99 protein-coding genes, 1 pseudogene and 1 riboswitch are annotated in these 115,343 nt (G+C 61.4%); of the genes and pseudogenes, 45 read left to right on the forward strand and 55 right to left on the reverse strand.

The window, feature by feature from the left end:
• Nucleotides 1-142: 142 nt before the first annotated feature.
• From L6D81_RS09535 to ahcY, 3 genes are all read right to left on the reverse strand, one after another.
• Entirely contained in the window at nt 143-955 is an 813-nt protein-coding gene (locus L6D81_RS09535) for a substrate-binding periplasmic protein (protein ID WP_236178853.1), read from the reverse strand.
• 146 nt (nt 956-1,101) lie between these two features.
• Nucleotides 1,102-1,947, reverse strand: a complete 846-nt coding sequence (gene metF / locus L6D81_RS09540; protein ID WP_236178854.1) for a methylenetetrahydrofolate reductase [NAD(P)H] — start codon at nt 1,945-1,947, stop codon at nt 1,102-1,104.
• Nucleotides 1,948-2,134: 187 nt separating this feature from the next.
• Complete coding sequence (ahcY, locus tag L6D81_RS09545; protein ID WP_236178855.1) at nt 2,135-3,544, reverse strand: adenosylhomocysteinase; 1,410 nt, start codon at nt 3,542-3,544, stop codon at nt 2,135-2,137.
• Between the two features lie 23 nt (nt 3,545-3,567).
• Nucleotides 3,568-3,666, reverse strand: a riboswitch (S-adenosyl-L-homocysteine riboswitch).
• Between the two features lie 197 nt (nt 3,667-3,863).
• On the opposite strand from ahcY, the gene L6D81_RS09550 reads away from it, so the two are divergent.
• Nucleotides 3,864-4,271 (forward strand): acyl-CoA thioesterase, encoded by a 408-nt coding sequence (locus L6D81_RS09550; RefSeq protein WP_011336338.1) that lies wholly within the window; start codon nt 3,864-3,866, stop codon nt 4,269-4,271.
• Nucleotides 4,272-4,344: 73 nt separating this feature from the next.
• Nucleotides 4,345-5,232, forward strand: coding sequence for a formate/nitrite transporter family protein (locus L6D81_RS09555; protein ID WP_236178856.1), 888 nt, complete (start codon nt 4,345-4,347; stop codon nt 5,230-5,232).
• On the opposite strand, the gene L6D81_RS09560 is transcribed toward L6D81_RS09555, so the two are convergent.
• Nucleotides 5,233-6,498 carry a cation:proton antiporter gene (locus tag L6D81_RS09560; RefSeq protein ID WP_236178857.1) on the reverse strand — a complete coding sequence of 422 codons (1,266 nt, stop codon included), beginning with the start codon at nt 6,496-6,498 and terminating at the stop codon, nt 5,233-5,235.
• A gap of 103 nt (nt 6,499-6,601) precedes the next feature.
• Entirely contained in the window at nt 6,602-7,771 is a 1,170-nt protein-coding gene (locus L6D81_RS09565; RefSeq protein WP_236178858.1) for an MFS transporter, read from the reverse strand.
• 219 nt (nt 7,772-7,990) lie between these two features.
• Here L6D81_RS09565 and L6D81_RS09570 point away from each other — a divergent pair, with 219 nt between their 5' ends.
• Entirely contained in the window at nt 7,991-8,824 is an 834-nt protein-coding gene (locus L6D81_RS09570) for an EamA family transporter (RefSeq protein WP_236178859.1), read from the forward strand.
• Nucleotides 8,825-8,864: 40 nt separating this feature from the next.
• A complete protein-coding gene (locus L6D81_RS09575) occupies nt 8,865-9,248 on the forward strand; it encodes an MAPEG family protein (RefSeq protein ID WP_064380149.1) in 384 nt (127 codons plus the stop codon).
• A gap of 49 nt (nt 9,249-9,297) precedes the next feature.
• Here the strand turns inward: L6D81_RS09575 and mltA are convergent, their stop codons facing one another.
• The gene (mltA, locus tag L6D81_RS09580; protein WP_236178860.1) at nt 9,298-10,470 is read right to left on the reverse strand and encodes a murein transglycosylase A; all 1,173 of its coding nucleotides are present in this window, start codon (nt 10,468-10,470) and stop codon (nt 9,298-9,300) included.
• Nucleotides 10,471-10,598: 128 nt separating this feature from the next.
• Between mltA and L6D81_RS09585 the strand changes: the two genes are divergently transcribed.
• Complete coding sequence (locus tag L6D81_RS09585) at nt 10,599-11,048, forward strand: c-type cytochrome (RefSeq protein WP_236178861.1); 450 nt, start codon at nt 10,599-10,601, stop codon at nt 11,046-11,048.
• 42 nt (nt 11,049-11,090) lie between these two features.
• Here L6D81_RS09585 and L6D81_RS09590 read toward each other — a convergent pair whose 3' ends face one another.
• The 4 genes from L6D81_RS09590 to L6D81_RS09605 all read right to left on the reverse strand — a co-directional run bounded on the left by L6D81_RS09590 (nt 11,091) and on the right by L6D81_RS09605 (nt 15,608).
• Nucleotides 11,091-11,486 (reverse strand): DUF1090 domain-containing protein, encoded by a 396-nt coding sequence (locus L6D81_RS09590; protein ID WP_236178862.1) that lies wholly within the window; start codon nt 11,484-11,486, stop codon nt 11,091-11,093.
• 97 nt (nt 11,487-11,583) lie between these two features.
• Nucleotides 11,584-13,260: an NAD-dependent DNA ligase LigB gene (gene ligB, locus L6D81_RS09595; RefSeq protein WP_236178863.1), complete on the reverse strand. Its 1,677-nt coding sequence runs from the start codon at nt 13,258-13,260 to the stop codon at nt 11,584-11,586.
• 143 nt (nt 13,261-13,403) lie between these two features.
• The gene (metK, locus tag L6D81_RS09600) at nt 13,404-14,594 is read right to left on the reverse strand and encodes a methionine adenosyltransferase (protein WP_011336330.1); all 1,191 of its coding nucleotides are present in this window, start codon (nt 14,592-14,594) and stop codon (nt 13,404-13,406) included.
• An 18-nt stretch (nt 14,595-14,612) separates the two neighbouring features.
• Nucleotides 14,613-15,608: an ArsR/SmtB family transcription factor gene (locus L6D81_RS09605; RefSeq protein ID WP_236178864.1), complete on the reverse strand. Its 996-nt coding sequence runs from the start codon at nt 15,606-15,608 to the stop codon at nt 14,613-14,615.
• A gap of 271 nt (nt 15,609-15,879) precedes the next feature.
• Here L6D81_RS09605 and tkt point away from each other — a divergent pair, with 271 nt between their 5' ends.
• The 6 genes from tkt to fba all read left to right on the forward strand — a co-directional run bounded on the left by tkt (nt 15,880) and on the right by fba (nt 22,118).
• Nucleotides 15,880-17,877: a transketolase gene (tkt, locus tag L6D81_RS09610; RefSeq protein WP_108563448.1), complete on the forward strand. Its 1,998-nt coding sequence runs from the start codon at nt 15,880-15,882 to the stop codon at nt 17,875-17,877.
• A 176-nt stretch (nt 17,878-18,053) separates the two neighbouring features.
• Nucleotides 18,054-19,106: an erythrose-4-phosphate dehydrogenase gene (gene epd, locus L6D81_RS09615; RefSeq protein ID WP_039767974.1), complete on the forward strand. Its 1,053-nt coding sequence runs from the start codon at nt 18,054-18,056 to the stop codon at nt 19,104-19,106.
• Between the two features lie 12 nt (nt 19,107-19,118).
• Nucleotides 19,119-20,282 (forward strand): phosphoglycerate kinase, encoded by a 1,164-nt coding sequence (locus L6D81_RS09620; protein ID WP_236178865.1) that lies wholly within the window; start codon nt 19,119-19,121, stop codon nt 20,280-20,282.
• Between the two features lie 34 nt (nt 20,283-20,316).
• Nucleotides 20,317-20,538, forward strand: coding sequence for a hypothetical protein (locus L6D81_RS09625; RefSeq protein ID WP_236178866.1), 222 nt, complete (start codon nt 20,317-20,319; stop codon nt 20,536-20,538).
• 57 nt (nt 20,539-20,595) lie between these two features.
• Nucleotides 20,596-20,928 carry an MliC family protein gene (locus L6D81_RS09630; protein WP_236178867.1) on the forward strand — a complete coding sequence of 111 codons (333 nt, stop codon included), beginning with the start codon at nt 20,596-20,598 and terminating at the stop codon, nt 20,926-20,928.
• 125 nt (nt 20,929-21,053) lie between these two features.
• Nucleotides 21,054-22,118, forward strand: coding sequence for a class II fructose-bisphosphate aldolase (gene fba, locus L6D81_RS09635; RefSeq protein WP_007959708.1), 1,065 nt, complete (start codon nt 21,054-21,056; stop codon nt 22,116-22,118).
• Nucleotides 22,119-22,201: 83 nt separating this feature from the next.
• On the opposite strand, the gene L6D81_RS09640 is transcribed toward fba, so the two are convergent.
• Both L6D81_RS09640 and L6D81_RS09645 read right to left on the reverse strand, forming a co-directional pair.
• A complete protein-coding gene (locus L6D81_RS09640) occupies nt 22,202-22,561 on the reverse strand; it encodes a DUF6124 family protein (protein WP_236178868.1) in 360 nt (119 codons plus the stop codon).
• A gap of 364 nt (nt 22,562-22,925) precedes the next feature.
• Complete coding sequence (locus L6D81_RS09645; RefSeq protein ID WP_236178869.1) at nt 22,926-23,594, reverse strand: polysaccharide lyase family 7 protein; 669 nt, start codon at nt 23,592-23,594, stop codon at nt 22,926-22,928.
• A gap of 351 nt (nt 23,595-23,945) precedes the next feature.
• On the opposite strand from L6D81_RS09645, the gene L6D81_RS09650 reads away from it, so the two are divergent.
• From L6D81_RS09650 to L6D81_RS09660, 3 genes are read left to right on the forward strand one after another with little or no spacing between them, the layout of a single operon-like run.
• Nucleotides 23,946-26,069: a putative bifunctional diguanylate cyclase/phosphodiesterase gene (locus L6D81_RS09650; protein ID WP_236178870.1), complete on the forward strand. Its 2,124-nt coding sequence runs from the start codon at nt 23,946-23,948 to the stop codon at nt 26,067-26,069.
• Between the two features lie 41 nt (nt 26,070-26,110).
• Nucleotides 26,111-26,602, forward strand: coding sequence for a M48 metallopeptidase family protein (locus L6D81_RS09655; protein ID WP_236178871.1), 492 nt, complete (start codon nt 26,111-26,113; stop codon nt 26,600-26,602).
• 24 nt (nt 26,603-26,626) lie between these two features.
• Complete coding sequence (locus L6D81_RS09660) at nt 26,627-26,923, forward strand: winged helix-turn-helix domain-containing protein (RefSeq protein ID WP_236178872.1); 297 nt, start codon at nt 26,627-26,629, stop codon at nt 26,921-26,923.
• A 40-nt stretch (nt 26,924-26,963) separates the two neighbouring features.
• On the opposite strand, the gene L6D81_RS09665 is transcribed toward L6D81_RS09660, so the two are convergent.
• Nucleotides 26,964-27,416 carry a GNAT family N-acetyltransferase gene (locus L6D81_RS09665; RefSeq protein ID WP_236178873.1) on the reverse strand — a complete coding sequence of 151 codons (453 nt, stop codon included), beginning with the start codon at nt 27,414-27,416 and terminating at the stop codon, nt 26,964-26,966.
• Nucleotides 27,417-27,672: 256 nt separating this feature from the next.
• Here L6D81_RS09665 and L6D81_RS09670 point away from each other — a divergent pair, with 256 nt between their 5' ends.
• Entirely contained in the window at nt 27,673-28,410 is a 738-nt protein-coding gene (locus tag L6D81_RS09670) for a substrate-binding periplasmic protein (protein ID WP_236178874.1), read from the forward strand.
• Nucleotides 28,411-28,415: 5 nt separating this feature from the next.
• On the opposite strand, the gene yccS is transcribed toward L6D81_RS09670, so the two are convergent.
• The 12 genes from yccS to betI form a co-directional block, all read right to left on the reverse strand.
• Nucleotides 28,416-30,599 carry a YccS family putative transporter gene (yccS, locus tag L6D81_RS09675; protein WP_236178875.1) on the reverse strand — a complete coding sequence of 728 codons (2,184 nt, stop codon included), beginning with the start codon at nt 30,597-30,599 and terminating at the stop codon, nt 28,416-28,418.
• Between the two features lie 154 nt (nt 30,600-30,753).
• On the reverse strand, nt 30,754-31,932 hold the full coding sequence (locus tag L6D81_RS09680) for a BaiN/RdsA family NAD(P)/FAD-dependent oxidoreductase (protein ID WP_236178876.1): 1,179 nt from the start codon (nt 31,930-31,932) through the stop codon (nt 30,754-30,756).
• 181 nt (nt 31,933-32,113) lie between these two features.
• Entirely contained in the window at nt 32,114-33,499 is a 1,386-nt protein-coding gene (dbpA, locus tag L6D81_RS09685) for an ATP-dependent RNA helicase DbpA (protein ID WP_007959732.1), read from the reverse strand.
• Between the two features lie 121 nt (nt 33,500-33,620).
• Nucleotides 33,621-35,048, reverse strand: coding sequence for a multidrug transporter subunit MdtD (gene mdtD / locus L6D81_RS09690; RefSeq protein WP_236178877.1), 1,428 nt, complete (start codon nt 35,046-35,048; stop codon nt 33,621-33,623).
• A 149-nt stretch (nt 35,049-35,197) separates the two neighbouring features.
• Nucleotides 35,198-36,535, reverse strand: coding sequence for a TldD/PmbA family protein (locus L6D81_RS09695; RefSeq protein WP_236178878.1), 1,338 nt, complete (start codon nt 36,533-36,535; stop codon nt 35,198-35,200).
• Nucleotides 36,535-37,977, reverse strand: a complete 1,443-nt coding sequence (locus tag L6D81_RS09700) for a TldD/PmbA family protein (protein WP_236178879.1) — start codon at nt 37,975-37,977, stop codon at nt 36,535-36,537. The genes L6D81_RS09695 and L6D81_RS09700 overlap by 1 nt, the downstream gene beginning before the upstream one ends.
• 220 nt (nt 37,978-38,197) lie before the next feature.
• Nucleotides 38,198-38,542 (reverse strand): AzlD domain-containing protein, encoded by a 345-nt coding sequence (locus L6D81_RS09705; protein WP_236178880.1) that lies wholly within the window; start codon nt 38,540-38,542, stop codon nt 38,198-38,200.
• Nucleotides 38,539-39,264: an AzlC family ABC transporter permease gene (locus tag L6D81_RS09710; protein ID WP_236178881.1), complete on the reverse strand. Its 726-nt coding sequence runs from the start codon at nt 39,262-39,264 to the stop codon at nt 38,539-38,541. The genes L6D81_RS09705 and L6D81_RS09710 overlap by 4 nt, the downstream gene beginning before the upstream one ends.
• Nucleotides 39,264-40,262, reverse strand: coding sequence for a hypothetical protein (locus L6D81_RS09715; protein WP_236178882.1), 999 nt, complete (start codon nt 40,260-40,262; stop codon nt 39,264-39,266). The genes L6D81_RS09710 and L6D81_RS09715 overlap by 1 nt, the downstream gene beginning before the upstream one ends.
• Before the next feature lie 184 nt (nt 40,263-40,446).
• Nucleotides 40,447-42,150 carry a choline dehydrogenase gene (gene betA, locus L6D81_RS09720; RefSeq protein ID WP_236178883.1) on the reverse strand — a complete coding sequence of 568 codons (1,704 nt, stop codon included), beginning with the start codon at nt 42,148-42,150 and terminating at the stop codon, nt 40,447-40,449.
• 154 nt (nt 42,151-42,304) lie between these two features.
• Nucleotides 42,305-43,777 (reverse strand): betaine-aldehyde dehydrogenase, encoded by a 1,473-nt coding sequence (gene betB, locus L6D81_RS09725; RefSeq protein WP_064380209.1) that lies wholly within the window; start codon nt 43,775-43,777, stop codon nt 42,305-42,307.
• A gap of 108 nt (nt 43,778-43,885) precedes the next feature.
• The gene (betI, locus tag L6D81_RS09730) at nt 43,886-44,479 is read right to left on the reverse strand and encodes a transcriptional regulator BetI (RefSeq protein ID WP_007959743.1); all 594 of its coding nucleotides are present in this window, start codon (nt 44,477-44,479) and stop codon (nt 43,886-43,888) included.
• Between the two features lie 482 nt (nt 44,480-44,961).
• Between betI and L6D81_RS09735 the strand changes: the two genes are divergently transcribed.
• Nucleotides 44,962-46,902: a BCCT family transporter gene (locus L6D81_RS09735; protein ID WP_236178983.1), complete on the forward strand. Its 1,941-nt coding sequence runs from the start codon at nt 44,962-44,964 to the stop codon at nt 46,900-46,902.
• A 175-nt stretch (nt 46,903-47,077) separates the two neighbouring features.
• Here L6D81_RS09735 and choV read toward each other — a convergent pair whose 3' ends face one another.
• The 3 genes from choV to L6D81_RS09750 form a co-directional block, all read right to left on the reverse strand.
• Nucleotides 47,078-48,256 carry a choline ABC transporter ATP-binding protein gene (gene choV / locus L6D81_RS09740; protein ID WP_236178884.1) on the reverse strand — a complete coding sequence of 393 codons (1,179 nt, stop codon included), beginning with the start codon at nt 48,254-48,256 and terminating at the stop codon, nt 47,078-47,080.
• On the reverse strand, nt 48,253-49,098 hold the full coding sequence (choW, locus tag L6D81_RS09745) for a choline ABC transporter permease subunit (protein ID WP_236178885.1): 846 nt from the start codon (nt 49,096-49,098) through the stop codon (nt 48,253-48,255). The genes choV and choW overlap by 4 nt, the downstream gene beginning before the upstream one ends.
• A gap of 77 nt (nt 49,099-49,175) precedes the next feature.
• On the reverse strand, nt 49,176-50,126 hold the full coding sequence (locus tag L6D81_RS09750) for a choline ABC transporter substrate-binding protein (protein WP_236178886.1): 951 nt from the start codon (nt 50,124-50,126) through the stop codon (nt 49,176-49,178).
• Between the two features lie 434 nt (nt 50,127-50,560).
• On the opposite strand from L6D81_RS09750, the gene L6D81_RS09755 reads away from it, so the two are divergent.
• Complete coding sequence (locus L6D81_RS09755; protein WP_236178887.1) at nt 50,561-51,937, forward strand: L-serine ammonia-lyase; 1,377 nt, start codon at nt 50,561-50,563, stop codon at nt 51,935-51,937.
• A gap of 436 nt (nt 51,938-52,373) precedes the next feature.
• Nucleotides 52,374-53,477, forward strand: a complete 1,104-nt coding sequence (gene gbdR, locus L6D81_RS09760) for a choline metabolism transcriptional regulator GbdR (protein WP_236178888.1) — start codon at nt 52,374-52,376, stop codon at nt 53,475-53,477.
• Between the two features lie 157 nt (nt 53,478-53,634).
• On the opposite strand, the gene L6D81_RS09765 is transcribed toward gbdR, so the two are convergent.
• The 6 genes from L6D81_RS09765 to L6D81_RS09790 form a co-directional block, all read right to left on the reverse strand.
• The gene (locus L6D81_RS09765; RefSeq protein ID WP_085688602.1) at nt 53,635-53,895 is read right to left on the reverse strand and encodes a hypothetical protein; all 261 of its coding nucleotides are present in this window, start codon (nt 53,893-53,895) and stop codon (nt 53,635-53,637) included.
• A gap of 273 nt (nt 53,896-54,168) precedes the next feature.
• On the reverse strand, nt 54,169-55,329 hold the full coding sequence (locus tag L6D81_RS09770) for a gamma-butyrobetaine dioxygenase (RefSeq protein ID WP_236178889.1): 1,161 nt from the start codon (nt 55,327-55,329) through the stop codon (nt 54,169-54,171).
• Nucleotides 55,330-55,353: 24 nt separating this feature from the next.
• Nucleotides 55,354-55,830 (reverse strand): thioesterase family protein, encoded by a 477-nt coding sequence (locus L6D81_RS09775; protein WP_064380221.1) that lies wholly within the window; start codon nt 55,828-55,830, stop codon nt 55,354-55,356.
• A 140-nt stretch (nt 55,831-55,970) separates the two neighbouring features.
• Nucleotides 55,971-56,936: an L-carnitine dehydrogenase gene (locus L6D81_RS09780; RefSeq protein WP_236178890.1), complete on the reverse strand. Its 966-nt coding sequence runs from the start codon at nt 56,934-56,936 to the stop codon at nt 55,971-55,973.
• A gap of 70 nt (nt 56,937-57,006) precedes the next feature.
• Nucleotides 57,007-57,894 (reverse strand): 3-dehydrocarnitine:acetyl-CoA trimethylamine transferase CdhC, encoded by an 888-nt coding sequence (cdhC, locus tag L6D81_RS09785; protein WP_039768000.1) that lies wholly within the window; start codon nt 57,892-57,894, stop codon nt 57,007-57,009.
• 75 nt (nt 57,895-57,969) lie between these two features.
• On the reverse strand, nt 57,970-58,914 hold the full coding sequence (locus tag L6D81_RS09790) for a choline ABC transporter substrate-binding protein (protein ID WP_236178891.1): 945 nt from the start codon (nt 58,912-58,914) through the stop codon (nt 57,970-57,972).
• A 193-nt stretch (nt 58,915-59,107) separates the two neighbouring features.
• On the opposite strand from L6D81_RS09790, the gene L6D81_RS09795 reads away from it, so the two are divergent.
• Complete coding sequence (locus L6D81_RS09795) at nt 59,108-60,052, forward strand: GlxA family transcriptional regulator (RefSeq protein WP_065260197.1); 945 nt, start codon at nt 59,108-59,110, stop codon at nt 60,050-60,052.
• A 69-nt stretch (nt 60,053-60,121) separates the two neighbouring features.
• Complete coding sequence (locus L6D81_RS09800; protein WP_236178892.1) at nt 60,122-61,294, forward strand: AAA family ATPase; 1,173 nt, start codon at nt 60,122-60,124, stop codon at nt 61,292-61,294.
• Here the strand turns inward: L6D81_RS09800 and L6D81_RS09805 are convergent, their stop codons facing one another.
• The 3 genes and pseudogenes from L6D81_RS09805 to L6D81_RS09815 form a co-directional block, all read right to left on the reverse strand.
• The gene (locus L6D81_RS09805; protein WP_236178893.1) at nt 61,295-61,711 is read right to left on the reverse strand and encodes a DUF3010 family protein; all 417 of its coding nucleotides are present in this window, start codon (nt 61,709-61,711) and stop codon (nt 61,295-61,297) included.
• Between the two features lie 32 nt (nt 61,712-61,743).
• A pseudogene (locus L6D81_RS09810) lies at nt 61,744-61,962 on the reverse strand (helix-turn-helix domain-containing protein); the annotation flags it as partial.
• Between the two features lie 16 nt (nt 61,963-61,978).
• Nucleotides 61,979-62,380 (reverse strand): lysozyme inhibitor LprI family protein, encoded by a 402-nt coding sequence (locus L6D81_RS09815; protein WP_236178894.1) that lies wholly within the window; start codon nt 62,378-62,380, stop codon nt 61,979-61,981.
• 234 nt (nt 62,381-62,614) lie between these two features.
• Between L6D81_RS09815 and L6D81_RS09820 the strand changes: the two genes are divergently transcribed.
• The 9 genes from L6D81_RS09820 (at nt 62,615) to L6D81_RS09860 (ending at nt 78,105) form a co-directional block, all read left to right on the forward strand.
• A complete protein-coding gene (locus L6D81_RS09820) occupies nt 62,615-63,592 on the forward strand; it encodes a dipeptidase (protein WP_039768004.1) in 978 nt (325 codons plus the stop codon).
• Nucleotides 63,593-63,669: 77 nt separating this feature from the next.
• Nucleotides 63,670-64,200 (forward strand): DUF5943 domain-containing protein, encoded by a 531-nt coding sequence (locus L6D81_RS09825; protein WP_011336290.1) that lies wholly within the window; start codon nt 63,670-63,672, stop codon nt 64,198-64,200.
• A gap of 15 nt (nt 64,201-64,215) precedes the next feature.
• A complete protein-coding gene (gene dgcA / locus L6D81_RS09830) occupies nt 64,216-66,276 on the forward strand; it encodes a dimethylglycine demethylation protein DgcA (RefSeq protein WP_064599960.1) in 2,061 nt (686 codons plus the stop codon).
• Nucleotides 66,277-66,431: 155 nt separating this feature from the next.
• Nucleotides 66,432-68,381: a dimethylglycine demethylation protein DgcB gene (gene dgcB / locus L6D81_RS09835; RefSeq protein WP_236178895.1), complete on the forward strand. Its 1,950-nt coding sequence runs from the start codon at nt 66,432-66,434 to the stop codon at nt 68,379-68,381.
• Nucleotides 68,381-69,601: an electron transfer flavoprotein subunit alpha gene (gene etfA / locus L6D81_RS09840; RefSeq protein WP_236178896.1), complete on the forward strand. Its 1,221-nt coding sequence runs from the start codon at nt 68,381-68,383 to the stop codon at nt 69,599-69,601. The genes dgcB and etfA overlap by 1 nt, the downstream gene beginning before the upstream one ends.
• Before the next feature lie 9 nt (nt 69,602-69,610).
• Nucleotides 69,611-70,381 carry an electron transfer flavoprotein subunit beta gene (gene etfB / locus L6D81_RS09845; RefSeq protein ID WP_236178897.1) on the forward strand — a complete coding sequence of 257 codons (771 nt, stop codon included), beginning with the start codon at nt 69,611-69,613 and terminating at the stop codon, nt 70,379-70,381.
• Nucleotides 70,382-71,374: 993 nt separating this feature from the next.
• The gene (locus L6D81_RS09850) at nt 71,375-74,827 is read left to right on the forward strand and encodes a GMC oxidoreductase (protein WP_236178898.1); all 3,453 of its coding nucleotides are present in this window, start codon (nt 71,375-71,377) and stop codon (nt 74,825-74,827) included.
• 139 nt (nt 74,828-74,966) lie between these two features.
• Nucleotides 74,967-76,835: a c-type cytochrome gene (locus tag L6D81_RS09855; RefSeq protein ID WP_236178899.1), complete on the forward strand. Its 1,869-nt coding sequence runs from the start codon at nt 74,967-74,969 to the stop codon at nt 76,833-76,835.
• 25 nt (nt 76,836-76,860) lie between these two features.
• On the forward strand, nt 76,861-78,105 hold the full coding sequence (locus L6D81_RS09860) for a metallophosphoesterase family protein (protein ID WP_236178900.1): 1,245 nt from the start codon (nt 76,861-76,863) through the stop codon (nt 78,103-78,105).
• 41 nt (nt 78,106-78,146) lie between these two features.
• Here L6D81_RS09860 and gbcA read toward each other — a convergent pair whose 3' ends face one another.
• Nucleotides 78,147-79,439: a glycine-betaine demethylase subunit GbcA gene (gene gbcA, locus L6D81_RS09865; protein WP_236178901.1), complete on the reverse strand. Its 1,293-nt coding sequence runs from the start codon at nt 79,437-79,439 to the stop codon at nt 78,147-78,149.
• Nucleotides 79,440-79,721: 282 nt separating this feature from the next.
• Here gbcA and gbcB point away from each other — a divergent pair, with 282 nt between their 5' ends.
• Nucleotides 79,722-80,822 (forward strand): glycine-betaine demethylase subunit GbcB, encoded by a 1,101-nt coding sequence (gene gbcB, locus L6D81_RS09870; protein ID WP_236178902.1) that lies wholly within the window; start codon nt 79,722-79,724, stop codon nt 80,820-80,822.
• 138 nt (nt 80,823-80,960) lie between these two features.
• On the opposite strand, the gene L6D81_RS09875 is transcribed toward gbcB, so the two are convergent.
• The 5 genes from L6D81_RS09875 to L6D81_RS09895 form a co-directional block, all read right to left on the reverse strand.
• Nucleotides 80,961-81,347: a hypothetical protein gene (locus L6D81_RS09875; protein WP_236178903.1), complete on the reverse strand. Its 387-nt coding sequence runs from the start codon at nt 81,345-81,347 to the stop codon at nt 80,961-80,963.
• Nucleotides 81,344-82,678, reverse strand: coding sequence for a hypothetical protein (locus tag L6D81_RS09880; protein WP_236178904.1), 1,335 nt, complete (start codon nt 82,676-82,678; stop codon nt 81,344-81,346). The genes L6D81_RS09875 and L6D81_RS09880 overlap by 4 nt, the downstream gene beginning before the upstream one ends.
• 104 nt (nt 82,679-82,782) lie before the next feature.
• Nucleotides 82,783-83,268 carry an Hcp family type VI secretion system effector gene (locus L6D81_RS09885; RefSeq protein ID WP_236178905.1) on the reverse strand — a complete coding sequence of 162 codons (486 nt, stop codon included), beginning with the start codon at nt 83,266-83,268 and terminating at the stop codon, nt 82,783-82,785.
• Nucleotides 83,269-83,358: 90 nt separating this feature from the next.
• Nucleotides 83,359-84,183 (reverse strand): SDR family oxidoreductase, encoded by an 825-nt coding sequence (locus L6D81_RS09890; RefSeq protein ID WP_236178906.1) that lies wholly within the window; start codon nt 84,181-84,183, stop codon nt 83,359-83,361.
• A 123-nt stretch (nt 84,184-84,306) separates the two neighbouring features.
• The gene (locus tag L6D81_RS09895) at nt 84,307-85,347 is read right to left on the reverse strand and encodes a threonine aldolase family protein (RefSeq protein WP_039768015.1); all 1,041 of its coding nucleotides are present in this window, start codon (nt 85,345-85,347) and stop codon (nt 84,307-84,309) included.
• Nucleotides 85,348-85,473: 126 nt separating this feature from the next.
• Here L6D81_RS09895 and L6D81_RS09900 point away from each other — a divergent pair, with 126 nt between their 5' ends.
• The 8 genes from L6D81_RS09900 to fdhA all read left to right on the forward strand — a co-directional run bounded on the left by L6D81_RS09900 (nt 85,474) and on the right by fdhA (nt 95,293).
• Nucleotides 85,474-86,184: a TraX family protein gene (locus L6D81_RS09900; protein ID WP_236178907.1), complete on the forward strand. Its 711-nt coding sequence runs from the start codon at nt 85,474-85,476 to the stop codon at nt 86,182-86,184.
• A gap of 156 nt (nt 86,185-86,340) precedes the next feature.
• On the forward strand, nt 86,341-87,594 hold the full coding sequence (gene glyA, locus L6D81_RS09905; protein ID WP_236178908.1) for a serine hydroxymethyltransferase: 1,254 nt from the start codon (nt 86,341-86,343) through the stop codon (nt 87,592-87,594).
• A 20-nt stretch (nt 87,595-87,614) separates the two neighbouring features.
• Nucleotides 87,615-88,865 carry a sarcosine oxidase subunit beta gene (locus tag L6D81_RS09910; RefSeq protein ID WP_003206307.1) on the forward strand — a complete coding sequence of 417 codons (1,251 nt, stop codon included), beginning with the start codon at nt 87,615-87,617 and terminating at the stop codon, nt 88,863-88,865.
• A 14-nt stretch (nt 88,866-88,879) separates the two neighbouring features.
• On the forward strand, nt 88,880-89,209 hold the full coding sequence (locus L6D81_RS09915) for a sarcosine oxidase subunit delta (protein ID WP_011336273.1): 330 nt from the start codon (nt 88,880-88,882) through the stop codon (nt 89,207-89,209).
• Nucleotides 89,206-92,223 (forward strand): sarcosine oxidase subunit alpha, encoded by a 3,018-nt coding sequence (locus L6D81_RS09920; RefSeq protein ID WP_236178909.1) that lies wholly within the window; start codon nt 89,206-89,208, stop codon nt 92,221-92,223. The genes L6D81_RS09915 and L6D81_RS09920 overlap by 4 nt, the downstream gene beginning before the upstream one ends.
• A gap of 147 nt (nt 92,224-92,370) precedes the next feature.
• The gene (locus L6D81_RS09925; RefSeq protein WP_236178910.1) at nt 92,371-93,003 is read left to right on the forward strand and encodes a sarcosine oxidase subunit gamma; all 633 of its coding nucleotides are present in this window, start codon (nt 92,371-92,373) and stop codon (nt 93,001-93,003) included.
• Between the two features lie 133 nt (nt 93,004-93,136).
• A complete protein-coding gene (purU, locus tag L6D81_RS09930; RefSeq protein WP_007959808.1) occupies nt 93,137-93,994 on the forward strand; it encodes a formyltetrahydrofolate deformylase in 858 nt (285 codons plus the stop codon).
• Nucleotides 93,995-94,093: 99 nt separating this feature from the next.
• A complete protein-coding gene (gene fdhA / locus L6D81_RS09935) occupies nt 94,094-95,293 on the forward strand; it encodes a formaldehyde dehydrogenase, glutathione-independent (protein WP_011336270.1) in 1,200 nt (399 codons plus the stop codon).
• A gap of 59 nt (nt 95,294-95,352) precedes the next feature.
• Here fdhA and L6D81_RS09940 read toward each other — a convergent pair whose 3' ends face one another.
• Entirely contained in the window at nt 95,353-95,661 is a 309-nt protein-coding gene (locus L6D81_RS09940; RefSeq protein ID WP_236178911.1) for a hypothetical protein, read from the reverse strand.
• Nucleotides 95,662-95,925: 264 nt separating this feature from the next.
• On the opposite strand from L6D81_RS09940, the gene L6D81_RS09945 reads away from it, so the two are divergent.
• A complete protein-coding gene (locus L6D81_RS09945; RefSeq protein ID WP_039768021.1) occupies nt 95,926-96,483 on the forward strand; it encodes a DUF2780 domain-containing protein in 558 nt (185 codons plus the stop codon).
• A 1-nt stretch (nt 96,484) separates the two neighbouring features.
• On the opposite strand, the gene L6D81_RS09950 is transcribed toward L6D81_RS09945, so the two are convergent.
• Nucleotides 96,485-97,372, reverse strand: coding sequence for an acyltransferase (locus L6D81_RS09950; protein ID WP_236178912.1), 888 nt, complete (start codon nt 97,370-97,372; stop codon nt 96,485-96,487).
• A gap of 174 nt (nt 97,373-97,546) precedes the next feature.
• On the opposite strand from L6D81_RS09950, the gene rloA2 reads away from it, so the two are divergent.
• From rloA2 to creC, 3 genes are all read left to right on the forward strand, one after another.
• Nucleotides 97,547-98,050 (forward strand): retropepsin-like aspartic peptidase RloA2, encoded by a 504-nt coding sequence (gene rloA2 / locus L6D81_RS09955; protein WP_007959815.1) that lies wholly within the window; start codon nt 97,547-97,549, stop codon nt 98,048-98,050.
• Nucleotides 98,051-98,123: 73 nt separating this feature from the next.
• Nucleotides 98,124-98,804 (forward strand): two-component system response regulator CreB, encoded by a 681-nt coding sequence (creB, locus tag L6D81_RS09960; RefSeq protein ID WP_236178913.1) that lies wholly within the window; start codon nt 98,124-98,126, stop codon nt 98,802-98,804.
• Nucleotides 98,804-100,222, forward strand: coding sequence for a two-component system sensor histidine kinase CreC (gene creC / locus L6D81_RS09965; protein WP_236178914.1), 1,419 nt, complete (start codon nt 98,804-98,806; stop codon nt 100,220-100,222). The genes creB and creC overlap by 1 nt, the downstream gene beginning before the upstream one ends.
• A 24-nt stretch (nt 100,223-100,246) precedes the next feature.
• Here creC and L6D81_RS09970 read toward each other — a convergent pair whose 3' ends face one another.
• Entirely contained in the window at nt 100,247-101,257 is a 1,011-nt protein-coding gene (locus L6D81_RS09970) for an acyltransferase family protein (protein ID WP_236178915.1), read from the reverse strand.
• 168 nt (nt 101,258-101,425) lie between these two features.
• On the opposite strand from L6D81_RS09970, the gene creD reads away from it, so the two are divergent.
• The gene (gene creD, locus L6D81_RS09975; RefSeq protein ID WP_236178916.1) at nt 101,426-102,796 is read left to right on the forward strand and encodes a cell envelope integrity protein CreD; all 1,371 of its coding nucleotides are present in this window, start codon (nt 101,426-101,428) and stop codon (nt 102,794-102,796) included.
• 87 nt (nt 102,797-102,883) lie between these two features.
• Here the strand turns inward: creD and L6D81_RS09980 are convergent, their stop codons facing one another.
• The 8 genes from L6D81_RS09980 to L6D81_RS10015 all read right to left on the reverse strand — a co-directional run bounded on the left by L6D81_RS09980 (nt 102,884) and on the right by L6D81_RS10015 (nt 111,803).
• Nucleotides 102,884-103,513, reverse strand: a complete 630-nt coding sequence (locus L6D81_RS09980; RefSeq protein WP_236178917.1) for a glutathione S-transferase — start codon at nt 103,511-103,513, stop codon at nt 102,884-102,886.
• Between the two features lie 65 nt (nt 103,514-103,578).
• The gene (locus tag L6D81_RS09985) at nt 103,579-103,758 is read right to left on the reverse strand and encodes a hypothetical protein (RefSeq protein ID WP_236178918.1); all 180 of its coding nucleotides are present in this window, start codon (nt 103,756-103,758) and stop codon (nt 103,579-103,581) included.
• Entirely contained in the window at nt 103,755-104,885 is a 1,131-nt protein-coding gene (locus tag L6D81_RS09990; protein ID WP_236178919.1) for a PepSY-associated TM helix domain-containing protein, read from the reverse strand. Before L6D81_RS09990 ends, L6D81_RS09985 begins: the two co-directional genes overlap by 4 nt.
• Nucleotides 104,886-104,958: 73 nt before the next feature.
• Complete coding sequence (locus L6D81_RS09995; protein ID WP_236178920.1) at nt 104,959-107,385, reverse strand: TonB-dependent siderophore receptor; 2,427 nt, start codon at nt 107,383-107,385, stop codon at nt 104,959-104,961.
• A gap of 176 nt (nt 107,386-107,561) precedes the next feature.
• Complete coding sequence (locus L6D81_RS10000) at nt 107,562-108,533, reverse strand: FecR domain-containing protein (protein ID WP_236178921.1); 972 nt, start codon at nt 108,531-108,533, stop codon at nt 107,562-107,564.
• Complete coding sequence (locus L6D81_RS10005; protein WP_039768032.1) at nt 108,530-109,048, reverse strand: RNA polymerase sigma factor; 519 nt, start codon at nt 109,046-109,048, stop codon at nt 108,530-108,532. The genes L6D81_RS10000 and L6D81_RS10005 overlap by 4 nt, the downstream gene beginning before the upstream one ends.
• A 110-nt stretch (nt 109,049-109,158) precedes the next feature.
• A complete protein-coding gene (locus L6D81_RS10010) occupies nt 109,159-109,866 on the reverse strand; it encodes a 3'-5' exonuclease (RefSeq protein WP_236178922.1) in 708 nt (235 codons plus the stop codon).
• A complete protein-coding gene (locus L6D81_RS10015) occupies nt 109,863-111,803 on the reverse strand; it encodes a putative nucleotidyltransferase substrate binding domain-containing protein (RefSeq protein ID WP_236178923.1) in 1,941 nt (646 codons plus the stop codon). Before L6D81_RS10015 ends, L6D81_RS10010 begins: the two co-directional genes overlap by 4 nt.
• A gap of 253 nt (nt 111,804-112,056) precedes the next feature.
• Here L6D81_RS10015 and L6D81_RS10020 point away from each other — a divergent pair, with 253 nt between their 5' ends.
• A complete protein-coding gene (locus L6D81_RS10020) occupies nt 112,057-112,503 on the forward strand; it encodes a response regulator (protein WP_236178924.1) in 447 nt (148 codons plus the stop codon).
• A gap of 135 nt (nt 112,504-112,638) precedes the next feature.
• Entirely contained in the window at nt 112,639-113,094 is a 456-nt protein-coding gene (locus L6D81_RS10025) for a hypothetical protein (protein WP_236178925.1), read from the forward strand.
• A 56-nt stretch (nt 113,095-113,150) separates the two neighbouring features.
• Here L6D81_RS10025 and L6D81_RS10030 read toward each other — a convergent pair whose 3' ends face one another.
• Complete coding sequence (locus L6D81_RS10030; protein WP_236178926.1) at nt 113,151-115,328, reverse strand: malate synthase G; 2,178 nt, start codon at nt 115,326-115,328, stop codon at nt 113,151-113,153.
• Nucleotides 115,329-115,343: the final 15 nt, after the last annotated feature.

Below are 115,343 nucleotides of genomic sequence, written 5' to 3' on the forward strand. Positions count from 1 at the left end.
TCCGGTCCTGCTGCGGTTCCGAAGGCACGTCCGGAGCGCTCGCGCGGGCTGAAAAGCTGCGCTGTAGCGGGTCGGGAGGCCTGTTACGGTTCCGGGCGTCCGGGCGTGAGCCTGGCGGGAACGCCGGAGTATAACAGAGCAATCACTGCGCGCCGCTTTCCTGCTGCTCAACGGTTTTGCCGCTGGCGGTGGCGCTGCCCAGCGGCGTCGTCAGGGCGGGGGCTGCGCCGTAGCGGGCGCTGAGCTCGGCATAGGCCGGTTCGCGCTTGAAACGCTTGAGTTCGGCGCCAAAGCGCTGCACCAGCAAATCCATCCCGGCATTGCGCCGCACGGCCAGAAACTGGCTCTGGCGGCTGATGACCGTGGGGTTTTCAGTGATCTTGTCGCGAATGCCCAGTTCATCGAGCAAATGCTGACCCACGCGGCGATCGGTGATCAGCAGGTCGATGCGCCCGCGCACCAGTTTGCCGAAGTTGGCTTCATGGGTCGGGGCCGGTTCGCGGGTGAACAACGTCGATTCGCGAAAATCGGAGCTGTACAGATAACCCGGTGAGGTGCCGATGGTCAGGCCCTTGAGGTCTTCCAGGCTGCGAAAAGGGTGCGGTCGCTCGTTGGCGTAAAACATCACGAACTCGACGTCCGACAGCGGTTCACTCGGGTAGAGCAGGGTGGCGTCGCGTTCATCGCTGTGGAAGATGTCCAGCGCGCCGTCGGCCTGGCCGGTTTCGAGCATCGACAGGCAGCGCTTCCATGGCAGGAACTGCCATTCGACTTCGATGCCCAGGCGCTTGAACACAATGGCGGTGGTTTCGTAGTCCAGTCCGAGGTTCTTGCCGTCTTGTTCATAGACGTACGGCGCCCACGGTTCGGTGACGATACGCAGCTTCTCGCCCCGAGCGGCAAAGCTCAGGCAAGTAAAAACCAGCACGGCGAATAACTGCGTGATCAAAGGCATGGCTTGAGATTACGACGAGAAACGGCAAAGAGCCAGAAACTGGCCGCAGAAGCTCTGTTTCGGGCGTTAAAAGCAAAAGATCGCAGCGGCGAAAGCGCTGTAGGCGCGGTCGCGACTGCGATCTTCTGGTCCTGCAGTTACGTCTTTTAGCGCGGCAACTTCAGGTTGTTCCAGATCGCCAGGCTCGGTTCGGCCTGGTTCATGGAATAGAAGTGCAGGCCGGGTGCGCCGCCTTGCAGCAGGCGTTCGCACATTTCGCTGACGACCTGTTCGCCAAAGCGCTGAATGCTTTGAGTGTCATCACCGTAGGCTTCCAGCTGCTTGCGGATCCAGCGCGGGATTTCCGCACCGCAGGCGTCGGAGAAGCGCGCGAGTTTGCTGTAGTTGGTGATCGGCATGATCCCTGGCACGACCGGGATGTCCACGCCCAGCGCCTGCAAACGCTCGACAAAGTAGAAGTAACTGTCGGCGTTGAAGAAGTACTGGGTGATCGCGCTGTCGGCACCGGCACGGGCCTTGCGCACGAAGTTGGCCAGATCGTCCTCGTAGTTGCGCGCCTGCGGATGCATCTCCGGGTAGGCGGCGACTTCGATGTGGAAATGATTGCCGGTTTCTTCACGAATGAATTCAACCAGTTCATTGGCGTGACGCAGCTCGCCGCTGGTCATGCCCATGCCGGACGGCAGGTCGCCACGCAGGGCGACGATGCGCTTGATACCGGCAGCCTTGTATTCGTTCAGCAGGCCGCGCAAGTCGTCCTTGCTGTCGCCGACGCACGACAGGTGCGGAGCGGCGGGGATTTTGACTTCGCTTTCCAGCTGCAACACGGTGTTCAGCGTGCGGTCACGGGTCGAGCCACCCGCGCCGTAGGTGCAGGAAAAGAAATCAGGGTTGTAGGTGGCCAACTGACGGGCAGTGGCGAGCAGTTTTTCATGCCCAGCATCGGTCTTGGTCGGGAAGAACTCGAAGCTGTAGCGACGGTCTTGGGACATGGAGGGGACCTCCAGCTACAAGCTGCAAGCTTCAGGCTGCAAGAGCAGCGGAGGTGCGCCGGTCTCTTGTGTCTGAAACGTGCTGCCTGAAACTGTTTTGAAATAGGGGCAGAACTCGCAAGCTTCGTACGGCAAGTTCGGCTTTTGACCTTGCTTGCCGCTTGAAGCTTGAAGCTCGCAGCTGCTCTTAGTAGCGGTAAGCGTGCGGCTTGAACGGGCCTTCGACGGTCACGCCGATGTAGTCAGCCTGTTGCTTGGTCAGTTGAGTGACCACGCCGCCGAAGCCGCGAACCATTTCCAGGGCCACTTCTTCGTCGAGTTTCTTCGGCAGCACTTCAACGGTCAGACGCTCGGCTTTCTGGGCTGGCGACAAATCGGCGTACTTCTGGCCGAACAGGAAGATCTGCGCCAGCACCTGGTTGGCGAACGAACCGTCCATGATGCGGCTCGGGTGACCGGTGGCGTTGCCCAGGTTCACCAGACGGCCTTCGGCCAGCAGGATCAGGTAGTCGTCGTTCTGTGGGTCGAACGAGCCAGCACCGGTACGGTGGATCTTGTGTACCTGTGGCTTCACTTCTTCCCATGCCCAGTTCTTGCGCATGAAAGCGGTGTCGATTTCGTTGTCGAAGTGACCGATGTTGCAGACAACGGCGCGCTTCTTCAGGGCTTTGAGCATGTTCGCGTCGCAAACGTTGACGTTACCGGTGGTGGTCACGATCAGGTCGAGCTTGCCCAGCAGCGCTTTGTCGATGCTTGCTTCGGTGCCGTCGTTGATACCGTCGATGAACGGCGAAACCAGTTCGAAACCGTCCATGCAGGCTTGCATGGCGCAGATCGGGTCGACTTCGGACACTTTGACGATCATGCCTTCCTGACGCAGGGACTGGGCCGAACCCTTGCCCACGTCACCGTAACCGATGACCAGCGCTTGCTTGCCGGACAGCAGGTGGTCGGTGCCACGCTTGATCGCATCGTTCAGGCTGTGACGGCAGCCGTACTTGTTGTCGTTCTTGGACTTGGTCACCGAGTCGTTGACGTTGATGGCCGGGATTTTCAGCTCGCCCTTGGCCAGCATGTCCAGCAGACGGTGTACGCCGGTGGTGGTTTCTTCGGTCACGCCGTGAACGCGGTCCAGAACCTGTGGGTATTTCTTGTGCAGCAGCTCGGTCAGGTCGCCGCCGTCGTCGAGGATCATGTTGGCGTCCCATGGCTGGCCATCCTTCAGGATGGTCTGCTCCAGGCACCACTCGTACTCTTCTTCAGTCTCGCCTTTCCAGGCGAAAACCGGGATGCCGGCAGCGGCGATGGAAGCGGCGGCCTGGTCCTGAGTCGAGAAGATGTTGCAGGACGACCAGCGTACTTCGGCACCCAGGGCAACCAGGGTTTCGATCAGCACGGCGGTCTGAATGGTCATGTGGATGCAGCCGAGGATTTTTGCGCCTTTCAAAGGCTGCTCGGAAGCGTACTTGCGGCGCAGACCCATCAGGGCCGGCATTTCCGATTCGGCGATGATGGTTTCGCGACGGCCCCAGGCAGCGAGGGACATGTCGGCAACTTTGTAATCGTTAAAATCGGCAGGCGTGATAACAGCGCTCATGAAGAGCCTCCATTCGTAATGTATGCGAATGGGCGCCGTTGTGCGTTTAGTGTCCGGCCTGAGCCGGTCAACGCCCCATCCGAGCCTGACAGGTTGAACCTGCTGCAGCGCCCCTCGGACAGGTGGCGGGAAAACGGTAGCAAGTGAAGGTTACCGTTTTGAAACGGTGGCGATTATAGCCGTCTGGACTGATCTTCCAAAGGGTTTCTGTCGGCCAGATGAAGATCGCTTATCGCGACCATAGTAGAAGCCTGATGGAGCATGACCGCTCAGTCTGCCAAGATGGCGCCATCATTCGGCAAGACGCTCAGGAGTGAAGATGAATTTCCACACCCGCAAGTGGGTAAAACCCGAAGACCTCAACCCCAACGGCACCCTGTTCGGCGGCAGCCTGCTGCGCTGGATCGACGAAGAAGCCGCCATCTACGCCATCGTTCAACTGGGCAACCAGCGTGTGGTGACCAAGTACATTTCCGAGATCAACTTCGTCAGCGCCTCGCGCCAGGGCGACATCATCGAACTGGGCATCACCGCCACCGAGTTCGGTCGCACCTCGATCACCCTGACCTGCGAAGTGCGCAACAAGATCACCCGCAAGAGCATCCTGACCGTCGAGAAGATGGTCTTCGTCAACCTCGGCGAAGACGGCCTGCCGGCGCCGCACGGGCGAACCGAGATCAGATACGTCAAAGACCAGTTCAAGGATGACGTGCCCGTTACCGAGTAATCGCGTCACACCGGCGAACGGAAGCCGAGCGGCGCGTGTCGTAGCCTTATGACCCCGCCACCGGTTTCCCGCCATGACCACACCTACAGACGGCAAGACCCCCGACCTCTCGGCCAAGGAACAACACGAAGTCGAGAAAAACCAGCCGCCCCGCGCGGCGGTTCTGCATGAAATCATCCGCAAACAGGGCGACCAGGAACTGGAGCGCAGCATCGCCGCGCTGTGGTGGTCGGCGCTGGCAGCCGGGCTGACCATGGGCCTGTCGCTGATGGGCATGGGCCTGCTCAACTCGCGTCTGCCCGAGGGCGACGAATTCAAGGTGATTGCCAGTTTCGGCTACTGCGCAGGCTTTCTCGCGGTGATCCTCGCCCGCCAGCAACTGTTTACCGAAAACACCCTGACCGCTGTGCTCCCGGTGATGACGAAGCCGACCCTGGCCAATTTCGGCCGGCTGATCCGGCTCTGGACCGTGGTGCTGTTCGGCAACCTGTGCGGGACGATTCTGGTGGCGTACGTGATGCTCGAACTGCCGATCTTCGACAGCAAGACCGACGTGGCTTTCCTCGAAATCGGTCGCAAGGTCATGGAGAACCACGCCGGCCAGATGTTCGCCAAGGGCATCGTCTCGGGCTGGATGATCGCCACCATGGTCTGGATGATCCCGTCCATGGAGAGCGCAAAGATGTGGATCATCATCCTGATCACCTATTTCATGGCGCTGGGCGATTTCACGCACATCGTGGTGGGTTCGGCGGAGGTGTCGTATCTGGTGTTTGCCGGCGAGTTGCCGTGGAGTGATTTCTGGGCGGTGTTTGCCGGGCCGACGCTGGCGGGGAATATCATCGGCGGCAGTTTCATCTTTGCCCTGATCAGTCATGCGCAGATCCGCAGTGAAAGCGGCGCGCCGAAGGAGTCTGCGGATCAGGCCGAAAAGCCCGATCCGCAGTCGATCGAAAAATGATCAGTGGTGCGCGGGCTCGGCAGCGGTCGCCGGCTCATCGCGGGTTGCGTGCTTGACCAGTTTGCCGATGGTCAAGCCCTGCAACAGGATCGACGACAGCACCACGATGTAGGTGATGCTCAGCAACAGATCGCGCTCCGGGCCCAGCGGCAGGGCCAGGGCCAATGCCACCGAAACACCGCCGCGCAATCCGCCCCAGGTCAGGATCCGGATGGTGCCGCGTGGCACCGTGCGCCAGCGGCGCAGCAAGACAATGGCCGGGGCCACGGTGAGCAGGCGCGACAGCAGAATCGCCAGAGCCAGCAGACTCGCCGCCGCCACGTGCAGCCAGTTGAACGGTAGCAGCAACAGCTCCAGGCCGATCAATGCGAACAGCAGAGCGTTGAGCATGTCGTCGAGTAATTCCCAGAAACCGTCGAGGTATTTGCGGGTCATGTCGTTCATCGCCAGGTTGCGACCCAGGTTGCCGATGATCAGACCGGCGACCACCATCGCAATCGGCGCCGAGACGTGCAGTTCGGTGGCCATCGCCGAACCGCCGATCACCAGCGCCAGGGTCAGCATGACTTCGATCTGGTGTTGCTCGATGCTCTTGATCATCAGGTACACCAGATAACCGATCAGCCCGCCGAACAGCACACCGCCCACCGCTTCGTGGACGAACAGCATGGCCGTGGCACCGACGGTCGGGGTTTCGCCCAGTTGCGCGATGCCCAGCAACACGGTGAACACCACCACGGCGGTGCCATCGTTGAACAGCGATTCGCCGACGATGGTGGTTTTCAGCGGTTTCGAGGCATTGGCCGTACGCAACACACCGAGTACCGCAATCGGGTCGGTCGGGGAAATCAGCGCGCCGAACAACAGGCAGTAGAGAAAGCTCACGTGCCAGCCGAACAGGGCAAAAATGTAGTAGGCGAGGCTGCCGATCACGGCGGTGGCGATCAGTACTCCGAAGGTCGCCAGCAGGCCGATGGGCCAGCGGTAGCTGCGCAGGTCGTTCAGGTTCACGTGCAAGGCACCGGCGAACAGCAGGAACGAGAGCATCCAGTTCATCAGCAGATCACCGAAGTCGATCTGGCCGATCAGTTGCTGCACGCGCTCTTCCAGACCGGGGTAACCGAGCAGGCTCAAGCCTTGCAGCAACAGGGAAAACATCAGTGCGGTAACCATCACGCCGATGGTCGGAGGCAGGCCGATGAAGCGGAAATTGACGAAGGTAAGGAGGGTGGTGAGGCAGATGAAAGCGGCGACGAGTTCAAGCATCCGGGGTCCTTTGGATGGGGTGAGAAGACAGCGCGCCCATTCATGAGCGCAAGGGTTGGATGGGCTGACGCCGGGTGGGGACACAAACGTGTCCCCGGGAAAATCAGCCGGACACATTGACCGCAGCGACACCGCGACGTTGCAGGTAGATGAAAAACAGCGCCGTCAGCACGGTCAGCACGCCCACCAGCGCGCCGGTCCAGGGCAAGTCCGCGAGGTCCGCGCCACTGGCTACCACCAGCCCGCCGATCCATGCGCCGGTAGCATTGCCGAGGTTGAATGCGCTCTGGTTCAGGGTCGAACCGAGGTTCGGTGCTTCATGCGCCTGATCGATGATCAGCAGTTGCAGGATCGGGCACAGGGCGAAGGCAAAAATCCCCCACAGCACCAGCGTGATCGCCGCCGGAACCACCGAACGACTGGTCTGGCTGAACGCCGCCAGAATCACCACCACCGCCAGCGCCACACCCATCAGCGACGGCAGCAGGCGGCTGTCGGCCAGGCGCCCGCCGAGCATGCTGCCGCCGGTCAGGCCGACACCGAACAACAACAGCATCACGGTCACGCCGTGAGGGCTGACACCGGTGATGTCCTGCAGAATCGGCGCGATGTAGGTGAACACACTGAACAGACTGGTGGACGCCAGCACGCTCATGCCCAGCGCCAGCAACACGTTGACCTTGCCCAGCACCTTGAACTCGCTGGCGAGGTTGGCCTTGTCCATCGGGATGTGTTTCGGCAGCCACAGCCATTGGGCGAGGGCGGCCATCACGCCGATCACCGAGACCGCCCAGAAGGTCGAGCGCCAGCCGGCGTACTGGCCGAGCGCGGTGCCCAGCGGTACGCCGAGGACGTTGGCCAGGGTCAGGCCGGTGAACATCATGGCAATCGCCTGCGCCCGTTTGTTCGGTGCGACCAGTCCGGCGGCCACCACCGAACCGATGCCGAAGAACGCCCCGTGGCACAGCGCGGTGACCACCCGCGCCGCCATCAGCGTCGCGTAGTTCGGTGCCAGTGCGCACAGCACGTTGCCGAGGATGAACATCAGCGTCATGCCCAGCAGCGTGGCCTTGCGCGGCATGTTGGCGGTGCCGATCGCCAGGATCGGCGCACCGAATACCACGCCCAGGGCATAGCCGGTGATCAACAGGCCGGCGTGGGGAATGCTCACCGCGAGGTCGCGGGCGACATCGGGCAGCAGGCCCATGATGACGAATTCAGTGGTGCCGATGCCGAAAGCGGCAACAGCGAGGGCAAGCAAGGCGAGTGGCATGCGCAAGGTCTCTGTCGGTAGTCTTGACGCTTTGATCAGGCATACGCAGGCCGGCAACCGGTCTCGGGCGAGAGCGGGGCAGGCAGGAATTATTGGAATTTATCTGTGCGCAACTGAGTGCGGCGTGGTCGCTTGCAGTATAAACAGCTGCTGACACATCGCGAATCAATAATCTGACTAATTGGCTCAGGCTCAACAACAAGAACAAAGGAGTGGCACGTGCTGGCGACAGCTCTGGTGTTGGTGGCGGCGCTGCTGCACGCGGCGTGGAACACGTTGATCAAGTTCAGCGCCGAACGGCTGCTGGTGGTGGCCTGCATGGACACCGTGGCGCTGTTGTTCGTGGCGCTGGCGTCGCCTTTCATCAGCCTGCCGCCGCCGGAAATCTGGCCGTGGATTCTGGCGTCGGCGGCGTTCGAGCTGCTCTATCGCTATCTGTTGATCCAGGCCTATCGGGTCGGCGATCTGGGGCTGGTCTATCCGTTGATGCGCGGATTGTCGCCGCTGGTGGTACTGGCGCTGACCCTGATCTTCGCCGGCGAAGTGCTGACCCCCCAGCAGATCTTCGGGATCCTGTTGATCCCGCTGGGCATGGCTTGTCTGCTCTGGCAGGGCGGCGGCGGGAAACACTTGCCGTGGTCGATGCTGCCGGTGGTGGCGCTGATCGGGTTGTGCATCGGTTGCTACACCTACATCGATGGCCAGGCGTTGCGGCGTTGGTCACATCCGCTGGACTACCTGGTCTGGGTCACGCTGCTCAGTGCCTGGCCGTTTCCCTTGCTGGCGTGGGTGGCCAAACGGCCGGCGTTCATGCTGTTCTGGCGCGAGCAATGGACGCTGGGACTGGCGGTCGGGTTCTGCGTGTTGTTCAGCTACGCTCTGGTGCTGTGGGCGATGCAGTTGGGCTCGATTGCCGAAGCAGCGGCGTTGCGTGAAATCAGTGTGATCCTGGTGGTGCTGTTCGGTATGCGTTACCTGAAAGAACCTTTCGGCCGGCCGCGGCTCTTAGCCTGTGGGCTGGTGCTGATCGGCATGCTGGTGATGAAGCTCTGACCGCCCGGAAACTCTAAAAACTCGAAAGAAGGACGGCGTTATGACAGTGGCTTTGTGGTGTGTGTTGATCGCGATCTTTCTGCCCTATCTGTGTACCGTCGTGGCCAAGGCCTCGGGCGGTTTCAGACTGCGGGACAATCATGATCCCCGGGACTTTCTGGACAGCGTGGATGGCGTGGCCCGGCGTGCCCATGCGGCGCAACTGAACAGTTTTGAAGTGACCCCGGCGTTTGCGGCGGCGGTGATCGTCGCGCACCTGGTGGGCACGGCAGAATTGGTGACGGTCAATGTGCTGGCGGTGCTGTTCATCACCAGTCGCCTGCTCTACATCATTTGCTATCTGGCGGATTGGGCGGCTTTGCGCTCGTTGGTCTGGTTTGTCGGGATGGCGCTGATTGCCAGCTTCTTCTTCGTTTCGGTCTGAACCTGAAAAGATCGCAGGCTGACGAGGCCTGCGATCTTTTGCGTTGTGCTTACGGCTTGTCGGCCACCTGCGGCACTTGCGGCAACGCCGCGCCTTTCGGCCAGAGCATCCATATCTGCCCTTGCTGCTTCATGTCGCCAGCCAGTTGACCGGCGGCATCGCCGGTGCCCCAGAACAGATCCGCGCGAACCTCACCGGCAATCGCGCCGCCAGTGTCCTGTGCAGCCACCGGGCGTACCAGCGGCGTGCCGTCGGGGCGAGTGGTTGATAGCCACAACAGGCTGCCCAACGGAATCACTTTGCGATCCACCGCCGCGCTGTAACCGGCGGTCAGCGGTACGTTCAGCGAGCCGCGCGGCCCTTCGTTGCTGTCCGGGTTGCGGGTGAAGAACACGTAGCTCGGATTGCTCGCCAGCAGTTCCGGAATGCGCGACGGGTTGGCCTTGGCCCAGTTGCTGATCGCGCCCATGGTCACCTCTTCTTTTTTCAGCTCGCCCTGTTCCACCAGCCAACGGCCGATCGGCCGGTATGGGTGACCGTTCTGGTCGGCGTAGGCGATGCGCAGTTGGCGACCGTCATCGGTCTGGATCCGCCCCGAACCCTGAATCTGCAGGAATTGCAGGTTCATCGGGTCGGTCAGCCAGGCCACGACCGGTGCCTTGACGCCCTGACTCTCGATGGTCGCCGCATCGTCGTAAGGCTTGAGCACGCGACCTTCGAGGCGACCGCGCAGGCGCTTGCCTTTCAGTTCCGGGTAAATGCTGTCCAGCGAGACAATGATCATGTCTTCGGGCACGCCGTACACCGGCACGTTGGCGGTGGCAGTTTGCGTCAGGCTGCCGGGATAGACCGGTTCGTAGTAGCCGGTGATCAGACCGTTGGGATTGTCGTTCTCGGCGCGCAGGCCGAAGACGTCGAGGTTCTGCTTGAGGAAGGCGCGGATGTCCCCAGCACTTTGCGGGACGTTGGCGGCGGCTGCACAGGTCGGGCCCCAGACCGGGTCAGCCTTGAGCCGGGTGCAGGCGCTACGCCAGGAACCGAAACCGGCCACCAGATCGCTGTCGGACACTGCGGGCAGGGCTTCCCAGGTGGCGCTTGAGTACGTGGCCAGGGCGTGGGTTTTCGGCTTGGCGCTGTCGCCACCGGTGCAGCCGGCGAGGATCGCCAGCAGTGGGAGCGTGGCGATGAGCGGATGACGCCAGGCCTTGAAACGGCTGTTCATGGAGAGTTTCCTGTGCCGGTTGCAGAAGTGCTCCATGCGCTCCAGCAACCCGTATTGTTAATAGGGCTATTGGTGTTTGGCGGTGACCCGAGGATACTGGCCGCCGATTTCCGCGACCTGAAGCCACCATGACTCTTAAACGAATTTCTGTTGTATTGCTGGCCTGCCTGACCTTGTCCGCCTGTGGCGGCGTCGACCCGAATTCCCCGCTGGGCCAGCGCAAGGCGATCTTCAAGCAGATGCTCAAGACCGGCGAAGACCTGGGAGGCATGTTGCGTGGGCGCATCCCGTTCGACGGAGCGAAATTCGCCGAAGGCGCGGTCAAGCTCGATGCGTTGTCCCATGAGCCGTGGAAACATTTCCCGCAGGTGCGCGAAGAAGATCACACCAGTGCCAAGGACGATGTCTGGCAGAAACAGGCCCGTTTCCAGGAGATGGCCCGCACCCTTGAAGCGGCCACCGGTGAACTGGTGATCGCCAGCCAGGTGCAACCCTACAAGGCCAGCAACCTGGGGCCGGCCGTGCAGAAAGTCGAAGATGCCTGCAGTGCCTGCCATAAAGAGTTTCGCGACCACTGATGTTCGAGGAATCACGGCTTTTGGCTGTGATTCCTGGCTTTCTTACTTGTCGAGTTCGTCCAGCGCGTCCTGCAATTCCTTGCGCGATTCGGCGAGCTTGTTCTTGCGCTTGTCGATCTTCTCCGGATCGCCTTTCTTCATGGCCTTGTCCAGATCGGCCTGACGCCTGCTCACTTCGTGCTTGGCGTCGAGCACCTTGTTTTCGCGTTCTTTCTTCAGGCCAGCGTCGGTGCAGTGTTCGGTGACTTCGCGCAGTGCGGTTTCGAGACCGGCCTGCTGGTCGGCGTTACCGCGGGACTTGGCCTGTTCGATCTGGTTGATGATGCCTTGCTTCTTGGCAGCACAACCGGTCAGGCCCGGTGCGTCTTCGTCGGCCATCACGGGGGCGGCGAGGACGGCGCCGAAAGACAGCAGGGCGAGCGGTGCGAGAAATTTCATAAAAGCTCCATGTGCAAAGGCAATCGTATCGGTGAAGCACTGCGCTGTTGGAGCGCTCCGGCGGAGTTGGGTTCCCGGCGGGCCGGGGACTGCGTGTTCAGAAGCCGTCGACACCGGCGGCTTGCAGGGTTTCACTCAGGGCCAGTACCTGCGGGTCGCGAAAAAAGGCGCTCAATTGCGCCGCGCGGCCCGGGCCGATTCCGGCTTCTGCCTGCCATTGTTCGGTGCTGCGTTGTGCCAGCGCCTGCCATGAATCGGCGAGTGTTGCCTGACCGGTCGGTGGCAACCCCAGGGCTTTGAGCCACTGTAGGAACGGCCGTTGGCGGGCGCTGTGAAAACTGTGCAGCAGGCGGGCGCTGCTGCGCTCGCCGAGACCGGCAATGTTAGCAAGCTCCGGTCCGTCGAGGGTCAACCAATCCAGCAGGCTGTTCAGGCGGCCTGTTTCCAGAAGTTTCTCCCAGGTGCCGCGCCCCACATGGGGCAGGGCCAGTCCCTGTTTGCCGCTCAGCCAGGTCAGGCGCGCGAGGAACTGGCTTTCGCAGCCCGGCGTCGGCTGCCAGCAGCTCAGAGCATGAAAGTCACTGGCCAGCGGAACGTCCAGCTCGGCTCGTGCGGTGCTGCGCAGCACCACGCTGTCGAGACGTGGAATCGTCAGCCCGGCCAGACTGATTGCGACCTGATCGCCGGGGCGGATGTCCAGTTCCTGCCAGCGCCTGAGCGAACTGACGCTGACCCGTTTGATCTGCCGGTCATCGAGCATCACCGGCGACAGCTCGAGCACCGGCGTGATGCGCCCGGTGCGGCCGACCTTGAAGTTCACCTTGCGCACATCGGCCAGTGCCTGGGCGAACGGGTATTTCCAGGCGACGGCCCAGTAGGGCGGACGAGCTTGCCAGCGTTCGGCCGGCGGTCGCTGGCTCTGGCGCAGGACCACCCCGTCCGTGGCGAATGGCAAGGGCGAGCGGTACCAGTGATCGCGCCAGTGTTGAGCATCGTTCAGGTTGGCGACGGCCTGGGTGTAGGGTTCGGTGGTGGGAAAGCCGAATTGCGCCAGGGCCGCGATTCGCTCCGGCACGTCCTTCGGCCCTTGCGGCCAGTCCCAGACAAACAGCCCGATGCCGGCGGCGTGTTCCGCGTCGAGATCCTTGCGCCCCAACAGACCGGCCACGGTGGCGCGGGCGTTGGCGCTGCCGGCACGTGCCTGCATGTGCCCGTTCAAGCGCCAGTAGAGTTCGCCTTGCACCAGCAGATCCTGCGGTTGCGTCAGTCGTTGCGGAATGGCTTCGATCTTTTTTGCCGAAGCCGTCCAGTCCTGCCCGCGTACGCCATCCCCGCGACTGATCGCCTGATGCAATCGGCCGTTGCGGTAGATCAGGGTGACCGCCACGCCATCGATCTTGGGTTGCACCCAGACGTTTTGGCGGTCGTGCAGCCAGTTTGCGATGTCCGTGGCGTCATGCAGTTTGTCCAGGCCAGTGTGTGCGACCGGGTGCGCAACCGGGCCTGATGCGGTGCGCAACGGCTCGGGCGGTGAAGGAAGCTTGAAGCACTGGCGCCATTGGTTCAGGCGCAAGCGGGACTGATCGTAGAGCTCATCGGCGATCACCGAGCGACCTTCTCGATGATAGGCGTCGTCCCAGCGGTCGATCTGTTGCTGCAGGGCGGCGACTTCGCTCGATGCCCGGGCTGCGGCCCAGTCAGGGCAGTCATCAGCGAAGGCGTTGAGGTGCAAAACTGGCAGGAAAAACAAAAACAGGCGCAGTGTGGCAAGCATCGTGAGCGTCCTTGCTCAGAGAGATACCTGAAGGCTAGCCGGGATTTCGAAGTGGGCCGGGCGGCTGTTTTGCCGGTTGTTTCGCGGCCATGAAAAAGCCCCGCACGGCGAACCGTGCGAGGCTTCTTGTACCGCCAGGAAAATTACAGGCCGGCAGCGGAGCGCAGAGCGTCGGCGCGGTCGGTTTTTTCCCAGGTGAACGTGGAGAAGGTGTCTTCGCCAACGGTCTTGGTCTGCGGAGCGCGGCCGAAGTGGCCGTAGGCTGCGGTTTCCTGGTACATCGGGTGCAGCAGGTCCAGCATGGTGGTGATCGCGTATGGACGCAGGTCGAACACTTCACGCACCAGTTTGATGATCTTGTCGTCGCTGATCTTGCCGGTGCCGAAGGTGTTCAGCGAGATCGAGGTAGGCTGGGCCACGCCGATCGCGTAGGAAACCTGGATCTCACAACGCTCGGCCAGGCCGGCAGCGACGATGTTCTTGGCAACATAACGGCCAGCGTAGGCCGCCGAACGGTCAACCTTGGATGGATCTTTACCGGAGAACGCGCCGCCGCCGTGACGGGCCATGCCGCCGTAGCTGTCGACGATGATCTTGCGACCGGTCAGGCCGCAGTCACCTACCGGGCCGCCAATGATGAACTGGCCGGTCGGGTTGATGTGGAACTGGGTGTCCTTGCTCAGCAGTTCGGCAGGCAGCACGTGCTTGACGATCAGCTCCATCACGCCTTCGCGCAGGTCGTTGTACGACACTTCAGGGTTGTGCTGGGTCGACAGGACCACGGCGTCGATGCCGACAACCTTGCCGCCTTCGTAACGGCAGGTCACTTGCGACTTGGCGTCCGGACGCAGCCAAGGCAGCAGGCCGGATTTACGGGCTTCGGCCTGACGCTGCACCAGTTGGTGCGAGAAGGTGATCGGTGCCGGCATCAGCACGTCGGTTTCGTTGCTGGCGTAGCCGAACATCAGGCCCTGGTCGCCGGCGCCCTGATCTTCAGGCTTGGCGCGGTCAACACCCTGGTTGATGTCAGGGGACTGCTTGCCAATGATGTTCATCACGCCGCAGGTCGCGCCGTCGAAGCCGACGTCGGAGCTGGTGTAGCCGATGTCGCAGATCACGTCACGAACGATCTGCTCCAGGTCGACCCAGGCGCTGGTGGTCACTTCACCGGCAACGATGGCCACGCCAGTCTTGACCAAGGTTTCCACGGCAACGCGTGCGTGCTTGTCCTGGGCGATGATGGCGTCCAGCACTGCATCGGAAATCTGGTCGGCGATTTTGTCCGGATGCCCTTCAGACACGGACTCGGAGGTGAAGAGGGAGTATTCGCTCATCTCGATGTTTTCCTGAATTTACCGATGGTGAGTGTCGCCAGCCGGTCGCTGAAAATGGCGAACCTGGATCTGGAAACCATTACGTAAGCCTACATAGAGGCTTTCCCCGGGAACGAGTCCCGCAGCGGTGGCCCAACGGGCCAGATCGTCCTGTTCAAACCCCAACCACAGATCACCGCAGGCCTCCCTGGCCCAACTCTGGTTGTGGCTACATAACTCTGTCACGAGCAGGCTACCGCCCGGTTGCAGCAGGCCGGCCAGCTGCTTGAGCGCTTCGGCCGGCGCGGCGAAATGGTGCAACACCATGTTCAACACCACGCAATCGGCCTGAAGGCTTGTGCCATTCAATGCATCGGCCAATTGCAGGCTGACGTTAGCCAGCTGTTCACGTTCACATACCTGACGGGCCAGTTCGAGCATCGCCGCGCTGTTGTCCAGAGCGGTTACGGTGCCGAAGCGACGCGCCAGTTCCGGCAGGAATGCACCATCACCGGGACCGACTTCAATGGCCGTGGCTGCGCCATCGAAATTCAGTTTGTCGAGCAGGGCCAGCACGCTTTCACGGTATTGCGGCAGGCCGGCAATCAAATCCTGCTGGGCGCGGAATTTCTCCGCGACCCGGGCGAAAAAGTCCTGGCTGTTGGCGGCGCGTTGCCCGTGAACCTGTGCGATCCGGGTTTCCACGTCGGCCGGCAGCGGCAGATTGTCGACTTCTTCTAACAACGCCGCGTGCAACTTGCCGCCCAGCAACTCGGTGTGGGGCAGGGCGCGACGATAGAACACCGCATTGCCTTCACGGCGAGTCGCCACCAGATCGGCCTGCGCCAACACCTTCAGGTGATGGCTCATGCCGGACTGGCCGATACCGAAAATCTGCGCCAGTTCCAGTACGCCGAACGAGTCGTTGGCCAGGGCGCGCAATACATTCAGCCGCAGCGGATCGCCGCCGGCCTTGCACAGGGCCGCCAGCTCGTCGCAATCGTCATGGCGAATGGAAGGCACGCGTAGGTTCATAGGGCTGGCAGTCTAGTGACGGCCCGGATGCATCGCAAGGTCAATATCAAAAAGTTTTGATATTGCTCGATGGATGGTGCATCCGATTGCACTTCTCACTGCCCGCTCAACTCTACAAAAGAACAGCGGAAAGGTTTCACCTGCCGAAACCGATGTTATCCAATGGAAAAACGCCTCCGGATGACTATCTGTCATTGCCCCGAGGCGCTCGGGTGAGGGAAAATGCCCTCCTTTTTTCCGTTTCAATCTATTCACACCCAGGAGATCAGCGATGCCTAGCCGTCGTGAGCGTGCCAACGCCATTCGTGCCCTCAGCATGGATGCCGTGCAAAAAGCCAACAGCGGCCATCCCGGTGCCCCCATGGGTATGGCAGATATCGCCGAAGTGCTTTGGCGCGACTACCTCAAGCACAACCCGAGCAACCCGTCGTTCGCCGACCGTGACCGCTTCGTGCTGTCCAACGGCCACGGCTCGATGTTGATCTACTCGCTGCTGCACCTGACCGGTTACGATCTGTCGATCGACGACCTCAAGCAGTTCCGTCAACTGCACAGCCGCACCCCGGGCCACCCGGAGTTCGGTTACACCCCGGGCGTTGAAACCACCACCGGCCCGCTGGGTCAGGGTCTGGCCAATGCCGTGGGCTTCGCCCTGGCTGAAAAAGTCCTGGGTGCGCAGTTCAACCGTCCTGGCCACAACATCGTCGACCACCACACCTACGTGTTCCTGGGTGATGGCTGCATGATGGAAGGCATTTCCCACGAAGTCGCTTCCCTGGCCGGCACTCTGGGCCTGGGCAAGCTGATTGCCTTCTACGATGACAACGGCATCTCCATCGACGGCGAAGTCGAAGGCTGGTTCACCGACGACACGCCGAAGCGTTTCGAATCGTACAACTGGCAAGTGATCCGCAACGTCGACGGTCACGACCCGGAAGAGATCAAGACCGCCATCGAGACCGCGCGCAAGAGCCCGCTGCCGACCCTGATCTGCTGCAAGACCACCATCGGTTTCGGTTCGCCGAACAAGCAAGGCAAGGAAGATTGCCACGGCGCCCCGCTGGGTGACGCGGAAATCGCCCTGACCCGTCAGGCGCTGAACTGGAACCACGGCCCGTTCGAAATCCCGGCCGACATCTATGCCGAATGGGATGCCAAGGAAAAGGGCCGCGCTGTCGAAGCCGAGTGGGACCAGCGTTTCGCTGCCTACTCCGCCGCGTTCCCGACCGAAGCCAACGAACTGATCCGTCGCTTGAGCGGCGAACTGCCGGCCGACTTCTCCGAGAAGGCTGATGCCTACATCGCCGACGTTGCGGCCAAAGGCGAAACCATCGCCAGCCGCAAAGCCAGCCAGAACGCCCTGAACGCGTTCGGCCCGCTGCTGCCGGAAGTACTGGGCGGTTCGGCTGACCTGGCCGGTTCCAACCTGACCCTGTGGAAAGGCTGCAAAGGCGTCAGCGCCGAAGACGCCAGCGGCAACTACATGTACTACGGCGTGCGCGAGTTCGGCATGACCGCGATCATGAACGGCGTTGCCCTGCATGGCGGTCTGGTGCCTTACGGCGCGACCTTCCTGATGTTCATGGAATACGCCCGCAACGCCGTGCGCATGTCCGCTCTGATGAAGCAGCGCGTGATCCACGTCTACACCCACGACTCCATCGGTCTGGGCGAAGACGGCCCGACGCACCAGCCGATCGAGCAACTGACCAGCCTGCGCAGCACGCCGAACCTCGACACCTGGCGTCCAGCCGACGCCGTTGAATCGGCGGTGGCCTGGAAAAACGCTCTGGAGCGCAAGGACGGCCCGTCGGCGCTGATCTTCTCGCGTCAGAACCTGCAGCACCAAACCCGTGATGCCGGCCAGATCGCCGACATCAGCCGTGGCGGTTATGTGCTGAAGGACTGCGCAGGCGAGCCTGAGCTGATCCTGATCGCCACCGGTTCGGAAGTCGGCCTGGCCGTTCAGGCCTACGACAAACTGACCGAGCAAGGCCGCAAGGTGCGCGTGGTTTCCATGCCGTGCACCAGCGCGTTCGACGCTCAGGACGCCAGCTACAAGCAATCGGTCCTGCCGTTGCAGGTCAGCGCGCGGATCGCGATCGAAGCGGCCCACGCCGACTTCTGGTTCAAGTACGTGGGTCTGGAAGGTCGCGTGATCGGCATGACCACCTACGGCGAATCGGCTCCGGCTTCGGCACTGTTCGAAGAGTTCGGCTTCACCCTGGAAAACATCCTGGGTCAGGCTGAAGAGCTGCTGGAAGACTGATCCAGATCAGGTGTCGTCCGGACTGACGCCCTCGCGAGCAAGCTCGCTCCCACAGGTTCTTTGGTGTACACAAAATGTGTGACCAACCTAGAACACTGTGGGAGCGAGCTTGCTCGCGAAAGCGGTGGCTCTGACCACACTGCAATAACGGATTTACCACGGTAATCGAGAACCCCATGCCTCAACCGCGTCCCTACAAAGTTGCACTCAACGGCTACGGCCGGATTGGTCGTTGCGTCTTGCGTGCGTTGTTCGAGCGAGGCGAAAAGGCCGGGTTCGAGATTGTCGCGATCAACGATCTGGCCGACATGGCCAGCATCGAATACCTGACACGCTTCGACTCCACCCACGGCCGGTTCCCCGGCGAGGTGAAGGTCGATGGCGATTGTCTGCATATTAATGGCGACTGCGTGAAGGTCCTGCGCAGTGCCACCCCCGAAGGCATCGATTGGGCGTCGCTGGGCGTCGATCTGGTGCTCGAATGCTCCGGCGCCTGGCACACCCGCGCAGACGGCCAGCGTTTTCTCGACGCCGGCGCGCCGCGTGTGCTGTTTTCCCAGCCGATGGCCAGCGAGGCGGATGTCGATGCCACCATCGTCTACGGCGTCAATCAGGATTGCCTGACCGGCGACGAACTGCTGGTGTCCAACGCCTCCTGCACCACCAACTGCGGCGTACCGCTGTTGCGTCTGCTGGATCAGGCGGTCGGCCTGGATTACGTGTCGATCACCACGATTCACTCGGCGATGAACGATCAGCCGGTGATCGACGCCTATCACCACGAAGACCTGCGCCGCACCCGTTCGGCGTTCCAGTCGGTGATCCCGGTGTCCACCGGTCTGGCGCGCGGCATCGAGCGCCTGCTGCCGGAACTTGCCGGGCGAATCCAGGCCAAAGCCGTACGCGTGCCGACGGTCAACGTGTCCTGCCTCGACATCACGATGCAGACCGCAAGCGACACCGACGCGGGCGAGGTCAACCGGATCCTGCGCGACGCCGCCACCAGCGGCCCGCTCAAAGGTCTGCTGGCCTACACCGAATTGCCTCACGCCAGTTGTGATTTCAACCATGACCCACATTCGGCCATCGTCGATGCCAGTCAGACCCGCGTTTCCGGCCCTCGGCTGGTGAACATCCTGGCCTGGTTCGACAACGAATGGGGTTTTGCCAACCGAATGCTGGATGTTGCAGAACACTATCTGCAAACAGCGACTTCAAAAAAACCGTAGGAAGTGCGACCCATGACCGTGTTGAAGATGTCCGACCTCGATCTGCAAGGTAAGCGCGTATTGATCCGCGAAGACCTCAACGTCCCAGTCAAGGACGGTGTTGTCACCAGCGATGCGCGTATCCTGGCTTCGCTGCCGACCATCAAGCTGGCCCTGGAAAAAGGCGCGGCCGTGATGGTCTGCTCGCACCTGGGTCGTCCGACCGAAGGCGAATTCTCCGCCGAGAACAGCCTCAAGCCAGTCGCTGAGTACCTGAGCAAGGCCCTGGGCCGCGAAGTGCCGCTGGTGGCCGATTACCTGGGCGGCGTTGACGTCAAGGCCGGCGATATCGTGCTGTTCGAAAACGTGCGCTTCAACAAGGGCGAGAAAAAGAACGCCGACGAGTTGGCCCAGCAATACGCTGCCCTGTGCGACGTGTTCGTGATGGACGCTTTCGGTACCGCTCACCGCGCCGAAGGTTCGACCCACGGCGTGGCCAGGTTCGCCAAGGTCGCCGCTGCCGGCCCGCTGCTGGCTGCTGAGCTCGACGCGCTGGGCAAAGCCCTGGGCGCACCGGCCAAGCCGATGGCGGCCATCGTTGCCGGCTCCAAGGTGTCGACCAAACTCGACGTACTGAACAGCCTGAGCCAGATCTGCGATCAACTGATCGTCGGCGGCGGCATCGCCAACACCTTCCTCGCTGCGGCCGGTCACCCGGTCGGCAAGTCGCTGTACGAGCCGGACCTGCTGGACACTGCGCGGGCCATCGCCGCCAAGGTCAGCGTTCCGCTGCCGGTGGACGTGGTGGTTGCCAAGGAATTCGCCGAGAGCGCCGAAGCGACTGTAAAACTGATCGCTGACGTGGCTGCCGACGACATGATCCTCGACATCGGCCCGCAAACCGCGGCCAACTTCGCCGAACTGCTGAAGTCGTCGAAAACCATCCTGTGGAACGGCCCGGTCGGCGTCTTCGAATTCGACCAGTTCGGCAACGGCACCAAAGTACTGGCCGAAGCCATCGCCGAAAGCGCGGCGTTCTCGATTGCCGGCGGTGGCGACACCCTGGCGGCCATCGATAAATATGGCGTGGCGCAAAAGATCTCCTACATTTCCACCGGCGGTGGTGCGTTTCTCGAATTCGTCGAAGGCAAGGTGCTGCCGGCCGTTGAAGTCCTGGAAAGCCGGGCCAAGGCCTGAGGCCGCCCGTTTGGCCAGGCAAAGGAGTGTTCAGATGGTCAAGTCGTTAGCGCTGTTGCTGCTGACCGGTGCGCTGGCGGCCTGCGGGAGCAACCCGAAGGCCGAGCCGACACCGGCACCGGGCGAGGCCCGGAAAGGTTGCTACCAGGCCGACTGGCAGGCCGAAACCAACCCGGTGCTGAACAAGCGCTCGGGGCCGGAAGGCCTGGACAAATACGAGACGCAAACCCCGGCCAAGGAACATGGTTGTCCTTGACCGGTCTGACTCTTTAACTCAGGGCCGGCGGCGTGCGCTGCCGGTCGAGGAACACGGATGAAAGGCTTGATCGCCGTTGCGGCACTGGGCTTGTTGGGTGGTTGCGCGCAGTGGAACCCGTTCCAGTCGTCCAGCCCTGTGGATAACTGGACCACCTGGACCTGCGACAGCCAGGCCAAGGTGCTGTGGCGCTACACCGATGCCGCCCGCCAGGAAGTCGATGTGCGCCTGGGCGGCGGCGATCAGGTCTATCGCCTGAAAGAAGAGCCGGGTGCCTCGGGCGCGCTGTACAGCGACGACATGCTGGCGTTTCACATCAAAGGTGAGGAAGGCCTGGTTTACTGGGTCGCCACCAATGATCTGATCGGCCGTGGCTGCAAGGCCGAATAAAACAGAATTTGCTTTATCGAATCACCAGGCCGGGCCTCAACCCCCGATCTGCAATCACTTGAATAGCCGCCGCCGCTCCGGCAGGCTGGCACGATTAACGACCCAAACCGGGAGAGAGACACACAATGGCACTTATCAGCATGCGCCAGATGCTGGACCACGCAGCCGAGTTCGGCTACGGCGTTCCAGCCTTCAACGTCAACAACCTTGAGCAGATGCGCGCCATCATGGAAGCCGCTGACAAGACTGACTCCCCGGTGATCGTCCAGGCTTCGGCCGGTGCCCGCAAATACGCCGGCGCCCCGTTCCTGCGTCACCTGATCCTGGCCGCGATCGAAGAATTCCCGCACATCCCGGTGTGCATGCACCAGGACCACGGCACCAGCCCTGACGTCTGCCAGCGCTCCATTCAACTGGGCTTCAGCTCGGTCATGATGGACGGCTCCCTCGGCGAAGACGGCAAGACCCCGACCGACTACGAATACAACGTCCGCGTGACCCAACAAACCGTCGCCATGGCCCACGCCTGCGGCGTTTCGGTTGAAGGCGAGCTGGGCTGCCTGGGTTCGCTGGAAACCGGCATGGCCGGTGAAGAAGACGGCATCGGCGCCGAAGGCGTTCTGGATCACAGCCAGATGCTGACCGACCCGGAAGAAGCTGCTGACTTCGTCAAGAAGACTCAGGTTGATGCCCTGGCCATCGCCATCGGCACCAGCCACGGCGCCTACAAGTTCACCAAGCCACCTACCGGTGACGTGCTGGCGATCGACCGCATCAAGGAAATCCACAAACGCATCCCGAACACCCACCTGGTGATGCACGGTTCCTCGTCGGTGCCACAAGAGTGGCTGGCGATCATCAACCAGTACGGTGGCGACATCAAAGAAACCTACGGCGTACCGGTTGAAGAAATCGTCGAAGGCATCAAGCACGGCGTGCGCAAGGTCAACATCGACACCGACCTGCGTCTGGCCTCCACCGGCGCCATGCGTCGCCTGATGGCCACCAACCCGAGCGAGTTCGACCCACGTAAATTCTTCGGCGAAACCGTGAAGGCGATGCGCGATGTATGTATCGCTCGTTATGAGGCTTTCGGTACTGCTGGCAACGCTTCGAAGATCAAGCCGATCTCGCTGGAAAGCATGTATCAGCGTTATCTGAAGGGTGAGTTGAACGCCAAGGTCAATTGAGACTGGGTGTTGAGCTGAGTTGAAAGAAACCCGCCGTGAGGCGGGTTTTTTTTGAGCCGATTTTGTCGGATGAACGAGGGTTCCTAGTTCGGCTCGACGTGATCCAGCGCCTGATTCACCGCCAGTTCCCCCAGCATCACCAACTGCGCAATGCCTATCGCGGTTTTGCGCTCGGCGGGAGGGAGAGTGGCGGCGAAGTTGTTGAGCATTTCGCTGGCGGAGCCGAGGGTTTCGCTGGCGTTGGCCAGCAGGGATTCGGTGTTGTAGGCGGGGTTGGCGAAGTACATGCGGTCGGGTTCGTTGACCGTGGCCATGATGCGGGCGCCGGGGCAGAGGTAGTGGTCGAGGGCGCGTTCGGCGGCTTCGTTGAGTTTGGTGGGGTCGAGGGGATCGTAGGGGGAGGCCGGGTCTGTGACCGGCGGATGAGGCGTCGATTGAATCATGTTTCGTCTCCGGGAAATGGAGCCGACACCGGATCGCTACTAAACGATGGGGTGGCAGCTGAACGCAGGTTAGTAGACCGGGGAGACGCGAACCGGCGCGCCCGAAAGCGCCCTGCGTACAGCTACCATCAAGCGCAGATATCGAGATATCTCACTTTCTGGAGTGCAAATACGCCTCGCGAACCCTCGGGCTACTAAACCCGATCACTGCGAATCAGTGACCCGAATCAAGTTACCGATGGCCCTCCAGGCGCACAAGCCGGCGGATTCTGGCGTACCGGTAGGCCGCGACGCAAGCCGTTGTAGGCTTCGGGACGTTACGCGCACTGCCTTTAAACAGAAGCCTTAAACGGTCGCGCGGCTGCTATTTATTGTGATCGATATCGAGTTTGGAGAACGTCACCTGCCCACCCTCACTGGTGTACCCGGTGTTGTCCTGCACATACACGCCCGCCTTGAAATACAGCGGCTTGTTGCGCCACGTCGCGCTGATCTGCGAATCCCACTGATACCCGGCTGCACTCACGCCCAGCGCACCGCCGGGGCTCAGGTGAATGAGGTAGTTGAACTCGCGATTGAGTTTGATCCCGGTGGCGAGGGTGATGACGCGGCTTTCGTCCTGATCCGGATGGGTGCGCAGCTTGATCACCAGGTTGCCGGTTTGGGTTTTTTCTTTGTATTGGTATTCAAGCTTGAGCATCGGCTTCTGGCTTTCATAGGCGTGGATCTGGCCGATGACGATCTTGCCGGAGCTGGGCACCTTGTTGACCGAAAGGGTCGCGCGCAGCAGGTTGTCGGCGTCGGGGTAATACCAGTTGCGCAATGTTCCATTGCTGTAGGTCTCGCGCAGTTCAGTGCGCGGATAAATGGCGTTTTCGGTTTTCGAGCCGGTCACCGGGGACCAGAAGAACAGGGTGCCGGTGTCGGAATGGAAGTACTGATCTTTGAAGCCGTTCACCAGTTTGGAGGTTTCGACAGTGTAGGGCGGGCTGCCAACGGGAACGCTGAGGTTCCAGGTTGCGAGGTCGATCATGTCGGTTCTTCCACTCTATTTCTCTTGCACGCGCGTGCCAGAAGCTCTAGCCCGCGCCTCTTGGGGGCGGCCTTTATAAGCGTAGAGGGATTTTTTGTTAACGGCCGTCTGGCGGATGATTGGCGTCAACATCCTGTCGAAATGCCACCTTTCCCGGAATTCGGGGCTTGCGGCCGTGACCGTTAGTCGGCTGATGACCGGTTTGGTTAAATGATGGCTGGATGACAGCTATTGCTTTTACAGATCCCGGACTAGAGTGAAGACTCGGTGACTGTACGGTTTTCATAAAAAACCGCGCAGCGTACTGACTCGAGAGGCCACGACACGAGATGTCCCGAAAAGAGAAGCAGCATGGAATGCGCGCAACCCCAGCCAGGTGAAGGCAGCTCAGTCCTTTTGATCGTTGATGATTACCCTGAAAACCTGATCAGCATGCGCGCGTTGCTGCAGCGCCAGGATTGGCAGGTCTTGACCGCCGCCTCTGGTTTCGAAGCGCTCAGCCTGCTGCTCGAGCACGACATCGACCTGGTGCTGCTGGATGTGCAGATGCCGGGGATGGACGGTTTCGAAGTCGCGCGCCTGATGCGCGGCAGCCAGCGCACACGCCTGACCCCTATCATTTTCCTCACCGCCAACGAGCAGTCCCAGGACGCCGTGATCAAAGGCTACGCCAGCGGTGCGGTGGATTACCTGTTCAAACCCTTCGATCCGCAGATTCTCAAGCCGAAAGTCCAGGCGTTGCTCGAGCACCAGCGCAATCGCCGGGCCTTGCAGCGTTTGAGTCAGGATCTGGAATCGGCGCGAGCCTTCAATGCCTCGGTGCTGGATAACGCTGCCGAAGGCATTCTGGTGTTGGGTGAGGATGGCTTGATCCGTTTCGCCAACCCGGCGATTTCCCGGTTGCTCAATGCGCCGGTGAAAGAGCTGGAAGGGCAGGAGTTTCTCGATTTCCTGCAGAAACCGCACATTCCGCTGTGGGCCGATTCCGAGTTTTACGCCGGCTACAAGCGTGGCGAGACGTTGCGTCTACACGACGCGTTGCTGCGTACCGCTCCGGGGCAGCAGGTGCCGGTGGCCTTGTCCTGTGCGCCGCTGCCCAGTGAACAGCACGCGATGGTGGTGACGGTACTGGACATGTCGGTGGTGCGCCATCTGCATCAGCAGCTGGAGTTTCAGGCCGTCACCGACCCGCTGACCGGGCTGCTCAATCGCCGGGGCTTTTACCAGACCGTGGAGAACCTGCTGCTGCGCGGTGAACGCACGGACAGCAGTTGGGTGTTGATGTACCTCGATCTCGATGGCTTCAAGCGGGTCAATGATTCCCTTGGGCATGATGCCGGGGACCGAGTGCTGCGCTGGGTCTCCGAACAATTGAAAACCTGTCTGCGGCCCTTCGACATTCTGGCGCGGATGGGCGGTGATGAGTTCACTGCGCTGCTGGATCTGGAATTCCCCGAACAAGCGGCGAAGATTGCCGAGAAGCTCATCGAGCGGGTGTCGATCTGTCAGCAGATCGAAGGCCTGGATATTGCTCTGGGTGCGAGCATCGGCATCGCCACCTACCCGGACTGCGGCAACAACCTCGACGGTTTGCTGCGCGCCTCGGACATCGCCATGTACGAGGCCAAGCGGGCCGGGCGTCAGCAATATCGCTTCTACGATCATGAAATGAACGGCCGCGCGCGGTCGCGGCTGATGCTGGAAGAGAGCGTGCGCAGCGCCATCGAGAACCGCGATTTCAATCTGGTGTATCAGCCGCAGGTGGCCATTGGTGATGGTCGCGTTCGTGGTTTCGAGGCGCTGCTGCGCTGGCAGCACCCGAGTGTCGGCGACGTGCCGCCGGGACTGTTCCTGCCGTTGCTGGAGGAGGCCACGCTGATCAGCCGGCTCGGCAGCTGGATCTATCATCGCAGCGCCGGGCAACGTAAGGCGTGGGAGTCCGAATTTTCCAGGGATCTGGTCATTGGCGTGAGCCTGAGCAACACCCAGTTCGGCCTGCCGAATCTGGTCACCGAATTGCGTCAGGTGCTGGAGCGCCATGGTTTGCAGCCGCACCAGATGGAAGTGGAAGTGACCGAGGACGCGCTGACGATCAACCCGGATGAAACCCGCAAACAACTGAAGCTGCTGCGCAATCTCGGGGTGCGGGTGGCGCTGGACGATTTCGGTTCCGGCGCCTGCTCGCTGGCGCATCTGCGTGATCTGGAACTGGACACCCTCAAGCTTGATCGACACCTGATCGCCCGATTGCCGGACTCCTCCCGCGACGCTTCGCTGGTGCGCATGGTCATCGATCTGTGCAAGGAATACGGCTTGCTGGTGATTGCCGAAGGCGTGGAAACCGTCGAGCAATACCAGTGGTTGCGAGCCCATGGTTGTGAGTACGTGCAAGGGTTTCTGGTGGCGCGGCCGTTGGTCGCCGAGGACACCGTCCGCTTTACCGAGCCGTTCGACTGGAGCGCGTTGGCCGGTTGAATTCGCTACACTGGCGACCTTTTCATGACCCGTGCCGCCCGATGACTGCGTTGAAATACCTCCAGGCCTATCCCGCGAATCTGCAGGATCAGGTGCGCCAATTGATCGCTGACAACCGCCTCGGTGACTATCTGAACCAGCGCTATCCGGGCCGCCACGATGTGCAGAGCGACAAGGCGCTGTACGGCTACGCGCTGGACCTGAAACAGGAATACCTGCGCAACGCCCCGGCCATCGACAAGGTCCTGTTCGACAACCGCCTCGACCTGACCCACCGCGCCCTCGGCCTGCACACCACGGTCTCGCGGGTGCAGGGCGGCAAGCTCAAGGCCAAGAAAGAGATTCGCATCGCCTCGCTGTTCAAGGACGCCGCGCCGGAGTTTCTGAAGATGATCGTGGTGCACGAGTTGGCGCACTTCAAGGAGTCGGATCACAACAAGGCGTTCTATAAGTTATGTGAGCACATGCTGCCGGGCTACCACCAGGTCGAGTTCGACCTGCGGGTGTACCTGACGTGGCGGGACATGCAATAAGACATCAAACAACGGAGCGCATGCATGGACGTGAGCAAGACCAAGAGCAGTTTCTACCGGCGCTTGTACGTGGCGTACCTGATCGACAGCGGCCTGGCCAGCAGCGTGCCGGCGCTGACCGAGGTCACTGGCATGCCCCGGCGTACGGCGCAGGACACGATTGCGGCGCTGGCGGATCTGGATATCGTCTGCGAGTTCGAACAGGAAGAGGGCGCGCGCAACCATGCGGGGCGCTACCGGATTCGCGAGTGGGGGGCGATTGATCGGGGGTGGATCGAGCGGAATTTGCGGCAGGTCAAGGCGGTTCTCGAGTATCCCTGAACTTGCAGCCCTTCGCGGGCAAGCCCGCGAAGGGGGCATCTCAAGACCTGCGCATGCCAATGTGCGGAATGTCATCCTCCAGGTATTCCTCACCCGCCGCCACAAACCCGTACCGCCCGTAATACCCCTGCAAATGCGCCTGGGCCGAGAGATAGATCGGCACTTCGGGCCAATGCCTTTCGGCCTGTTTCAGCGCCTGTTCCATCATTTCATGGCCCAGCCCCTTGCCGCGTGCGGCCGGCGCCGTCAGCACGCGGCCGATCACCACGTCGCCGCCCTGGGATTGCGGATCCAGCAGGCGCAGGTACGCCACCAGTTGATTACCGTCCCAGCCCATCAAATGGCAGGTGTCGCCATCCAGATCCTGTCCGTCCGGATCCAGGTACGCGCAGCGCTGTTCGACCACGAACACTTCCGAGCGCAATTTCAAAATGGCGTACAGCTGCTCCAGTCCCAGATCGCTGTGATGTTTGCAAACCCACTCGATTGTCATCTTCTGATTCCTTGAACTATGTCGCCCGATACTAAGCGCAGCGCCGAAATATGTCTGTATGGCTTAGAAATCTGTGACAAAGGCCAAAATGCCATCATTCCAATATCGCGGTCCGCCGAACTTTGTGTAATCTGCTGGGAAGCGCTGTGCGATGGCTTCAATGAGCTAATGTTAGGGCCTGGGATTCGCCGGTAAGGGGCCTTGGGGTTTTGACTGAAAACACGCCGGGCGGCCCGCCCGCTAAGGATTTTCAAGCATGCCGCGATTGCATCGAGCCTTTGCTTTGATCGGATTGCTGTTGCTGGGTCAAAGCGCTGCAGCGGAGAAATTGCGTCTGGTGTTCGACGTCTGGCCGCCCTTTACCGATGACACGCTGGTCAACGGTGGGCTGGCGACCGACATCGTCAGCACGGCCCTGGCCCGTGCCGGTTATGCCAGCGGTTATGAGCAGGTGCCGTGGGCGCGGGCGCTGATGGGGGTCGGCGAGGGACGTTACGACGTGCTGGTCAACGCCTGGTACAACGACGAGCGTACGAAGATCGGGCAGTTTTCTGCCGAGTACCTGCTCAATCGAGTGCGTTTCTTGAAGCGCAAAGATGCGCCCATCGAATACAACGACCTGCAGGAACTGCACACCTATCCGATTGCGGTGGTGCGCGGCTACGCCTATTCGGCGCCGTTCGATGCCGACACCGCGTTGCAGAAGGTCCCTGTGCATAACTTCGCCATGGCCGTGCGCATGCTCGCGGCCGATCGGGTCAAGCTGACCCTGGAAGACGAATACGTCGCCCGTTACTACCTGGCCCGGGAATCAGCGAAAGTGCGCAACACGGTGGAGTTTTTGCCCAAGCCGCTGAGCGAGAACAGCCTGCACATTCTGGTCAGCCTGAAGAACCCGCATCACGAGCAGATCGTGGCCGGGTTCGACAAGGCGATTGCGTCGATGAAGGCCGATGGCAGCTATGACAAGTTGCTGAGGCAGCATGGGATGTGAGCAACTCAGTCTTCGGCGGTGTCCTTGATCAAATGCGCCGCCAGCGTGCGCAACGGCCCGAGCTGGCGGCAGATCAGTGCCAGTTGTGTCTGTACCAGTCGCTGGCCTTCGTCGATTTCGTCCGGCATCTGCTCCAGTTCATTGGCCAGCGCTTCTTCCTCGTCGCTCTGAATCGCGATCGGTTGTTTGCTCGCCAGACCCTGGGCGATTTCATCGATGCTCGCCGCCAGACTCACCCCGGCACCGTCGATCAGGTGTTCGCGCACCTCGGCCGGCAGCTGGGTTTCCCGGTGTGCGCCGAGGCCTGACAGATAGCTGAGCAAGGTGTGCGACAGCACCAGGAAGCGGAAGCCCACGTCGGCTTCCTTCCGGAAATGCCCCGGCTCCATCAGCATGTTCGCCAGCGTCGTTGATAGTGCGGCGTCGGCGTTGTGCGCGTTGCGCCGGGCCAGGCGATAGGCGAGGTCGTCGCTCTTGCCGGCAGCGTATTGCTGCATGATCTGGCGCAGGTAAATGCTGTTGCAGGTGAGGGTGTTGGCCAGCACTTTGTTCAGGCGCCGACCCTGCCAGTCCGGCAGGAACAGGAACACCGCAAGCCCGGCGATCAGGCTGCCGAGCAGGGTATCGAACAGCCGCGGCAAAAACAGTCCGTAGCCGTCACCCACCTGGTTGAAGCAGAACAGCACCATGATCGTGATCGCGGCGGTGGCCACGGTGTAGCGGGTGGTGCGGTTGGTAAAGAACACCACGCCGGCAGCGATGGCGAAGCACGACTGCACCAGCGGACTCGGGAACAGATCGAACAGCGCCCAGGCAATCGTCAGGCCGATCGCCGTGCCGAAAATCCGTTGGCCGAGTTTGCGCCGGGTGGCGCCGTAGTTGGGTTGGCAGACGAACAGCGTGGTGAGGATGATCCAGTAACCCTGCGACGGGTGAATCAGGTGCACCATGCCGTAGCCGATGCTCAACGCCAGCGGCAAACGCAGCGCGTGGCGGAACAGCAGCGAAGTCGGCGTCAGTTGCGTGCGCAGACGAATCCATACGTCCTTGAAGTTGCGCGGCGAGCGGTCGAGCAGGCTGCTGTCGGTGGCATCGGCGAGGGCGTCGGGGTTGCTGGCGTCGCTGAGCAAACGGTCGAGGGTGCCGAGGTTGGCCGCCAGTGCGCGCAATGAACGCAGCAGCCCGCGCCAGGCCGGGTTGCTCTGGATGCGCAGGTGTTCGAGGGAGGCGTGCAGGTCGCTCAGGGCTTCGGCGAAACTCGCGTCGTAGGTGAACGGCTGGCGCATCTGAATCGACTCGGCCAGCGCCCGACAGGCCTTGCCTTGCTGGCGCAGCAAGCGCTGGCAGCGGAACAGCACGTCGCTGTGGAAGAACGCATCGGCCAGGGCGTTGTACGGGTAGTGCGAAGAACTGGCGCGCTCGTGAATGTCCTGGGCGAGGAAGTACAGCTTCAGGTAGCGGCTGACCTTTGAGCCGGGGCGCCCATTGCCGACCCGGTGCAGGATGATTTCCTTGGCGCTGTTCAGGGCCGCCACGACCCGGCCGTTTTGCTGGGCCAGTTCCAGGCGCCGCGCTTCGACGTCCAGCTGACGGATCGGTTCGAACAGCGAGGCTTTCAGCTTCAGGTAATAACCGAGTTCGCGGAACAGCCGCGCCAGACTCTGCTGCACCGGCTGATTGGAAAACATCGCCTGCCACAGCACCGACAGCAGGCCGTACCAGGCGGCGCCGGCCACCAGCAGCATCGGCTCATGCCAGAAATCCGTGACCGCGCCGCCACGCTGATCCACGCCGATCATGGTGTAGACGGAAAGAATCAGGGTCGCCGAGGCAATCGCCCCGTAACGTTCGCCGAGCGCACCGAGCATGGTCAGGCCGAAGCTGGCCAGTGCCAACGCAATCACGAACACGATGGGGTAGGGGAAGAGCAGCTCCACGGACAGCGCCGCGATGCTGAAGCACACCAGCGTCACCGCCAGGGCATTGAGGCGGCCCTGCCAACTGTCGTCGGTCTCGGCCAGGGCGCTGGCGATGATCCCCAGGAACAGCGGGATCAGCAGCCCCATTTCATCCTGATACCAGCACAGCGCCATGCTGCCGGTCAGGGCGATGAACACCCGCACGCTGTAGCTGAATTTATCCAGCGCCCACAGGCGCCGCAAAGACTGACGAAACGAGGTCGAGGACATGAAGTGCGAAGGCCTTCCGAGGCGATGCCGCTAAATTGAGCCAGTAATGACGCCGACGCAATGGCGCCGATCACATCTGACAGCAAAAAGTGTTCCTTTCATGCACCACATACCCCCGAGGGAGCAAGCTTGCTCCCTCAGGCATCTGTGTTTGTCAGACGTACTGCGCGGCGGCGTAACCCGATGCCCAGGCCCACTGGAAGTTGAACCCGCCCAGATGCCCGGTAACGTCGAGCACTTCGCCGACGAAGTAGAGGCCCGGGCTTTTCAGCGATTCCATGGTTTTGGACGACACTTCGCGGGTATCGACGCCACCGAGGGTGACTTCGGCGGTGCGGTAGCCTTCGGTGCCGGCCGGGACGACTTTCCAGCTGCCCAGCTTCTCGGCGATGTCCGCCAGTTCGGCGTGGGTGTACTGCTTCATCGGTTTGGAGACGAACCAGTGGTCGGCCAGCAGGTTGGCCATCTTCTTGGTGAAGATTTCGCCGAGCAGGGTTTTCAGTTCGCTGTTCGGACGTTCGGCAGTCTGCTGTTGCAGCCAGCTCGCGGCGTCGTGATCGGGCAGCAGGTTGATCTCGACCGTGTCGCCCGGCTCCCAGAACGAAGAAATCTGCAGGATCGCCGGGCCGCTGAGGCCACGGTGAGTGAACAGGATGTTCTCGCGAAAGCTCTGGTCGTTGCAGCTGACCAGGCAATCCACCGAGGTGCCGGACAGTTCGGTGCACAAGTCCTTGAGCTGATCGGTGATGGTGAACGGCACCAGCCCGGCGCGGGTCGGCAGCAGTTCATGGCCGAACTGTCTGGCGACCTGATAACCGAAACCGGTCGCGCCCAGCGTCGGGATCGACAGGCCGCCGGTGGCGATCACCAGTGACTGGCACTGGATCTGGCCGAGGGTGGTGTCGAGCAGGTAACCGCCCTCGACTTTCTCGATGGTCTGGATCGAGGTGTCCAGGTGCAGGTTGACGCCGACCTGATCGCACTCGTCCAGCAGCATGCCGAGGATGTCGCTGGATTTGTTATCACAGAACAGTTGGCCGAGTTTCTTTTCGTGGTACGGCACGCCGTGTTTGGCGACCATGCCGATGAAATCCCACTGGGTGTAACGGGCCAGCGCGGACTTGCAGAAATGTGGATTCTGCGAGAGGAAATTGCTCGGTTCGGTGTACAGGTTGGTGAAGTTGCAGCGCCCACCGCCGGACATCAGGATTTTCTTGCCGGCCTTGTTCGCGTGGTCGAGCAGCAATACCTGACGCCCGCGCCCGGCGGCGGTCAGTGCACACATCAACCCTGCGGCGCCAGCGCCAATGATCACGACTTCGGTAGAGCGCAAAACGGTGTCCTCACACAATGACCACGCAGATCGTTCCCACGTCGAACCGTCTGCGTGGGAATGCATCCTGTGACGCTCCGCGTCACGATTTAAAAGCGGACGCAGAGCGTCCATGGCGGCATTCCCACGCGGACGGTTCGACGCCTCGACGTGGGAACGATCAGTATCGGTAATGCTCGGGTCAGAGGACGCGAACGCGCAGCGAACGCCCCTTGATCTTGCCGTTGTTCAAGCGCTGCAGCGCCTGCATGACCACGGTGCGCTCGACGGCCACATACGACTGGAAGTCGAAGATCGCGATCTTGCCGACCTGGGCGCCCGGAATGCCGGCTTCACCGGTCAGTGCGCCCAGAATGTCGCCCGGACGTACCTTGTCCTTGCGCCCGCCAGCGATGCACAGCGTGCTCATCGGCGGTTGCAGCGGGGCACCGCCCTGGGACTTGAGGTTGTCCACCTGATCCCAGTTCAGCGGGGTTTTCTGCAATTGTTCGATGGCTTGCGCGCGGTGCGCTTCGGACGGCGCCACCAGGCTGACCGCGATGCCTTTCTCGCCGGCACGACCGGTACGGCCGACGCGGTGAATGTGGATTTCCGAGTCGCGGGCCAGTTCGACGTTGATCACCATGTCCAGTGCATCGATGTCCAGACCACGGGCGGCCACGTCGGTGGCAACCAGTACCGAAGTACTGCGGTTGGCAAACATCGCCAGCACCTGATCGCGGTCACGCTGTTCCAGGTCGCCGTGCAGGCCGACGGCGGAAATGCCTTTGGAGGTCAGGTGATCGACGGTTTCCTGCACTTGCTGCTTGGTGAAGCAGAACGCCACGGTGGAGGCCGGACGGAAGTGGTGCAGGACCTTGGTCACCGCGCTCATGCGCTCTTCCGGGGAAATCTCGTAGAAGCGCTGTTCGATCTGGGTGTCGTCGTGGAACGCTTCGGCTTTCACCGTTTGCGGGTCGCGCATGAACTTCGACGCCAGTTGCTTGATGCCCACCGGGTAGGTGGCCGAGAACAGCAGGGTCTGACGGCGGGCCGGGGTCTGCTCGATGATGTCTTCGATGGCGTCGTAGAAACCCATGTCGAGCATGCGGTCGGCTTCGTCGAGGATCAGCGTGTTGAGGCCGTCGAGGACCAGCGAACCCTTGCGCAGGTGCTGCTGGATGCGGCCCGGAGTGCCGACGATGATGTGCGCACCGTGCTCCAGCGAGCCGATCTGCGGGCCGAAGGACACGCCGCCGCACAGGGTCAGGACCTTGATGTTGTCTTCGGCGCGGGCCAGACGACGGATTTCCTTGGCGACCTGGTCGGCCAGCTCGCGCGTCGGGCAAATCACCAGCGCCTGGCAGCCGAAGTAGCGCGGATTGATCGGGTTCAGCAGGCCGATGCCGAATGCGGCGGTCTTGCCGCTGCCGGTCTTGGCCTGGGCGATCAGGTCCATCCCCTTGAGGATCACCGGCAAGCTCTGCGCCTGGATCGGCGTCATCTGGGCATAACCGAGGGAGTCGAGGTTAGCCAGCATGGCGGCGGACAGCGGCAAAGTATTAAAAGCGGTGGCGATGGTGGTCACGGGACTGGCCTGCAAAACAAAATGTCGCGCAGTGTAGCAGCCTCTGGCCACTTTCCTCGAAAGTTCTGGACGAACGCAAAGCCTGTGACGAGGGCGGTTCCCCTCGCCACGCAGGTCCCGGTCAATGCTCGATGTGATCTTCCCGGCGTTTGGTACGCCGTCCGTCCTCTTTCGATAGCTGCGAGAAAATCGTCGCGGCCAGCATCGCCATGACTCCGACGGTCACGAACGTGAGCTGGAAAGCGCCCAACACGGTCTCGACGCCGTCGTTGCCGACTTCCGCCGTAAAGCCGCCAAGCAGCGCACCGGCGCATGCCACGCCAAGGCTCAGCGACAACTGCGCCACCACCGACAGCAGGCTGTTGCCGCTGCTGGCGCTGGCGTCGTCGAGGTCGATCAGGGTCACGGTGTTCATCGCGGTGAATTGCAGGGAGTTGATCGCCCCGAGAACCGCCAGCAGGCACAGCAGCAGCCAGTACGGCGTCTGCTCGCTGACCAGCCCCATGCTCGCCAGCATGATCCCCAGAAGCAGGGTGTTGCCGGTCAGTACGATGCGATAGCCCAGACGTTCGATCAGCGGCCGCGCGCCCCACTTGGCGACCATCGCGGCCGCCGCCAGCGGCAGCATGCTCATCCCGGCCTGGGACGGCGAATAACCCAGCGCCACTTGCAGCAGCAACGGCACCAGAAACGGCAGGGCACCGCTGCCCAGGCGAGCGAACAGGTTGCCCAGGATGCCGACCGCAAAGGTGCGGGTCTTGAACAGCGACGGCGCGAACAGCGGGTTTTCAATGTGCCCCGCACGCAACCAGTACGCCGCCAGACAGGCCATGCCGCCGAACAGCAACAGCATCACCCGCAGGTGTGGCAGGTGCAGTTCGCCGAGGCCTTCCATGGCGATGGTGATCAGCACCATCGCCGCGCCGAACAGCAGGAACCCCAGGCTATCGAAGCGCGTGCGCTCGGTGCCGCGCAGGTCGGGGATGAACTTCCACACCGCGTAGCAACCGATGAGGCCGACCGGCAGGTTGATCAGGAAGATCCAGTGCCACGTCAGGTATTCCACCATCCAGCCGCCCATGGTCGGGCCGATCAGCGGGCCGAGCAGGCCGGGAATGGTGATGAAGCCCATGATCCGTACCAGCTCCGAGCGCGGGTAGGCACGCAGCACCACCAGACGCCCGACCGGCAGCATCAGCGCACCGCCAAGGCCCTGGATCACGCGCGCGCCGATCAGCATGCTCAGGCTGCTCGACAAGGCGCAGAGCAGCGAGCCGAGGCTGAACAGCAGGATCGCGCCGAAGAAGATTTTCTTGGTGCCGAAGCGGTCGGCGATCCAGCCCGAGGCCGGAATCAGCAGGGCCACGGTGAGCATGTAGGCGATGATCACGCCCTGCATGCGCAGCGGGTCTTCGGCCAGGTCACGGGCCATGGCCGGCAGGGCGGTGTTGAGGATGGTCCCGTCGAGGGACTGCATGAAGAAAGCGATGGCGACGACCCATGGCAACCAGCGGGCGGTGATGGCGTCGAGAGGCGGGCGGTTGGGCATGGAACCTCTTGTTGGTTGATTGATCGTTCCCACGCTCTGCGTGGGAATGCAGCCCGGGACGCTCCGCGTCCCAGCCAAAGCGGACTCGGAGCGTCCGTTGAGGCATTCCCACGCGGACGGTTCGACGTGGGAACGATCAGGTCAGAGAGTTAGAGAGTGAGGGTCAAACGGCTCACCAGCGCCCCGGGCAACAACGCCGACGAGGTACTGCGCTGGCTATAGGTGCTCGCCGACAGCAGCAACTCACGCTCGGCGGTCAACGCTTCCAGCTGCGATCCCAGCAGGCTGTAGGCGCTGTCGTCAAAACGCATGGTGCTGACCGGTGCCTGAATTTCGCCGTTCTCGACCCAGAACGTGGCAAACCGGGTCATGCCGGTCAGGCGCGCCGCCGGTTGATCCGAGAAGTTCAGGTACCAAAGGTTGCTGATGTACAACCCGGTACCCAACTGCTTGAGGATCTCGGCCTGTGACAGTTCGCCGGCGCCCATGTTCAGCGCGCTGGGCGATTCACCGCCGCCGGCGCCGTTGGCGGTCAGACCGTACTCGGCGGCACTGCGCGAACCGACCAACTGATCACCCGCTTTGCCTTCGATGATCAACCGCAGATCGCTGCGCGGGTAACCTTCGCCGGAGAACGCCGGGCTCAGCGAGTCGCTGACTTTCTCGTCGAGGGACACCAGCGGACTGAATGCCTGATCGCCGGCATATAGCTTCTGCAGCGGGCTGCTTTTGCTGGCAATCGACTGCGCCGAGAAACCGCCCCAGCACAGCATGCCCATGATTTCTTCCAGGGCTGCGGGCGCCAGATAGGCGCGGTATTGGCCGGGCGGCAAGGTGCACAGCGGTCGACCGAGAAACTCGAGTTGTTCGCGGGCCTGCTGGATGCGTTTGGCGAAGTCTTCGCTGTTCCAGTTATGCCCGGCGTAGCTGGCCTTCACCGCTTCGCCGTTCTCGTGGAACAGGCTGAAGTCGAAGTTGAAGCTGTTGGCCTGATGCCAGCCGAACGCCCCGGAAGAACTGGCGAAACCACGGCTGATCGGGCCGGCAGCGTAGAAGCCGACCAGATCCAGACCTTCGGCAGCCTCGGCAATTTGCGCCACGACCTGTTCGGTGTCCGGCAGCGGATGCTCCTGCACATGTTGGCTCTGCCAGCTGTTGTGGTTGAGCAACAGGTACGGATCCTGCGGCAGCAGCGGCAGGGTTTCGCGCAGCTGTTGCAGGCCTTCGGCAAGGCGTTGCAGGTCGGCTTCCAGATCACCGGACAAGGTGATCTGCAGGTCGGCATGGCGACCGTCGTCAATCAGTTTCAGGCCGATACCGGCTTGTTGCACTTGCCCGGCCTGACGCACTCTGGCGTGGTTGAAGCGCACGAAGGCCGACGATTCGGCGTCGTAACTCAGGGTGAACTGTTCCGGCTCGCGCACGGCATCGCGCAGCCAGTTGACCAGCACCTTGAACGCCTCGGACTGGCTCTTGGAAATACTCATCAGGCGTCTCCCCCAAACACATCAACATTGCTGAACACGCAGGCCGGTGAAGCGTGGCCGACGCGGATCACCTGGTTCGGTTCGCCCTTGCCGCAGTTCGGCGTGCCCAGCACCTGGGTGGTGGCAGCGTTGCCGACGGCGCGCAGACTCTTCCAGAAGTGCGCGGAAATGCCCCGGTAGTTCGGGTTTTTCACCACGCCCTTGAGTTCGCCGTTTTCGATCAACTGGCCCCATTCGCAGCCGAACTGGAATTTGTTGCGTGCATCGTCGATTGACCAGGAACGGTTGGTGCTCATCAGAATGCCGTTTTCGATGCCGCCGATCAGTTGCTCCAGTGAATGGTCGCCCGGCTCGATGTTGAGGTTGGCCATGCGGTCGATCGGCGGTCGGTTCCAGCTGCAGGCGCGGCTGTTGGCGACGCCGTCGAGCCCGGCGCGAAATTGCGACAGTGCCCCGCCCAACGGGCGCACCAGCAGGCCCTCGCGAATCAGGAATTGTTTGCTGGCGGCCGTGCCGTCGTCGTCATGGCCGTAGCTGGCGAGCTCTTCCGGGATGTCCGGATCGAACGTCACGTTGAGCAGTGTCGAGCCGTATTGCAGGCGGCCGAAATCCGAGGCTTTGACGAAACTGGTGCCGGCGTAATTGCGCTCGTCGCCGAGGATCCGGTCGAGCTCCAGCGGGTGGCCGATGGATTCGTGGATCTGCAGCATCATCTGGTCAGGCATCAGCAGCAGGTCGCGCGGGCCTTGCGGGGTGTTCGGCGCGAGCAGCAGTTGCAGCGCCTGATCGGCGACTTGCGGGCCGGCGCCGATCAGGCCGCAACGGTTGATTACGTCGGCGCCGCCCTGCTGGCCGAAGTTCTCGCGGCCGAGGCTGCGGGTCTGGCTGTCGTTGCCGTCGTAGGCGGTGACGTCGAGGCCCGGGTAGACAAAGCGCTGGGCCTGGCGCAGTTCGGCGCCGGCGCTGCTCAGGTAGATCTGTTCGACGTGGGTGATGCCGATGCTCACTTGCCAATTCACAAGGCGCTCATCCTTGGGCACCGAAGCGGATTCCGCGCCGAGCAGCTCGAAGCATTCACTCAGGGACGGGAAGGGTTGTTCCAGATTGGGTGAAAAATAGTCGGCGCGGTCGCTGGACACCGGCTGCTGGCTCAGGTCGAGCAGGGCGTGAGGCTTGAGCCGCCGGGCCTGTTGCTCGGCCCGCTCGAGGGCGGCTTGCAGGCCCTGTTGCGACAGGTCATTGGTCGCGGCGTAGGCTTCGACGCCGTTGACCCGGACGGTGAGCATCGCGCCTTCGTCGCGGCTCAGGCTCGGCGGCTCGGCGACATTCTTGCGCACCGACAGGTACTGCCCGGATTCGCGCACATACCGCAGGGAAAAAAATTCGGCGCCCGTGCGCAAGGCAGCGAAGCGCTGCTTGAGCTGGGGGTGGAAATCGAACATCAGGGAACCTCCTTGTCATGGGAGCAGCGGCGAAGCGGATTCGGCGGGGAGGGGGTGAAACGATTGGGCGAGGACTAGAGTAGGCCTGCGTGGGGGGGAGTATCAAGGGTAGCGCTTGAGAGGGAAATACATTCTGTGAGTGACCGTCATCCCGTCAGGCAAAAGGGGCGTACTTGAGCAAGCGTGTCCAAGGGCCCCTGGTCGGCTCTGCGGTAAAACTTCAGTTATTCAAATAGACGAATGCGAGTACGTAAATCAGCAGGCTGGCAAAGAAACCTGGCAGAATTTTTCGGGTTCTGGCCACGACGGCAAATGTTCCGACTAACAGCAGCAGTTTCAGCGCATCCAGAATCTGAAACTGTTGCATCAGACTCGGGCCATCCAGCCTGGCAAATGCCGTGTCATAAATGATCACTCCCAACATCGCTTGGGCGCTGTAACTGACGAAGCGGTAAAAAGAACCTTCGGTGCGCGTCAACGCCGTGGTGTTTTTGAAAGCAAACGGTAATGCTCGAAATGCAAAAGCCGTGATTGCGGAAAAGCCGATCAGCATCCAGAGATTCATTGGAAAGCCGTTCCTTGGCGAGTACAGATATTTTCAATCATTACGAGCATGCCGCCGATCACAAAGGGCGTGATCAGCAAGTTGTAGTCCTTGAAGAGCAACACCAGCAAAGGCGCACCGATGAAACCCAGCCAATAGCTGGAGATTTCCATGTAATGCGGCCAGTGCTTGCCGGCCAATGCAGTGAACTGAAGTGGCAAGAGCATCGTCATGGCGGCTGCAATGACCGGTGAGGCAAAACCTGCGCCGGCCATAAAGCCGATGTAAGTGCAGATGATCGACAAGGCGAAGATGGGTGTGCCTACGCCAACAAAATAAGCGAACGGGAAACTCGTTTTGTGTTTGAAGCGCGTTATGCATGCCGTGAAGATCGAGGGCGTCAGCAGTATCAATGACGCGAGAGTCTTACGCGTCGACGTCTGCTTGAGGTGCGGTGCCAACGTCGCTGAAAGCAAAACGAATCTGACGTTGAGTGCCAGAATAATCGGGATCAGTAACCATCCGTCGTTGTAGTTTTGTATGAGTAGAAACTGTAATGGCGTCGAAAAAATCAACAGGGTCGTTGCCATCGTCTGACTCAACGTCAGCGCTTGGGCAGCGCCCACCATTCCGATGGATAAATACAGAAAGATGAACGCGATGCCGAAGGTGATAGCGTCGCGCCCTCCCGCCTTGAGCGTTTGCGCGAAGGTGGAGTCGGATGAAGACTGGCAGCCGTTCATCAAGCCGCTCCTCGGACAGCCTGCTTTTCGTCCAGCGAGTAATACTGCTTGCGAGGCCCTTTGCTGCGAAACAACAGGCGTGGCGTGGTGGTCAGCGTCGAAGTTGCGGCTCGCGAGCGAACCTCATCGGCGCTGATGTTCAGAGTCGGGCGAGCATGCAATATCTTGTTATTGGCAATGATCAGAAACGTGCCGGTCTGCGCTGTGGAGACATTGCACCTGGCAGTGGGTAGCCCTGCACGGATTTTATCCAACACCTCTTGCCCACCGTTGAACGCGCGCATTCGCTCGCCGCTGTGAATGTCGATGCGGAAATCCAGTGCAACCCGGTAGCCATACAGTTCATTGTATTCAACGACATTTCGAACGCGCTCCTTCGAGCCACTGACGTTTTTGCCTGAAACAAAAATCGCCTGCATGCCAAGTAATGTTTGAATTTCTTTATCGTCAAGTGATAACAGCAAGTCCGCCGGGAAGTAATAGGCGGTGGGCGTGTGTGTAGTGTCTCGGCACACAGTGAGTGCAAGAAAGTCAACGTCCAGGCTTTCATACAAATCATCTGAATGCGGGGTGATGTCGCCATAACCATTACCCCATTCCCTATACTTTTCAGCGGAAGGCTTCAAGTACAGGGCTTTATGGTCTTCATATTCGTACTTTATATCGGTCAAATGGAACAGGTCGGCCAGCGCTTCATGGACGGTGAGGGCAAGCGCAGGACAGTCAATGCTGAAAATGTTTTTGATACACACGGCGGCGACACCTTTGTTGGTGCCGACCTGATCAAAATAGAGTGCGTCTTCTGGGTGGAGATAATTAAGGAATAAATTTGTAAGTTGTATTTTTAAGGTGTGGAGGTTTTGCTCCTTGTTCTTTTCCCACCACGATTCGATCACGCCGCTTAAATAGCCGAAGTCCAGAGATATGGTTTTTTCTTTAGATAATGCCTGTCGAAACAGGCTGGCGGAAATATTCTCGTTTGCGCAGTTGAGTAACATTGTTCTTCCTTGGTTTGTTTTTTCAAGGCGCGCATTCTAGTGTGTTTGGTTGAGAGGTAAAGTTGGCAATTATTGCGAGTTTTGTTCGATTGAAACTGTACTGTTGAAGAATAGCGAGGGTTAAATAAAAAACCGCCAGCCTCTGAAAGAGGTGGCGGTTTTTAGTGGCGGTGCTAGTTGGTTGTCAGTGAGCGGCCGGCGCTACTTCACGCAGCGCCTTGCCTTTCACCGGCGCATCGCCAGCGACGTAGTAAGGCGCGTTGCTGCGCGGCAAGGGCTTGCGGCCACGGATCTTGTCGGCGATTTTCTCGGCGATCATGATCGTCGGCGCGTTCAGGTTGCCGGTGGTGATGATCGGCATGATCGAAGCATCGACCACACGCAGACCCTGCATGCCATGCACGCGGCCTTCGCCGTCCACCACCGCCATCTCGTCGGTGCCCATCTTGCACGAGCAGGACGGGTGGAACGCGGTTTCGGCGTGTTCGCGGATGAACTTGTCCAGCTGCTCATCGGTTTGCACGTCGATGCCCGGGCTGATTTCGCGGCCACGGAAAGCGTCCAGTGCAGGCTGTTGCATGATTTCACGGGTCAGGCGGATGCCGTCGCGAAATTCCTGCCAGTCCTGCTCGGTGGCCATGTAGTTGAACAGGATGCTCGGGTGCTGGCGCGGGTCCTTGGATTTGACCTGGACGCGACCGCGGCTCGGCGAACGCATGGACCCCATATGCGCCTGGAAACCGTGCTCTTTCACACCGTTGCTGCCGTTGTAGTTAATCGCCACCGGCAGGAAGTGGTACTGGATGTTCGGCCATTCGAATTCCGGACGGGTGCGGATGAAACCGCCGGCTTCGAACTGGTTGCTGGCGCCGATGCCGGTGCCGTTGAACAGCCACTCGGCACCGATGGCCGGCTGGTTGTACCAGAGCAGCGACGGGTACAGCGACACCGGTTGGGTGCAGGCGTATTGCAGGTACAGCTCAAGGTGATCCTGCAGGTTTTCACCGACGCCCGGCAGGTCGTGAACGACCGGAATGTCGAGGCTTTCCAGCAGTTTCGCCGGGCCGACGCCGGAGCGTTGCAGCAGTTGCGGCGAAGCGATCGCGCCGGAGCAGACGATGACTTCCTTGCGGGCGCGGGCTTCAACGCGCTCTTCAGCCGCGCCAACCAGATAACGTACGCCGACCGCACGCTTGCCTTCGAACAGAACCTTGTCGGTCAGGGCGTGGGTGACGATGGTCAGGGTCGAACGCTTCTTGGCCACGTCCAGATAACCACGGGCGGTGGAAGCACGGCGGCCGTTCGGCGTCACGGTGCGGTCCATCGGGCCGAAGCCTTCCTGCTGGTAGCCGTTGAGGTCTTCGGTGCGCGGGTAACCGGCCTGCACGCCAGCTTCAACCATGGCGTGGAACAGCGGGTTGTTGCCGGCTTTCGGCGTGGTCACGCTGACCGGGCCGTCGCCACCGTGGTAGTCGTTCGGGCCGATGTCACGGGTTTCCGCTTTGCGGAAGTACGGCAGGCAGTCGAGGTAGGACCAGTCTTCCAGGCCTGGCAGTTTGGCCCAGCCGTCGTAGTCCATTGCGTTGCCGCGGATGTAGCACATGCCGTTGATCAGCGAGGAACCGCCGAGGCCCTTGCCACGACCGCATTCCATCCGGCGACCGTCCATGTGTGGTTCCGGATCGGTTTCGTACGCCCAGTTGTAGCGACGACCTTGCAGCGGGAATGCCAGGGCGGCCGGCATCTGCGTGCGGAAGTCGAAACGGTAGTCCGGGCCGCCGGCTTCGAGCAGCAGGACGGTGACGCCTTCGTCTTCAGTCAGACGGGTCGCCAGGGTGTTACCGGCAGAGCCGGCACCGACGATGATGTAATCGAATTCTTGGGACATTGAATGCACCCTCTTTAAAAATGGGTCAGGTCAGGCCTGGCGAGTGCTTGGCACTCGCTTCGCGGGAAAGCCCGTTTCCACACTGGAATGGACGCTTGTGTGGGAGCGAGCTTGCTCGCGAAGGCGGCCTCGCGAGCAATACAGAACTCGGGTCTTAGAACACCGAGACGTAATCGCCCAGCTCGACCTGTACCGATTTGATGCGAGTGAAGTTGTTCAGCGAGCTGATGCCGTTCTCACGGCCGACGCCCGACTGCTTGTAACCGCCAACCGGCATTTTTGCGTCGGACTCGCCCCAGGCGTTGATCCAGCAGATACCGGCTTCCAGTTGATGAATCACGCGGTGGGCGCGGTTCAGGTCGCGGGTGACGATGCCGGCGGCCAGGCCGAAGTCGGTATCGTTGGCGCGGCGGATCACTTCTTCTTCGGTTTCGTAGCTCAGGATCGCCATCACCGGGCCGAAGATTTCTTCACGGACGATCGTCATGTCGTCGGTGCAGTCGGTGAACACGGTCGGGGCCACGAACGCGCCTTTGGCGAATTCGCCGTCGGTCAGACGCTCGCCGCCGCACAGGACACGGGCGCCTTCTTCTTTACCCTTGGCGATGTAGCCCAGCACGCTTTCCATGTGCGGGAAGCTGACCAGCGGGCCGAAGTTGGTGTTTTCGTCTTCCGGGTTGCCAACGCGGATGCGGGCAACGCGCTCGACGATCTTGGCCTCGAAAGCAGCTTTCAGGTGGCTCGGTACGAATACGCGAGTGCCATTGGTGCAGACCTGACCGGAGCTGTAGAAGTTGGCCATCATGGCGGTGTCGGCGGCGCGATCCAGGTCGGCGTCGTCGCAGATGATCAGCGGGGACTTGCCACCCAGTTCCATGGTCACGTCTTTGAGCGACGAAGCCGAAGCGCTGGCCATGACCTTCTTGCCGGTGTCGGTGCCGCCGGTGAAGGAGATCTTTTCAATGCGCGGGTGCTCGGTCAGCCAGGTGCCGACTTCACGGCCGCTGCCGGTCAGCACGTTGAACACACCGTTTGGAACGCCGGCTTCGGTGTAGATTTCGGCCAGTTTCAGGGTGGTCAGCGAGGTGACTTCGCTTGGTTTGAAGATCATCGCGTTACCGGCCGCCAGGGCAGGGGCGGATTTCCACAGGGCGATCTGGATCGGGTAGTTCCACGCGCCGATGCCGGCGACCACGCCCAGCGGTTCGCGACGGGTGTAGACGAAGGACGTGTCACGCAGCGGGATCTGCTCGCCTTCGATGGCGGGTACCAGGCCTGCGTAGTATTCCAGCACGTCGGCGCCGGTGACGATGTCGACGTACTTGGTTTCAGAGAAGGCTTTACCGGTGTCCAGGGTTTCCAGGGCCGCCAGTTCATCGTTGCGCTCGCGCAGGATGTCGACGGCGCGGCGCAGGATGCGCGAACGCTCCATAGCGGTCATCGCGGCCCAGATTTTCTGGCCCTTTTCGGCGCTGACCACAGCACGCTCGACGTCTTCCTTGGTCGCACGTTGCACCAGTGCGAGGACTTCACCGTTAGCCGGGTTGATGGCTTCGAAAGTGGCATCGCTGCCGGCGTCGGAGTACGCGCCATCGATGTAGAGTTTTTGCAGTTCGAAACGGGCCATAGTGTCCTCGCAAGTGCATTAGTGGTTGGCGTTGGTCACCGGGTGAGCCATGTAGCTGTGGCATCGCCGGTCGGTGACAGTTCAGGGGCCGAGCGTTTTTTCTGTGCTCTAGCTCACCTGCTTGGCCAATTGGAAATCCATGTATTCGTAAGCGATCTGTTGCGCCTGCGCAGTGTCGAAAGCGTCTCCCGACAGCGCGCCACGCAACCACAAACCGTCGATCAGAGCTGCCAGTCCACGGGCGGCGGTGCGCGCATCTTCGAGCGGCAACACACGGCGGAACTCGCAGCACAGGTTGGAATACAGACGGTGATCGTTGATCCGCTGCAACCTGTGCAAAGACGGCTGGTGCATGCTGGTGGCCCAGAAGGCCAGCCAGGTTTTCATTGCCGGGCCATTGACCTGGCTGGCGTCGAAGTTGCCTTCGATGATCACCTGCAGATGCGCCCGGGGGCTGCTGTCTGCCAGCGCCTGACGGCGCGCGGTGACGCTCTCGCTGAGGGCGGTCATCAGATACCGCATCGTGGCGGCGATCAGGCCATTCTTGTCCTGAAAATAGTGACTGATGATGCCATTCGAGACACCGGCCAAACGGGCGATCAGCGCAATGCTGGCGTCCCCCATTCCGACCTGATCAACCGCCTGCAAAGTGGCTTCGATCAGTTGTTGGCGGCGGATGGGTTGCATACCGACCTTGGGCATCTTGCACATCTCCTTAGGCCTTCCGACGGACGACAAACGCCTATCGGATTGAGGGCCAGTCTATTTTGTTTTGATTGAACGTTCAATCAACAAAGAATAAGATCTGCGACAAATCGTCGCTGCCTACAGAATTTTCTTACGTGTAAGTGGCGATAAAACCGACATCTGAAAATGCTCGAAACCTGCGCGGGGCAAGGCGCGGTTCGACGTTCGATGGACGTGTTGAATGGGCAAGACGCTCAAGGCCAGGTTTCGGATGAACGTCCATGCCTCGGCCACGACGGCGATTCGCGATGCCATCTCTCCAGGTTCGGGCTTTTTCGGGGTGTCTTTATATCACCCGCCGGTCGGCTGCCAACTAACCGATTGGTCGGGTTCCGTGTTGCCTTGTGTTCTTCTCTCGCACTGCCTGGAGCATTTGTGCCATGAGTTCTGCCTCGCTTATAAAGACCCCGCCCGAGAAGGTGACGGTCAACGGTTGGGTGTTCTACACCTCTACCGCGCTGATTCTGTTGTTGACCGCCATTCTGATCATCGCCCCGCAAGAGGCCGGCAGAATGCTGGGAGTGGCTCAGGCCTGGTTGTCCCGCAGCTTCGGCTGGTACTACATGGTGGTGATCGCCGCTTACCTCGTGTTTGTGGTCGGCCTGGCGTTTTCCTCCTACGGCAAACTCAAACTGGGTAGCAAGGACGACACCCCGGATTTCAGCTATGGCGCCTGGGCGGGGATGCTGTTCTCGTCGGGTATCGGTATTTCGCTGCTGTACTTCGGCGCCTCCGAGCCGCTGGATCACTACTTCAATCCGCCGGAAGGCGCGTCCGCTACCAACCTGGCGGCACGCCAGGCTGTCCAGCTGACCTTCCTGCACTGGGGCCTGCACGGCTGGGCGATCTACGCGCTGGTCGGTCTGGCCGTGGCCTATTTCGCTTACCGTCACAATCAGCCGCTGGCCCTGCGTTCGGCGCTGTATCCACTGGTGGGCGAGCGTTGGGTCAAGGGCGCTGCCGGTCATGCGGTGGACGGCTTCGGCATGTTCGTGACCCTGCTGGGTCTGGTGACCAACCTGGGGATCGGCTCGCTGCAAGTGTCTTCGGGTCTGGAAAACCTGTTCGGCATGGAGCACAGCAACACCAACCTGCTGATCGTGATCATCGTGATGAGCACCGTGGCCACCATCGCTGCCGTGTCCGGTGTGGAAAACGGCATCCGTCGTCTGTCCAACCTCAACATCATTCTGTTCAGCGGCCTGCTGATTTTCGTGCTGCTGTTCGGCCCGACCCTGCACCTGCTCAACGGCTTCGTGCAGAACATCGGCGACTACCTCAACGGCGTGGTGCTGAAGACCTTCGACCTGTACGTCTATGAAGGCGACAGCGAGAAGTCCGACCGCTGGTTGGGTCTGTGGACGCTGTTCTACTGGGCGTGGTGGATTTCCTGGGCTCCATTCGTCGGCATGTTCATTGCGCGTATTTCCCGTGGTCGTACCGTGCGTGAGCTGGTGGCGGGCGTGCTGCTGATTCCGCTGGGTTTCACCCTGGCGTGGCTGTCGATCTTCGGTAACTCGGCACTGGATCTGGTGATGAACCAGGGCGCGGTGGAACTGGGCAAGACGGCGCTGGAACAGCCGTCGATGGCGATCTATCAGTTGCTTGAGCACTACCCGGCGTCGAAAGTCGTCATCGGTGTGTCGATCTTTGTTGGTTTCGTGCTGTTCCTGACCCCGGCGGACTCCGGCGCGGTGATGATGGCGAACCTGTCCTGCAAGGGCGGCAACGTCGACGAAGACGCCCCGCACTGGCTGCGGATCTTCTGGTCGGTCGTGATCACCCTGGTGACTATCGGCCTGCTGTTTGCCGGTAACTTCGAAGCCATGCAGACCATGGTAGTGCTGGCCGGTCTGCCGTTCTCGGTGGTGCTGGTGTGCTTCATGTTCGGCCTGCACAAGGCGATGCGCCAGGACATGCAGATCGAACAGGAGCAGGCGCAACTGGCTGAGCGCGGTCGTCGTGGTTTCAGTGAGCGCCTGACCCAGCTGGACCTGCAACCGAGCCAGGCGGTGGTGCAGCGCTTCATGGACAAACACGTCAGCCCGGCGCTGGAAGATGCCGCTGCGCAAATGCGTGCACAGGGTCTGGAAGTGCAGACGCTGCTGGGCAAATCCAAACGCTGCATGGGTGTGCGGGTCGAGATGGAAGAGGGCAACCCTTTTGTCTACGAAGTGAGCCTGGACGGCTACCTGGCAACCCCGAGCGAGTCGGTGCAGTCCGATGAAGCGCGTCAGCGGTTCTACCGCGCCGAGGTGTACCTGCACAACGGCAGCCAGGACTACGACCTGATGGGCTTCACACAGGATCAGATCACGCGCGATGTGCTCGATCAGTTTGAAAGCCATCGGCAGCTCCTTGGCCGGGTGTACAGCTGAGTTGTGAAGTGATCTTTCCTGCACGTTGTGCGGGAATACAGAGGGGGCTCAAGTTGAGCCCCTTTTTTGTGCCTGATCGTTCCCACGCTCTGCGTGGGAACGATCAACGTGGGAGCGATCATCATGCAAACAAAAACGCCGCGATCCTCTCGCGGCGTTTTTGTGTCTGCTCTCTTTATCCCAGGTTCTTGCCGAGCAGCGCGTGGTAAAGCTCGCTGTCCCCGAGAATCCCCACCACATGGTTGTTGTCGTGCAGCACGAGTTTGTTGCCGGTCTGGTAACGGATCTGCAGCGCGTCACGCATGCCGATGTTCGAGTCCACCAGCGTCGGCTTGCGTTCCAGGCCTTCCACGGCTTGCCCCGGTGCCCAGTTCTGCAGGTTCAGCACCGAACCGTTCTGCCGCGCACCCTTGATGGTGTTGCCTTCGGCCAGGTCCAGCCATGAATCGCCGCCCGGGTCCAGGCACACCGAACCATTGATGCGTTTGCAGTTGTCCAGGGTGCGCATCAGGCTGCGACCGCACAGCACGTTCAGCGGATTGGTGTGGGCGACGAAGGTGCGCACATAGTCGTCCGCCGGGTTGAGCACGATCTCTTCCGGCACGCTGTACTGGATGATCCGGCCGTCTTTCATAATTGCGATGCGGCTGCCGAGTTTGAGCGCTTCGTCGAGGTCGTGGCTGACGAACACGATGGTCTTGCTCAGCTTGCGTTGCAGTTCCAGCAGTTCATCCTGCAGACCCTGACGGATCAGCGGGTCGAGCGCCGAGAACGGTTCGTCCATCAGCAGGATGTCGGCGTCCATCGCCAGCGCACGGGCCAGGCCTACACGCTGTTGCATACCGCCGGACAGCTCGTTGGGTTTCTTGTTGCGCCACTGGGTCAGGCCCACGAGCTCAAGCTTGTCGTCGACCAGTTTGCGGCGTTCTTTCTCGGGACGACCCTGCATTTCCAGACCGAAGCTGATGTTCTCGCGCACTGTCAGCCAGGGCATCAGGGCGAATTTCTGGAACACCATCGCAATGCGCTTGGTGCGCATCATTTTCAGTTCGGCAGGGCTGCAGGACGCGATGTCGATCTGCTTGCCTTCGTGTTCGACGAACAGCTTGCCGCGGCTCACGGTGTTGAGGCCGTTGATGCAGCGCAGCAGGCTGGATTTGCCGGAGCCGGACAAGCCCATCAGTACGCAGATCTCGCCTTTCTCGATATCCAGGCTGGCTTTTTCAACGCCAACAATCTGCCCGGTCTTTTTCAGGATCTCGTTACGGGTCATGCCCTGATCCAGCAGCTTGAGCGCCTCGCGTGGATCCTTGGCGAAGATAACGTCAACTTTATCGAAGCGAATAATGCTCATGCGTCACCCCCTACTTTGGCGTCGGGTTGTTTGCAGATACGGTCGAGCATGATCGCCAGCAGTACGATCGCCAGGCCCGCTTCGAAGCCCAGGGCGATATCAGCAGTGTTCAGTGCGTTGACCACCGGTTTGCCGAGTCCGTCGGCGCCCACCAGTGCCGCGATCACCACCATCGACAGCGACAGCATGATGCACTGGGTGATGCCGGCTGCGATGCTCGGCATGGCGTGGGGCAGTTCGATCCGTGAAAGCAATTGGCGACGCGAGCAGCCGAAGGCCTTGCCGGCGTCCATCAGTTCTTCCGGGACATCGCGGATGCCCAGGTAGGTCAGGCGGATCGGCGCAGCGATGGCGAACACCACCGTGGAGATCAGGCCCGGCACTACACCCAGCCCGAAGAGGGTCAGGGTAGGAATGAGGTAAACGAAGGTCGGTACGGTCTGCATCAGATCGAGTACCGGCCTCATCAAAGTGTAGAACATCGGTTTGTGCGCGGCGACGATGCCCAGCGGCACGCCGATCAACACGCAGACCAGGGTTGCGAACATGACCTGGGCGAGGGTTTCCATGGTTTCCTGCCAGTACCCCAGGTTGAGGATCAGCAGGAAGGAGGCGACCACGAACGCGGTCAGGCCCCATTTGCGTTGGATGAGGTGGGCCAGCAGGGCGATGAGGCCGATCAGCACCAGCGGGTTGAACCAGGTCAGCGCAAACGTCACGCCGTGGATCATCGTTTCCAGGGTCACGGCGATTGCGTCGAAGGTGTTGGCGCCATGTTGCGTCAACCAATCAACGAAGTCCGCGATGTACTGGCCTAAAGGGATTTTCTGATCAATCAGCATGGTAGTGAACGTCCGCATGCAAGGAAATAAACAGCCCGGGCGGTTAGCCCGCCCGGCATAAGCGATGCCTCTTTAATTCAAGGCTGAGTCAGCTTGGCTTTCACGGCTTCCAGGCCAGGTTTACCGTCAATGGTGGTCACGCCAGCGAGCCAGGTATCGAGCACCTGTGGATTCTTTTTCAGCCAGGCCATGGCGGCCGCATCAGGCTTCATCTTGTCGTCCAGGATGTTGCCCATCAGTTCGCTTTCCATGTCGACGGTGAACTCCAGGTTTTTCAGCAGTTGGCCAACGTTGCTGCATTCCTCGGCGTAGCCCTTGCGGGTGTTGGTCGCCACGGTGGCGGCGCCGAAATCCGGGCCGAAGTAATCGTCACCGCCGGTCAGGTACTGAATCTTGAAGCGCTTGTTCATCGGGTGCGGCGCCCAGCCGAGGAAGACCACGGCGGTGTCGCGTCTCTGTGCTCGGTCAACCTGCGACAGCATGCCCGCTTCGCTGGATTCGACGACCTTGAAGCCGGCGTCTTTCAGGCCGAAGGCGTTCTTGTCGATCATGCTCTGGATCAGGCGGTTGCCGTCGTTGCCCGGCTCGATCCCGTAGATCTTGCCGTCGAGTTCCTTCTTGAATTTGGCGATGTCGGCGAAGTCGTGCAGGCCCTTGTCATATAAAGCCTGGGGAACGGCGAGGGTGTATTTGGCGCCCTTGAGGTTGGTGCGCACGGTTTCCACGGTGCCGGCGTCGCGGTAGGCCTTGATGTCGTTTTCCATGGTCGGCATCCAGTTGCCGAGGAACACGTCCATGTTCTTGCCGTCGGCCAGCGACTTGTAGGTCACGGGTACGGAAATCATGGTGGTCTTGGTCTTGTAGCCGAGGGCGTTGAGCACGACGGAGGTGGTGGCGGTGGTTGCGGTGATGTCGGTCCAGCCGACATCGGAGAAGTTCACGGTACTGCATTGCGCCGGTTCTGCGGCTTGAGCCAGTAACGGCAGACTCAGCATGGCGGCCAACAACAACGACGGGGAACCTTTCATGAATGGACTCCTTGGTGTTTTTTTTGGCAGTGTTCCGATTGGACCACCGCACTTATGGGTTGCGGTTGGATGGCGTTCTGGAGACAGCTCTACCGCAGCGCCTTGCAATCGAGTCGATACGATCATGTACCAGTGAAAATCTGACGCCTACCGGGTGCGTCGTATCCAGTACAGGGATGGTCGCATCCAGTGTCAGTGACGTCGTTTACAGCTTTTTTCTGCCCTTTCTGGCCATCTGAACCGCATAAAAACGGCGAAAACACGGGCTGAAACCGGCACGGCGTTTGTGGACATGAGTACGTCGGTGTGAGACGCCGAACGACCCGGGAAAAGCCTGATGATGCGGGCATTCCGGCGGATCGCAGCTTGAGCGTAGCAGCTCCGCCAGCGGGCGCTTCACGCCCCGGACCGGCATTCTCAGGAGCTCTGCAGCAATGGCTATCAGCGTTTTCGACCTGTTCAAAATCGGCATCGGCCCTTCCAGTTCCCACACCGTCGGCCCCATGCGCGCCGCCGCTCTGTTTGTCGAGTCATTGCGCGACAGGCACCTGCTGGAGCAAGTACGTCGCGTCGAGGTGCAGTTGTTCGGTTCGCTGTCCGCCACCGGTGTCGGTCACGGCAGTGACAACGCGGTGATCATGGGCCTGATGGGCGAGTGGCCGGACGCGATCGACCCGTCGCAGATCGGCCCGCGGATCCAGGCCTTGCGCGAAACCCACACGCTGTTGCTCGACGGTCGTTTGTCGGTGCCCTTTATATGGGCCCGCGACATGCGCCTGATCGACGAGAACCTGCCGTTCCACCCCAATGCCATGACCCTGGTTGCCGAAGGCGATCACGGTGAACTGCATCGCGACACCTACTATTCGGTCGGCGGCGGTTTTGTGGTGGACGAGGCGCAGGCCTCCAGCGGCGTGGTGGATCTGGATCGCACCGAGTTGCCCTATGATTTTTCCAGCGCGGTAGAGCTGCTGGAACTGTGCAAGACCCACAACCTGCGCGTGGCCGAATTGATGATGGCCAACGAGAAGGTCTGGCGCAGCGAAGAGGAAATCCGCGCCGGCCTGATGAAGCTCTGGCGAGCGATGCAGGATTGCGTCGAGCAGGGCCTCAAGCACGAGGGCATCCTGCCCGGCGGTCTCAATGTGCGCCGCCGCGCGGCGAAGTTGCACCGCAGCCTTCAGGAGCTGAACAAGCCCAACGTGATCGGCTCGACCCTCAGCGCCATGGAGTGGGTCAACCTGTTCGCCCTCGCGGTGAACGAGGAAAACGCCGCCGGCGGTCGCATGGTCACGGCACCCACCAACGGCGCGGCGGGGATCATTCCGGCGGTGCTGCACTATTTCATGAAATTCAGCGAGGCGGTGACCGACGCCAACGTGGTCGACTACTTCCTCGGGGCGGCGGCGGTGGGAATACTGTGCAAGAAGAACGCCTCGATCTCCGGCGCTGAAGTGGGTTGCCAGGGGGAGGTCGGTTCGGCCTGTGCGATGGCGGCTGCAGGGCTGGCCGAAATCCTCGGCGCAAGCCCGGAACAGTTGTGCAACGCGGCGGAAATCGGCCTCGAACATAACCTCGGCCTGACCTGCGATCCGGTGGGCGGTCTGGTGCAAGTGCCGTGCATCGAACGCAATGCGATTGCGGCGGTGAAGGCGATCAACGCGGCACAGATGGCGTTGCGTGGGGACGGTCAGCACTTCATCTCGCTGGACCGGGTGATCCGCACCATGCGTGATACCGGCGCCGACATGCATGACAAATATAAAGAGACCTCTCGGGGCGGCTTGGCGGTCAGCGCGGTGGAATGCTGATACCGCCAGACCAGTCAAAACTGCGCACCAAGTGAGCACCGGATATCAAACGCGCCACCTTTTGGCGCGTCGCTATCAGATAAGAGCCTTTCCCACCTCCAGCGCCTGATTCGAAGACGCTACCGTCCGTCACCTGTGCCTGCGGTGACACTGTAGGACAATCGCGCGCAGGCCAGTTCCCACAAGTGCTACCGATTTGCTCACACGCTCCGGGGCAGGGCTTTCGCGGCCGCTGATGGCACTTCGAATTAGCCTTCGGCGGAGCGCTTGTATAGACGCATCGCTACGTCGTTTTCAGGAGTTATTGAACAGCCATTCAAATTTAGGCATGGCATTTGCTCTGTCATAACCAAGCCCGTCTCACGCAAGAGAACGATGGCAATAACAAGAGCCTCCGCCTGAGGCCATCACCCGCTTTGTGTGAGGAGATACCGCGATGACGTCGTTCAACTCAGGGGCTCAAACCCAGAACCGTGCGCCTCAATCCATCGGCTTTCTGCTGCTGGACAATTTCACGCTGATTTCCCTGGCGTCGGCAGTCGAACCGCTGCGCATGGCGAACCAGTTGTCCGGTCGCGAGCTGTATCGCTGGACCACCCTCACCGTCGACGGCGGTCAGGTCTGGGCCAGTGACGGTCTGCAGATCACCCCCGACGCCTCCATGCACAAAGCCCCGGCCCTCGACACCGTTATTGTGTGCGGCGGGATCGGCATTCAACGCACGGTTACCCGTGAACACGTGTCGTGGCTGCAAAGCCAGGCGCGTCAGTCACGCCGCCTCGGTGCCGTGTGCACCGGAAGTTGGGCCCTGGCCTGCGCCGGCCTGCTCGACGGTTTCGATTGCAGCGTGCATTGGGAATGTCTGGCGGCGATGCAGGAAGCTTTCCCGCGCGTTGCGATGAGCACCCGCCTGTTCACCCTCGACCGTAACCGTTTCACCAGCTCCGGCGGCACCGCGCCGCTGGACATGATGCTGCACCTGATCAGCCGCGATCACGGCCGTGAACTGTCCGCCGCGATCTCCGAGATGTTCGTCTACGAACGCATCCGCAACGAACAGGATCACCAGCGCGTACCGCTCAAGCACATGCTCGGCACCAACCAGCCGAAACTGCAGGAAATCGTTGCGCTGATGGAAGCCAACCTGGAAGAGCCGATCGACCTCGACGAACTGGCGGTGTACGTCGCCGTGTCCCGTCGCCAGCTCGAACGCCTGTTCCAGAAATACCTGCACTGCTCGCCGTCGCGCTACTACCTCAAGCTGCGCCTGATCCGCGCCCGGCAATTGCTCAAGCAGACGCCGATGTCGATCATCGAAGTGGCGTCGGTCTGCGGCTTCGTCTCGACGCCGCACTTCTCCAAGTGCTACCGCGAGTATTTCGGCATTCCGCCGCGTGACGAGCGCGTCGGCTCCAATACCACCCAGCAGGTGGCGATGATGCCGCTGCCGCAGGCCATCGTGATGTCGCCGCTGTCCGGGCCGATGTCGGCGCTGAGCCAGGCGCGCAACGAGTCAACGTTCGCCAGCGTGCGTCTCTAAAAGAAAGATCGCAGCCTGAAGGATCGTTCCCACGCTCTGCGTGGGAACGCAGCCCGGGACGCTCTGCGTCCCCAGAGACCGAACGCGGAGCGTCCGTTGAGGCATTCCCACGCGGACGGTTCGACGCCTCGACGTGGGAACGATCACGCCCAAGTCTTCAGGCGCGGGTTTGCTGATACTGCGCCAGGGCCGGCAGCAACTGCTTGTCGATGGCTTCGCGCACGATCGGCTGAATGCTCGCACTGCTGGTGTACATTTGCTTGACCATGGTGCGCAGCGTGTTGGCGCGCACATCGTCCAGACCCCGCACCGCGCACTCGCAGGCTTGCTGGGCAGTAGAGCCCGACGGTACTTCGAATCCCAACGACTTGAGCTGGCCCAGCAGGTCTTCCTGATCAATCAAATCGGCATACATCATGACGCGAATCCTTCTTCGGCAACGGAGGTCGTGGCTCGATTCTGGTAGGCCTGCACAGACACGGCAAGGGCGATTTGTCGCAGTGGCCGCGACGGCTATGAACAGGTCGTTTTCGACTAACTCGCCGGCAGGGGGAGTGGGCACACTGGCTTCAGCTTGCTTCACGAAGGTTTGGTCACCCTCGCCACGGCAGCTCCTCAACAGTACCCTCGCCCCGATCCTGTCACGGCTTGTATCGGGGCTTTTTTTGCCTGCGAACAGCGTTGACGCGGGCTAGCGCTGCAACACCAGAATCCGCGACAGCAACTCATCCCGGTCGATGTAGCAGCCCTGAAAATGCCGGGCTCCGGTGGCCGGATCGAACGCGTTGCGTGCGTGCAGGGTACGGCGGTTGTCGAAGCACCAGAGCTCGCCCGGACTGAGCCGCTGCACCACCCGAAAGCGTGGCTCGCGGGTCATGGCGATGAAGCGTCGGTAAGCGCGATACAGCAGGGGCATCTGCTCCACGGACGTGTCGAACGCGCCCCGCAGGAAGTTGGCCATGCGGATTTCCGCAACCCGGCCCAACGCATCCAGGGCGATGATCGGCGCCAGGCAGCGATAGTCGCTGTGGCGATCCTTGTTGCGAAACTCCACCGGGATCTCGCACAGCGCCCGAAACGACGCGGGATCTTCCTGGCGCAGGGCCTCGGCAATCGCAAAGCCGTCGACGAAAATGCTCTCGCCACCCTCCGCGTCGTTCACCAGACAATGCAGAAATTGCAGCCCCGGTTGCAGCTCGCGGGTTGGCAGGTCGGTGTGCAATGGCAGGTTGAATGCGGTGTAGGCGTTGCTGTCGGCGTCGGCCTTCGATTGCACGTTGAACAACACGCCGAAGTTGCTCTCGCGGATGAACGAAATGCGCTGGGCGATCAGCTTCAGTGAACCGGGTGCGGTGGGCACGCCGCGCACCTGGGTCAGGCCGATGTCGCGTACCGCCAGCAACCATTGCAGCAACGCGGCGTTGTCGTTCATCAGGGCTGCATAGTCGAACACCGGCAACTGCAAATCGCTGCGCCACAGGAAGGGTTTCGGTTTGGCGGCGAGGCGTTCGTGGCGGGATTCGTCGTCGTAGGCATGGGCGCGCAACCAGCCGGCATCGAAGCGGCTGAGGTGGCCGTCCTGCCAGTCGATGCGCAGACAGCCATCGGTGTCGATGTGCACGGCGGAGGGCGACAGATCCTGCGCCGCATCGACGATCTCGAACACCTGTTCGCGGGTGACGCTGTAGACGCAGTGCGGACACGGACAGTTGTCGCGCAGCCACACATGGTGGAACGGGCTGACGCGCCCGTCGGCCCATTCGATCAGGACGCGATCCGCCAGGTTCTGCACGACGTTCAGCGCGCTGATCAACGGATAGGTACGGAAATCGGCAACGGCGGCGGTTTGCATGACGGCTCCTTTCGATGGGTGGATTTACCGGGCTGGGGGCAGGGCGATGACCCGGCCGATGTAAGCGGGAGCGGGCAGATCGGCCTGCTCGGCGACGATGGCTTGCAGACGGCCCAGGGTGTCCGGGGTAAACGGTGCGGAACGCGGCCCGGCCAGATCGACGTGCAACAGCATCTGTTCGTTGCCGGCCAGCTCCTTGTCACCGCCGGCCAGGTGCAGGCTGTGATAGAGGTGCAGGCGTTTCTGGTCGTGGCCGATGATCTGCGTGCGCACCTCGACTTCGGCATCGAGCTTCACTTCGTGCAGGTAGTTGAGGTGCAGTTCGAGGGTGAACAGCGAGTGACCACTGGCTTCGCGGTTGTTGCTGTCCATGCCGAGGCGATCCATCAGGGCGTCGGTGGCATAGCTGAAAATCAGCAGATAGAAGGCGTCGCGCAGGTGGCCGTTGTAGTCGACCCAGTCGGGGATGATGCGGGTTTGGTAGGTGGTGAGGGTGGGCATGTTTTCTCCTGATGCGATCGTTCCCACGCTCTGCGTGGGAACGCCTCCTGTGACGCTCTGCGTCACGCTTTTGGGACGCGGAGCGTCCCGGGCTGCATTCCCACGCAGACGGTTCGACGCCTCGACGTGGGAACGATCGGTTACTCGCTGAAACTCATCCCGTGCTTTTCTTTGGTGGTCTTCACCGCCTCAAGCACCGCCAGCAGGCAATCATCACGATAGCGCTCCAGCGCCGAAATACTGTGCCGGCCCAGTTGCTCGCGGGTGCCGTCCACCACATCGTCGATCAACTTGTCGGTCAGTTCCGGTGCCGGCAGGTAGGTCCATGGCAGTTGCAGCGCCGGGCCGAACTGCGACATGAAGTGACGCATGCCGGCATCGCCACCGGCCAGGGTGTAGGTCAAAAACGTACCCATGAACGACCAGCGCAGACCGGCGCCAAAGCGGATCGCATCGTCGATTTCGCCGGTAGTTGCCACTCCGTCGTTGACCAGATGCAGCGCCTCGCGCCACAGCGCTTCGAGCAGGCGGTCGGCGATAAAGCCCGGCACTTCCTTGCGCACATGCAGCGGGCGCATGCCGAGGGATTCGTAGACTTTCATCGCCGCCTGAATCGCTTGCGGCGCGGTGTTCTTGCCGCCGACCACTTCCACCAGTGGCAGCAGGTAAACCGGGTTGAACGGGTGACCGACAACGCAGCGTTCCGGGTGGGTCGAGCTCTCGTAGAACTCGCTCGGCAACAGGCCGGAGGTGCTGGAGCCGATCAACGCATTCGGCTTGGCCGCTGCACTGATCTTGCTGTGCAGCTCCAGTTTCAGTTCGAGGCGTTCCGGGGCGCTTTCCTGGATGAAATCCGCATCGCGCACGCATTCTTCAATGGTCGCCACAAAGCGCAGGCGATCCTGCGAAGCACCCGGCGCCAGACCGTTTTTCTCAAGTGCGCCCCAGGCGTTGGCCACGCGCTTGCGCAGCGCCGCTTCGGCGCCCGGCGCCGGGTCCCAGGCCACCACGTCGAGGCCGTGGGCGAGGGCGCGGGCGACCCAGCCGCTGCCGATGACGCCGCTGCCCAGTGCTGCGAAGGTTTTGATTTCGGTGATAAAGCTCATGGTCACTTCCTGGAATGAGGCAAAAAAACGGTGGGCGTCAATGGCCCGCCCACCGGGGGAAAAGGGGATGTCAGCCGCGCTGGGTCAGGCCCATTTTCTTGCGACCTTCAGCCGGGGTCAGCACGCGGGCGCCGAGGCGACTGAGGATCTCGGTGGCGCGTTCGACCAGTTGGCCGTTGGTCGCCAGCACGCCTTTGTCCAGCCACAGGTTGTCTTCCAGGCCGACCCGCACGTTGCCGCCGAGCAGCACCGCCTGCGCCGCCATCGGCATCTGCATCCGGCCGATGCCGAACCCGGCCCACACCGCGTCGGCGGGCAGGTTGTCGACCATGGCTTTCATGGTGGTGGTGTCGGCCGGCGCACCCCACGGAATGCCCAGGCACAGCTGGAACAGCGGGTTGTCGAGCAGGCCTTCCTTGATCATCTGTTTGGCGAACCACAGGTGACCGGTGTCGAAAATCTCCAGCTCGGCCTTAACGCCCAGTTCGGTGATGCGTTTGGCGCCCGCGCGCAGTTGGGCCGGGGTGGAGACATAAATGGTGTCGCCGTCGCCGAAATTCAGGGTGCCGCAATCCAGGGTGCAGATTTCCGGCAGCAGTTCTTCGACGTGGGCCAGGCGGGTCAGCGGCCCGACCAGATCGGTGTTCGGGCCGAACTCCATCGGGCTCTCGCCCGGGCCGATTTCCAGGTCGCCGCCCATACCGGCGGTGAGGTTGACGATGATGTCGACGTCGGCTTCGCGAATGCGCTCCATGACTTCGCGGTACAGCGCCACGTCGCGGCTGAACTTGCCGGTCTGCGGGTCACGGACGTGGCAGTGCACGACCGTGGCGCCGGCCTTGGCCGCTTCCACCGCGGCAGCGGCGATCTGTTTTGGGGTGACCGGCACGTGTGGGCTCTTGGCGGTCGTGTCGCCAGCACCGGTGAGTGCGCAGGTGATGATGACGTCGTGGTTCATGGTGCGTTTTCCTTCAGGCGTGATGGGTCTGTTCGCAGCCCGTGGCGGGCTGCGAAGTGGTTCGTTCGTTGCGGTTTACTTGCTGGTGAGCTGGAGGTTTTCAGCCGCCGGTTTGCCATCGAAAGTGGTGACGCCTTCGAGCCAGCGCTGTTTGTCCTGCGGGTGATCCTTGAGCCATTGTTTGGCCGATTCGAAAGCGTCCTTGTGATCGAGCAGCGGCTGCATCATCCGGCTCTCGTCTTCGGCGGTGAACGTCAGGTTGCTCAGCAGGCGGCTGACGTTCGGGCATTGTTCGGCGTATTTCGGCGCGGTGACGGTCCATACGGTGGCCATGCCTTCGTTCGGGCCGAGGGCGTCGTCGCTGCCGGTCAGGTAGGTCATCTGCACGTTGACGTTCATCGGGTGCGGCGCCCAGCCGAAGAACACCACAGCCTCCTTGCGACGCACGGCGCGGTCAACGGCGGCGAGCATCCCGGCCTCGCTCGATTCCACGAGCTGGAACTTGCCGAGACCGAACTGGTTCTTGGCGATCATCGCCTTGATCTGGGTGTTGGCGCCCGAGCCGGGTTCGATGCCGTAGATCTTGCCGCCCAGTTCTTTCTCGAATTTGGCGATATCGGCGAAGGTTTTCAGGCCCTTGTCGGCCAGATAGGTCGGCACGGCGAGGGTGGCGCGCGCGTCCTTGAGGCTTGGCGCTTCAAGCACCTTGACCTGGTTGGCTTCGACGAACGGGGTGATGGTCTGGGTCATCAGCGGGTTCCAGTAGCCGAGGAACAGGTCCAGACGCTGGTCGCGGATCCCGGCGAAGACGATTTGCTGGGACGCGCTGGTTTGTTTGGTGCTGTAGCCGAGGCCGTCGAGCAGTACCTGAGCCATGGCGCTGGTGGCGATCACGTCGGTCCAGTTCACGACGCCCATGCGTACGTTCTGACAGGATGCGGCATCGGCTGCCATGACACTGGCGCTTAAAAACGCGGTACCACTGAGTGCGAGAACACAGCTGCTGATCAGTCGTTTCATGTCGGGTTCCTCGGCAGGTCGTTATTGTGGGTTCCGGTGTCTGATGCGCCGGTGATGCTCAAATTACGCAGCAATGCCCCCGTAAAAACGCACTGCGGCGACCAGCTCTTGCACTGCAGCGACCTGTGCTCTTGAATGCCGCCGACAACTGGCGTATCAACGTTGCACGCTACCCGCGAATCGAGTGCGCGCCATGTCCCAGGATTTCTACTTTCTGTTGATGCCGGGTTTTTCCGCCATCGGTTTCATCTCTGCGATCGAACCGCTGCGGGTGGCCAACCGCTTTCGCGGCGAGCTGTACCGCTGGCACGTGTTGAGCGCCGATGGCGGGGCGGTGCTGGCGAGCAACGGGATGTCGGTCAACGCCGATGCGGCGCTGGAGCCGCTGAAGAAAGGGGCAACGCTGCTGGTGGTCGCCGGTTTTGAACCGCTGAAATTCGCCACCCCGGCGCTGGAGCACTGGCTGCGACGGCTGGACAACGAAGGCGTGACCCTCGGCGCCATCGACACCGGCAGCTTCGTCCTTGCCGAGGCGGGCCTGCTCGATGGCCATCGCCTGACCCTGCACTGGGAGGCCATCGACGCCTTCAAGGAATCTTATCCACAGCTCAGCGTCACTCAGGAGCTGTTCGAGATCGACCGTCGGCGCATCACGTCTGCCGGCGGCACCGCGTCCATCGATCTGATGCTCGACCTGATCGCCCAGGCCCATGGCCCGCAACTGGCGATCCAGGTCAGCGAGCAGTTTGTATTGGGGCGGATTCGTCCCCGCAAGGACCACCAACGCATGGAAGTCGCCACGCGCTACGGCATCAGCAACAAGAAACTGGTGCATGTGATTGGCGAGATGGAGCAGCACAGCGAACCGCCGCTGACCACGCTGGAGCTGGCGGAATCGATCAAGGTGACGCGCCGGCAACTGGAGCGGTTGTTCCGTCTGCACCTGAACGACACGCCAAGCAATTTCTATCTGCGCTTGAGACTGGAAAAGGCCCGGCAACTGTTGCGCCAGACCGACATGAGCGTGCTGGAAGTCAGCATCGCCTGCGGGTTTGAATCACCGTCGTATTTCACCCGCAGCTACCGGGCGAAGTTTGCTCGGTGTCCACGGGAGGACCGACGACGGGAGACCGTTTGACGGACAATTATAGTTAATTATACTTTGTGGTATAAATTATAGTTGTTTGAATAATTGAGTGTAAAAACCATGTCCAGAAGCAACGGCTTCGTCTTCCGCCGCCCCGCTCTGGCCCGCAGCGTTGCCGATGGTCTGGTGGGTGCAGGTTTGCAGGATTTCACCTCCGGCCTGTTTCTGGCAGCGCCGCGTCGCACGGGCAAAAGTACCTTTCTTCGAGAGGATCTGATCCCGGAATGCCAGGCCCGAGGCTGGCTGACGGTTTACGTCGACCTGTGGGCCGACAAGGAAAAAGACCCTGCCGACCTGATCGCCAGTGCCATTGCCGGTGCCTTGGCACCCTTTGAAAAGGGCATCCGCAAACTGGCGAAGAATATCGGCATCGAAAAACTCAGCTTTCTGCGCACCTTGTCCTGGGATTTCACCAAGCCGCAACTGCCGGCGGGCGCGACCCTGACTCAAGCGCTGGAACTGCTCCACAGCGCCGCCGAAAAACCCGTAGTGCTGGTGATCGATGAAGCCCAGCACGCACTCACCACCGTGGCGGGCATCAACGCGATGTTTGCCCTGAAGGCTGCACGGGATCAGCTCAACCAGGGACGTGAAGGCGAGGGCAGCGGTTTGCATCTGGTGTTCACCGGTTCCAATCGCGACAAACTCGCCCATCTGGTGCTGGGCAAGAGCCAACCGTTTTTCGGCTCGAGCATCACACCCTTCCCGTTGTTGGGGAGAGAGTTCACCCAGGCGTACACCTTGCACCTCAACGCCCATCTGGCCGAGACCAATCAGTTCAGTGCCGCCGATATCGACGATGCCTTTGAGTTGGTGGGGCGGCGCCCGGAGATGTTGCGCACCATCATTGGTGAGGTGGCACTGGAGCTGGGCGAGGCCAGCAATCTGGGGCGGTTGCTGCAGAGCCGTGCCGAATTGTTGCGCGCAGGCGTGTGGACCGAGTTCGAGAGCGCCTGGAACGCGCTGACCATCCCTCAGCGCGCCGTGCTGGAGGTGATGGTGGAGCGCTCACGAAACAACGAGCCCTTTGCGCCGTTCACTGACAGCACGCTCATGGCCGTCGGCAAGGCCCTGGAAAACATGGGCAGCGACGTGGTGCCGGGCACCCAGACCATTCAGGCCTGCATCGATGCCCTGCGCGACAAGGAGCTGGTGTGGAAGTCGAGCCGTGGGGGCTATGCGCTGGAAGACAAGTCCTTCGGCGACTGGCTGAGCGCGCGTAAAACGGGCTAGTTACTTCTTCACCAATGCCGAGCACGCTGCCTTGTAGGCTTCATGCTGATACTTGTTCAGCGTGCCCGGCAGCTCGAAATTGTGCTTCTTGGCCTGGGCATTGATCGTCTGCGGCGACAGCAGCGTCACCTCGCAACCGTCCAGCAACTGAAACACACCCTCGATCTTGAACGTGGTCGGCCCACCGGCAAACTCGCCCTTCTTGCTGCGCTTCTTGATCGCGATGCGATCAATCGAGTTCTCGCGCACAAACGATGCGACCTGCGCGGCGAACAGTTTGACGTTGGCCGTCTCGTCGTCATCGTCCAGCGCGATTTTCTTGGTGTTCAGCGCGACATGGCTCAGCACCGAACCGTCGAGGGACGCCACGGCGATGATCGCTTCACTGCCTTTGATTTCGATACCGCAGATGTTCATGTGAATCCCTTGATTGGCTGAAGAGGTGCAGCTTACAGCTCAAGCTGGTTGGCAGTGATACCAAACGCCGCTGCAATCTTCTCGCGAGTGGCCTTGCGCGGCTTCGCAACGGTTTCCTGCTGGGCAAAAGCCGGCTGCGAAATGCCCATTCGCCGAGCCACTTCTTCCTGGGTCAGGTTGAGATGTTCGCGCCAGGCGCGAACCGGGAGGGCGCCGTCAACGATGCGGCTAACGACTTCGTGCGGAATCATGCTTTCCATCTTCGACTCACTCCTGTCCTATCGACTCCAAAAACTCCGACCGCTCGTCACTCATCCGCGCCACGCAGTCATTCTGCGCAATCTTGAACGCCTTGCTGCCGTCCGTCGCCGGGAAGGCTTCGACGGCGCAGTCGGCGTCGCGGGTTTTCAGCCATTGTTGCTGGGCGGCCTTGAGTTTGGCGGTGATGTCGGCCAGTTGCGCCGGGTTCTTGCCGTAGGTGGTCTGCATGCGCTCGCTCAGGCTGGCGTAGTTGTCCTTGAGCAAGTCCTCGGCGGTGGTGCGGCTGTAGGCCGAGCATTCCAGGGTCTGGATGTCGTTTTCCACCGCGTCGCACGGGTTGTTGTCTGACTCTTCGGCGGCGTGTACGCCGGTCGCAATCAGGGCCAGGGCCAGGAAGATCGATTTCATTGATGTCGCCGCTCTAATCCAGTGGTGTTTCCGGGATGCGGCAGATTCTGGCTCAAGCTCGCGGGCTTGAACAGGTGGCCGCTCGGACCGGTTGGCGACCCTTTGTCGCGGATTGACGCTTTCGGCAATTCCCCTGTCGTTTTTGCACCCGGCTGGTCGCGCACCGAGGCATATGCTGGCCCCAAAGCGCCGGCAGACGATTCGGCGCATGAATCGCCAATAAGGGGACGCCTGATGAGCCCAGCCGAATTACACGCCGACAGCATCGTTATCGACGGTCTGATCATTGCCAAATGGAACCGTGAGCTGTTCGAAGACATGCGCAAGGGCGGTCTGACGGCGGCCAACTGCACCGTGTCGGTGTGGGAAGGCTTTCAGGCAACGGTCAACAACATCGCCGCCAGCCAGAAACTGATTCGCGAAAATAGCGATCTGGTGATCCCCGTCCGCACCACCGCCGACATCCGCAAGGCCAAGGAGCAGGGCAAGACCGGCATCCTCTTCGGCTTCCAGAACGCTCATGCGTTCGAAGACCAGATCGGCTATGTCGAGGTGTTCAAGCAGCTCGGCGTCGGCATCGTGCAGATGTGCTACAACACCCAGAACCTGGTGGGCACCGGTTGCTACGAACGTGACGGCGGCCTGTCGGGCTTCGGTCGCGAAATCGTCGCCGAGATGAACCGCGTCGGCGTCATGTGCGACCTGTCTCACGTCGGCTCCAAGACCTCCGAGGAAGTCATCCTCGAATCGAAAAAACCGGTCTGCTATTCCCACTGCCTGCCGTCGGGGCTCAAAGAGCACCCGCGCAACAAGTCCGATGAAGAGCTTAAGTTTATTGCTGACCACGGCGGTTTCGTCGGCGTGACCATGTTCGCGCCGTTCCTGGCCAAGGGCATCGATTCGACCATCGACGACTACGCCGAAGCCATCGAGTACACCATGAACCTGGTCGGCGAAGACGCCATCGGCATCGGCACCGACTTCACCCAGGGGCACGGTCAGGACTTCTTCGAATACCTGACCCACGACAAGGGCTACGCCCGCCGTCTGACCAACTTCGGCAAGATCATCAACCCGCTGGGCATCCGCACTGTCGGCGAGTTCCCGAACCTGACCGAAACCCTGCTCAAGCGCGGCCACTCCGAGCGAGTCGTACGCAAGATCATGGGTGAAAACTGGGTGAACGTCCTCAAGGACGTCTGGGGCGAATAAGCCGCCGCTTCCCGAATACTTTCCCCCGGCCGTCCGCGCCGGGGGCAACACCAAAATTTTTCTGGAGTTAAGTTTCCATGGCCAAGATCGCCCCGCAATTGCCAATCGAAGTCGACAGCGAGACCGGTGTCTGGACCTCCGACGCCCTGCCGATGCTGTACGTGCCACGCCACTTCTTCGTCAACAACCACATGGGCATCGAAGAAGTGCTGGGCGCCGATGCCTACGCCGAAATCCTCTACAAGGCCGGCTACAAATCCGCCTGGCACTGGTGTGAAAAAGAAGCCGAGTGCCACGGCCTGGAAGGCGTCGCGGTGTTCGAGCACTACATGAAGCGCCTGTCGCAGCGCGGCTGGGGCCTGTTCAAGATCCAGGACATCGACCTGGACAAAGGCACTGCCAGCGTCAAGCTCGAGCACTCGGCATTCGTCTACGTCTACGGCAAGGTCGGGCGCAAGGTCGACTACATGTTCACCGGCTGGTTTGCCGGTGCCATGGACCAGATTCTCGCCGCCCGCGGCAGCCAGATCCGCACCGTGGCCGAGCAGGTCTACGGTGGCTCCGAAGAAGGCCACGACGACGGCCTGTTCACCGTCAAGCCGTTGTAAGTCGAGGAACCCGCCATGGCTTTCGAAGCAATGTTTCAGCCAATTCAAATTGGCAAACTGACCATCCGCAACCGCGTGCTCAGCACCGCACACGCCGAGGTCTACGCGACCGACGGCGGCATGACCACCGAACGGTACGTCAAATATTACGAAGAGAAAGCCAAGGGCGGCATCGGCCTGGCGATCTGTGGCGGTTCGTCCGTGGTGGCGATCGACAGCCCGCAGCAATGGTGGAGTTCGGTGAACCTGTCCACCGACCGGATCATCCCGCACTTCCAGAATCTTGCCGACGCCATGCACAAGCACGGCGCCAAGATCATGATCCAGATTACCCACATGGGCCGTCGCTCCCGTTGGGACGGTTTCCACTGGCCGACCCTGATGTCGCCGTCGGGCATCCGTGAACCGGTGCACCGCGCCACTTGCAAGACCATCGAGCCGGAAGAAATCTGGCGGGTGATCGGCAACTATGCGCAAGCGGCTCGCCGCGCCAAGGCCGGTGGCCTGGACGGCGTCGAACTGTCGGCCGTGCACCAGCACATGATCGACCAGTTCTGGAGCCCGCGCGTCAACAAGCGGACCGACGAATGGGGCGGCACCTTTGAAGGCCGGATGAAGTTCGGTCTGGAAGTCCTGAAAGCGGTGCGTGCCGAGGTCGGTGACGACTTCTGCGTCGGCATGCGCATCTGCGGTGACGAGTTCCACCCGGACGGTCTGTCCCACGAAGACATGAAGCAGATCGCCAAGTATTACGACGACACCGGCATGCTCGATTTCATCGGCGTCGTGGGCTCGGGTTGCGACACCCACAACACCCTGGCCAACGTGATTCCGAACATGAGTTACCCGCCGGAGCCGTTCCTGCACCTGGCGGCCGGGATCAAGGAAGTGGTCAAGGTTCCGGTGCTGCACGCGCAGAACATCAAGGACCCGAACCAGGCGACGCGGATCCTCGAGGGCGGTTACGTCGACATGGTCGGCATGACCCGCGCCCACATCGCCGACCCGCACCTGATCGCCAAGATCAAGATGGGCCAGGTCGACCAGATCAAGCAGTGCGTCGGTGCCAACTATTGCATCGATCGTCAGTACCAGGGTCTGGACGTGCTGTGCATCCAGAACGCCGCGACCTCCCGTGAATACATGGGCGTGCCGCACATCATCGAGAAATCCACCGGGCCGAAACGCAAGGTGGTGATCGTCGGTGCCGGCCCGGCGGGGATGGAAGCTGCCCGCGTGGCGGCCGAGCGTGGCCACGACGTGACCCTGTTCGAGAAGAAGGAATTCATCGGCGGGCAGATCACCACGGCTTCGAAAGCGCCGCAGCGTGACCAGATCGCCGGCATCACTCGCTGGTTCCAGCTGGAACTGGCACGCCTGAAAGTCGACCTGCGCCTGGGCACTGCTGCCGATGCCGACACCATCATGGATCTGCGCCCGGACATCGTGGTGCTGGCCGTTGGCGGGCATCCGTACCTGGAACAGAACGAACACTGGGGCGCCGCCGAAGGGCTGGTGGTCAGCAGCTGGGACGTGCTCGACGGCAAGGTCGCGCCGGGCAAGAACGTGCTGGTCTACGACACCATCTGCGAATTCACCGGGATGTCGGTGGCCGACTTCCTTGCCGACAAGGGCAGCCAGGTCGAGATCGTCACCGACGACATCAAGCCGGGCGTGGCCATCGGCGGTACGTCGTTCCCGACCTACTACCGCAGCATGTACCCGAAAGAAGTGATCATGACCGGCGACATGATGCTGGAGAAGGTCTACCGCGAAGGCGACAAGCTCGTCGCGGTGCTGGAGAACGAATACACCGGCGCCAAAGAGGAGCGGGTGGTGGATCAGGTGGTCGTCGAGAACGGCGTGCGCCCGGACGAGGAAATCTACTACGCCCTCAAGGACGGCTCGCGCAACAAGGGTCAGATCGACGTCGAGGCGCTGTTCGCGATCCAGCCGCAACCTTCGCTGAGCAGCACTGGCGACGGTTACCTGCTGTTCCGCATCGGTGACTGCGTGGCGCAGCGCAATACCCACGCCGCCATCTACGACGCCCTGCGGTTGTGCAAGGACTTCTAAAAGTTTGCACATGACCCTGTGGGAGCGGGCTTGCCCGCGAATGCATGCTGTCAGTCACCGCTGCATCGACTGACCCGGCGCTTTCGCGAGCAAGCCCGCTCCCACAGGAACACGCCGAACGTGTTTCTCCAGGCTTTACTGGTGGGAGCTTCACCATGTTGAACACCCTTCTTCCAATCCTGTTGTTCGCCGCCCTGGCCCTCGCGGTGCTGGGGGCGTTGCGGCGGGTGGCCATGTGGCGCCGGGGCAGGGCCTCGAAGGTCGATCTGATCGGCGGCCTGTTCGCCATGCCCAAGCGTTACATGGTCGATCTGCACCACGTGGTGGCCCGGGACAAATACATCGCCAACACCCACGTCGCCACGGCGGGCGGGGCGGTGGCGTCGATCGTGCTGGCGATTCTGGTGCACGGTTTCGGCCTGCATAACCGTATCCTCGGCTATGCGTTGCTGCTGATGACGGCGGTGATGTTCGTTGGGGCGATCTTCGTGTATCGGCGTCGGCTCAACCCGCCGTCGCGGCTGTCGAAAGGCCCGTGGATGCGCCTGCCGAAAAGCCTGCTGGCGTTCTCGGCCTCGTTCTTCCTGGTGACCTTGCCGGTGGCCGGAATCCTGCCGGAGAACTTCGGTGGCTGGGTGTTGGCAGCGATTCTCGGCATCGGTGTGTTGTGGGGCGTGTCCGAGTTGTTCTTCGGCATGACCTGGGGTGGGCCGATGAAACACGCTTTCGCCGGTGCGCTGCACCTGGCCTGGCACCGTCGCGCCGAACGTTTTGGTGGTGGTCGTTCCACCGGTTTGAAACCGCTGGACCTGAACGATCCGACCGCGCCGCTGGGCGTGGAGAAACCCAAGGATTTCACCTGGAACCAGTTGCTCGGTTTCGATGCCTGCGTGCAGTGCGGCAAGTGCGAAGCCGCGTGCCCGGCGTTCGCCGCCGGCCAGCCGTTGAACCCGAAAAAGCTGATTCAGGACATGGTCGTCGGCCTCGCCGGCGGCACCGATGCCCAGTTCGCCGGCAGCCCGTATCCGGGCAAACCGGTGGGCGAACACAGCGGCAATCCGCACCAACCGATCGTCAACGGTCTGGTCGATGCCGAAACCCTGTGGTCGTGCACCACCTGCCGGGCCTGCGTCGAGGAATGCCCGATGATGATCGAGCACGTCGATGCCATCGTCGACATGCGCCGGCACCTGACCCTGGAGAAAGGCGCGACCCCGAACAAGGGCGCCGAAGTCCTGGAAAACCTGATCGCCACCGACAACCCTGGCGGTTTCGCTCCGGGCGGGCGGATGAACTGGGCGGCAGACCTCAACCTCAATCTGCTCAGCGAGAAGAAGTCCACCGACGTGCTGTTCTGGGTTGGCGACGGTGCCTTCGACATGCGCAACCAGCGCACCTTGCGTGCCTTCGTCAAAGTGCTGAAAGCGGCCAGGGTCGACTTCGCGGTGCTTGGGCTGGAAGAGCGCGACAGCGGCGACGTGGCCCGACGTCTTGGCGACGAAGCGACTTTCCAGTTGCTCGCCAAGCGCAACATCCAGACCCTGGCCAAATACAGCTTCAACCGCATCGTCACCTGCGATCCGCACAGTTTCCATGTGCTGAAAAACGAATACGGCGCGTTCGATGGCAACTACCTCGTGCAGCACCACAGCACTTATCTGGCGGAAATCATCCAGGCCGGCACGCTGAACCTCGGTCAGCACAAAGGCAACAGCGTGACCTATCACGATCCGTGCTACCTCGGCCGCTACAACGGCGAGTACGAAGCGCCGCGCGAAGTGCTGCGCGCCCTCGGCATCGAGATCAAGGAAATGCAACGTTCCGGCTTCCGCTCGCGCTGCTGCGGCGGCGGTGGCGGGGCGCCGATCACCGACATTCCGGGCAAGCAGCGGATCCCCGACATGCGCATGGAAGACATCCGCGAGACCGGCGCCGAACTGGTGGCCGTGGGTTGTCCACAGTGTACGGCGATGCTCGAAGGCGTGGTCGAACCGCGTCCGCTGATCAAGGACATCGCCGAACTGGTGGCCGACGCGCTGCTGGAAGACGCCGCGCCGAACAAGCCTGCCACCCCGGCCAAACTTGAACCTGCGGAGGCCCACTGATGAGCGACATTATCCGCCGTGACCCCCGCGCCGAATGGATCGCACGCAACCGCCTGCACCCGCTGCACGCGGCCATGCAACCGGCGCAACACAGCTGGATGGGTCCCAACGGGATCATCCGCAAGAACCTGCACGGCATCGGCTTCATCGGGCCGAACGGCATCAAGCGCATCGACCGCAGCGGCGCCCAGCAGGGTGGGGCGGTCAAACGCTCGGCAGCGGTCGAAGTGCAATTGCCGCTGCATCAGGTGCCGGCCCCGGCGTTTTACATCAGCGTGGTGCCGGACATGGTCGGCGGCCGCTTGAGCAGTCACGACCGCGACCTGCTCGGTCTGGCCCATCAACTGGCGGGCAGCGACGGTGCAGTGCTGGCCGTGGTGTTCGGCGAGCACAAGGAAAACGCTTTCGCCACGGCGGGCGTTGACCGCTTGCTGGTGCTGGAAGGTGATGCGTTCAGCGGTTATGCACCGGAGCAACGGATCCAGGGCCTGCGGGCTGTGGATAACCAGTTCAACCCGCGTCACTGGCTGCTGCCGGACAGCCGCAGCGGTGGCGGCGAACTCGGCCGGCGCTTTGCTGCCGCGCTGGGCGAACGCCCGGCCACACGGGTGTGGCAGGTCAAGGATCAGGAGTGCATCGGCCGCGCCGGTGCCGGTCTGCAGGATCTGGCACGGCCGGTGGCGCGCTTGATTCTGGCCTCGGCCGAATGTGCAGAACCGGTCAGCGAAACCCGTCACGAAGCCCTGCCGGTGGAGTTATCCACACCCGTCGCGCGGAGCCTGTCGCGGATCGAGGATCTGGGCGCCGTGGCGGTGGACCCGGCGGCGATTCCGATGGCGGAGGCCGAGTTCATTTTCTCTGGCGGCAACGGGGTCAAGGACTGGGATCTTTTCCACAAGACCGCCGCGGCCCTCGGCGCCACCGAAGGCGCTTCGCGGGTGGCGGTGGACGACGGCTTCATGGCCCGCGACCGTCAGGTCGGCGCGTCGGGCACCTGGGTCACCGCGCGGGTTTACGTGGCCGTGGGGATTTCCGGGGCGATCCAGCACCTGCAAGGCATTGGTGCCTGCGACAAGGTGGTGGCGATCAACCTCGATCCGGGCTGCGACATGATCAAGCGCGCCGACCTGTCGGTGATTGGCGAAAGCGCGGAAATTCTCCAGGCCTTGATCGCGGCGGTAGAGGCTTACCGCAACGAAGCCAAGCGCGATGCGGCTTAAGGAACGGTTATGAGCACAAAGATCATCAGTCTGGTTTCAATCGGCGCCCACCCGACTTCCGGCCGGCCGCGCCGTGCCGATCAGGACGCCCGCGCGGTGGAACTCGGTCTGCAACTGGCGGGGGATAACCTGCAAGTGCTGCACGCTGGCGACATCGCGGAACCGGCGCTGCGCGCCTATCTGGGCATGGGACTGGAACAGCTGCATGTGCTGGAACAACCGGCCGGTGCCGACGCGTTGCCGGCGTTGACCGAGTATCTGCGTGACGCCGGTGCCCAGGTCGTGCTGACTGGCAGCCAGGCGGAAACCGGCGAAGGCTCGGGGATGCTGCCGTTCCTGCTGGCTGAAGGGCTGGGCTGGCCGCTGGTGGTGGGGCTGGCGCAGGTCGAATCGATCAACGACGGCTCGGCGCTGGTGCTGCAAGCGTTGCCCCGTGGGCAGCGCCGCCGGTTGAAGGTGCGCCTGCCGTTTCTGGCGACTGTGGATAACGCTGCGCCCAAACCTCGGCAAAGCGCTTACGGCCCGGCGCGCCGTGGGGTTTTGCAGGCGGAAGATGTGGAAGTGGTGGACGACGAATTGCTCGCGGTGGCGACCCTGCAACCGGCCAAACCCCGGCCGAAACGGTTGAAGGTGATCAAGGCCAAGAGCGGGGCTGACCGGATGAAAGCGGCGACGGCCAAGGCCAGCGGTGGCGGTGGGCAGGTGCTCAAGGGCGTGACGGCGCAGGCCGGTGCGCAGGCCATTCTCAAGCTGCTGATCGAGGAAGGTGTTGTCCGCTGAAACCTTTGCTGACCCTCTCCCTTCGGGAGAGGGCGGTTTACCCACAATCCCTGTTGGCGGATCTGTGGATAACGTGTTCGCCCCTCCCTGCACCCCACGCCAATCAAGCCCTTCAGCCCCCAGATCAAAAAACAACCAGCCTAACTCGCGGTTTTTTCTGAGTTTTTCCCCAGCTTAACTCCCAGACTTGCCCCCAATCTCTGTTGGCGCTTCTGTGGATAAGATGTTCGCTGTACGCTGCAAGCCATATAAACCGTGGCTTACAAAGATCTGATCAAAAAACGCTCAATTCAGTCTTTCAACCCGCCAATCCCCACGCAAACCCCTATTTATCAACGCCTCCAGCGCTTTTCCACAGCACCCGACAAGTTACCCCCGAACTCTGTTGGCGCTTCTGTGGATAAGGTGTTCGCCATCCTCTACAAGCCACGTAATCCTTGATATGTAGACGATTGATCAAAAAACAATCAATCGCCAATGGAAACCCTGCTTCTGGATAAGTCACGAATTTTCTTCACAAAATCCCGATTATTTTTCCAGGTCATCCACAGTTGTCCCCATTAGCTGTGGGTGTCTATGTGGATAACTTGTTCGCCAAACCCTGCAGCCCCCGGCGGGCTTAGTCCAAAAGGCAATTGATCAGATTTCATACAGTTCTAAGGGCTTGCCTTGACTTCGATCCGGTGCCTGTCTTCACTGTAATGGCACAAGGACAGCCGTCACTTATCCACATCTGGTTCAGGGAGAACGCGTGATGGATACCCCGCCACACCGCTTACCCCTCAGTCCCTGCACGGTCCGCGCGCTGCCGGCACCTTCGCCGCGCAAGCGCACGCTGCGTCGTGCCGCCAATCAGCACGCCCGTCTGTAGCGCCTGATTACTGCCCTAACCGTTGTACTGCCGTCGGGATTGCCCGGAGGCCAGGTGCCCGTTCGCCCATCGATTGCAGGCAACCGCAGAGTTGCCCCATCTGCCTGAGAGAGGACCCCCTCATGACACGGATCGCAACGCCCATCAGCGAAATCAAGGAACACTACGACGTGATCGTCATCGGCTCCGGGTACGGCGGCGGCATTGCCGCGTCGCGCCTGTCCCGGGCCGGTAAAAAGGTCTGTCTGCTGGAGCGCGGTCGGGAGATCCAGCCCGGCGAATACCCCAACACCATGATCGCCGCGACCGAAGAGTTGCAGGTGCACGACCCGGACGGCCACATCGGTTCGCGCACCGGGTTGTTCGACCTGCACGTCAACGCGCAGCAGAACGTGGTGGTCGGTTGCGGTCTCGGCGGCACGTCGCTGATCAATGCCAACGTTTCCCTGGAGCCGACGCCCGATGTGTTCCAGGATCCCCGCTGGCCATTGGCGGTGCGTGAGGACCGCGACGGTTTGCTCAAGGCGGGCTACGCCAAGGCCCGGGAGATGCTCAAACCCAATCCCTACCCGAGCACCGCGCCGAACCTGCCGAAACTCGACGCCAACCAGAAATCCGCGGACTTCCTCAAGCAAGGCGCACACTTCTACAAGCCGCCGATCAACGTGACCTTCGACAAACTGCCCAACAACCTCAACCACGTCGGCGTCGAGCAACTGCCGTGCAACCACTGCGGCGACTGCGTGTCGGGCTGTAACAACAAGGCCAAGAACACCACGCTGATGAACTACCTGCCGGACGCCACTAACCACGGCGCAGAGATTTTCTGTCAGGCCCAGGTGCGGCATCTGGAGCGTGACGGCAACGGCTGGATCGTGCACTTTCAGTATCTGGACAGCGGCCGCGAGAAGTTCGACGCCCCGACCTTGTTCGTGAAGGCTGACATCGTCGTGGTGTCCGCCGGCACCCTCGGCTCTACTGAAATTCTGCTGCGCTCACGGGACAAAGGCTTGGTGATGTCCGGTCAGCTCGGCGAGAACATGAGCGGCAACGGCGACATCCTGGGCTTCGGCCACAACTGCGAACAGACCATCAACGGCATCGGTTTCGGCGCGCATTCGGCCAAGGAAATGCAACCGGTCGGCCCGTGCATCACCTCGATCATCGACATGCGCACCGAGGGTGACCGCAGCAGTCGCATGGTCATCGAGGAAGGCTCGATCCCCGGCGCACTCGGCCGGCCGATGGTGCCGGCGATGGCCGGGTTCGCCGAGATGATCGGCAAGCCGACCGACGACAGCTTCAGCGGCAAGGTGAAGTACAAGGAGCGCGAAGCCCAAAGCTTCCTGCGCGGGCCGTATCACGGGGCGCTGCACAACATGCAGACTTACCTGATCATGAGCCACGACAGCGGGCAGGGACGCATGGTCCTCGACAGCAAGGATCAGCTGCGCATCGACTGGCCGGGTGTCGGCGAGCAGGAAAACTTCAAGATCGGCAACGAACGGCTGCATCAGAGCACCAAGGCCTTGGGCGGGATCTGGGTCGAAAACCCTATCTGGACCCAGTTGCTCAAGCACAGCATCGTCTCGGTGCATCCGCTGGGCGGTTGCGTGATGGGCGAGGACGCCGCGCAAGGCGTGGTCAACCACAAGGGCCAGGTGTTCAGCGGCGCCAGCGGCACCGATGTCTACCCCAACCTGTACGTGACCGACGGTGCGGTGATCCCGACGTCACTGGCGGTCAATCCGCTGCTGACCATCTCCGCCGTCAGTGAGCGCAACATGGGCCTGCTGGCCGCCGACCGGGGCTGGACGATCGATTACACGCTGCCTTCGGCCCCGCGCAAACAGACTGCGCCGCCAACCCTCGGCGTGCAGTTCACCGAAACCATGAAAGGTTACTTCTCCCGCGCTTTCACCGCTGCGCAAAGCACCGACCTCAAAGTCTATGAAGCCGCCGCCAAACGCGGCGAGGCGGACAACTCGCCGATCGACTTCACCCTGACCATCACCGCCAACGACCTCAACCGGATGATCAAGGAGCCGGAACACGCCGCGACCATCGTCGGCACGGTGATCGCCCCCGCGCTGTCGCCGGAACCGCTGACCGCCAGCAACGGCGTGTTCAACCTGTTCGAGCAATTCGAGCAGCAGGTCGATACGCGCCACATGAAGTACGACATGAAGCTGACCGCGGAGGACGGCAACGACTATTTCTTCAGCGCCTTCAAGACCGTGCCGGAAGACAACGGCGTGCTGAATATCTGGCACGACACCAGCACCCTCTACGTCACGCTGTATCGCGGGCCGGACAAGACCGGCGAGGTGATCGGCTCCGGGGTGATGCACATCAAACCGACCGATTTCGCCAAACAGATGACCACCATGAAAGTCCTCAATGCGCGCAACGAGCGTGAGCGGATCGAAGGGCTGGCGCGGTTCGGCAAGTTCTTTGCCGGGATTCTCTGGGAGAGTTATGGCGGGGTGTTTGCCGGTGACAAATACTTCAATCCCGACGCACCGCCACGGCTGAAGCGGCCACTGGATGCGCCGACGCCGGCCGTGCATTTCTTCTCCACCGAAGACGGCGTGCAGTTGCGCCTGACCCGTTATCAGGCCGGCAGCAAAGGCCCGGTGATGCTGGTGCATGGTTTGGGTGTGGGCTCGAATATCTTTTCCACCGATACGATCCAGACCAACCTGCTGGAATTTCTGTGCAAGCACGACTACGACGTGTGGCTGCTGGATTTCCGGGTGAGCATCCTATTGCCGGCGAGCAAGAAGGAATGGAACGGCGACCAGATCGCTCAGTACGACTTCAAGGCCGCCATCGCACAGATCCAGCAGGAAACCCGGGCCAAAGACGTGCAGTGCGTGGTGCATTGCTACGGCGCGACCACGTTCTTCATGTCGCTGCTCGCTGGTTTGCAGGGCGTGCGTTCGGTGGTCTGCTCGCAGATCGCCGCCGACACGGTGGTGGCGACGGCAACGGGGCTGAAGGCCGGTCTGCACTTGCCGGGGATGCTCGACGCGATCGGCATCAAATCGATGACCGCCTACGCCGACAGCAAGGAGAACTGGTTCAACCGGCTCTACGACAAGGCGCTCAACGGCTACGCGCGGATCGAGGCCCAGGGCTATTGCACCAACCCGGTGTGCCACCGCATCACTTTCATGTACGCCTCGCTGTACCGCCACGACACCCTCAACGAGACCCTGCACGACAACCTGCACGAGTTGTTCGGCGAGTCGAACATCGAGACCTTCGAGCACCTGGCGCTGATTGTGCGCAAAGGGCATCTGGTGGATTTCAAAGGCCACGACGTGTACATGCCGCACTTCGATCGCCTGACCATGCCGATCTGCTTTATCAGCGGTGCCGACAACCAGTGTTATCTGCCGGAAAGCACGCTCAAGACCTATCAGCGGGTTTGCGAGAAGCACGGGCCGGAACGCTACAGCCGGCATGTGGTGCCGGGTTACGGCCACATCGATTGCATGTTCGGCAAGAACGCGGTGGTCGATGTGTATCCGATCATCCTTGAGCATCTGGAGAAAACAGCCCTCGGATAGCACCCGATCGTTCCCACGTCGAGGCGTCGAAGCGTCCGCGTGGGAATGCATCCCGGGACGCTCTGCGTCCCAAGAGCGGACGCAGAGCGTCCATGGCGGCATTCCCCCGCGGAGCGGGGGAACGATCTGGGGAACTGATATGGACAGCTACATCCGCTGGTTTCAACGCTTCATCTGGCTTGGCATTGCGATGAACATGGTGTTCGCGATCCCGGCGCTGTTCGCGCCGGGGTTGCTGACCTCGGTGGTCGGCCTGCCGCCGCAACTCTCCGACCCGTGGCTGGAGAACGCCGGGATGCTGCTGGTGGGCATCAGCGTGTTCTACATGCCATCGGGCTTCAACGCGCCGCGCTACGTGGTGCATTCCTGGCTGTGCGTGCTGACGCGGCTGATCGCCGTGGTGTTCTGGATCTACCTGATCAACACCAGCAGCCAGGGCTCGGTGTTCGTGCCGATGCTGATGGGCGACCTGAGCTTTTTCCTGATCCTCGGCATCCTGCTGTACCTGGGCACCCCCCCTGAAAACCGACCCTTGGCCCTGCTCTGTGACGGCTGGCGCGAATGGCGGGCGGCGTGGGCGCGGCACTGGCGGAGTCATGCATTCAAGGTCGGCACGCTGGTGGTGGTGGCGCTGCTGGCGTTCATCGGTTACCAGACCTGGTATCAGATGCTGCGGGTGGTGCCGGAGCAGGAATACGCCTCCGACGAAGATCATTACAAATACGCTGCGATTGGCCTGGGCATCGAAGCGCGGATTCCCTATTACCTGTTCTCGGTACTGCCGCAGATGTGCCCGGAAAAACTGCCGAAACCCGGCGGCTGGGAGGTGTTCGGTTTTCTCTTTGAAAACGGCAAGGACCTGCCGATCGGCATGGCCAAGCGGCAGATCGGCTACCCGACCGTCGAGCCGAACTGCGCGCTGTGCCACACCGGGTCCTACCGGGCGAATGCCAGCGACGTCGCGGTGAATGTGCCGAGTGCTCCGGCCAACACCCTGCAACTGCAAGCCTTCCAGTGGTTCGCCTACGATTGCGCCAGCGATCCGAAATTCACCACCGACGCGGTGATGGCGGCGATCAACAGTAAGTTCCAGCTCGGTTTTTTCGAGAAGATCTACAACCGCTACCTGATCATCCCGATGGCCAAGACTGCGTTGCTCAAACAGAAGCAGGCCTACGCCTGGCAGAAGCTGCGCCCGCAACAGGGACCGGGGCGTACCGACACCTTCAACCCGACGAAAATGGTGGTGTTCGGCTTCCCGGATGACTCGACCATCGGCACCGTCGACCTGCCGCAAGTGTGGAACCAGAAACCCCGGGAATCGATGTACCTGCACTGGGACGGCAATAACAACAAGATCCACGAACGCAACTACGCTGCCGCGATGGCCGTGGGCGCGACGCCGGAATCGGTGCTGCCGCCGAGTTTCAACCGGGTGACCAACTGGCTGCTCGGGCACAAGGCGCCGGCGTGGCCATGGGCACTGGATCAGGCCAAAGTCGCCCAGGGCAAACCGATCTGGGAAACCAATTGCGCCAGTTGTCATGATTTCGGGCGTACCGACACCGGGCAGGTGACCACCAACATCGACCAGCTCGGCACCGATCCGCACCGGCTGAACTCGTTCACCACCGGGCTGGTGGCAGCGTTCCACACCTTCAAGAAACCGCCGTTCGATTTCGGCGCCTATCGCAAGACCCAGAGCTACAGCAACACGCCCACCGACGGCATCTGGCTGCGTGCGCCGTACCTGCACAACGGCTCGGTGCCGACCCTGTGGGACTTGCTGCAACCGCCGGAACAACGTCCACAGGTGTTCATCACCGGCTCCGATGTCTACGACCCGGTCAATGTCGGCTTCGTGACCAGCGGCGCCCAGGCCAAAGCCTCGGCGGATTTCACCTACGACACGCGCCTGGAGGGCAACCACAACAGCGGTCACCTGTACGGCACGACGCTGTCGGACGACGACAAGCGTGCGCTGATCGAATTCATGAAAACCCTGTGAACCCTTACGGATAGAGGATTACGCCATGTCAGCGGTCGGACATCTGAAACACGAATACGACAAGGTCAAAGTGCGTCTGCACGGGCTGTTCACACGCATCGAAATGGCCTGGATGAAGCTCATCAGTGAACTCGAACCCAAGGAATTCGAGGCCATCATCAAGTTGCTCCAGCGCGGTCACGATCAGGCGCAATACGTGCTCAAGCACGGCGAGTTGCCGACCGACGAGCCGGCCGTGCCGTGGGAGTTGTCCCACGGCCTGTCGATCCTGCGCATCGGCAACGCGACGCCGTTGCCGCAATCGCCCGATCAACTGCAGACCAAGGTGCTCAAGGACGGCACGCTGCTGGGCTGTCGCAAATGGGAGCTGCTGGATCTGCTGTGGAGCGAGGCGCTGCTCAAGTGGATCGAGAACCTGCGCCATCACGCGACCTTCGGCACCGATCCGGCCCTGGTGACCATGGAGCGCGAAGTGACGCTGGCGATTGCCGGCGACTGGGGCACCGGGCCGTTCAACAGCCATGCGCCGGCGGTGTCAGTGGCCAACCAGATGCAACTGGCTAATGCTGATTTCACCATTCACCTGGGGGACGTCTATTACGCCGGCACCCACTCCCAGGAAGACACCGACATGGCCGGCTGGCCGATGGGCACTCACGGTTCGTTCACCCTCAATTCCAACCACGAGATGTACAGCGGCGCCCACGGTTATTTCAAGGAACTGGCCGCGCGTTTTCCGGGGCAGCAGGGCACCAGCTACTTTGCCCTGATCAACGACGACTGGCTGATTGTCGGGCTGGACACCGCGTACGCCTCGGACGTCATGAACCTGTACATGGACGGCACCCTCAACAAACCGCAGATCGAGTGGATGAAAAGCCTGCCCAAACGCAAGAAACTCATGGTGCTCAGCCACCATCAGGGCTTCGACATCACCGGGCACAACAAGACTGCGCTGTATCAGCCGGTGTGCGATGCGCTGGGGCGCGAGCCGGATTACTGGTATTGGGGGCATCTGCACAATGGCATCGTCTATGCGCCGCAGGGTGGACTGCATGCGCGCTGCGCCGGACACGGAGCGATTCCCTACGGCACCACCAGCGAACTGAACGGGCATTCACGGGTGCTGTTTTCGGAGACGCAGGATGCCAACGATCCGGACTATCCGCTGCGGGTGTTGAATGGCTACGCGAAGATCAGGTTGGTGGGGGAGGAGATTTTCGAGGAGTTTATCGGTGAGGACGGATCGGTGAGGTGGTCTTCGCAATGATCGTTCCCACGCAGAGCGTGGGAACGATCTGTCGGGTGCAATCAGCCTTGGACCGGGACGCCTTTGAGGTACGGCGCAGGTTCGGCACCGAGGTTGCTCAGCATCCGCTCGCTGTACCAATCGACGAAGTTGACCACGCCGAACTCATAGGTCTTGGAGTACGGACCCGGCTGGTAGGCGGTGGAGTTGATCCCGCGCTGGTTCTCTTCGGCCAGGCGACGGTCCTGATCGTTGGTTGCGTCCCACACCTGGCGCATGCGTTCGACGTCGTAATCCACGCCTTCGACCGCATCCTTGTGCACCAGCCATTTGGTGGTGACCATGGTTTCCTGGGCGCTGATCGGCCACACAGTGAACACGATGATGTGGTCGCCCATGCAGTGGTTCCACGAGTGCGGCAGGTGCAGGATGCGCATCGAGCCCAGGTCCGGGTTCTTGATCCGGCCCATCAGTTTGGCGCAGCCCTGTTTGCCGTCCATGGTCATCGACACGGTGCCCTTGAGCAGCGGCATGCGCACGATGCGGTTACGCAGGCCGAAACTGGCATGGGCGTAAGGGATTTTTTCGGCTTCCCATGCGGCAGCCGAGGCGGCGACGTGATCCTTGAACGCCTGATCGGCGCGCGGGTCGGTGACGTCGTCCCATTCCAGCAGGGTTTTCAGCAATTCCGGGTGCGAACCGCTGCAGTGGTAGCACTCGCGGTTGTTTTCCAGCACCAGTTTCCAGTTGGCCTTTTCCATCAAGGTGGTTTGCACCGCCACCTTGGTGTTTTCCATGTCGTACGGTTCCATGTAGTGGTTCAGGGTCGACAGGAAGTCATCGATGGCCGGCGGGTTCTCCGCCAGGCTGATGAAGATGTAACCGCCGGCGGTCTTCACGTTCACCGGTTTGAGGCCGTACTGCTTCATGTCGAAGTCGGCGCCCATTTCGGTGCCGGCGAACAGCAGGCGACCGTCCAGCTCGTACGTCCACTGGTGGTAGTGGCAGACCAGTTTGGCGACCTTGCCCTTGTCGCTGGTGCACAGGCGTGAGCCACGGTGACGGCAGACGTTGTGGAAGGCGTGCACCACGCCCTCGGCGCCACGAATGACGATGATCGGGTTCTTGCCGATCTGCAGGGTGATGTAGTTGCCCTTGGCCGGGATCTCGCAGGTCATGCCGGCGATCAACCACTCCTTCTGGAAGATCTCCTGCATGTCGATATCGAACAGCCGCTCGTCACAGTAGAACGGTTGCGGCAGCGAGAAGGTGCGCTCGCGTTCCTGCAGCATTTGTGCGGTGGCCTTGCGTGCGGGTTCCAGCGGGTCGCCCAGGCTGATTTTTGCGGTGTCCATCGATGTGATCCTCAAGGCCATCTGCGTGGCCGGCGAAAGTGGCTAATCAGGGTTGCAACGCAAGGTGTAAAGGAATCGTCTTTGTGTGGGGCGAGTGTGGGGCCGGCGCTGCCCGGAACCTTATCCATGGGCGACATGGTGCAATCTGTTCCCGACGCGCAACCCCCGGTGGTTGGGGGCTGGTCGCGATAAGTATGTCAATGTCGCGGATAGGTAAACGGGGCGTTCGCGCTATACGCAGAATCGCCACATGAAGGCCGACAGTCGGCCGTGGAGAACAGCATGTCGAACAGCTTCCTGAATCCGGTCACCACCCAGACCTGGGCCAATGGCCGACACATCGTCCGTTGCGTCAAAGTCATCCAGGAAACCTGGGATGTGCGCACCTTCTGCTTCATGGCCGACCAGCCGATCCTGTTCTTCTTCAAGCCCGGGCAGTTCGTGACCCTGGAGCTGGAGATCGAAGGCCAGCCGATCATGCGTTCGTACACCATCTCCAGTTCGCCGTCGGTGCCGTACAGCTTTTCGGTGACCATCAAGCGCGTACCGGGGGGCAAGGTCTCCAACTGGCTGCACGACACGCTGCATGAAGGCCAGGAACTGGCGGTACACGGCCCGGTCGGGCTGTTCAACGCCATCGATTTCCCGAGCCCGAAAGTGCTGTACCTGAGCGGCGGTGTCGGCATCACGCCGGTGATGTCCATGGCGCGCTGGTTCTACGACACCAACGGCAACGTCGACATGACGTTCATCCACAGCGCCCGCACGCCGAAAGACATCATTTATCACCGCGAGCTGGAACACATGGCGTCGCGGATCGACAACTTCAGTCTGCACCTGATCTGCGAGAAACACGGGCTGGGCGAGCCGTGGGCTGGCTATCGCGGCTACCTCAACCACAAGATGCTGGAACTGATGGTGCCGGACTTCCTCGAGCGCGAAGTGTTCTGCTGCGGTCCGACGCCGTACATGACGGCGGTCAAGCGCTTGCTGGAAAACGCCGGCTACGACATGAAGCGCTATCACGAGGAATCCTTCGGCGCCACGCCGCCGGAAGCCCGTGCCGATGCGGTGGAGCAGGCCGAACAGGCGGCGGACGCACCGGAAGTGCCGGCGGCGGATCTGCACCTGGTGGAATTCACCTCGTCGGACAAGAGCATCCGGGTTGCGCCGGGCGAGACCGTGCATGCAGCGGCGGCCAAGGTCGGCCTGATGATCCCGAAAGCCTGCGGCATGGGGATTTGCGGGACGTGCAAGGTGCTCAAACTGGGCGGCGAAGTGGAGATGGATCACAACGGCGGGATCACCGAGGACGACGAGGCGGAGGGGTACATTCTTTCTTGCTGCAGCGTGCCGAAGGGGGATGTTCGGATCGAGTACTGACAGGCGCCGCAATTCCCTATAGGAGCGAGCCTGCTCGCAATGAGGCCGGGACATTCAATGATGGTGTCGACGGCCCACTGCTATCGCGAGCAGGCTCGCTCCTATAGGGGAAATCGGACGGGGATTTTCAATTGATATTTAAATTATGTTGAGTACTCCGAGAAAACCGAAAGCAAAAAAAGTGATACCGCAAAATAACTGACATCTGTGGAGTGTAAGCAGCGTGCGCTTAAAGTCTGGTGGGAATTTTTTAATGTCTTCCGCACTCAATCTCTCATGATAAATATGGATTTCCGGACGTTTCAGGAAACGGGAAATCTCCCCCATCATGTAGATGCGTCCCCACATGCCTCCATGCCATAGCGTCATAAGACTGTTGCGGATCGGGCTGTTTTTTAGGCTCCTCATGATTAGTCTTATTTTCGTTTTTGCGATGTATAGCCAGATGCAATTAACGATCAGGAGTGCGGCGAAATTTATGATGCTCACGAGGATTAATGCATCTTTTACAGTTTCAAAGCTCATCTGATCCTCTCGTAAATCCGCTCACCTGCACGTTCACCGCGATTTTCACCGATGTATCCGCCCGTAAAAGATCCAGCTCCCGCAGCCAGCACCCCGCATAGCACCCCACCGATTCCTGCACTCGTAACCCCGATTGCCACGCAAATTGTCGGGGCTGCGGCTGCACCCAGAGCAGAACCGACGGCCCCCCCCAGAAAACTTCCGGCTTCGGTGTATTTCACCTTTTCGCATGCCTCGGCACTCCCGTTCGTACAAACATCCTGAACCTTCATCGCCGAGGCTCCGCCACTCACGGCCGTACCAATCCATCCGCCATATTTGACGTATTGCGAGGCCTTCACTACGCCTTGAATGTGAGTGGCATAACCGGGAATCCGGCTGATCGCGCCGGCCTTTCTCCAACGGTGAACGAGATTGGACGTATCGATGCCTAGCGCGGCTTTCAGATTTGGATGGTCAGGAAAACCAATTGCCCGTTTAGTCAGAAAGTTGAGTTGAATATCAAGGCGGGCCAGCAACGTTTTACGTTCACTGAGGAATGCCTGTGTGCTCCCCTTTCCCTCGAAAGTTCGGACGTGCAGGGTCTCCAGGTCACGTAAAACAGTTTTGATGCCATCCAGATGATTAGCCGCCATGGCAGTCCCGACACCAATAACTTTCGACCCATCTGAAAGCGTCCGTCTGATGACCTCATAGTGCTGGGCAAAAAAGTCCGCCTCTTCCACCGTCAACGGCGCCAGCGCCATGCTGACGATGTGCGCGGTTTCCATCAGCAGTGATTCTTCATAAGTGCATTGCTGATTGTCCGGATCGCTCAGGACAATCAGCGTTCCGGCTTTCACCACGTCGTCCAGCGGATTGAGGCTTTTGAATTTGGCGATGACATTCGGGTTGGGCGACGGAAACAGTTGCGCCTGCAGTTTCTCGGCGGACAGACTTTTGGGCACGATGTAGAACCCAGGCTCCTCCGGTGCCGGCAATTCCTGGGGCCAGCGCTCGCTGGGAAAAAACTGCAGGTCTGGAAGCGGGTGCGCAGACGGGACAGAAGCGACGTTGGAGCGCGAGACGTTCAGGTCCTGCAGGTGAACGGCGCGCAGCAGTCGTTCCGGATCAGGATTCGCTGCGGGCTGCGAGAGCATCGACTGCGATCGGGCTCTGGCCGTGCGGGTGATTGTTCGCTGCCTGTTTTGCAGCAAAAGCCGGGACTGGTTCAGGAGGTTTTGTTGTTCCTGTGCAAGTGCGTAGAGGCCTTGCTTCGGGGGTAAACGTCCGGCGGCAACATCTTCGATGATGTGCCTGACGAAGTTAGCTACTCCCTGATTGAACTGCACGCGCGCCACTCCGTAAGCCAGATGGCGAGCGCCAGTGGTCAGTGCCTGTGCCAGCAGTTTATGGGCAGAGCTCTGCACATCGCAGAGATCATGTCGCGGAGAATTCAATCCTCTTCGCCCCACGAGGCATAACCGGTGGTTCCTGCGATGTGATGGACCCAACTGATTTCTCGATAACGAAAGGCCAGTTGCTCTTGAGGTTCGGCGTCGTTTTGCAGGATCGCGTGTGGCAAATCCAGGGAGAGATCAACCAGCACGGCACCATCGATGGAGACGGAATAGAACTTCTCTTGCTGACCTTGAGGGGACGTTCGGTAGAGGCTGATCCTGCAGCTGACTTCTTCTCGGTTTGCAAGCGCCTGCGCCAGCAGCGGGGAGGACTTGTCGAGCCTTTTGGTAATGATGACCGGGGCATGCGTGGGATGGTTGATGTTGCCGGCGTTGGTCATGTTGTGGCTGTAGGACAGCACCATGATTTCATCGGTGTGCGCCGCCTGAAAGGTATTGCCGACGGACTCGGCTGTTGAACATCCTGCTGAAATCAGTCCCTGGGTTTTACCCTTGATGGTCATGTAGCCGGGGCTCGCCATAGTCTGTACTCCTTGAAACGGGAGTCGGCAGTCTATGGCGAGGTTTGTTTGCTTTATGTAGGACTTGGCGTAGTCCGATTCTGAAATGATTCAGTCAATAAACAGATCGGGCATCAGTTTGTTCTGGCTGTCCGGCTCGTATCGATAGTGATCGAATTCGCTGACGCCGCTCTCGCGCAAGACCTGCTCATCGATCAACAAGCGTCCGTTGATTTGCCGCCCACTGCTGCTCAGAATCACATGCGCCGCATCCGCCATGATCTTCGGCGTCCGCGCATGCTTGAACGACTCCCGATTGCCCAGCTGAAATTCGATGGCCGCCGTGGCGATCATGGTCTGCGGCCACAGCGAATTCACACTGATCCCATAGTTGGCGAATTCCTCGCTCATGCCCACCGTCAGCATGCTCATGCCGTACTTGGTCACGGTGTAGGGGCTGTATTGGGCGAACCATTTGCTGGCGAGGTTCAGCGGCGGTGACAGGTTGAGAATGTGCCCGGAGGATTTCTTCAGGTAGGGCAGGGCTGCCTGGCTGCACAGCAACACCGCGCGGGTATTGATCTGGTGCATCAGGTCGAAACGCTTGAGTTCGATGTGCTGCACACCGGTCAGTTTGATCGCCCCGGCGTTGTTCACCAGCGCATCGATCCCGCCGAAATGTTGATTGGCCTGGGCCAGCGCCTGTCGCACCGCCTCCTCATCACGCACATCCAGTTGCAGCGCCAGTGCCTTGCCGCCCGCCGCTTCGACTTCCGCGGCGACGCTGTGGATGGTGCCGGGCAACTTGGCGTGCGGCTCGGCGCTCTTGGCCGCGATCACGATATTGGCCCCGTCCTTTGCTGCCCGCAGCGCAATCTCGCGCCCGATGCCACGACTGGCACCGGTGATGAACAGGGGTTTGCCTTTCAGCGACATGTGGATGCTCCTGCTTATTGTTATGTGAGCAATGGCTCGACAAACAATGTAGACGATGGAGCTGAAACGGTCCGTCCCTGATCGTTCCCACGCGGGGCCTGGGAACGAGCAGCGGGGAGGGAATCAGGCCGACATGACTTCGCGGATGTCGCGGGCCAGTTCGCGTACGCGTTCTTCTTCGGTGTCCCACGAGCACATGAAGCGGGCGCCGCCCTTGCCGATGAAGGTGTAGAAGCGCCAGTTCCTGGCGGTCAGGGCGGCAATCGCCGGTTCCGAGAGTTGCAGGAACACGCCGTTGGCCTGGACCGGAAACATCAGTTCCACGCCCGGAATGTCGCTGACCAGTTCGGCCAGCAGTTGCGCGCAGTGGTTGGCGTGGCGGGCGTATTTGAGCCAGGCGTCGTTTTCCAGGATGCCGACCCATGGGGCCGACAGGAAACGCATCTTCGAGGCCAGTTGCCCGGCCTGTTTGCAGCGGTAGTCGAAGTCTTCGGCCAGTTTGTGATTGAAGAACAGGATCGCTTCACCCACCGCCATGCCGTTCTTGGTGCCGCCGAAGCACAGCACGTCGACGCCGGCCTTCCAGGTCAGGTCTGCCGGCGAGCAGCCGAGGAACGCGCAGGCGTTGGAGAAGCGCGCGCCGTCCATGTGCAGGTTCAGGCCCAGTTCCTTGCAGGTGTCGCTGATGGCGCGAACTTCTTCCGGGGTGTAGACGCTGCCGACTTCGGTGGCCTGGGTCAGGGTTACCACGCGCGGTTTCGGGTAGTGGATGTCCTGGCGCTTGAGCGCGACTTCGCGGATCGAGGCCGGGGTGATCTTGCCGTTTTCAGTGCCGGCGATCAGCAGTTTCGAACCGTTGGAGAAAAATTCCGGGGCGCCGCATTCGTCGGTTTCGACGTGGGCGGTTTCCGAGCAGATCACGCTGTGGTAACTCTGGCACAGCGACGACAGCGCCAACGAGTTGGCGGCGGTGCCGTTGAAGGCGAAGAACACTTCGCAGTCGGTCTCGAACAGCTTGCGGAAATCATCCGAGGCGCGGGCTGTCCATTCATCGTCGCCATAGGCGCGCTGGTGGCCATGGTTGGCCTGTTCCATGGCAGCCCAGGCTTCGGGGCAGATACCGGAATAGTTGTCGCTGGCGAATTGTTGGCTCTTGTCGGTCATGGCCGCTTCCGTGGTCGGTGCGCTTGTGGCGCTCCGTTGGTCAATGAGGGTGCGCACTTTACCGAAGATCATCCGGGGAGCACACGGGATGTCGCTGTCAGAACTTTACAAGGATGCGAGCCGATTATGCACCTGAGCCAGCGCGACGGCGCACTCGATCTGCTCAAGTGGCTGGCATTGCTGAGCATGCTGCTCGATCACCTGCGATATGTCGGGATCAGCGCCGATTGGCTGTATGTGCCGGGGCGGCTGGCGTTTCCGTGGTTCTGTCTGGCGATGGCGGCGAATCTGGCGCGGGACGGCGCGCGCAAGACCGAATGGCGCTATCTGGGCTGGTTGCTGCTGTTCAGCCTGCTTAGCGAAATTCCCTACCGTTTGTACATTCCCGAGCCCGACACCCTGAACGTGATGCCCACCCTGGCGCTGGGCCTGCTGGCGGCGCGGGGCTGGCAGGATCGAACGGCGATTTCGCGACTGCTGGGCGTCAGCGCCTTACTGATAGCGGCGTTGTTCCCGGAGCGACTGATGTTCGGTCTGTTCGGTGTCCTGCTGCCGCTGGCGATGTTGCTGGTGTTTCGCAAGTCCTGGTATTTCAGCCTGTTGCCGGGGCTGGTGTGTCTGGCGGCGAATCAATGGCCGGTGCTCTTTGAATCTGCGCAGTTCGGGAATGCCGTCGCCATCCTCGGCATTGCGACCTGCCTGATCGCACCACTGCTCGGAATGTGCCTGTTGCGACACGCCACTTACCTGCACGCGCCACCCATGCGGCGCTGGGCGTATGGGCTCTATCCCGCGCATTTCATGGTTCTTCTGGCCTTGCGCCAGCTGCTTGTTTGAGTCCGTCGCCGTCGCCATGTCGTAAACGCACCTTTGCGTGGCGTCCGTAGGCATTTGACCTCCCGGCGCCGGTCATACCATCGCATCAAAGGGCACTGCCTAAACGCCGTGCCTTACCGAGACGAATGGCGCACAGATGCCGCTGGGAGAGACGCGATGTTCAGCAAGCAAGACCAGATCCAGGGTTACGACGATGCACTGCTGGCGGCGATGAATGCCGAGGAGCAACGTCAGGAAGATCACATCGAGCTGATCGCGTCGGAGAACTACACCAGCAAACGCGTGATGCAAGCGCAAGGCAGCGGCCTGACCAACAAATACGCCGAAGGCTATCCGGGCAAGCGCTACTACGGTGGCTGCGAGCACGTCGACAAGGTCGAAGCGCTGGCCATCGAGCGCGCCAAGCAACTGTTCGGCGCCGATTACGCCAACGTCCAGCCGCACTCCGGTTCCTCGGCCAACAGCGCCGTGTACCTGGCCCTGCTGCAAGCGGGCGACACCATTCTCGGCATGAGCCTGGCCCACGGTGGTCACCTGACCCACGGCGCCAAGGTCTCGTCCTCGGGCAAGCTGTACAACGCCGTGCAGTACGGCATCGACACCAACACCGGCCTGATCGATTACGACGAAGTCGAGCGTCTGGCTGTCGAGTGCAAACCGAAAATGATCGTCGCCGGTTTCTCGGCCTACTCGAAAACCCTCGACTTCCCGCGCTTCCGTCAGATCGCCGACAAGGTCGGTGCGCTGCTGTTCGTCGACATGGCCCACGTCGCCGGTCTGGTGGCGGCCGGTCTGTACCCGAATCCGCTGCCGTACGCCGACGTGGTCACCACCACCACCCACAAGACCCTGCGCGGTCCGCGTGGCGGCCTGATCCTGGCCAAGGCCAACGAAGAGATCGAGAAGAAGCTCAACGCCGCCGTATTCCCCGGCGCCCAGGGCGGCCCGCTGATGCACGTCATCGCCGGCAAGGCCGTGTGCTTCAAGGAAGCGCTGGAGCCTGGCTTCAAGGCCTATCAGCAACAAGTGATCGACAACGCCCAGGCGATGGCGAGCGTATTTATCAAACGTGGCTACGATGTAGTGTCCGGCGGCACCGACAATCACCTGTTCCTGGTCAGCCTGATCCGTCAGGGTCTCACCGGCAAAGACGCCGACGCCGCCCTCGGTCGTGCGCACATCACCGTCAACAAGAACGCCGTACCGAACGACCCGCAGTCGCCGTTCGTCACCTCCGGCCTGCGTATCGGCACCCCGGCGGTGACCACTCGCGGCTTCAAGGTGACCCAGTGCGTGACGCTGGCCGGCTGGATCTGCGACATCCTCGACAACCTCGGCGATGCCGATGTCGAGGCCAACGTTGCCCAGCAGGTTTCGGCCCTGTGCGCTGACTTCCCGGTTTATCGCTGAGCGTTCTGGAGTACATGACTATGCAACGCTATTCGGGCTTCGGCCTCTTCAAACACTCCCTCAGCCACCACGAAAACTGGCAGCGCATGTGGCGCACGCCGACCCCGAAAAAGGTCTACGACGTGGTCATCGTCGGCGGCGGCGGGCACGGTCTGGCGACTGCCTACTACCTGGCCAAAGAACACGGCATCACCAACGTGGCCGTGGTCGAGAAGGGCTGGCTGGGCGGCGGCAACACCGCGCGCAACACCACCATCGTCCGCTCCAACTACCTGTGGGACGAGTCGGCGCACCTGTACGAACACGCGATGAAACTGTGGGAAGGCCTTTCGCAAGACCTGAACTACAACGTGATGTTCTCCCAGCGCGGCGTCTACAACCTGTGCCACACCCTGCAGGACATCCGTGATTCCGAGCGTCGGGTCAGCGCCAACCGCCTCAACGGCGTCGACGGCGAACTGCTCAACGCCAAGCAGGTGGCGGACGAGATCCCGTACCTCGATTGCTCGAAAAACACCCGCTACCCGGTGATGGGCGCAACTGTCCAACGTCGCGGCGGCGTGGCCCGTCACGATGCCGTGGCCTGGGGCTTTGCCCGTGCCGCCGACGCCTTGGGCGTGGACTTGATCCAGCAGACCGAAGTGATCGGTTTCCGCAAGGAAAACGGCGTGTGCATCGGTGTTGAAACCAACAAGGGCTTCATCGGCGCCAAGCGCGTCGGCGTGGTCACCGCCGGTAACTCCGGGCACATGGCCAAGCTCGCCGGTTTCCGTCTGCCGATCGAATCCCACCCGCTGCAGGCGCTGGTGTCCGAGCCGATCAAGCCGATCATCGACAGCGTGATCATGTCCAACGCCGTGCACGGTTACATCAGCCAGTCCGACAAGGGCGACCTGGTGATCGGCGCCGGTATCGACGGCTACAACGGTTACGGCCAGCGCGGTTCGTACCCGGTGATCGAGCACACCATCCAGGCCATCGTCGAGATGTTCCCGGTGCTGTCGCGGGTACGCATGAACCGTCAGTGGGGCGGCATCGTCGACACCACGCCGGATGCCTGCCCGATCATTTCGAAAACCCCGGTACCGAACATGTTCTTCAACTGCGGTTGGGGCACCGGTGGCTTCAAGGCGACACCTGGCTCGGGCAACGTGTTTGCCGCAAGCCTGGCCAAGGGTGAAATGCACCCGCTGGCCGCACCTTTCTCCATCGACCGTTTCCACAACGGTGCGTTGATCGACGAACACGGCGCTGCGGCTGTCGCCCACTAACAGGAGAAATCCCCATGTTGCATATCTTCTGTCCTCACTGCGGCGAACTGCGCTCCGAAGAGGAATTCCACGCATCCGGCCAGGCGCACATTCCGCGTCCGCTGGATCCGAACAGCTGCACCGACGAGGAGTGGGGCGACTACATGTTCTTCCGCGACAACCCTCGCGGTCTGCACCACGAGTTGTGGGATCACGTCGCCGGTTGCCGCCAGTACTTCAACGTCACCCGCGACACCGTGACCTACGAGATTCTCGAAACCTACAAGATCGGCACCAAGCCGCAATTCACCGACAAGGCTGACACTGCGAAAACAGCCACGACGGCGCTGGGAGAGAAGGTATGAGCCAGACCAATCGCCTGTCCAACGGTGGACGGATCGACCGCAACAAAGTGCTGAGCTTCACCTTCAACGGCCAGACCTACAAAGGTTTTGAAGGCGACTCGCTGGCCGCAGCCCTGCTGGCCAACGGCGTCGACATCATTGGCCGCAGCTTCAAGTATTCGCGTCCGCGCGGCATCTTCGCCGCCGGTGCCGAAGAGCCGAACGCGGTGCTGCAGATCGGTGCGACCGAAGCGACCCAGATTCCTAACGTGCGCGCCACGCAACAGGCGTTGTACCAAGGGCTGGTTGCCACCAGCACCAATGGCTGGCCAAGCGTCAACAACGACATGATGGGGATTCTCGGCAAGGTCGGCGGCAAGCTGATGCCGCCGGGTTTCTACTACAAAACCTTCATGTACCCGCAATCGTTCTGGATGACTTACGAGAAGTACATTCGTAAGGCCGCAGGTTTAGGCCGTTCGCCGACCGAGGTCGATCCGGACACCTACGACTACATGAACCAGCATTGCGACGTGCTGATCGTCGGCGCCGGCCCGGCCGGTCTGGCCGCTGCCCTGGCGGCTGCGCGCAGCGGTGCGCGGGTGATCATCGCCGATGAACAGGAAGAGTTCGGCGGCAGCCTGCTCGACTCCCGCGAAAGCCTCGACGGCAAACCGGCGATGGAATGGGTGGCCGGCGTCATCGCTGAACTGAAGAACACCCCGGACGTGCTGCTGTTGCCGCGCGCCACGGTCAACGGCTACCACGACCACAACTTCCTGACCATTCACGAACGCCTCACCGATCACCTCGGTGACCGCGCGCCGATCGGCCAGGTGCGTCAGCGCATCCACCGCGTCCGCGCCAAGCGTGTGGTGCTGGCGACCGGCGCACACGAGCGTCCGCTGGTCTACGGCAACAACGACGTGCCGGGCAACATGCTCGCCGGCGCTGTGTCGACTTATGTGCGCCGTTATGGCGTGGCTCCGGGCAAGAAGCTGGTGCTGTCGACCAACAACGATCACGCCTACCGCGTGGCGCTGGACTGGCTCGACGCCAGCCTGCAAGTGGTCGCCATCGCCGACGCCCGCAGCAATCCGCGCGGCGCACTGGTGGAAGAAGCCCGCGCCAAAGGCATTCGCATCCTCACCGGCAGCGCCGTGATCGAGGCCCGTGGCAGCAAGCACGTGACCGCTGCCCGCGTGGCGGCCATCGATGTCAAAGGCCACAAGGTCACCAGCCCGGGCGAATGGCTCGACTGCGACCTGATCGCCAGCTCCGGCGGTTACAGCCCGGTGGTTCACCTGGCGTCGCACCTGGGCGGCAAGCCGATCTGGCGCGAAGACATCCTCGGTTTTGTACCGGGCGAAGCACCGCAGAAACGTGTGTGCGTCGGTGGCATCAACGGCGTGTACGGCCTCGGCGATTCCCTGGCTGACGGTTTCGAAGGCGGCGTGCGCGCTGCATCCGAAGCCGGTTTCCAGACCGTTGAAGCCGTGTTGCCGAAAGCCCTGAGCCGTGTGGAAGAACCAACCCTGGCGCTGTTCCAGGTGCCGCACGAAAAAGGCACTTCCCGGGCGCCGAAGCAATTCGTCGACTTGCAGAACGACGTGACCGCCGCCGCCATCGAACTGGCGACCCGCGAAGGTTTCGAGTCGGTCGAGCACGTCAAGCGCTACACCGCGCTGGGCTTCGGCACCGATCAGGGCAAGCTCGGCAACGTCAACGGCCTGGCGATTGCCGCCCGTTCGCTGAACGTGACCATCCCGCAGATGGGCACCACGATGTTCCGCCCGAACTACACGCCGGTGACGTTTGGCGCGGTAGCCGGCCGTCACTGCGGACACATCTTCGAACCGGTGCGTTACACCGCACTGCATCAATGGCACCTGAAAAACGGCGCCGAGTTCGAAGACGTCGGCCAATGGAAACGTCCGTGGTACTTCCCGAAAAACGGCGAAGACATGCATGCGGCGGTCAAACGCGAATGCAAGGCTGTGCGCGACAGCGTCGGTCTGCTGGACGCTTCGACCCTGGGCAAGATCGACATCCAGGGCCCGGACGCCCGCGAGTTCCTCAACCGCGTGTACACCAACGCCTGGACCAAGCTCGATGTGGGCAAGGCCCGTTACGGCCTGATGTGCAAGGAAGACGGCATGGTCTTCGACGACGGGGTGACGGCGTGTCTGGCCGACAACCACTTCGTCATGACCACCACCACCGGCGGCGCGGCTCGCGTGCTGCAGTGGCTGGAGCTGTACCACCAGACCGAATGGCCGGACCTGAAGGTGTACTTCACCTCTGTCACCGACCACTGGGCGACCATGACGCTGTCCGGCCCGAACAGCCGCAAGCTGCTCAGCGCCGTGACCGACATCGATCTGGCCAACGAAGCGTTCCCGTTCATGACCTGGAAAGAAGGTCTGGTCGGTGGTGTGCCGGCGCGGGTGTTCCGCATTTCGTTTACCGGTGAGCTGTCGTACGAAGTCAACGTCCAGGCCGATTACGCGATGGGCGTGCTGGAAAAAATCGTCGAGGCGGGCAAGCAGTACAACCTGACGCCGTACGGCACCGAAACCATGCACGTGCTGCGGGCCGAGAAGGGCTTCATCATCGTCGGCCAGGACACGGACGGCTCGATGACCCCGGACGACCTGAACATGGGCTGGTGCGTCGGTCGCACCAAACCGTTCTCGTGGATCGGCCAGCGCGGCATGAACCGTGAAGACTGCGTGCGTGACCAGCGTAAACAGCTGGTGGGCCTCAAGCCGATCGATCCGAACGTCTGGCTGCCGGAAGGTGCACAGCTGGTGTTCAACACCAAGCAGTCGATCCCGATGACCATGGTCGGCCACGTGACCTCCAGCTACGCGCACAACTCCCTCGGCTATTCGTTTGCCATGGGCGTGGTGAAGGGCGGTCTCAAGCGCATGGGCGAGCGGGTGTTCGCACCGCTGGCGGACGGCAGCGTGATCGAGGCGGAAATCGTTTCTTCGGTGTTCTTCGATCCGAAAGGCGATCGCCAGAACATTTGACACTGATCGTTCCCACGTCGAGGCGTCGAACCGTCTGCGTGGGAATGCATCCCGGGACGCTCCGCGTCCCAAGAGCGGACGCAGAGCGTCCATGGCGGCATTCCCACGCAGAGCGTGGGAACGATCAAACAAAAGAATAGGTGTTTTATGACCGCAGCCAACGTTTACCAACAACGCCCGACCACCGGGGCCAAGGCCGAGTCGTCGCTGCATCACGCCGACCTCGCCAGCCTGGTCGGCAAGGGCCGCAAGACCGCCGGCGTGACCGTGCGCGAGAAGAAACTCCTCGGCCATCTGACCATTCGTGGCGACGGCCACGATGCCGCGTTCGCTGCCGGTGTGCACAAGGCGCTGGGCATCGAATTGCCGGGTGCCCTGAGCGTGATCGTCAAAGGTGAATCCAGCCTGCAATGGATGGGCCCGGACGAGTGGCTGCTGATCGTGCCGAGCGGCGAAGAGTTCGCTGCCGAGCAGAAACTGCGCGAAGCGCTGGGCGATTTGCACATCGCGATCGTCAACGTCAGCGGTGGCCAGCAGTTGCTCGAACTGAGCGGCCCGAACGTGCGTCAGGTGCTGATGAAATCCACCAGCTACGACGTGCACCCGAACAACTTCCCGGTCGGCAAGGCTGTGGGCACGGTGTTCGCCAAGTCGCAGTTGATGATCCGCCACACCGCCGAAGACACCTGGGAGCTGCTGATTCGTCGCAGCTTCTCGGATTACTGGTGGCTGTGGTTGCAGGATGCTTCGGCTGAGTACGGGCTTAGCGTTCAGGCGTAAATGATCGTTCCCACGCTTTGCGTGGGAACGCATCCCGGGACGCTCCGCGTCCCAAGAGCGGACGCAGAGCGTCCATGGCGGCGTTCCCGCGCAGAGCGTGGGAACGATCAGAGGCCTGACCCAGGAGAAAACGATGAGCCGCGCCCCGGATACATGGATTCTGACCGCCGACTGCCCCAGCGTTCTCGGCACCGTGGACGCGGTGACGCGTTTTCTGTTCGAGCAGGGCTGCTACGTCACCGAGCACCACTCGTTCGATGACCGACTCTCGGGCCGGTTCTTCATTCGTGTGGAGTTCCGTCAGCCCGACGGCTTCGACGAGCAATCCTTCCGCGCCGGCCTCGCCGAACGCGGTCAGGCGTTCGGCATGATTTTCGAGCTGACGGCGCCGAACTACCGGCCAAAAGTGGTGATCATGGTCTCCAAGGCCGATCACTGCCTCAACGACTTGCTCTACCGCCAGCGCATCGGCCAGTTGTCGATGGACGTGGCGGCGGTGGTGTCGAACCACCCGGACCTCAAGCCGCTGGCCGACTGGCACCAGATTCCCTACTACCATTTCCCTCTCGACCCCAACGACAAACCGGCCCAGGAGCGGCAGGTGTGGCAGGTGATCGAGGAGGCCGGTGCCGAACTGGTGATCCTCGCCCGCTACATGCAGGTGCTGTCGCCGGAGCTGTGCCGCAAGCTCGATGGCAAGGCGATCAACATTCATCACTCGCTGCTGCCGGGTTTCAAGGGCGCCAAGCCGTATCACCAGGCCTACAACAAGGGCGTGAAACTGGTGGGCGCCACCGCGCACTACATCAACAACGACCTCGACGAGGGGCCGATCATCGCCCAGGGCGTCGAGGCGGTGGATCACAGTCATTACCCCGAAGACCTGATCGCCAAGGGTCGCGACATCGAAGGCCTGACCCTGGCCCGGGCCGTGGGGTATCACATTGAGCGGAGGGTGTTTCTGAACGCCAATCGCACCGTCGTTCTTTGAGTCACAAGCAACGCAAAACCAACAAGCAATAACCCGAGCACTTAACGCGCGGCCTGCCTGGGCGGCGCGGTTCCATAAAAACAACAGCGAGGTGAAAGCATGTCTGGCAATCGTGGTGTGGTGTATCTCGGCGCTGGCAAGGTCGAAGTACAGAAAATCGACTATCCGAAAATGCAGGATCCGCGCGGCAGGAAGATCGAGCACGGTGTCATCCTGCGTGTGGTTTCAACCAACATTTGCGGCTCCGACCAGCACATGGTGCGCGGCCGTACCACCGCCCAGGTTGGTCTGGTGCTGGGGCACGAGATCACCGGTGAGGTGATCGAGAAGGGCAGCGACGTCGAAAGCCTGAAAATCGGCGATCTGGTGTCCGTGCCGTTCAACGTGGCTTGCGGGCGCTGCCGTTCCTGCAAGGAGCAACACACCGGCGTCTGCCTGACCGTCAACCCGGCCCGCGCTGGCGGTGCCTACGGTTACGTCGACATGGGCGACTGGACCGGCGGCCAGGCCGAATACGTGCTGGTGCCGTACGCCGACTTCAACCTGCTGAAACTGCCGGATCGCGACAAGGCCATGGAGAAAATCCGTGACCTGACCTGCCTCTCCGACATTCTGCCGACCGGTTACCACGGTGCCGTCACCGCTGGCGTCGGGCCGGGCAGCACCGTCTACATTGCCGGCGCCGGCCCGGTCGGTCTGGCCGCTGCCGCCTCCGCCCGTTTGCTCGGCGCTGCGGTGGTGATCGTCGGCGACGTCAACACCATCCGCCTGGCTCACGCCAAGGCTCAGGGTTTTGAAATCGTCGACCTGTCGAAAGACACCCCGCTGCACGAACAGATCGCCGCGCTGCTGGGCGAGCCTGAAGTGGATTGCGCGGTGGACTGCGTGGGCTTCGAAGCCCGTGGTCATGGTCACGACGGCGTCAAATCCGAAGCCCCGGCCACCGTGCTCAACTCGCTGATGGGCGTGGTGCGCGTCGCCGGCAAGATCGGTATTCCGGGCCTGTACGTGACCGAAGATCCGGGTGCCGTGGACGCTGCCGCGAAAATGGGCAGCCTGAGCATTCGCTTCGGCCTGGGCTGGGCCAAATCCCACAGCTTCCACACCGGTCAGACTCCAGTGATGAAGTACAACCGCCAACTGATGCAGGCGATCATGTGGGACCGCATCAACATCGCTGAAGTGGTGGGCGTACAGGTCATCAGCCTCGATCAGGCTCCGGAGGGGTATGGCGAGTTCGATGCGGGTGTGCCGAAGAAGTTTGTGATTGATCCGCACAAGTTGTTCAGTGCGGCGTAAGTTTCAGCCACAAAAAAGAGCAACCCGTCGGTTGCTCTTTTTTTTTAAATCAGTCCTGACTATTTGAATGCGCATTTGCTGGCATCACCGTCAGTAACCGCACAATCGTCACCTTTCCAATTGCTTCCCGTGCCCTTGACCGGAGTTTCGAGTCTGAGGCCAGATGAGGCACCAACGTCGTCTTTGCCTTCGTAACGGCAAATGACAAGTGAACTGTCGCTGCTTCCGTCCTTGATGCGTGCAGAGGTAAAGGTAAGGTCTTCGGCGCTACTCGAACCGGTTACCGAGAGCGTCGGACAGTTAACTGCATAGGCGCTGCTCATCATCGCCAGACAAATCAAGGCCCCCGACATCATTTTCAACTTCATTGCTTGTACTCCGTTACAGGATGGGAGGTCATATCCTCGGTTTTCCTTCTCGCCTTTCCTACTGTCATAAATGACAGTTTTTTAGATCTGTTTGTAATAGGTTCCTGAGTATTGAGAAGGCGACGAGCTATCGAACAGTGCTTGGCGGATCCCTCTGGAGTGAAACGGCTGGCCTCAGACGGAACATGCTGTCGCCTACCCGGTCAAACCGGCAGTTTGATCGCCTGTATCCAGGCGGTCTTCACGCCACAAGAGGATGTCTGAATGAAGATTTCACGCGGTTTTGCCCTGGCATCGCTCCTGACCCTGGCGGCAGGGCCGGTGTTTGCCGGTTTCAGTTTGAATGATGTAGCCGGCGTGGTATCGGGCATGCAGGGCGGGGACAAGGCTGCAACCGCAGCGCCGACCTCGGAAACCGCAGGCTTGTTGAGTGCACTGAGCGCGCTGGACTTGACGCCTCAACAAGCGGTGGGTGGCACCAGTGCCATGTTGGGCCTGGCGAAGAATCAATTGAGCAGCACCGATTATTCCGAACTGGCCAAGGAAGTGCCGGGTATCGACCAGTTGTCGGGTGGCGCTGGCAGTCTGGCGGCGTTGAGCGGCTTGCTCGGCTCATCGGGCAAGTCCGCCGGGCTGGAAAATGCGCTGGGCAACGTCAAGGACACCAATGACCTGAACAACGCCTTCGGTGCGTTGGGCATGGATAGCGGGATGGTCGGCCAGTTTGCCCCGATCCTCCTGCAATACCTCGGTCAGCAGGGTGTCGGTGGTTCGTTGCTGCAAAGCCTGGGCAGCATCTGGGGCACCGGCACCAACGGTTGACTCAGCGGCGCTCGCCCTTGAGTTCGGCGATGCGCTGATCCTTGAGGGTCCAGAGCTGGTTGACCCAGTTCTGGACCTTCTCGCGAAACGCCGGATCGTTTTCGTAATCACCCTGCCACAGGGCCGGATCCAGCTCGCGGGTCTGGATGTCGACGATCACGCGTGGCACGTTGCCGCTGATCAGGTCCCAGAATCCCGGAATCTTCTGCTGTGGATAAACCACGGTCACATCGAGAATCGCGTCCAGCTGTTCACCCATCGCCGCCAGTACGAACGCCACGCCGCCCGCCTTGGGCTTGAGCAGGTGGCTGAACGGTGACTGCTGCTGAGTGCTTTTGGCAGCGGTGTAACGGGTGCCTTCCAGATAATTCACCACCGTCACCGGCTGACGCTTGAACAGCTCGCAGGCGGCCTTGGTGATTTCCAGATCCTTGCCGGCCAGCTCGGGGTTCTTCGCCAGGAACGCCTTGGTGTAGCGCTTCATGAACGGGTAATCCAGCGCCCACCAGGCCAGGCCAAGAAACGGTACCCAGATCAGCTCTTTCTTGAGGAAAAACTTGAAGAACGGCGTGCGCCGGTTGAGGGTCTGGATCAGCGCCGGGATATCGACCCAGGACTGATGGTTGCTGATCACCAGGTAGGAAGTGTCGCTGCGCAGGTTTTCGCCGCCGCGAATGTCCCATTGCGTGGGGATGCACAGGCGAAAGATCAGCTTGTCGATTTCCGCCCAGGTTTCGGCGATCCACATCACCGCCCACGAGGCGTAATCGCGAAAGCGCCCCGGCAGGATCAGCTTGAGCAGGGCGAACACCATCAGTGGGCCGAAGAGCACGAGGGTGTTGGACAACAGCAGCAGGGTGACGAGACAGCCGGTGAGCAGGCGGCGCATAAGCAACTCTTGGAGAACGGATGGGCGCGCCATGATAAGTGGCTTCGGCCAACAGGCCAAATCCGCCGGTGACGAATGTTTTACCTGTGGTGCGATAACCTGCCGGGAACGTTCATGCGAACAACGGTCTAAAATCTCGCGTCTGACGCCCCCATTTCCCAAGGAAGCCCTTACGTGAAATCCCTCCTTGCACTGCTTTCCCTCGTCGCCCTGCCGGTGCTCGCCGCCGAACCGACCCTGTACGGTCGTTACGAATACATCGCGCTGCCGGAAATCGGCGGTGAAGTGCTCAAGGCCAAGATGGACACTGGCGCACTGACCGCCTCGCTGTCGGCCAAGGACATCGAGACGTTCAAGCGCGACGGCGAAGACTGGGTGCGTTTCCGCCTGGCCACCAAGGACGCCAGCAACAAGGTGTACGAGCACAAGGTCGCGCGGATCAGCAAGATCAAGAGTCGCTCGGATGAAGAAGACGAGGGTGAAAGCACCGAAGTGGCCAAGCGCCCGGTGGTCGATCTGGAGCTGTGCCTGGGCGACGTCAAACGTACCGTGGAGGTCAACCTGACCGACCGCAGCAACTTCAACTACCCGTTACTGATCGGTGCCAAGGCCCTGCGCGAGTTCGGCGCGGCGGTGAACCCGGCGCGTCGCTTCACCGCTGACAAACCTGATTGCTGAAACAAGTGGTCTCATTGACGTAACGCCGGGCTTGGGGCACCGTTCGCGCACTTAATCCACAGGCTCGGACGCCATGCCTCATATCCTGATTGTCGAAGACGAAGCGGCGATTGCCGATACGTTGATTTTTGCCTTGCAGGGCGAGGGCTTCACCACGACCTGGCTGAGCCTGGGCGCGGCGGCGCTGGAGCATCAGCGCCAGACCCCGGCGGATCTGATCATCCTCGATATCGGTCTGCCGGACATCAGCGGCTTCGAAACCTGCAAGCAGCTGCGTCGCTTCAGTGAAGTGCCGGTGCTGTTTCTCAGCGCCCGCAACGCCGAGATCGACCGGGTGGTGGGCCTGGAGATCGGCGCCGACGATTACGTGGTCAAGCCGTTCAGCCCACGGGAAGTGGCGGCGCGGGTCCGGGCGATTCTCAAGCGCATGGCACCGCGCCCGATCATCGAGGCGTCCTCGGCGTTGTTTCGCATCGATCCCGAACGCGTGCAGATCAGCTATCGCGGCCAGCCCCTGAGCCTGACCCGCCACGAATTCCGTCTGCTGCAATGCCTGCTCGAACAACCCGAGCGGGTGTTCAGCCGCGAGCAACTGCTCGATGCGCTGGGCGTGGCGGCGGATGCCGGTTACGAGCGCAGCATCGACAGCCATATCAAGAGCGTGCGCGCCAAATTGCGTCGGGTGCGCGCCGAGGCCGAGCCGATCCAGACCCATCGCGGCCTCGGTTACAGCTACAGCCCGGGGCACAGCTGATGTCGCTGGGGCTGCGGATTTTCCTGGTGTACGTGCTGTTCATCGGCCTCACCGGGTATTTCGTGCTCAACACCGTGATGGAAGAAATCCGCCCCGGCGTGCGCCAGTCCACCGAAGAAACCCTGGTCGATACCGCCAACCTGATGGCGGAAATCCTGCGGGACGATTTCAAGGCCGGCACCCTCAACCAGAATCGCTGGCCGGAACTGCTCCGTGCCTATGGCGAGCGTCAGCCGAAGGCGACGATCTGGGGCCTGGCGAAAAACCAGGTCAACCACCGTATCTACGTCACCGACGCCAAGGGCATCGTGGTGCTGGACTCCAGCGGTCTGGCCGTCGGCCAGGACTACTCGCGCTGGAACGACGTCTACCTGACCCTGCGCGGCGAATACGGCGCACGTTCCAGCCGCAGTGACCCGAATGACCCGAACTCCTCGGTGATGCATGTGGGCGCGCCAATCCGCGACAACGGCGCGATCATCGGCGTAGTCACGGTGGCCAAGCCCAACAGTTCGCTACAACCTTATGTCGATCGCACCGAACGCCGCCTGCTCGGTTACGGCGCTGGATTGATCGGCCTTGGCTTGCTGCTGGGCGCCGTGCTGTCGTGGTGGCTGAGCCGCGCGCTGCACCGTTTGACCGTGTACGCCCAGGCCGTGAGCGAGGGCCGTCGGGTGGCGGTGCCGCACTATCGCGGCGGCGAGCTGGAGCAGTTGGCGACCGCCGTGGAGCAGATGCGCACCCAGCTCGAAGGCAAGGCCTACGTCGAGCGCTATGTGCATACGTTGACTCACGAATTGAAGAGCCCGCTGGCGGCTATCCGCGGTGCCGCCGAGTTGCTGCAGGACGAGATGCCGGCGGATCAGCGATTGCGTTTTGTCGGCAACATCGACAGTGAAAGTGCTCGAATGCAGCAGTTGATCGAGCGCCTGCTCGATCTGGCTCAGGTGGAGCAGCGTCAGGGTCTTGAAGAGCGCGTCGCCGTGCCGCTCGCGGCGTTGGTCGATGAAGTCCTGCAGGCACAGACCGCACGGATTGAAGGGCGACAGCTGAGCATCGAACAGGCCATTCCCACCGATCTGGCGTTGCTCGGCGAGCCGTTTCTGTTGCGCCAGGCCTTGGGCAATCTGCTGGAGAACGCGCTGGACTTCACGCCACCCAAGGGCTTGCTGCGATTTGATGCCGAGCGGGATGGCGGCCAGATTGTGTTTCGCCTGTTCAACGAGGCCGCGCCCATCCCCGATTACGCGCTGACGCGTCTGACCGAGCGCTTTTACTCATTGCCACGTCCTGACAGCGGGCGCAAAAGCACGGGGCTTGGACTGAATTTCGTCGAGGAAGTGGTCAAGCTGCACGGTGGTTCTCTGCGCATCGAGAACCTGACAGGGGGCGTGCAGGTGCAGGTACACCTGCCGTGATCCGCCCGGCAAACCGTCGCCCGCTCAGGACGGCGTTGCCGCCTCGTTGATTCGAGCCTTGTTTCGGCGATGCGCCCATCGCAGCGCCGGTCGCTCGACCCAGTGCCAGGAGGCGATGGCCAGCACGATCACGATCAGCGCCGACAGCATCATGGACGGCACGAACGCCAGTGATGTCTTGTTGATCACCAACTGCTGTACGGGAAACGCATACAGGTAGATGCCGTAGGACAGGTCGAATCGACTCCGGAGGGTGCGATCGACGTAGAGCAGGCCTACACTCAGGGTGGCCAGGCAGATGCACAGGGTGACGATCACCCCGGCCATCGGTGTCCCGATCGCCAGTGAAGCAATCCCGATACAGGCCAGCAGCATGATTGCCAATCGGCGTCTGTCGCCCAGCAATGGCTTGTAGAAGGCCAGCAGCGATCCGGCAAAAAAAGCGATGCCGGCACATCCATACACCGCCAGCTTCTGAGTCAGTGCGGTAGCCGGGCCGTTGCCCAGTACAAAGGTCGCCACGCAGAACAGCACAAGCATCGCCCCCGCTGTCGCCGCCCGTCGGTGCAGACTCAGCACCACTGCCACCAGCAGATAAAAGGCGAATTCGATTTTCAGCGTCCAGAGGCTGCCGTTGAACGACTCGCTGAAGATAAACCCGTCAGTGACGGGCTCGATGTTCGCGCGGCCGAACAGCGAGATGCGCAGAAAATCGATCAGGGCGGCGGGGGTCGTCGCATAACCCTCGGCAAACACCGCGCCCGCCACAAACGTCATGAGGAAGGCGCAAACGATCAGCGCCGGAAAGATGCGCGCGACACGTTTGCTCAGATAGTCAGTGATGCCCTTGGCGTTGAGGAAGCTGTGGGTGATCAGCAGGCCGGAAATCGAAAAGAAGGCAATGACCGCAATGCCACCCAGCGAGTTGTAGCCAGTGATGCCCGGTTCCTGCAATCCGCTCAGGGCAAAGTGATGGCTGACCAGTACCCATATCGCGGCAACGTGCCTGATCAGATCAAATGAGTTGTTGCGCAATCCGGTAGTCCTTTTATTCCAGTCTTGTCCGTCGGTGCCCGGAAGGGCGAATGTTGGTTTTTGTGGAACAGCGTTTTACAGGTATTTCCACGTAAAGCCCACACAACCTCCATAACAAATCCATACAGCGTTTGCAGACTCGCTCCATTCCAACAAGGGAGCGTTCCGATGAACCGAAATCTGACATTCAAACTCGGGGCCATTGCCCTGCTGATCCTGGTGCTGCTGGTGCCGTTGCTGATGATCGACGGCATCATCGACGATCGCCAACAGTTGCGTGACGGTGTGCTCGAAGACATTGCCAGAAGCTCAAGCTACAGCCAGCAACTCAGCGGACCGGTGATGGTTGTGCCGTATCGCAAAGTAGTGCGCACCTGGAAAACCAGAGAGAAGAGCGATGAGCGCTACCAGGAAATTGGCGAGGAGCGTGGACGTCTGTACTTCCTGCCGGAGCGCTTCGAGCTCGACGGTCAAGTGCAGACCGAACTGCGCGCCCGGGGCATTTACGAGGCGCGGCTGTTCCATGCCGATAACCGCATCAGCGGGCATTTCTCCCTGCCGGCGCAGTTGGGGATCAAGGAGGATTTTGCCGATTACACCTTCGATGCGCCGTTTCTGGCGGTCGGCATCAGTGACATTCGCGGGATCGAAAACGCGCTGAAGCTGGAACTGGGCACGCAACGCCTGGACTTCGTGCCCGGCACTCAGGTTGGCTGGCTGGGCGAGGGAGTGCGAGTGACGCTGCCGGCGCTGGACACGGGCAAGACCACGGAACTGGCCTTCGGTTTCGACCTGCGCCTGCAGGGCACCGGCTCGTTGCAGGTGCTGCCGGTGGGCAAGACCAGCCGGGTGAACCTCGCCGCCAACTGGCCGCACCCAAGCTTCATCGGCAACTTCCTGCCGGCCAAACGCGAGATCACCGATCAGGGCTTCACGGCCGACTGGCAGACCTCGTTTTTCTCCACCAACTTGCAAGAAGCAATGAGCCGCTGCGTGTCAGGCAATGATTGCGAGGCGTTCAACGGGCGCAGTTTCGGCGTGAGTTTCATCGATCCGGTAGATCAATATCTGAAGAGCGACCGGGCGATCAAATATGCGCTGCTGTTCATCGTCCTGACGTTCGCCGGTTTCTTCCTGTTCGAAGTGCTGAAAAGCCTGGCGGTGCACCCGGTGCAGTACGCGCTGGTGGGTGTGGCGCTGGCGTTCTTTTATCTGTTGCTGCTGTCGTTGTCGGAGCACATCGGGTTTGCCCTGGCGTATCTGTTGTCGGCCAGCGGTTGCGTGCTGTTGATCGGGTTCTATGTCTGCCACGTATTGCGCAGCGTGCGTCATGGCTTGAGCTTTTCGGCGGGGCTGGCAGCGTTGTACGGTTTGCTCTATGGCCTGCTGAGTGCCGAGGATTACGCACTGCTGATGGGCTCGCTGTTGCTGTTCGGTCTGCTCGGTGTGTTCATGGTGTTGACCCGCAATCTGGACTGGTACGGGATCGGGCAGAAACCGACCAAACCGCTGCAATTCGATATCGGAGCGGTGCAGTGAGCCGGTTCGTGGGCTTGCGTGACGAGCAGCGGGAGGCCGAGGTGTTGATGACGTTGATCTTTGCCTCGTTGCCTCCCGCCCGGTGCCTCAAACCTTCGGCATCGTCGCGATCATCGACGGCCGCTGGCTCACTTCAAAGAACCAGTTGGCCAGTTGCGGATTGGCGTCACGCCAGCCCAGATCCGGGAAGCGCAGATCCAGATACCCCAGCGCACAGGCCACGCTGATCGCGGCAACGTCGAAATGGCAGGTCAGCTCGGCAATCGCGTCGCGCTCCAGCAAGGCGAGGGCGCGGCGGATCTTCTCGCGCTGGGCGTCGAGCCATTCATTCCAGTGTTTTTCCGGAGCGCGCAGGGCCTGCTCGTAACGCACCATGACTGCGGCGTCCATGATCCCGTCGGCCATCGAGGCCAGGGTCAGGCGCCGCCAGCGGGCCGAGCCTTCGCGGGGGATCAGCGGGTTGCCGACGTGCTGGTGGTCGAGGTAATCGAGGATCACCCGGCTGTCATGGATGACATTGCCGTCGGCCAGGCGCAGGGCCGGGATCTTGCCCAGCGGGTTGTCTGCGTTGAGGGCAGGATCCGGGCTGACAGGGCTGAGCACGCAGTCCTGCAGCGCGACGCGATCCTGCTGGCCGGTCTCGTGCAGCAGCACCATGACTTTGCGCACGAACGGTGACAGGGTGTTGTGGAACAGGGTCATGCTGGGAGCGGACATCGGCAGGGTCTCGGTCAAGGGCAATGACGGGCAGCATAGCGCGTTGCCCGTCAGGCTCAAGCCGCTCAGCGGTGTTGCAGCAATCCGCGCAGGGCAATGGCGGCCGGAATGCCCAGACCCACCCAGCTCAAACCATCCCAGATCCCATCGCCCAGCAGCGCCGCGAACAAGCCCGCCGCACTCAGCAGCGCAATCACCAGCGGTGTGCTGAAGACCTTCCAGAAGTTCGACTGACGCGGCTTCATGCGGACGCCCCCGCTGTTTCCGGCACCGGTTTCGCGGCCTTGCGCCGCACCACCCACAGGTACACGCCGCTGGCGAGGACAATGATGGTCAGCACGTCCAGCGTGGCCCAGAGGATTTTCATCGGCATGCCGCCGTAGTCACCGAAGTGCAGCGGCTGCGACATGCCCATGGCGTCCATGTACCACGGTCGTTCTGCGACCGCCGTGACTTGCAGGGTGCTGGCGTCGATCAGCACCGGGGTCAGCAGGTGTGAGGTCAGGTGGGTGCCGCCCTTCATGAACACCGAGTAGTGGTGCTCGCTGGAGAAACGGGTGCCGGGGAAGGCGATGAAGTCCGGTTTCATCCCCGGTGTGACGCTGCCGGCGATGTCCAGCACCCGGGTGGCCGGGGCCAGTTGCGTCAGCGGCGGGGCATCGCGGTAGGGCGCGATCAGGGTCGTCAGGGCGTCGGCCCGCCACGCGGCGATCAGCAGATCGGCGCAGGCGCTGATGACGCCGGTCACGCCGACCACCAGTGCCCAGGTCAGGGTCACCACGCCGATCAGGTTGTGCAGGTCGAGCCAGCGCAGGCGGGTGGATTTGTCCTGGCGCACGGTGCCGAACTTCAAGCGGCGCATGAACGGCAGGTACAACACCGTGCCGGACACGATCGCGATCACGAACAGCAAGCCCATGAACGCCAGCAGCAGCTTGCCCGGCAGCCCGGCGAACATGTCGACGTGCAGGCGCAGGATGAACAGCATCAGCCCACCGTTGGCCGACGGCATTTCCAGGGCTTCGCCGGTGCGCGCGTCGAGCATGAAGGTGTGCGAGGAGTTGGGCTCGGTACCGGCGGTCCTGGCCATGATCGTCAGCACGGCATTCGGTTCGTCGTCTTCGAAGCCGAAATACTGTACGACTTCGCCGGGCCGGTGCTTTTCCGCAGCCTCCACCAGTTGCGCCAGGTTCAGATGCGGCGTGTCCGCGGGCATCACGCGCAACTCGGGTGCATCGCCCAGCAGGTGTTCGATCTCGTGATGGAAAATCAGCGGCAGGCCGGTCAGGGCCAGCAGCAGCAAAAATACGGTGCAGATCAGGCTGGTCCAGGTGTGGACGAAGGACCAGCGGCGAATGGTTTTACTTTTCATTTCATGACCTTCAAAAACACCCAAGCCGTCCACGAGGGACGGCCTGGTTGCAGGGCCTGTTCAGCTCAGGCGCTTACCACTTGTAAGTGGCGCTGGCGACGACGCTGCGCTGGTCGCCGTAGTAGCAGTAGAAGCTGTCGCAGGTGGAGATGTAATCCTTGTCCAGCAGGTTGGTGGCGTTGAGTGCCAGCGACGCGCCTTTGAGGCTGTTGTCCAGACGGCCGAGGTCGTAATGCACGGCGGCGTCGAACACGGTGTAGGCGTCCGCCTTGCCCAGCCAGGTGTTGGCTTTGTCGCCGTAGGTGTTGCCGGTGTAGCGCGCGCCAGCGCCGATGCCGAAGCCGTCGAGCACGCCGTTGTGCCAGGTGTAATCAGCCCACAGCGAGGCTTGCTGGTTCGGCATCAGTTGCAGGCGGTTGCCCTTGTCGGCGCCGTTCTGCACTTCGGACTTGGCCAGGGTGTACGCCGCGATGACCTTCAGGTTGTCGGTCACGTCGGAGACGGCCTCCAGCTCCAGGCCTTTGACTTTCACTTCACCGGTCTGGCTGGTGATCGACACGCCGTTGACGAACGAGCTGACCGAGACGTTTTTCTGGGTCAGGTCATACACGGCCGCCGTCAGCAGGGTCTTGCTGCCCGGTGGCTGGTACTTGATGCCCAGTTCCCACTGCTTGCCCTCGGTCGGTTTGAGCGATTCGGTCGACGAGGCGTCGGCGCCGGTGGTCGGCTGGAACGATTCGGCGTAGGACAGGTACGGCACGAAACCGGAGTCGAAGATATAGCTGATCGCCGCGTTACCGCTGAACGCCTTGTCACGCTGGGTGTTGGTGGCGTCGCCCTTGTTGATGAATTGAGTGCTGGTGTGCACCCAGTCTTCACGACCACCGAGGGTCAGGCGCCATTGGTCCAGGGCCATTTGGTCCTGGATGTAGAGGCCGGTCTGGTAGGTTTTCTGGTTGTAGTCGTAGAACGCGGTAGAACGCGCCGGGTGCACGATCGGCTGACCATGGATCGGGTTGTTCACATTGATCTCCGGCGCGCTGCCGAAGATCGAGGTGTAGTTGGTGTTGCTGCGCTGGTGATCCAGGCCCAGCAGCAGGGTGTGGCGGATGTCGCCGGTGGCGAAGTCGGCCTGGACGTTGTTGTCCACGGCGAACTGGCTGATGTCTTCGTCGACGATAGTGGTGGTACGGCCAACGTTGCCGTCGTTGTCCACTTGAGTGAACGGGTAGGAACCGACGGTGATGCCCTGGAACGACAGATCCGACTTGGTGTAGCGCAGGTTCTGCTTGAACTGCCAGGTATCGTTCAGGCGATGTTCGAAGGCATAGCCCAACGCGTAGTAGGTGCGGTCGTAGTATTCCCAGTCCGGATCGCCGAGGTTCTTGTGGTGGGACACCTTGCCGAACGGCATGTCGATCTTGGTGCCCTGCACTGGCAGGAACTGGCTGGTGATGCCGGTATCGTCGCGGGTGAATTGGGTCAGCAGGGTGAATTTTGTGTCGTCGTCGAGGTTCCAGGTCAGGCTCGGCGCGATGTTGTAGCGCTTGTTGTCGACGTGGTCGATCTGGGTGCCGCTGTCGCGTACCACACCGCTGAGGCCGTAGAGAAACTGGCCGGCGTCGTCGATCTTGCCGGTGCTGGCGAAGTTGATCTGACGGTGGTTGTCGCTGCCGTATTGCAGCTGGATTTCACTGCTCTGCACATCGCTCGGGCGACGGCTGACCATGTCCAGCAGGCCGCCCGGCGGGGTCTGGCCGTAAACCGACGAGGCCGGGCCGCGCAGCAGGGCGAGGCGGTCGAGGTTCCAGGTTTCCTGTTTCGGGTTGGCGTACACGCCTTTTGGCAGCGGCAGTCCGTCGAGGAACTGAGTCGGTTCGAAACCGCGCACGCGCAGCCAGTCGGCGCGGGTGTCGCTGCCGTAACTGCTGGCGGTGATGCCCGGCATATAGCGCACGGCGTCATCGAGGCTGTGTACGCCACGGTCTTCCATTTGCTGGCGCGTGGCGACCGAAATCGAACGCGGCGCTTCGACCAGCGCGGTGTCAGTCTTGGTGCCGGCGGCGGTGCGAGTGGCGGTGTAGCCTTCGACCGGGCCCCAGGCGCTTTCATAGTTTTCCACGCCGATCACCGAGGTTTCCGGCAGGGCCATCGCGCCTTCCGGCACGGCGACCAGGGTGTAGGTGCCGGCGCTGCTCTGTTCCAGTTGCAGACCGGTACCACGCAGGGCCGCGCGCAGAGCGCCAGCCGCGTCATATTGGCCGTTGACCGGCGCCGAGGTCTTGCCCGCCGCCAGCGACGGGTTCAGCGACAGCGTCAGGCCGCCCTGGCTGGCGATCTGGTTCAGGGTGGTCGACAGCGGGGCGGCCGGCAGGTTGTAGGCGCGCACGCTGGATGCCTGTTCGGCGGCGATCAGTTGGCTGCTGGCCAGCGGGGTGCACAGGGCAATGGCGAGCGCCAGCAAACTGGGGCGCAACAAGGTGTCTAGCGAACGGGACATACGGCGGCTCCTGAATGGAAATATTTCTCAATTGCCTGTGTGCCGGACGAAATTCGAAAAGTGATAGGGCCGGATGAAAATAATTTCGATTAACGAACGACATCGCTGCAAAAGTCAGCAGAAAGTCCGTTTTCAGGGGGGGCAGGTGGCCCGTCGCGGGTAGGCAGCGCTGAATGTCAGGGCTTCGGATCAGCCTTGGCCACGGTCACCCACCATGGCGTGTGCTGCTCGATCTGCACGGGCAGGGTTGGCAGCAGGGCATTCAACGCCTTGTCGGTGTCGTGCAGCGGGAAGCTGCCGGTGATGCGCAGGTCGGCGACTTCCGGCGCAATACCCAGATGGCCGCGACGATAACGACCGAGTTCATGCACCAGGTCCTCCAGCCGCGCGTTGTCCACCACCAGCATGCCGCGGGTCCAGGCATCGGCGCCTGGGGTGAGCGCCACCACCGAATCCAGACCGCTGTGGCGGATCAGCACTTGCTGGCCTTCGCGCAGGATCTGTTCCTGCGGATCGGATTGCGGATGCGCCGCCACCGCCGACTGCAACACGCTCAGGCGCGTGCCGGCGTCTTCGCGCTTGACCAGGAACCGCGTGCCGAGGGCGCGCATGCTGCCCTCGGCGGTTTCGACAATGAACGGCCTTGCATCGCCGTGACCGGTTTCGACGAGGATTTCGCCTTCCTGCAACACGATCAGCCGTTGCTGTTCATCGAAGCGGACATCCACGGCACTGTGGGTATTCAGGTTAAGCACGGTGCCGTCGGCCAGGCGCACGGTGCGCTGTTCGCCGGTGGCGGTGCGTTGATCGGCGAGCCAGTAATCCAGCGGCAGATAGCGCTCGCCGGCAAACAACGCCAGCCCGACCACTGCCACGACGCTGGCCAATCCGCTGCCCAGCTTGCGCACCCGGCGACGGATGCCTTCGCGCGATTGCAGCAACGCGGTGCGTGCCGGGCCATTGGCCACGCTGAATCGCTGGTCGAGCATGCCCAGCTGGCGCCAGGCGCGAGCGTGTTCTTCGTTGGCCGCGTGCCATTTGGCAAATTCTTCGCGCTCCAGTGGCGAGCTGGAGTCGAGGGTCAATTGCCAGGCAATCGCCGCGTCCAGCACATGGGCCGGGACCGGTCGGGAACTGGCCGGGCTCATGTCGGCTCACCGTACAGTGCGATGTAGCACTGGCGGATGCCCTGGGCCAGGTACTGGCGCACGCGTGGGACCGACACACCGAGTTTGTCGGCGATTTCGGCGTGGGTCAGACCGTCGAGACGGTTATAGAGGAAAGCGGCGCGGGCCTTGGTCGACAGCTTGCCAAGCATGCGGTCGATGGCCTTGAGGTCTTCGAGGATCAGTTGCTGTTCTTCGACCGAGGGCTGTTCGCCTTCGGGGATCAGCATCAGTTCGGTCAGATACGCCTGTTCCAGCGCGGCCCGGCGGAAGTAGTCGAACAACAACCCTTTGGCGATCGCCACCAGAAACGCCCGGGGTTCACGGGGTGTCAGCAGTTCGTCGCGGCCGAGCAGACGGACGAAAGTGTCCTGGCTCAGGTCTTCGGCCCGTTGCGGACAGGCCACATTGCGGCGCAGCCAGGCCAGCAGCCAGCCACGGTGGTCGCGATACAACGCACCGACGAGCTCGCTGTGAGGGCTTTGGGCTGAGGACACGACGACACCGACTGGGAAGTGTTAACTAACGAGAATTGTTCGCGATTGTGGCAGAGGTGGGAATGGTTAGCAATTGGCCACCGGTCGGGTTGTCGGGCGACAACCCGGATTCAGAACGAATGCGTCTGCTGGCGGCGTTTCCACTGGCTCAGGCGTTGCTGCAGATTCAGCGGGCTGTGGATTTGCTGCTGGCGTGCCCGGCTGAACAGGATCAGCGCCAGTTCCGCCGTGGCCAGGGCATCGGCACTCGCATGGTGACGTTCGAACACTTCGAGCTTGAACCAGTCGATCCACTCGTCCAGCCCCGCCTCGCGAATGTGTGCCTGCGGACATAGCAGCGGAGCGATCTGCGCCACATCGAGAAACACCGTCTGCAACTTGTGTCCCAGATGTTCCTTCAGCGCGCGGCCGAGCATGTGCTGGTCGAAAGAGGCGTGAAACGCCAGCACCGGACTGTCGCCGATAAACTCCAGCAGCTCGACCAGGGCTTCGGTGGGCTCGCTGCCCGCGGCAATCGTGCTCGGTGCCAGACCGTGGATCAACACACTCGCGCCGAGTTTCAGCTCGCGGCATTGCAGGGTGCGTTCAAACTGCTGACTGAAGTCGATCGCCCCGTCCTCGATCACCACTGCGCCGATCGACAGCACCTGATCCTTGTTCAGGTTCAGCCCGGTGGTTTCCAGGTCCAGGACCACCCAGCGCTGTTCCCGCAGGCTGCATTCGCGCAGTTCGCCGATGGCCGGCAGTTTCGCCAGGCGCTGTTGCAGGTCACCCGGCACAACGGGGCTGGCCGGACGCAGCCACGAAAACAGGCTCATAGCTGATACCGCAAGGTCAGGCTGCTTTGCAGGCGCTGGGCCTGGCGCAGGGATTCACGCAGGATCCGCCGGTCCAGATGATTGAGGCTGTCGGGATCGACCCGATTCGAATACGGCTGGTTTTCCCGGGTCTGCAGTTGATGCTGCTGCATGCGCGTCTGCTGGATGAAGTGGTAGGCCTCTTCGTACGCGGCGCCATCCAGCCGGTCGATGACGTCTTTATCCACCAGTTGGCGGAAACGTTCGAGGGTGTTGTTGGCGTCGATGCCGTTGGCCAGCGCGAGCAAGCGGGCACCGTCGACAAACGGGGTCAGGCCCTGGATTTTCAGGTCCAGCGTGGCTTTCTCGCCGTTCTTGCGGGTCAGCACGAACTCACGGAACCGTCCCACCGGCGGACGGTTGCGCAAGGCGTTTTCCGCCATCATCCGCTGGAACAGACGATTGTCGCCGACCTGATCGAGAATGCCCCGGCGCAGTTGCTCGCAGCCGTGTTCATCACCCCAGACCACGCGCAGGTCGAAATAGATGCTGGAGCCCAACAGGTTCTCCGGCGTCGCCTCGCGGATGAACGCGGCAAAGCGTCGGGCCCACTCGGCGCGGGACAGGCACAGCTCTGGATTGCCGGCCATGACGTTGCCCTTGCACAGGGTGAAGCCGCATTGTGCCAGGCTGTTATTGATCTGCTGGGCGATGGGCAGCAGCTTGCCGCGAATCTCCGCCGCATGGGCCGCATCCCGCGCATCGAACAGAATGCCGTTGTCCTGATCGGTGTGCAGAGTCTGCTCGCGCCGGCCTTCGCTGCCAAAGCACAGCCAACTGAACGGCACGCCGGGGTCGCCTTTTTCGGCGAGGGTCAGCTCGATCACCCGGCACACGGTGTGATCGTTGAGCAGGGTGATGATGTGGGTGATCTGGGTAGACGAGGCGCCGTGAGCGAGCATGCGTTCTACCAATTGGCCGATCTCGCCGCGCAGGGTCACCAGTTGCTCGACCCGCTGGGCGCTGCGAATGGTGCGCGCCAGGTGCACCAGATCGACCCGTTGCAGCGAGAACAGATCTCGCTCGGAAACCACGCCGCACAGGCGTTGGTCCTTGACCAGGCAAACATGGGCGATATGCCGTTCGGTCATGGCAATCGCCGCGTCGAAAGCGCTGTGATCCGGCGTCAGATAGAACGGCGAGGGCGTCATGTGGCGTTCGATCGGCTCGCTGAAATCGCCAACCCCTTCCGCCACGACATGCCGCAGGTCGCGCAGGGTGAAAATCCCCAGCGGCGCTTTGTGTTCGTCCACCGCGACGATGCTGCCGACCTGTTGTTCGTGCATCAGCTTCACCGCTTCGCGCAGCGGGGTGGAAGGGCTGCACGTCACCGGATGGCGCATGGCCAATTCGCCAAGGCGGGTGTTCAGCGAATACTGGGTGCCGAGGGTTTCCACGGCTTTTTGCTGGACTTGCTGGTTGACCTGATCGAGCAGGCTGCTGACCCCGCGCAGGGCGAAATCGCGAAAAGTGCTCGAGAGGGCGAACAGCTTGATGAACGCCGGTTTGTTCAGTTGCAGGCAGAAAGTGTCTTCGCCGGCCAGGTGTTCGGTGCGGGTCGCCCGTTCGCCGAGCAGCGCGGCGAGGGGAAAACACTCGCCGGTGGTGATTTCAAATGTGGTTTCGGTACCGCCCTTGGCCGTGTGCGGACGCTCGCCGACCACTCGGCCCTGCTTGACGATATAGAAGTGTTCGACCGGCCCGTCGGCGGGTTTGATGATGCTCTCGCCCTGACCGTAGAAGCGCAGCTGACATTGCTCCACCAGGTAGGCCAGGTGGGCATGTTCCATTTGATTGAAAGGGGGGAAGCGCTGGAGGAATTGCAAAGTGCCCTGAATGTTCTGCAACACCGCGGTTTTCCCTGCCTGGGTGAAGGCGTCCGCTTTACTCATAACCATTACCGCAGTCTTTTTCGAATTGTTGTTGTCGGATCGTTGCAGCCATGGTCGACCCCAGCGCGCGGGGTGCCCATTGGACGTAAGTCTAGGTTGGGCATGCCGTTGGGGAGTTTTCGGATATGCCCTACAAAATCAGTCGGAAATTCTTCGGTTCGCCTCTTGGAAAAAAATCCGACGAAGTGCACATTGAAGCTCTGCCCAGCGATGTCTGACCACTGTGCCAGGGGATCGATTTGAAAACGTAGAGAACGCCATGTCCGACCACGATATTTTGAGCGACGCCGAGCGCGAGGCGCTCAGTGCTGTAATGCTCGAACCCGATCTGCCACCGCAGCGTGTATTGATCGTCGATGACGACAAGGACGCCCGGGAGCTGTTGTCGGAAATTCTCGGGTTGGACGGTATTCGTTGCATGACCGCGGCCAGCGGTGAGTCCGCCCTGAAGATGCTCGAGGAAAGGCCCTCCATCGGCCTGGTGATCACCGATCTGCGGATGGGCAATGTCGATGGCCTGGATCTGATTCGTCAGGTGCGTGAATCGGTGCGGGCGGCGATGCCGATCATCATTGTTTCGGGCGATGCCGACGTGAAGGATGCGATTGCGGCGATGCATCTGAGCGTGGTGGATTTCCTGCTCAAACCGATTGATACGACGAAATTGCTGGGGCTAGTCAGGCATGAGTTGGGATTGAACGTTTAGTCAGATTTACCGTTGATCTGAAACTGATCCGTACCTGTCAATTCTGACAGTAGATCTAAATTTTGAGTCGCTATTTACTGATCTTGAAAGTCCTGAGGGTTCTTAGGATTATTTGATCAGTGATAGAGGTTTCTTATGGACATTTCGGAAAGACAACAAAAACTCGTGGATTTTTCGAAGGACCTGAAGAACGCTAAAAGTACATTGGCGTCCTCTACAGGAAGGGCCCTTCTGGAAGTCAAGGTCGATGGTGTAAAAACTCTATGGTCATCAACAGATATCAGTGTCAGTGGTCCTCCGGGTGCAACAGGCATAGGTATCCAAGATGGGAATGGCGCGGATTTTCTTCTCCTTTTTCAAAAGACAGAACTAGAGGACGGTCAAATCATAATCGATCCCAGACTTGATCCGATCATGTTCGTGTGGCCGGGTATTCCTGGTATGTTTCATATGGCGGGAGGTTTTATCTACTTGTCTGTTTGGGATGGCGGAGGCTCCATTAGCGGGGTGATTGATGTCCAATTCATTCCCGCTGAACGCCCTAATATTTGCGATTTAAAAGGTCAGTTTTTCTGGCATAGAAATAGTTGATAAAAACAACAATGCCCCGATTATAAAATCAGGGCATTGTTGTATTCAGGGTTTGATCAAAGCCCGTTTTTGGCCTTGAACTCCCGGCGACGACGGTGCAGAACCGGCTCGGTGTAACCGTTCGGCTGTTTGGTGCCTTCGATCACCAGTTCGACCGCTGCCTGGAAGGCGATGTTGCTGTCGAAGTTCGGGGCCAGCGGACGGTACAGCGGGTCGTTGGCGTTCTGACGGTCCACCACCGGCGCCATGCGCTTGAGGCTTTCCATCACTTGCGCTTCGGTGACCACACCGTGGCGCAGCCAGTTGGCGATGTGCTGGCTGGAGATACGCAGCGTCGCACGGTCTTCCATCAGACCGACGTCGTTGATGTCCGGCACTTTCGAGCAACCCACGCCCTGGTCGATCCAGCGCACCACGTAACCGAGAATGCCCTGGGCATTGTTGTCCAGTTCGTTCTTGATCTGCTCCGGCGTCCAGTTCGGGTTGACCGCCAGCGGGATGGTCAGGATGTCATCGACCGAGGCGCGGGCACGTTTGGCCAGCTCGGCCTGACGGGCGAACACGTCGACCTTGTGGTAGTGCAGCGCGTGCAGTGCCGCGGCGGTCGGCGACGGAACCCAGGCGGTGTTGGCGCCGGCCAGCGGGTGGGCGATTTTCTGTTCGAGCATCGCCGCCATCAGGTCGGGCATCGCCCACATGCCTTTACCGATTTGCGCACGACCTTGCAGGCCGGTGCTCAGACCGATATCGACGTTCCAGTTTTCGTAGGCGCCGATCCACTTCTCGGCCTTCATGTCGGCCTTGCGTACCATCGGGCCGGCTTCCATGGAGGTGTGGATTTCATCGCCGGTGCGGTCGAGAAAACCGGTGTTGATGAACACTACGCGCTCGCTGGCAGCCTGGATACAGGCCTTGAGGTTGACCGTGGTACGGCGTTCCTCGTCCATGATCCCGACTTTCAGGGTGTTGCGCTTGAGGCCCAGCACATCTTCGATGCGACCGAACAGCTCGTTGGTGAACGCCGCTTCTTCCGGGCCGTGCATCTTCGGTTTGACGATGTAGACGGAACCGGTGCGGGTGTTCTTGCGCGAAGTGTTGCCGTTCAGGTTGTGCATCGCCGCCAGGCAAGTCACCAGACCGTCGAGGATACCTTCCGGCACTTCGTTGCCGTGCTTATCGAGGATCGCGTCGATGGTCATCAGGTGACCGACGTTGCGCACGAACAGCAGCGAGCGGCCGTGCAGGGTCAGTTCGCTGCCGTCGACCCTGGTGTAGGTGCGATCCGGGTTCATGGTGCGGGTGAAGGTCTGGCCGCCCTTGGACACGGCTTCGGCGAGGTCGCCCTTCATCAGGCCCAGCCAATTGCGATAGATCACCACCTTGTCGTCGGCATCGACGGCCGCCACGGAGTCTTCGCAGTCCATGATGGTGGTCAGCGCCGCTTCCATCAGGATGTCTTTGACGCCGGCGGCATCGGTCTGGCCGACCGGGGTGCTGGCATCGATCTGGATTTCGAAATGCAGGCCGTTGTTTTTCAGCAGGATCGCGATCGGCGCACTGGCGTCGCCCTGAAAACCGATCAGTTGCGCGTCGTTGCGCAGGCCGCTGGTGCTGCCGCCCTTGAGGGTGACCAGCAGTTTGCCGTCAGCGATCTGGTAGCCGGTGGAATCGACGTGGGAGCCGGCCTCCAGTGGTGCCGCTTCGTCGAGGAACGCACGGGCGAAGGCGATGACTTTGTCGCCACGCACCTTGTTGTAGCCTTTGCCTTTTTCCGCGCCGCCGGCTTCGCTGATGGCGTCGGTGCCATACAGGGCGTCGTACAGCGAACCCCAGCGGGCGTTCGAGGCGTTGAGGGCGAAGCGGGCGTTCATCACCGGCACCACGAGTTGCGGGCCGGCGGTACGGGCGATTTCGTCATCGACGTTTTGCGTCGTTGCCTGGAAATCAGCCGCTTCTGGCAGCAGATAACCGATTTCTTGCAGGAAGGCTTTATAGGCCACGGCGTCGTGCGGCTGACCGGCACGGCTTTGGTGCCAGCCATCGATACGAGCCTGGAAGTCATCGCGTTTGGCGAGTAGGGCTTTGTTCTTCGGCGCCAGGTCGTGAATGACCTTGTCGGCACCTTCCCAGAATTTGTCGGCGGTGAGGCCGGTACCGGGAATGGCTTCGTTGTTCACGAAGTCGAACAGGACTTTGGCGACCTGCAGGCCACCGACTTGAACGTGTTCAGTCATTGCTTGCCTCACTCT

The organism is Pseudomonas sputi (assembly GCF_021603585.1).
GTDB lineage: Bacteria > Pseudomonadota > Gammaproteobacteria > Pseudomonadales > Pseudomonadaceae > Aquipseudomonas > Aquipseudomonas sputi.

Excerpts from the sequence above, each read along its gene's own strand:
- L6D81_RS09555 (WP_236178856.1), top strand. The coding sequence starts at position 4,345 with ATGACCACACCTACAGACGGCAAGACCCCCGACCTCTCGGCCAAGGAA.
- L6D81_RS09780 (WP_236178890.1), bottom strand. The coding sequence starts at position 56,936 with ATGAGCTTTATCACCGAAATCAAAACCTTCGCAGCACTGGGCAGCGGC.
- etfB (WP_236178897.1), top strand. The coding sequence starts at position 69,611 with ATGAGCACAAAGATCATCAGTCTGGTTTCAATCGGCGCCCACCCGACT.
- L6D81_RS10000 (WP_236178921.1), bottom strand. The coding sequence starts at position 108,533 with ATGAGCCCGGCCAGTTCCCGACCGGTCCCGGCCCATGTGCTGGACGCG.
- creD (WP_236178916.1), top strand. The coding sequence starts at position 101,426 with ATGAACCGAAATCTGACATTCAAACTCGGGGCCATTGCCCTGCTGATC.
- L6D81_RS09590 (WP_236178862.1), bottom strand. The coding sequence starts at position 11,486 with ATGAAATTTCTCGCACCGCTCGCCCTGCTGTCTTTCGGCGCCGTCCTC.
- L6D81_RS09795 (WP_065260197.1), top strand. The coding sequence starts at position 59,108 with ATGTCCCAGGATTTCTACTTTCTGTTGATGCCGGGTTTTTCCGCCATC.
- mdtD (WP_236178877.1), bottom strand. The coding sequence starts at position 35,048 with ATGCCCAACCGCCCGCCTCTCGACGCCATCACCGCCCGCTGGTTGCCA.
- L6D81_RS10020 (WP_236178924.1), top strand. The coding sequence starts at position 112,057 with ATGTCCGACCACGATATTTTGAGCGACGCCGAGCGCGAGGCGCTCAGT.
- L6D81_RS09940 (WP_236178911.1), bottom strand. The coding sequence starts at position 95,661 with ATGAAGTTGAAAATGATGTCGGGGGCCTTGATTTGTCTGGCGATGATG.
- L6D81_RS09655 (WP_236178871.1), top strand. The coding sequence starts at position 26,111 with ATGACTGCGTTGAAATACCTCCAGGCCTATCCCGCGAATCTGCAGGAT.
- L6D81_RS09755 (WP_236178887.1), top strand. The coding sequence starts at position 50,561 with ATGGCTATCAGCGTTTTCGACCTGTTCAAAATCGGCATCGGCCCTTCC.
- L6D81_RS09990 (WP_236178919.1), bottom strand. The coding sequence starts at position 104,885 with ATGAAAAGTAAAACCATTCGCCGCTGGTCCTTCGTCCACACCTGGACC.
- L6D81_RS09815 (WP_236178894.1), bottom strand. The coding sequence starts at position 62,380 with ATGAAATCGATCTTCCTGGCCCTGGCCCTGATTGCGACCGGCGTACAC.
- L6D81_RS09860 (WP_236178900.1), top strand. The coding sequence starts at position 76,861 with ATGTCAGCGGTCGGACATCTGAAACACGAATACGACAAGGTCAAAGTG.
- L6D81_RS09670 (WP_236178874.1), top strand. The coding sequence starts at position 27,673 with ATGCCGCGATTGCATCGAGCCTTTGCTTTGATCGGATTGCTGTTGCTG.
- dgcB (WP_236178895.1), top strand. The coding sequence starts at position 66,432 with ATGTTGAACACCCTTCTTCCAATCCTGTTGTTCGCCGCCCTGGCCCTC.
- L6D81_RS09820 (WP_039768004.1), top strand. The coding sequence starts at position 62,615 with ATGAGCCCAGCCGAATTACACGCCGACAGCATCGTTATCGACGGTCTG.
- creC (WP_236178914.1), top strand. The coding sequence starts at position 98,804 with ATGTCGCTGGGGCTGCGGATTTTCCTGGTGTACGTGCTGTTCATCGGC.
- L6D81_RS09695 (WP_236178878.1), bottom strand. The coding sequence starts at position 36,535 with ATGAGTATTTCCAAGAGCCAGTCCGAGGCGTTCAAGGTGCTGGTCAAC.
- L6D81_RS09665 (WP_236178873.1), bottom strand. The coding sequence starts at position 27,416 with ATGACAATCGAGTGGGTTTGCAAACATCACAGCGATCTGGGACTGGAG.
- metK (WP_011336330.1), bottom strand. The coding sequence starts at position 14,594 with ATGAGCGAATACTCCCTCTTCACCTCCGAGTCCGTGTCTGAAGGGCAT.
- L6D81_RS09560 (WP_236178857.1), bottom strand. The coding sequence starts at position 6,498 with ATGCTTGAACTCGTCGCCGCTTTCATCTGCCTCACCACCCTCCTTACC.
- betA (WP_236178883.1), bottom strand. The coding sequence starts at position 42,150 with ATGTCCCAAGAATTCGATTACATCATCGTCGGTGCCGGCTCTGCCGGT.
- L6D81_RS09980 (WP_236178917.1), bottom strand. The coding sequence starts at position 103,513 with ATGTCCGCTCCCAGCATGACCCTGTTCCACAACACCCTGTCACCGTTC.
- L6D81_RS09825 (WP_011336290.1), top strand. The coding sequence starts at position 63,670 with ATGGCCAAGATCGCCCCGCAATTGCCAATCGAAGTCGACAGCGAGACC.
- L6D81_RS09550 (WP_011336338.1), top strand. The coding sequence starts at position 3,864 with ATGAATTTCCACACCCGCAAGTGGGTAAAACCCGAAGACCTCAACCCC.
- L6D81_RS10015 (WP_236178923.1), bottom strand. The coding sequence starts at position 111,803 with ATGGTTATGAGTAAAGCGGACGCCTTCACCCAGGCAGGGAAAACCGCG.
- L6D81_RS09705 (WP_236178880.1), bottom strand. The coding sequence starts at position 38,542 with ATGAATCTCTGGATGCTGATCGGCTTTTCCGCAATCACGGCTTTTGCA.
- L6D81_RS09640 (WP_236178868.1), bottom strand. The coding sequence starts at position 22,561 with ATGATTCAATCGACGCCTCATCCGCCGGTCACAGACCCGGCCTCCCCC.
- metF (WP_236178854.1), bottom strand. The coding sequence starts at position 1,947 with ATGTCCCAAGACCGTCGCTACAGCTTCGAGTTCTTCCCGACCAAGACC.
- L6D81_RS09750 (WP_236178886.1), bottom strand. The coding sequence starts at position 50,126 with ATGAAAGGTTCCCCGTCGTTGTTGTTGGCCGCCATGCTGAGTCTGCCG.
- ahcY (WP_236178855.1), bottom strand. The coding sequence starts at position 3,544 with ATGAGCGCTGTTATCACGCCTGCCGATTTTAACGATTACAAAGTTGCC.
- epd (WP_039767974.1), top strand. The coding sequence starts at position 18,054 with ATGCCTCAACCGCGTCCCTACAAAGTTGCACTCAACGGCTACGGCCGG.
- etfA (WP_236178896.1), top strand. The coding sequence starts at position 68,381 with ATGAGCGACATTATCCGCCGTGACCCCCGCGCCGAATGGATCGCACGC.
- gbcA (WP_236178901.1), bottom strand. The coding sequence starts at position 79,439 with ATGGACACCGCAAAAATCAGCCTGGGCGACCCGCTGGAACCCGCACGC.
- L6D81_RS09625 (WP_236178866.1), top strand. The coding sequence starts at position 20,317 with ATGGTCAAGTCGTTAGCGCTGTTGCTGCTGACCGGTGCGCTGGCGGCC.
- tkt (WP_108563448.1), top strand. The coding sequence starts at position 15,880 with ATGCCTAGCCGTCGTGAGCGTGCCAACGCCATTCGTGCCCTCAGCATG.
- L6D81_RS09920 (WP_236178909.1), top strand. The coding sequence starts at position 89,206 with ATGAGCCAGACCAATCGCCTGTCCAACGGTGGACGGATCGACCGCAAC.
- L6D81_RS09805 (WP_236178893.1), bottom strand. The coding sequence starts at position 61,711 with ATGAACATCTGCGGTATCGAAATCAAAGGCAGTGAAGCGATCATCGCC.
- L6D81_RS09535 (WP_236178853.1), bottom strand. The coding sequence starts at position 955 with ATGCCTTTGATCACGCAGTTATTCGCCGTGCTGGTTTTTACTTGCCTG.
- L6D81_RS09715 (WP_236178882.1), bottom strand. The coding sequence starts at position 40,262 with ATGTTACTCAACTGCGCAAACGAGAATATTTCCGCCAGCCTGTTTCGA.
- L6D81_RS09660 (WP_236178872.1), top strand. The coding sequence starts at position 26,627 with ATGGACGTGAGCAAGACCAAGAGCAGTTTCTACCGGCGCTTGTACGTG.
- fdhA (WP_011336270.1), top strand. The coding sequence starts at position 94,094 with ATGTCTGGCAATCGTGGTGTGGTGTATCTCGGCGCTGGCAAGGTCGAA.
- choV (WP_236178884.1), bottom strand. The coding sequence starts at position 48,256 with ATGAGCATTATTCGCTTCGATAAAGTTGACGTTATCTTCGCCAAGGAT.
- L6D81_RS09910 (WP_003206307.1), top strand. The coding sequence starts at position 87,615 with ATGCAACGCTATTCGGGCTTCGGCCTCTTCAAACACTCCCTCAGCCAC.
- L6D81_RS09890 (WP_236178906.1), bottom strand. The coding sequence starts at position 84,183 with ATGTCGCTGAAAGGCAAACCCCTGTTCATCACCGGTGCCAGTCGTGGC.
- L6D81_RS10025 (WP_236178925.1), top strand. The coding sequence starts at position 112,639 with ATGGACATTTCGGAAAGACAACAAAAACTCGTGGATTTTTCGAAGGAC.
- dgcA (WP_064599960.1), top strand. The coding sequence starts at position 64,216 with ATGGCTTTCGAAGCAATGTTTCAGCCAATTCAAATTGGCAAACTGACC.
- choW (WP_236178885.1), bottom strand. The coding sequence starts at position 49,098 with ATGCTGATTGATCAGAAAATCCCTTTAGGCCAGTACATCGCGGACTTC.
- L6D81_RS09885 (WP_236178905.1), bottom strand. The coding sequence starts at position 83,268 with ATGGCGAGCCCCGGCTACATGACCATCAAGGGTAAAACCCAGGGACTG.
- L6D81_RS09925 (WP_236178910.1), top strand. The coding sequence starts at position 92,371 with ATGACCGCAGCCAACGTTTACCAACAACGCCCGACCACCGGGGCCAAG.
- L6D81_RS09770 (WP_236178889.1), bottom strand. The coding sequence starts at position 55,329 with ATGCAAACCGCCGCCGTTGCCGATTTCCGTACCTATCCGTTGATCAGC.
- cdhC (WP_039768000.1), bottom strand. The coding sequence starts at position 57,894 with ATGAACCACGACGTCATCATCACCTGCGCACTCACCGGTGCTGGCGAC.
- gbcB (WP_236178902.1), top strand. The coding sequence starts at position 79,722 with ATGTCGAACAGCTTCCTGAATCCGGTCACCACCCAGACCTGGGCCAAT.
- creB (WP_236178913.1), top strand. The coding sequence starts at position 98,124 with ATGCCTCATATCCTGATTGTCGAAGACGAAGCGGCGATTGCCGATACG.
- L6D81_RS09765 (WP_085688602.1), bottom strand. The coding sequence starts at position 53,895 with ATGATGTATGCCGATTTGATTGATCAGGAAGACCTGCTGGGCCAGCTC.
- L6D81_RS09985 (WP_236178918.1), bottom strand. The coding sequence starts at position 103,758 with ATGAAGCCGCGTCAGTCGAACTTCTGGAAGGTCTTCAGCACACCGCTG.
- L6D81_RS09945 (WP_039768021.1), top strand. The coding sequence starts at position 95,926 with ATGAAGATTTCACGCGGTTTTGCCCTGGCATCGCTCCTGACCCTGGCG.
- mltA (WP_236178860.1), bottom strand. The coding sequence starts at position 10,470 with ATGAACAGCCGTTTCAAGGCCTGGCGTCATCCGCTCATCGCCACGCTC.
- L6D81_RS09915 (WP_011336273.1), top strand. The coding sequence starts at position 88,880 with ATGTTGCATATCTTCTGTCCTCACTGCGGCGAACTGCGCTCCGAAGAG.
- L6D81_RS09645 (WP_236178869.1), bottom strand. The coding sequence starts at position 23,594 with ATGATCGACCTCGCAACCTGGAACCTCAGCGTTCCCGTTGGCAGCCCG.
- gbdR (WP_236178888.1), top strand. The coding sequence starts at position 52,374 with ATGACGTCGTTCAACTCAGGGGCTCAAACCCAGAACCGTGCGCCTCAA.
- L6D81_RS09650 (WP_236178870.1), top strand. The coding sequence starts at position 23,946 with ATGGAATGCGCGCAACCCCAGCCAGGTGAAGGCAGCTCAGTCCTTTTG.
- fba (WP_007959708.1), top strand. The coding sequence starts at position 21,054 with ATGGCACTTATCAGCATGCGCCAGATGCTGGACCACGCAGCCGAGTTC.
- L6D81_RS09630 (WP_236178867.1), top strand. The coding sequence starts at position 20,596 with ATGAAAGGCTTGATCGCCGTTGCGGCACTGGGCTTGTTGGGTGGTTGC.
- L6D81_RS09775 (WP_064380221.1), bottom strand. The coding sequence starts at position 55,830 with ATGCCCACCCTCACCACCTACCAAACCCGCATCATCCCCGACTGGGTC.
- purU (WP_007959808.1), top strand. The coding sequence starts at position 93,137 with ATGAGCCGCGCCCCGGATACATGGATTCTGACCGCCGACTGCCCCAGC.
- L6D81_RS09855 (WP_236178899.1), top strand. The coding sequence starts at position 74,967 with ATGGACAGCTACATCCGCTGGTTTCAACGCTTCATCTGGCTTGGCATT.
- L6D81_RS09700 (WP_236178879.1), bottom strand. The coding sequence starts at position 37,977 with ATGTTCGATTTCCACCCCCAGCTCAAGCAGCGCTTCGCTGCCTTGCGC.
- yccS (WP_236178875.1), bottom strand. The coding sequence starts at position 30,599 with ATGTCCTCGACCTCGTTTCGTCAGTCTTTGCGGCGCCTGTGGGCGCTG.
- betB (WP_064380209.1), bottom strand. The coding sequence starts at position 43,777 with ATGGCCCGTTTCGAACTGCAAAAACTCTACATCGATGGCGCGTACTCC.
- L6D81_RS09800 (WP_236178892.1), top strand. The coding sequence starts at position 60,122 with ATGTCCAGAAGCAACGGCTTCGTCTTCCGCCGCCCCGCTCTGGCCCGC.
- L6D81_RS10030 (WP_236178926.1), bottom strand. The coding sequence starts at position 115,328 with ATGACTGAACACGTTCAAGTCGGTGGCCTGCAGGTCGCCAAAGTCCTG.
- betI (WP_007959743.1), bottom strand. The coding sequence starts at position 44,479 with ATGCCCAAGGTCGGTATGCAACCCATCCGCCGCCAACAACTGATCGAA.
- L6D81_RS09995 (WP_236178920.1), bottom strand. The coding sequence starts at position 107,385 with ATGTCCCGTTCGCTAGACACCTTGTTGCGCCCCAGTTTGCTGGCGCTC.
- L6D81_RS09605 (WP_236178864.1), bottom strand. The coding sequence starts at position 15,608 with ATGAACCTACGCGTGCCTTCCATTCGCCATGACGATTGCGACGAGCTG.
- L6D81_RS09565 (WP_236178858.1), bottom strand. The coding sequence starts at position 7,771 with ATGCCACTCGCCTTGCTTGCCCTCGCTGTTGCCGCTTTCGGCATCGGC.
- glyA (WP_236178908.1), top strand. The coding sequence starts at position 86,341 with ATGTTCAGCAAGCAAGACCAGATCCAGGGTTACGACGATGCACTGCTG.
- L6D81_RS09585 (WP_236178861.1), top strand. The coding sequence starts at position 10,599 with ATGACTCTTAAACGAATTTCTGTTGTATTGCTGGCCTGCCTGACCTTG.
- L6D81_RS09790 (WP_236178891.1), bottom strand. The coding sequence starts at position 58,914 with ATGAAACGACTGATCAGCAGCTGTGTTCTCGCACTCAGTGGTACCGCG.
- L6D81_RS09620 (WP_236178865.1), top strand. The coding sequence starts at position 19,119 with ATGACCGTGTTGAAGATGTCCGACCTCGATCTGCAAGGTAAGCGCGTA.
- L6D81_RS10010 (WP_236178922.1), bottom strand. The coding sequence starts at position 109,866 with ATGAGCCTGTTTTCGTGGCTGCGTCCGGCCAGCCCCGTTGTGCCGGGT.
- L6D81_RS09710 (WP_236178881.1), bottom strand. The coding sequence starts at position 39,264 with ATGAACGGCTGCCAGTCTTCATCCGACTCCACCTTCGCGCAAACGCTC.
- L6D81_RS09575 (WP_064380149.1), top strand. The coding sequence starts at position 8,865 with ATGACAGTGGCTTTGTGGTGTGTGTTGATCGCGATCTTTCTGCCCTAT.
- L6D81_RS09850 (WP_236178898.1), top strand. The coding sequence starts at position 71,375 with ATGACACGGATCGCAACGCCCATCAGCGAAATCAAGGAACACTACGAC.
- L6D81_RS09950 (WP_236178912.1), bottom strand. The coding sequence starts at position 97,372 with ATGCGCCGCCTGCTCACCGGCTGTCTCGTCACCCTGCTGCTGTTGTCC.
- L6D81_RS09900 (WP_236178907.1), top strand. The coding sequence starts at position 85,474 with ATGCACCTGAGCCAGCGCGACGGCGCACTCGATCTGCTCAAGTGGCTG.
- L6D81_RS09895 (WP_039768015.1), bottom strand. The coding sequence starts at position 85,347 with ATGACCGACAAGAGCCAACAATTCGCCAGCGACAACTATTCCGGTATC.
- L6D81_RS09875 (WP_236178903.1), bottom strand. The coding sequence starts at position 81,347 with ATGAGCTTTGAAACTGTAAAAGATGCATTAATCCTCGTGAGCATCATA.
- ligB (WP_236178863.1), bottom strand. The coding sequence starts at position 13,260 with ATGCTTGCCACACTGCGCCTGTTTTTGTTTTTCCTGCCAGTTTTGCAC.